General features: G+C 70.9%; 98 protein-coding genes, 2 tRNA genes, 1 other RNA gene and 1 riboswitch (1 of these 102 only partly in view). Of the genes, 71 read left to right on the top strand and 30 right to left on the bottom strand.

Features of this window, described 5'->3' with window-relative positions:
• The 6 genes from mtrA to IF11_RS0131320 all read left to right on the top strand — a co-directional run.
• On the top strand, positions 1-44 hold the 3' portion of the coding sequence (gene mtrA / locus IF11_RS0131350; protein ID WP_005486885.1) for a two-component system response regulator MtrA. 634 nt of this gene lie to the left of the window's left edge; only the last 44 of its 678 coding nucleotides appear in the window; its start codon lies beyond the left edge, outside the window; its stop codon occupies positions 42-44.
• Position 45: 1 nt separating this feature from the next.
• On the top strand, positions 46-2,100 hold the full coding sequence (gene mtrB, locus IF11_RS0131345) for an MtrAB system histidine kinase MtrB (RefSeq protein ID WP_030355167.1): 2,055 nt from the start codon (positions 46-48) through the stop codon (positions 2,098-2,100).
• On the top strand, positions 2,090-3,934 hold the full coding sequence (locus IF11_RS0131340) for an LpqB family beta-propeller domain-containing protein (protein ID WP_030355166.1): 1,845 nt from the start codon (positions 2,090-2,092) through the stop codon (positions 3,932-3,934). Before mtrB ends, IF11_RS0131340 begins: the two co-directional genes overlap by 11 nt.
• Before the next feature lie 147 nt (positions 3,935-4,081).
• Positions 4,082-4,804 carry a ComF family protein gene (locus tag IF11_RS0131335; protein ID WP_030355165.1) on the top strand — a complete coding sequence of 241 codons (723 nt, stop codon included), beginning with the start codon at positions 4,082-4,084 and terminating at the stop codon, positions 4,802-4,804.
• Between the two features lie 314 nt (positions 4,805-5,118).
• Positions 5,119-5,808, top strand: coding sequence for a ribosome hibernation-promoting factor, HPF/YfiA family (hpf, locus tag IF11_RS0131325; protein ID WP_030355164.1), 690 nt, complete (start codon positions 5,119-5,121; stop codon positions 5,806-5,808).
• 228 nt (positions 5,809-6,036) lie between these two features.
• The gene (locus IF11_RS0131320; RefSeq protein ID WP_030355163.1) at positions 6,037-6,798 is read left to right on the top strand and encodes a response regulator; all 762 of its coding nucleotides are present in this window, start codon (positions 6,037-6,039) and stop codon (positions 6,796-6,798) included.
• A 67-nt stretch (positions 6,799-6,865) separates the two neighbouring features.
• Here the strand turns inward: IF11_RS0131320 and IF11_RS0131315 are convergent, their stop codons facing one another.
• Complete coding sequence (locus IF11_RS0131315; RefSeq protein ID WP_030355162.1) at positions 6,866-8,062, bottom strand: winged helix-turn-helix domain-containing protein; 1,197 nt, start codon at positions 8,060-8,062, stop codon at positions 6,866-6,868.
• Between the two features lie 50 nt (positions 8,063-8,112).
• Positions 8,113-8,724 carry a GNAT family N-acetyltransferase gene (locus IF11_RS0131310; RefSeq protein ID WP_030355161.1) on the bottom strand — a complete coding sequence of 204 codons (612 nt, stop codon included), beginning with the start codon at positions 8,722-8,724 and terminating at the stop codon, positions 8,113-8,115.
• Positions 8,725-8,964: 240 nt separating this feature from the next.
• Here IF11_RS0131310 and secA point away from each other — a divergent pair, with 240 nt between their 5' ends.
• The gene (secA, locus tag IF11_RS0131305; protein ID WP_030355160.1) at positions 8,965-11,793 is read left to right on the top strand and encodes a preprotein translocase subunit SecA; all 2,829 of its coding nucleotides are present in this window, start codon (positions 8,965-8,967) and stop codon (positions 11,791-11,793) included.
• A 120-nt stretch (positions 11,794-11,913) separates the two neighbouring features.
• On the opposite strand, the gene IF11_RS0131300 is transcribed toward secA, so the two are convergent.
• Positions 11,914-12,363, bottom strand: coding sequence for an Rv3235 family protein (locus tag IF11_RS0131300; protein ID WP_051746383.1), 450 nt, complete (start codon positions 12,361-12,363; stop codon positions 11,914-11,916).
• 281 nt (positions 12,364-12,644) lie between these two features.
• Between IF11_RS0131300 and IF11_RS0131295 the strand changes: the two genes are divergently transcribed.
• Complete coding sequence (locus IF11_RS0131295; RefSeq protein WP_030355158.1) at positions 12,645-13,151, top strand: DUF6912 family protein; 507 nt, start codon at positions 12,645-12,647, stop codon at positions 13,149-13,151.
• Positions 13,152-13,241: 90 nt separating this feature from the next.
• A complete protein-coding gene (locus IF11_RS0131290; RefSeq protein ID WP_030355157.1) occupies positions 13,242-13,913 on the top strand; it encodes an HAD family hydrolase in 672 nt (223 codons plus the stop codon).
• 89 nt (positions 13,914-14,002) lie between these two features.
• On the opposite strand, the gene IF11_RS0131285 is transcribed toward IF11_RS0131290, so the two are convergent.
• Positions 14,003-14,569 carry a DJ-1/PfpI family protein gene (locus IF11_RS0131285; protein WP_030355156.1) on the bottom strand — a complete coding sequence of 189 codons (567 nt, stop codon included), beginning with the start codon at positions 14,567-14,569 and terminating at the stop codon, positions 14,003-14,005.
• Positions 14,570-15,075: 506 nt separating this feature from the next.
• Here IF11_RS0131285 and IF11_RS0131280 point away from each other — a divergent pair.
• Positions 15,076-20,115, top strand: a complete 5,040-nt coding sequence (locus IF11_RS0131280; RefSeq protein ID WP_030355155.1) for an NAD-glutamate dehydrogenase — start codon at positions 15,076-15,078, stop codon at positions 20,113-20,115.
• A gap of 72 nt (positions 20,116-20,187) precedes the next feature.
• On the opposite strand, the gene IF11_RS0131275 is transcribed toward IF11_RS0131280, so the two are convergent.
• A complete protein-coding gene (locus IF11_RS0131275; RefSeq protein ID WP_030355154.1) occupies positions 20,188-21,003 on the bottom strand; it encodes an ABC transporter ATP-binding protein in 816 nt (271 codons plus the stop codon).
• Positions 20,996-21,919 (bottom strand): ABC transporter permease, encoded by a 924-nt coding sequence (locus IF11_RS0131270; RefSeq protein WP_030355153.1) that lies wholly within the window; start codon positions 21,917-21,919, stop codon positions 20,996-20,998. The genes IF11_RS0131275 and IF11_RS0131270 overlap by 8 nt, the downstream gene beginning before the upstream one ends.
• A gap of 172 nt (positions 21,920-22,091) precedes the next feature.
• On the opposite strand from IF11_RS0131270, the gene IF11_RS0131265 reads away from it, so the two are divergent.
• Positions 22,092-22,724, top strand: coding sequence for a TetR/AcrR family transcriptional regulator (locus IF11_RS0131265; protein WP_030355152.1), 633 nt, complete (start codon positions 22,092-22,094; stop codon positions 22,722-22,724).
• A 138-nt stretch (positions 22,725-22,862) separates the two neighbouring features.
• Here IF11_RS0131265 and IF11_RS0131260 read toward each other — a convergent pair whose 3' ends face one another.
• From IF11_RS0131260 to IF11_RS0131245, 4 genes are all read right to left on the bottom strand, one after another.
• The gene (locus tag IF11_RS0131260; protein WP_030355151.1) at positions 22,863-23,750 is read right to left on the bottom strand and encodes a carbohydrate ABC transporter permease; all 888 of its coding nucleotides are present in this window, start codon (positions 23,748-23,750) and stop codon (positions 22,863-22,865) included.
• Positions 23,747-25,060, bottom strand: a complete 1,314-nt coding sequence (locus IF11_RS0131255; protein WP_420894550.1) for a carbohydrate ABC transporter permease — start codon at positions 25,058-25,060, stop codon at positions 23,747-23,749. Before IF11_RS0131255 ends, IF11_RS0131260 begins: the two co-directional genes overlap by 4 nt.
• 40 nt (positions 25,061-25,100) lie before the next feature.
• Positions 25,101-26,498 (bottom strand): ABC transporter substrate-binding protein, encoded by a 1,398-nt coding sequence (locus IF11_RS0131250; RefSeq protein WP_078491019.1) that lies wholly within the window; start codon positions 26,496-26,498, stop codon positions 25,101-25,103.
• 205 nt (positions 26,499-26,703) lie between these two features.
• The gene (locus tag IF11_RS0131245; RefSeq protein ID WP_030355148.1) at positions 26,704-30,360 is read right to left on the bottom strand and encodes an FtsK/SpoIIIE domain-containing protein; all 3,657 of its coding nucleotides are present in this window, start codon (positions 30,358-30,360) and stop codon (positions 26,704-26,706) included.
• Between the two features lie 490 nt (positions 30,361-30,850).
• On the opposite strand from IF11_RS0131245, the gene IF11_RS0131240 reads away from it, so the two are divergent.
• From IF11_RS0131240 to IF11_RS0131225, 4 genes are all read left to right on the top strand, one after another.
• Positions 30,851-32,473 (top strand): serine/threonine-protein kinase, encoded by a 1,623-nt coding sequence (locus IF11_RS0131240; protein ID WP_030355147.1) that lies wholly within the window; start codon positions 30,851-30,853, stop codon positions 32,471-32,473.
• A 159-nt stretch (positions 32,474-32,632) separates the two neighbouring features.
• Positions 32,633-33,865 carry a serine/threonine-protein kinase gene (locus tag IF11_RS0131235; RefSeq protein WP_030355146.1) on the top strand — a complete coding sequence of 411 codons (1,233 nt, stop codon included), beginning with the start codon at positions 32,633-32,635 and terminating at the stop codon, positions 33,863-33,865.
• Positions 33,866-34,291: 426 nt separating this feature from the next.
• On the top strand, positions 34,292-35,398 hold the full coding sequence (prfB, locus tag IF11_RS0131230) for a peptide chain release factor 2 (RefSeq protein WP_030355145.1): 1,107 nt from the start codon (positions 34,292-34,294) through the stop codon (positions 35,396-35,398).
• A 270-nt stretch (positions 35,399-35,668) separates the two neighbouring features.
• Positions 35,669-36,493 carry a hypothetical protein gene (locus IF11_RS0131225; protein WP_030355144.1) on the top strand — a complete coding sequence of 275 codons (825 nt, stop codon included), beginning with the start codon at positions 35,669-35,671 and terminating at the stop codon, positions 36,491-36,493.
• Between the two features lie 95 nt (positions 36,494-36,588).
• Here IF11_RS0131225 and IF11_RS0131220 read toward each other — a convergent pair whose 3' ends face one another.
• The gene (locus IF11_RS0131220; protein WP_030355143.1) at positions 36,589-36,783 is read right to left on the bottom strand and encodes a hypothetical protein; all 195 of its coding nucleotides are present in this window, start codon (positions 36,781-36,783) and stop codon (positions 36,589-36,591) included.
• Positions 36,784-37,066: 283 nt separating this feature from the next.
• Between IF11_RS0131220 and ftsE the strand changes: the two genes are divergently transcribed.
• From ftsE to ssrA, 5 genes are all read left to right on the top strand, one after another.
• The gene (ftsE, locus tag IF11_RS0131215; protein WP_030355142.1) at positions 37,067-37,756 is read left to right on the top strand and encodes a cell division ATP-binding protein FtsE; all 690 of its coding nucleotides are present in this window, start codon (positions 37,067-37,069) and stop codon (positions 37,754-37,756) included.
• Positions 37,757-37,793: 37 nt separating this feature from the next.
• Positions 37,794-38,711 (top strand): permease-like cell division protein FtsX, encoded by a 918-nt coding sequence (ftsX, locus tag IF11_RS0131210; protein ID WP_030355141.1) that lies wholly within the window; start codon positions 37,794-37,796, stop codon positions 38,709-38,711.
• A 67-nt stretch (positions 38,712-38,778) separates the two neighbouring features.
• The gene (locus IF11_RS0131205; protein WP_051746382.1) at positions 38,779-39,966 is read left to right on the top strand and encodes a S41 family peptidase; all 1,188 of its coding nucleotides are present in this window, start codon (positions 38,779-38,781) and stop codon (positions 39,964-39,966) included.
• Positions 39,967-40,000: 34 nt separating this feature from the next.
• The gene (gene smpB, locus IF11_RS0131200; protein WP_030355139.1) at positions 40,001-40,480 is read left to right on the top strand and encodes an SsrA-binding protein SmpB; all 480 of its coding nucleotides are present in this window, start codon (positions 40,001-40,003) and stop codon (positions 40,478-40,480) included.
• 156 nt (positions 40,481-40,636) lie between these two features.
• Positions 40,637-41,023: a transfer-messenger RNA gene (gene ssrA / locus IF11_RS38270) on the top strand.
• A gap of 44 nt (positions 41,024-41,067) precedes the next feature.
• Here the strand turns inward: ssrA and IF11_RS0131195 are convergent.
• Complete coding sequence (locus IF11_RS0131195; RefSeq protein ID WP_030355138.1) at positions 41,068-42,453, bottom strand: MFS transporter; 1,386 nt, start codon at positions 42,451-42,453, stop codon at positions 41,068-41,070.
• A gap of 82 nt (positions 42,454-42,535) precedes the next feature.
• On the opposite strand from IF11_RS0131195, the gene IF11_RS0131190 reads away from it, so the two are divergent.
• From IF11_RS0131190 to IF11_RS0131175, 4 genes are all read left to right on the top strand, one after another.
• Positions 42,536-43,501 carry a LysR family transcriptional regulator gene (locus IF11_RS0131190; protein ID WP_030355137.1) on the top strand — a complete coding sequence of 322 codons (966 nt, stop codon included), beginning with the start codon at positions 42,536-42,538 and terminating at the stop codon, positions 43,499-43,501.
• A 195-nt stretch (positions 43,502-43,696) separates the two neighbouring features.
• The gene (locus IF11_RS39580) at positions 43,697-44,413 is read left to right on the top strand and encodes a hypothetical protein (RefSeq protein WP_206300597.1); all 717 of its coding nucleotides are present in this window, start codon (positions 43,697-43,699) and stop codon (positions 44,411-44,413) included.
• 63 nt (positions 44,414-44,476) lie between these two features.
• Positions 44,477-46,660 carry a bifunctional polysaccharide deacetylase/glycosyltransferase family 2 protein gene (locus IF11_RS0131180; RefSeq protein ID WP_078491013.1) on the top strand — a complete coding sequence of 728 codons (2,184 nt, stop codon included), beginning with the start codon at positions 44,477-44,479 and terminating at the stop codon, positions 46,658-46,660.
• Positions 46,657-47,805, top strand: coding sequence for an acyltransferase family protein (locus IF11_RS0131175; RefSeq protein ID WP_051746381.1), 1,149 nt, complete (start codon positions 46,657-46,659; stop codon positions 47,803-47,805). Before IF11_RS0131180 ends, IF11_RS0131175 begins: the two co-directional genes overlap by 4 nt.
• 42 nt (positions 47,806-47,847) lie before the next feature.
• On the opposite strand, the gene IF11_RS0131170 is transcribed toward IF11_RS0131175, so the two are convergent.
• Positions 47,848-48,900, bottom strand: a complete 1,053-nt coding sequence (locus IF11_RS0131170) for a hypothetical protein (protein WP_133243203.1) — start codon at positions 48,898-48,900, stop codon at positions 47,848-47,850.
• 177 nt (positions 48,901-49,077) lie between these two features.
• On the bottom strand, positions 49,078-50,133 hold the full coding sequence (locus tag IF11_RS0131165; protein ID WP_030355132.1) for a LacI family DNA-binding transcriptional regulator: 1,056 nt from the start codon (positions 50,131-50,133) through the stop codon (positions 49,078-49,080).
• A 237-nt stretch (positions 50,134-50,370) separates the two neighbouring features.
• On the opposite strand from IF11_RS0131165, the gene IF11_RS37995 reads away from it, so the two are divergent.
• The 10 genes from IF11_RS37995 (at position 50,371) to IF11_RS0131115 (ending at position 61,950) form a co-directional block, all read left to right on the top strand.
• Positions 50,371-51,021, top strand: coding sequence for a phosphotransferase (locus IF11_RS37995; protein ID WP_030355131.1), 651 nt, complete (start codon positions 50,371-50,373; stop codon positions 51,019-51,021).
• Between the two features lie 97 nt (positions 51,022-51,118).
• The gene (locus tag IF11_RS0131155; protein ID WP_051746380.1) at positions 51,119-52,495 is read left to right on the top strand and encodes a nitrate/nitrite transporter; all 1,377 of its coding nucleotides are present in this window, start codon (positions 51,119-51,121) and stop codon (positions 52,493-52,495) included.
• 202 nt (positions 52,496-52,697) lie between these two features.
• Entirely contained in the window at positions 52,698-53,837 is a 1,140-nt protein-coding gene (locus IF11_RS0131150) for a uroporphyrinogen-III synthase (protein ID WP_030355129.1), read from the top strand.
• Between the two features lie 87 nt (positions 53,838-53,924).
• Positions 53,925-54,455, top strand: a complete 531-nt coding sequence (locus IF11_RS0131145; protein WP_030355128.1) for a GNAT family N-acetyltransferase — start codon at positions 53,925-53,927, stop codon at positions 54,453-54,455.
• Positions 54,456-54,563: 108 nt separating this feature from the next.
• Complete coding sequence (locus tag IF11_RS0131140; RefSeq protein ID WP_030355127.1) at positions 54,564-55,169, top strand: CGNR zinc finger domain-containing protein; 606 nt, start codon at positions 54,564-54,566, stop codon at positions 55,167-55,169.
• A gap of 275 nt (positions 55,170-55,444) precedes the next feature.
• Positions 55,445-56,032: a sigma-70 family RNA polymerase sigma factor gene (locus IF11_RS0131135; RefSeq protein ID WP_030355126.1), complete on the top strand. Its 588-nt coding sequence runs from the start codon at positions 55,445-55,447 to the stop codon at positions 56,030-56,032.
• Positions 56,029-56,847: a zf-HC2 domain-containing protein gene (locus tag IF11_RS0131130; RefSeq protein ID WP_030355125.1), complete on the top strand. Its 819-nt coding sequence runs from the start codon at positions 56,029-56,031 to the stop codon at positions 56,845-56,847. The genes IF11_RS0131135 and IF11_RS0131130 overlap by 4 nt, the downstream gene beginning before the upstream one ends.
• Positions 56,848-56,909: 62 nt before the next feature.
• The gene (locus tag IF11_RS0131125) at positions 56,910-59,360 is read left to right on the top strand and encodes a HelD family protein (protein ID WP_030355124.1); all 2,451 of its coding nucleotides are present in this window, start codon (positions 56,910-56,912) and stop codon (positions 59,358-59,360) included.
• Between the two features lie 402 nt (positions 59,361-59,762).
• Positions 59,763-61,199 (top strand): NAD-dependent malic enzyme, encoded by a 1,437-nt coding sequence (locus tag IF11_RS0131120; protein ID WP_030355123.1) that lies wholly within the window; start codon positions 59,763-59,765, stop codon positions 61,197-61,199.
• Between the two features lie 469 nt (positions 61,200-61,668).
• Complete coding sequence (locus tag IF11_RS0131115) at positions 61,669-61,950, top strand: HU family DNA-binding protein (protein ID WP_004571953.1); 282 nt, start codon at positions 61,669-61,671, stop codon at positions 61,948-61,950.
• Between the two features lie 172 nt (positions 61,951-62,122).
• Here the strand turns inward: IF11_RS0131115 and murA are convergent, their stop codons facing one another.
• Positions 62,123-63,463, bottom strand: a complete 1,341-nt coding sequence (murA, locus tag IF11_RS0131110) for a UDP-N-acetylglucosamine 1-carboxyvinyltransferase (protein ID WP_030355122.1) — start codon at positions 63,461-63,463, stop codon at positions 62,123-62,125.
• A 275-nt stretch (positions 63,464-63,738) separates the two neighbouring features.
• Here murA and IF11_RS0131105 point away from each other — a divergent pair, with 275 nt between their 5' ends.
• From IF11_RS0131105 to IF11_RS0131065, 9 genes are all read left to right on the top strand, one after another.
• On the top strand, positions 63,739-64,299 hold the full coding sequence (locus IF11_RS0131105) for a YqgE/AlgH family protein (protein ID WP_030355121.1): 561 nt from the start codon (positions 63,739-63,741) through the stop codon (positions 64,297-64,299).
• A gap of 170 nt (positions 64,300-64,469) precedes the next feature.
• On the top strand, positions 64,470-64,769 hold the full coding sequence (locus IF11_RS0131100) for a DUF3039 domain-containing protein (protein WP_030355120.1): 300 nt from the start codon (positions 64,470-64,472) through the stop codon (positions 64,767-64,769).
• 246 nt (positions 64,770-65,015) lie between these two features.
• The gene (locus IF11_RS0131095; RefSeq protein ID WP_030355119.1) at positions 65,016-66,320 is read left to right on the top strand and encodes an extracellular solute-binding protein; all 1,305 of its coding nucleotides are present in this window, start codon (positions 65,016-65,018) and stop codon (positions 66,318-66,320) included.
• A 5-nt stretch (positions 66,321-66,325) separates the two neighbouring features.
• Complete coding sequence (locus tag IF11_RS0131090; protein ID WP_030355118.1) at positions 66,326-67,315, top strand: carbohydrate ABC transporter permease; 990 nt, start codon at positions 66,326-66,328, stop codon at positions 67,313-67,315.
• 2 nt (positions 67,316-67,317) lie between these two features.
• Positions 67,318-68,151, top strand: a complete 834-nt coding sequence (locus IF11_RS0131085) for a carbohydrate ABC transporter permease (RefSeq protein WP_206300598.1) — start codon at positions 67,318-67,320, stop codon at positions 68,149-68,151.
• Between the two features lie 11 nt (positions 68,152-68,162).
• A complete protein-coding gene (locus IF11_RS0131080) occupies positions 68,163-69,824 on the top strand; it encodes a beta-N-acetylhexosaminidase (RefSeq protein WP_030355116.1) in 1,662 nt (553 codons plus the stop codon).
• Positions 69,825-70,118: 294 nt separating this feature from the next.
• The gene (locus tag IF11_RS0131075; protein ID WP_030355115.1) at positions 70,119-71,015 is read left to right on the top strand and encodes an FAD binding domain-containing protein; all 897 of its coding nucleotides are present in this window, start codon (positions 70,119-70,121) and stop codon (positions 71,013-71,015) included.
• Positions 71,012-72,574 carry a (2Fe-2S)-binding protein gene (locus tag IF11_RS0131070; RefSeq protein WP_051746379.1) on the top strand — a complete coding sequence of 521 codons (1,563 nt, stop codon included), beginning with the start codon at positions 71,012-71,014 and terminating at the stop codon, positions 72,572-72,574. Before IF11_RS0131075 ends, IF11_RS0131070 begins: the two co-directional genes overlap by 4 nt.
• Entirely contained in the window at positions 72,571-74,886 is a 2,316-nt protein-coding gene (locus IF11_RS0131065; protein ID WP_030355113.1) for a xanthine dehydrogenase family protein molybdopterin-binding subunit, read from the top strand. Before IF11_RS0131070 ends, IF11_RS0131065 begins: the two co-directional genes overlap by 4 nt.
• 282 nt (positions 74,887-75,168) lie before the next feature.
• Here the strand turns inward: IF11_RS0131065 and IF11_RS0131060 are convergent.
• A tRNA-Cys gene (locus IF11_RS0131060) sits at positions 75,169-75,243 on the bottom strand.
• Between the two features lie 206 nt (positions 75,244-75,449).
• Between IF11_RS0131060 and IF11_RS0131055 the strand changes: the two genes are divergently transcribed.
• From IF11_RS0131055 to IF11_RS0131030, 6 genes are all read left to right on the top strand, one after another.
• On the top strand, positions 75,450-76,952 hold the full coding sequence (locus IF11_RS0131055) for an MFS transporter (RefSeq protein ID WP_030355112.1): 1,503 nt from the start codon (positions 75,450-75,452) through the stop codon (positions 76,950-76,952).
• A 39-nt stretch (positions 76,953-76,991) separates the two neighbouring features.
• Positions 76,992-77,192 (top strand): ribbon-helix-helix protein, CopG family, encoded by a 201-nt coding sequence (locus IF11_RS0131050; protein WP_030355111.1) that lies wholly within the window; start codon positions 76,992-76,994, stop codon positions 77,190-77,192.
• Positions 77,189-77,578, top strand: coding sequence for a type II toxin-antitoxin system death-on-curing family toxin (locus IF11_RS0131045; RefSeq protein ID WP_030355110.1), 390 nt, complete (start codon positions 77,189-77,191; stop codon positions 77,576-77,578). Before IF11_RS0131050 ends, IF11_RS0131045 begins: the two co-directional genes overlap by 4 nt.
• Before the next feature lie 126 nt (positions 77,579-77,704).
• A complete protein-coding gene (locus IF11_RS0131040; protein ID WP_030355109.1) occupies positions 77,705-79,492 on the top strand; it encodes a DEAD/DEAH box helicase in 1,788 nt (595 codons plus the stop codon).
• A 340-nt stretch (positions 79,493-79,832) separates the two neighbouring features.
• Positions 79,833-80,474 (top strand): IclR family transcriptional regulator, encoded by a 642-nt coding sequence (locus IF11_RS0131035; RefSeq protein WP_030355108.1) that lies wholly within the window; start codon positions 79,833-79,835, stop codon positions 80,472-80,474.
• 121 nt (positions 80,475-80,595) lie between these two features.
• The gene (locus tag IF11_RS0131030; RefSeq protein ID WP_030355107.1) at positions 80,596-81,390 is read left to right on the top strand and encodes a S16 family serine protease; all 795 of its coding nucleotides are present in this window, start codon (positions 80,596-80,598) and stop codon (positions 81,388-81,390) included.
• On the opposite strand, the gene IF11_RS0131025 is transcribed toward IF11_RS0131030, so the two are convergent.
• The 4 genes from IF11_RS0131025 to IF11_RS0131010 form a co-directional block, all read right to left on the bottom strand.
• Positions 81,314-82,684: an MFS transporter gene (locus IF11_RS0131025; RefSeq protein ID WP_030355106.1), complete on the bottom strand. Its 1,371-nt coding sequence runs from the start codon at positions 82,682-82,684 to the stop codon at positions 81,314-81,316. The two genes, IF11_RS0131030 and IF11_RS0131025, sit on opposite strands and share 77 nt — an antisense overlap.
• Positions 82,681-82,890, bottom strand: a complete 210-nt coding sequence (locus tag IF11_RS37160; protein ID WP_037729014.1) for a hypothetical protein — start codon at positions 82,888-82,890, stop codon at positions 82,681-82,683. The genes IF11_RS0131025 and IF11_RS37160 overlap by 4 nt, the downstream gene beginning before the upstream one ends.
• A gap of 13 nt (positions 82,891-82,903) precedes the next feature.
• On the bottom strand, positions 82,904-83,533 hold the full coding sequence (locus IF11_RS0131015; RefSeq protein WP_030355105.1) for an ArsR/SmtB family transcription factor: 630 nt from the start codon (positions 83,531-83,533) through the stop codon (positions 82,904-82,906).
• Positions 83,534-83,612: 79 nt separating this feature from the next.
• Positions 83,613-84,548 carry an NAD(P)-dependent oxidoreductase gene (locus IF11_RS0131010; RefSeq protein WP_030355104.1) on the bottom strand — a complete coding sequence of 312 codons (936 nt, stop codon included), beginning with the start codon at positions 84,546-84,548 and terminating at the stop codon, positions 83,613-83,615.
• A 104-nt stretch (positions 84,549-84,652) separates the two neighbouring features.
• Between IF11_RS0131010 and IF11_RS0131005 the strand changes: the two genes are divergently transcribed.
• On the top strand, positions 84,653-85,015 hold the full coding sequence (locus IF11_RS0131005; RefSeq protein ID WP_030355103.1) for a winged helix-turn-helix transcriptional regulator: 363 nt from the start codon (positions 84,653-84,655) through the stop codon (positions 85,013-85,015).
• On the opposite strand, the gene IF11_RS0131000 is transcribed toward IF11_RS0131005, so the two are convergent.
• Positions 85,002-85,535: an Lrp/AsnC family transcriptional regulator gene (locus tag IF11_RS0131000; protein ID WP_051746378.1), complete on the bottom strand. Its 534-nt coding sequence runs from the start codon at positions 85,533-85,535 to the stop codon at positions 85,002-85,004. The two genes, IF11_RS0131005 and IF11_RS0131000, sit on opposite strands and share 14 nt — an antisense overlap.
• Positions 85,536-85,676: 141 nt before the next feature.
• Between IF11_RS0131000 and hppD the strand changes: the two genes are divergently transcribed.
• Positions 85,677-86,831, top strand: coding sequence for a 4-hydroxyphenylpyruvate dioxygenase (gene hppD, locus IF11_RS0130995; protein ID WP_030355101.1), 1,155 nt, complete (start codon positions 85,677-85,679; stop codon positions 86,829-86,831).
• A gap of 54 nt (positions 86,832-86,885) precedes the next feature.
• Here the strand turns inward: hppD and IF11_RS0130990 are convergent, their stop codons facing one another.
• Positions 86,886-88,415 (bottom strand): tetratricopeptide repeat protein, encoded by a 1,530-nt coding sequence (locus IF11_RS0130990; RefSeq protein ID WP_106979299.1) that lies wholly within the window; start codon positions 88,413-88,415, stop codon positions 86,886-86,888.
• Positions 88,416-88,513: 98 nt separating this feature from the next.
• Between IF11_RS0130990 and IF11_RS0130985 the strand changes: the two genes are divergently transcribed.
• Positions 88,514-89,881 (top strand): FAD-binding oxidoreductase, encoded by a 1,368-nt coding sequence (locus tag IF11_RS0130985; protein WP_030355099.1) that lies wholly within the window; start codon positions 88,514-88,516, stop codon positions 89,879-89,881.
• A 22-nt stretch (positions 89,882-89,903) separates the two neighbouring features.
• On the opposite strand, the gene IF11_RS0130980 is transcribed toward IF11_RS0130985, so the two are convergent.
• Positions 89,904-90,380 carry an SsgA family sporulation/cell division regulator gene (locus IF11_RS0130980; protein ID WP_030355098.1) on the bottom strand — a complete coding sequence of 159 codons (477 nt, stop codon included), beginning with the start codon at positions 90,378-90,380 and terminating at the stop codon, positions 89,904-89,906.
• Positions 90,381-90,762: 382 nt separating this feature from the next.
• Between IF11_RS0130980 and IF11_RS0130975 the strand changes: the two genes are divergently transcribed.
• Complete coding sequence (locus tag IF11_RS0130975) at positions 90,763-92,283, top strand: RDD family protein (protein WP_478212516.1); 1,521 nt, start codon at positions 90,763-90,765, stop codon at positions 92,281-92,283.
• A gap of 104 nt (positions 92,284-92,387) precedes the next feature.
• Complete coding sequence (locus IF11_RS0130970; protein ID WP_030355096.1) at positions 92,388-93,143, top strand: RDD family protein; 756 nt, start codon at positions 92,388-92,390, stop codon at positions 93,141-93,143.
• On the opposite strand, the gene IF11_RS0130965 is transcribed toward IF11_RS0130970, so the two are convergent.
• Complete coding sequence (locus tag IF11_RS0130965; RefSeq protein WP_030355095.1) at positions 93,129-93,419, bottom strand: hypothetical protein; 291 nt, start codon at positions 93,417-93,419, stop codon at positions 93,129-93,131. The genes IF11_RS0130970 and IF11_RS0130965 overlap by 15 nt on opposite strands.
• 416 nt (positions 93,420-93,835) lie before the next feature.
• Here IF11_RS0130965 and IF11_RS0130960 point away from each other — a divergent pair, with 416 nt between their 5' ends.
• Complete coding sequence (locus tag IF11_RS0130960; protein WP_106979298.1) at positions 93,836-96,250, top strand: immune inhibitor A domain-containing protein; 2,415 nt, start codon at positions 93,836-93,838, stop codon at positions 96,248-96,250.
• Positions 96,251-96,374: 124 nt separating this feature from the next.
• On the top strand, positions 96,375-96,695 hold the full coding sequence (locus IF11_RS0130955) for a hypothetical protein (RefSeq protein WP_030355093.1): 321 nt from the start codon (positions 96,375-96,377) through the stop codon (positions 96,693-96,695).
• A 51-nt stretch (positions 96,696-96,746) separates the two neighbouring features.
• Here the strand turns inward: IF11_RS0130955 and IF11_RS0130950 are convergent, their stop codons facing one another.
• Together IF11_RS0130950 and IF11_RS0130945 are read right to left on the bottom strand one after the other, a co-directional pair.
• Entirely contained in the window at positions 96,747-97,349 is a 603-nt protein-coding gene (locus tag IF11_RS0130950) for an isochorismatase family protein (protein ID WP_030355092.1), read from the bottom strand.
• Between the two features lie 211 nt (positions 97,350-97,560).
• Positions 97,561-98,889 (bottom strand): nicotinate phosphoribosyltransferase, encoded by a 1,329-nt coding sequence (locus IF11_RS0130945; RefSeq protein WP_030355091.1) that lies wholly within the window; start codon positions 98,887-98,889, stop codon positions 97,561-97,563.
• A gap of 140 nt (positions 98,890-99,029) precedes the next feature.
• Here IF11_RS0130945 and clpS point away from each other — a divergent pair, with 140 nt between their 5' ends.
• The 11 genes from clpS to IF11_RS0130890 all read left to right on the top strand — a co-directional run bounded on the left by clpS (position 99,030) and on the right by IF11_RS0130890 (position 108,291).
• A complete protein-coding gene (gene clpS / locus IF11_RS0130940) occupies positions 99,030-99,335 on the top strand; it encodes an ATP-dependent Clp protease adapter ClpS (protein ID WP_030355090.1) in 306 nt (101 codons plus the stop codon).
• Positions 99,335-99,913, top strand: a complete 579-nt coding sequence (locus tag IF11_RS0130935; protein ID WP_030355089.1) for a DUF2017 domain-containing protein — start codon at positions 99,335-99,337, stop codon at positions 99,911-99,913. The genes clpS and IF11_RS0130935 overlap by 1 nt, the downstream gene beginning before the upstream one ends.
• Before the next feature lie 334 nt (positions 99,914-100,247).
• Positions 100,248-101,711, top strand: a complete 1,464-nt coding sequence (locus IF11_RS0130930; protein WP_030355088.1) for an amino acid permease — start codon at positions 100,248-100,250, stop codon at positions 101,709-101,711.
• Positions 101,712-101,795: 84 nt separating this feature from the next.
• A complete protein-coding gene (locus IF11_RS0130925; protein ID WP_030355087.1) occupies positions 101,796-102,209 on the top strand; it encodes a M67 family metallopeptidase in 414 nt (137 codons plus the stop codon).
• Between the two features lie 5 nt (positions 102,210-102,214).
• A riboswitch (cobalamin riboswitch) is annotated at positions 102,215-102,360 on the top strand.
• A gap of 49 nt (positions 102,361-102,409) precedes the next feature.
• Positions 102,410-103,408 (top strand): ABC transporter substrate-binding protein, encoded by a 999-nt coding sequence (locus IF11_RS0130920; protein ID WP_030355086.1) that lies wholly within the window; start codon positions 102,410-102,412, stop codon positions 103,406-103,408.
• A 9-nt stretch (positions 103,409-103,417) separates the two neighbouring features.
• The gene (locus IF11_RS0130915) at positions 103,418-104,458 is read left to right on the top strand and encodes a FecCD family ABC transporter permease (RefSeq protein WP_030355085.1); all 1,041 of its coding nucleotides are present in this window, start codon (positions 103,418-103,420) and stop codon (positions 104,456-104,458) included.
• Entirely contained in the window at positions 104,455-105,231 is a 777-nt protein-coding gene (locus tag IF11_RS0130910) for an ABC transporter ATP-binding protein (protein ID WP_030355084.1), read from the top strand. The genes IF11_RS0130915 and IF11_RS0130910 overlap by 4 nt, the downstream gene beginning before the upstream one ends.
• A 69-nt stretch (positions 105,232-105,300) precedes the next feature.
• Positions 105,301-105,414: a putative leader peptide gene (locus IF11_RS43035; RefSeq protein WP_326612102.1), complete on the top strand. Its 114-nt coding sequence runs from the start codon at positions 105,301-105,303 to the stop codon at positions 105,412-105,414.
• A gap of 101 nt (positions 105,415-105,515) precedes the next feature.
• A complete protein-coding gene (locus IF11_RS0130900) occupies positions 105,516-105,818 on the top strand; it encodes a MoaD/ThiS family protein (RefSeq protein ID WP_030355083.1) in 303 nt (100 codons plus the stop codon).
• The gene (locus IF11_RS0130895; protein ID WP_030355082.1) at positions 105,818-106,768 is read left to right on the top strand and encodes a PLP-dependent cysteine synthase family protein; all 951 of its coding nucleotides are present in this window, start codon (positions 105,818-105,820) and stop codon (positions 106,766-106,768) included. The genes IF11_RS0130900 and IF11_RS0130895 overlap by 1 nt, the downstream gene beginning before the upstream one ends.
• Before the next feature lie 770 nt (positions 106,769-107,538).
• Positions 107,539-108,291, top strand: coding sequence for an MBL fold metallo-hydrolase (locus tag IF11_RS0130890; RefSeq protein WP_030355081.1), 753 nt, complete (start codon positions 107,539-107,541; stop codon positions 108,289-108,291).
• 84 nt (positions 108,292-108,375) lie between these two features.
• Here IF11_RS0130890 and IF11_RS0130885 read toward each other — a convergent pair whose 3' ends face one another.
• A complete protein-coding gene (locus tag IF11_RS0130885; RefSeq protein WP_030355080.1) occupies positions 108,376-109,659 on the bottom strand; it encodes a PTS transporter subunit EIIC in 1,284 nt (427 codons plus the stop codon).
• A gap of 151 nt (positions 109,660-109,810) precedes the next feature.
• Entirely contained in the window at positions 109,811-111,094 is a 1,284-nt protein-coding gene (locus IF11_RS0130880) for a PTS transporter subunit EIIC (protein WP_030355079.1), read from the bottom strand.
• Between the two features lie 134 nt (positions 111,095-111,228).
• On the opposite strand from IF11_RS0130880, the gene IF11_RS0130875 reads away from it, so the two are divergent.
• The 4 genes from IF11_RS0130875 to rdgB all read left to right on the top strand — a co-directional run bounded on the left by IF11_RS0130875 (position 111,229) and on the right by rdgB (position 113,559).
• The gene (locus IF11_RS0130875; RefSeq protein ID WP_078491012.1) at positions 111,229-111,567 is read left to right on the top strand and encodes a PTS sugar transporter subunit IIB; all 339 of its coding nucleotides are present in this window, start codon (positions 111,229-111,231) and stop codon (positions 111,565-111,567) included.
• Positions 111,568-111,655: 88 nt separating this feature from the next.
• Positions 111,656-112,387, top strand: a complete 732-nt coding sequence (gene rph / locus IF11_RS0130870; RefSeq protein WP_030355077.1) for a ribonuclease PH — start codon at positions 111,656-111,658, stop codon at positions 112,385-112,387.
• A gap of 123 nt (positions 112,388-112,510) precedes the next feature.
• Entirely contained in the window at positions 112,511-112,909 is a 399-nt protein-coding gene (locus IF11_RS0130865) for a hypothetical protein (RefSeq protein WP_030355076.1), read from the top strand.
• A 47-nt stretch (positions 112,910-112,956) separates the two neighbouring features.
• Positions 112,957-113,559, top strand: coding sequence for an RdgB/HAM1 family non-canonical purine NTP pyrophosphatase (gene rdgB / locus IF11_RS0130860; protein WP_030355075.1), 603 nt, complete (start codon positions 112,957-112,959; stop codon positions 113,557-113,559).
• Positions 113,560-113,606: 47 nt separating this feature from the next.
• Here rdgB and IF11_RS0130855 read toward each other — a convergent pair.
• Positions 113,607-113,690, bottom strand: a tRNA-Leu gene (locus IF11_RS0130855).
• A gap of 151 nt (positions 113,691-113,841) precedes the next feature.
• On the bottom strand, positions 113,842-115,338 hold the full coding sequence (gene proP, locus IF11_RS0130850; RefSeq protein ID WP_030355074.1) for a glycine betaine/L-proline transporter ProP: 1,497 nt from the start codon (positions 115,336-115,338) through the stop codon (positions 113,842-113,844).
• Positions 115,339-115,343: the final 5 nt, after the last annotated feature.

Here is a 115,343-nt window from a genome sequence, read left to right as displayed (position 1 = left end):
TGGTGACCGTCCGCGGGGTCGGTTACAAGGCGGGACCGAGTTGATATGACAGGCGGCAGCGCTGCTCCGAAGCCCGGTGAGCCGGGAGTCCGTGCGGGGCGGGCTGCCGGGCCGGGGCATGCGCTGGCGCGGTTCGTCCGGCTGTTCCAGAGCGGCAGGCTGCTTCAGGACGGCTCGCCCGGCGGACCGGTGCTGCGGCTCCTGGTGCGCTGGGTGCGGCGTCCGCTGCTGCCCGCCGTACGGCTGTGGCGGCGCAATATCCAGCTGAGGGTCGTCGCGGCCACGCTGCTGATGTCGCTCGGTGTGGTGCTGCTGCTCGGGTTCGTGGTCATCGGGCAGGTGCGCAACGGTCTGCTGGAGGCCAAGGAGAAGGCGGCCCAGAGCCAGGCGGCCGGCGGGTTCACCGTGGCGAAGGAGAAGGCCGACGCCCCGGCGGCGCCCGGGGCCCGGGAGGGCGACGGGACGAACGGCAGGTCGGGGAGGAACTCCGTCAACTGGCGGTCCGACCTTGTCGAACAGCTCGCCAGTGGCGGCCCGGGTGCGTTCAATGTGGTGGCGCTGAGCCCCGACGCGGCGGACGCCGTGTCCACCAGCCGGGCCCCGCGCGTCTCGGGCGGGGTGGACTTCGCCAGCGTTCCCGCGGATCTGCGGACGGCGGTCGCGCAGGGGACCGGGGCGTTCCAGACGTACGCCCAGATCAAGTACACCGGGGCCACCGAAGCCCGGGAGCCGGAGCCGGGGCTGATCATCGGCAAGCGGCTGAACGACGTCGACCGTAACGCGTACGAGCTGTACTACATATTTCCGCTGACGCAGGAGGAGCAGTCGCTCAACCTGGTGAAGGGCACGCTCGCCACGGCCGGGCTCTTCGTGGTCGTGCTGCTCGGGGCGATCGCCTGGCTGGTGGTGCGGCAGGTCGTCACGCCGGTACGGATGGCCGCGGGGATCGCCGAGCGGCTCTCCACCGGCCGTCTCCAGGAGCGGATGAAGGTCACCGGCGAGGATGACATCGCGCGCCTCGGTGAGGCCTTCAACAAGATGGCGCAGAACCTTCAGCTCAAGATCCAGCAGCTGGAGGAGCTCTCCAGGATGCAGCGGCGCTTCGTCTCCGATGTCTCGCACGAGCTGCGTACGCCTCTGACGACCGTGCGGATGGCCGCCGACGTCATCCATGAGGCACGCAGTGACTTCGATCCGGTGACGGCGCGCTCGGCCGAACTGCTCGGTGACCAGCTGGACCGCTTCGAGTCGCTGCTGTCGGATCTGCTGGAGATCAGCCGCTTCGACGCGGGCGCGGCGGCGCTGGAGGCCGAGCCGATAGACCTGCGCGAAGTGGTGCGCCGGGTCATCGGCGGTGCCGAGCCGCTGGCGGAGCGCAAGGGCAGTCGGATCCGGGTCCTCGGGGACGAGCAGCCCGTCGTCGCCGAGGCGGACGCGCGCCGGGTCGAGCGGGTGCTGCGCAATCTCGTCGTCAACGCCGTCGAGCACGGTGAGGGCCGGGATGTCGTCGTACGGCTGGGCGCGGCGGGCGGGGCGGTGGCGATCGCCGTACGCGACTACGGCGTGGGGCTCAAGCCCGGCGAGGCGACCCGGGTGTTCAACCGCTTCTGGCGGGCCGATCCGGCGCGCGCCAGGACGACCGGCGGGACCGGTCTCGGACTGTCGATCGCAGTCGAGGACGCCCGGCTGCACGGCGGCTGGCTCCAGGCGTGGGGGGAGCCGGGAGGCGGTTCCCAGTTCCGGCTGACGCTGCCGCGTACGGCGGACGAGGCGCTGCGCGGCTCGCCCATACCGCTGGAGCCCGAGGACTCCCGGCGCAACCGCGAGCGCGGCGGCGCCCAGGATCTCAAGGAGACCGCGCAGCGGCTGGCCAGTGTGCCGCTCCAGCCGGGCGCGGACCGCTCCGCGCAGGCCGGAGCCCCCGGCGTGCCCGCCCCGCCCCGTACGACGGCGACGGTGGACCCGGCGGCTCTGCCGGGCAGCGGCGCGCGGGTGGTGGCGCGTCCCACCGGGGAGCGGCCGTCCGAGAGCGAATCCGATCGCTCCGATCACTCTGTAGGCCGGGTTCCGGAGCGGGAGGACACAATTCGTGGGCGCTGACCGCCGTCGTTATGGGCCGGGGCGCGGAGTCCGGACGCCTACGCTGCTGGCGGCCGCCGCCGCGCTGCTGGCCGGGTGCGCGTCGGTCCCCGACAGCGGCGATGTCGAGCCGGTCAAGGCGTCGCCGCCCGGTGAGTCCCAGGTGCGGGTGTATGCCGTGCCGCCCCGGGAGAAGGCGGAGCCCGACGAGATCGTCAACGGCTTCCTGGAGGCCATGACCAGCGATGATCCTGACTTCGCGATGGCCAGGAAGTATCTGACGAAGAAGGCGTCGGAGTACTGGCGGCCGGGCGCCGGTACGACGGTGCTGCGCGCCGCGCCCGACCCGGCGGGCCCGAAAGAGCTTTCCGGCGCCGACGGCTCCGCTCTCACCTATCCGCTGTACGGGGACCGGATCGCGGATGTGGACTCCGTACACGCCTACCAGCCGACCGAGCCGACCGAGTATGCCGGAGAGATCCGGCTGGTCCGGCAGAACGCCGGGGGTGCCAAGGAGTGGCGTATCGACAGCCTGCCGCAGGGGCTGGTGCTCGGTGAGTCGGACTTTCAGCGCAACTACCGGTCGGTCAACAAGTATTACTTCGCGTCGGGGGAGAACTGGCTGGTCGCCGACCCCGTCTACATCCGTCAGCGAATAGACCCCACGACCCGGATGGATCCGGTGACCCAGGCGGTCAAGGTGCTGCTCGACGGGCCGACCAACTGGCTGAAGCCGGTGGTCGACTCGCCCTTCCCCGCCGGTACGGCGCTCCAGAAGGGCACCCAGTCGCTGGAGTTCGACGACCGCAACGCCCTCAAGGTGCCGCTGAACGACAAGGCGTCCAAGGCGGGCCGTACGCAGTGCCGGAAGATGGCGGCGCAGCTGCTCTTCACGCTGCGGGATCTCACGTCCACACCGGTCGGGCAGGTCGAGCTGCTGGCCGACGGGTCCTCGCTCTGTGTGCTCAGCGGCGACCAGGCCGAGGAGTTCGCGCCCGACCGCACCACCGGCCGGTCCGACAATCCGTACTTCGTCGACGACCGCGGGCGGTTGTCGCTGCTGCGGGCGAGCGCCGACGAGGACGTCGACCGGTCGCATGTCATCGGACCGTTCGGGAGCGGCGGCGTGAAGCTCGGCTCGGTGGCGGTGGCCCGCGACGAGAAGCGCGCGGCGGGCGTCACGGACGACGCCAAGTCGCTCTATGTGTCTTCCATACTGTCGGACGGCGAGCTGGCTCCCGCGCTCGTCTCCAGCGGCGGTCCGGCACGCAGCCGGCTCTCCCCGCCGAGCTGGGACGGGCACGGCGATCTGTGGATCGCGGACCGCGACCCCGGCAAGCCGCGGCTGCTGCGGTTCGCGGAGGGCATCGGTACGCCGCAGCCGGTCACGGTCGCGGGGCTCGGTGACGGGCGTATCCAGGGGCTTCGGGTGTCGGCGGACGGGGTACGCATCGCGCTGCTCGTGTCCGAGGGCGGACGGACCACGCTGCAGATCGGACGGGTGGAGCGGAGCGGCTCCCCGGCCGATCCGACGGTGTCCGTGGCGCAACTCCAGTCGGTGGCCCCGCAGATGGAGACGGTGACCGCGGTGTCCTGGGCCGGGCCGAGCCGGCTGGTGGTCGTCGGCAAGGAGGCCGGCGGTGTGCAGCAGGTGCGCTATATCCAGACCGATGGATCGACGTCGGCCGCGAGTGTGCTGCCCGGTCTCAACCAGGTGACCGCGATCGCGGCGGCGAACGACGACCGGCAGCCGCTGGTGGCCGATTCCGACGACGCCGGCATCGTCCGGCTGCCCTCCGGGGGGAACTGGCAGACGATGGTCGAGGTGGGCTCGTCGCCCGTCTACCCCGGCTGACACGTACGCGCCGGTCGGGGCCCTGGGGGTGCGGGAGCGGGCGCCCGGGGGTGTGCCGGAGCGTGCGCCGGAACGAACCGGATCTTTGCCTGAACGAGTTGTCCACAGGGGTGGCCGGGCGCCTTCGTCGTTGGCACAGTGGTTGCCATGCGGGCGTGGTGGCGGGAGATCACCGGCCTGGTGCTGCCGGTCGCCTGTGGCGGCTGCGGTAGCCCCAGGACACCTCTGTGCGAGGACTGCGGGCGGGCCCTGTACGGCACCTGGCCGTGCCGGGTACGGCCCGCGCCGGAGCCCCCTGGGTTGCCGGCCGTCCATGCCGCCGCGCCGTACGAGGACGCCGTACGGGCCGTCCTGCTGGCGCACAAGGAGCGCGGAGCGCTCGGGATGGCGGCGCCGCTGGGACGGGCCCTGGCCGGGGCCGTACGGGCCGCCGCGCCGTCCGGCACGGGGGTCGGCCCGCTGCTGCTGGTGCCGGTGCCCTCCACGCGCCGTGCGGTCGGCGCGCGGGGACACGACGCGGCCCGCAGGATCGCGCTGGCCGCCGCCGGGGAGCTGCGGCGCGCCGACCGGCCGTGCCGGGTCCTTCCGGTGCTGCGGCAGCGGCGCGCGGTGGCCGACCAGACGGGCCTCGGCGCCCGTCAGAGGCTGGCGAACCTGTCGGGGGCGCTGGAGGTCGCCGTCGGGGGCGCGAGGCTGCTGGAGGGCGGCAGGGTGGTGCTGGTGGACGATCTCATGACGACCGGCGCCTCGCTCGTCGAGGCGGCGAGGGCACTGCGTGCCGCGACCGGCTCGGGTATTCCGGGATTCGCCCAGGTGAGCGCGGCAGTTGTCGCCGCGCCGCCGCTCTCCTTCGAAATAAACCGGAACTGATCAGAAGCGTGCATCGTTGCAGGTAAAGAGGGCAGGAGAACAACGGAACAGAGGTACGTGCCGGTAGCGGGTGCCGACACCCGTCCGGGAGGGCTATGTTCGGATATGAGGAATGGCGCGAGTCATGAGTCGCCGAATACCCCGTGTTGCGTCGGCGTTTTTCAGAACCTTGGAAGTTCGGGGGATGGGGATGATGCCGATGGGGGAGGAGGAGGTGAAAGTCGCCAAGTCCGAGGCTCCGGTGATTACCGGGGTCTGGTGCAACAGGGAGTAACTCCGCAGCGAGGCGGAGTGATCCGGGAACGGAGTTCTGCGTGGACATCGTCGTCAAGGGCCGCAAGACAGAGGTGCCCGAGCGGTTCCGCAAGCACGTGGCCGAGAAGCTGAAGCTGGAGAAGATCCAGAAGCTCGACGGCAAGGTGATCAGCCTCGACGTCGAGGTGTCCAAGGAGCACAACCCGCGGCAGGCCGACCGGTGCGACCGGGTGGAGATCACGCTCCACTCCCGCGGCCCCGTGATCCGCGCGGAGGCGGCTGCGGCCGATCCGTACGCGGCGCTCGATCTGGCCACCGGCAAGCTGGAGGCACGGCTGCGCAAGCAGCACGAGAAGCGCCACAACCGCCGGGGGAACGGCCGGTTGTCGGCAGCCGAGGTCGTCGAGGTCGTTCCTGGGGTCGCCCAGTTGAACGCGAACGGCGAGACCGCGGCGGAGGAGGCGGCACAGGCCGTTCCCACCACGATGATCGGCTCCCTTGAAGTGCAGGGCGAAGGGCCGCTCGTGATGCGGGAGAAGACCCATGTCGCCGCTCCGATGACGCTCGATCAGGCGCTCTACGAAATGGAGCTGGTCGGGCACGACTTCTATCTGTTCATCGATTCCGACACCAAGGAACCCAGCGTCGTCTACCGGCGCCATGCCTACGACTACGGCGTCATTCACCTCAGGACGGACCCGCTCGCCGGATCCGAGGCGGGCGGCGCGGGCGGCGCCCTCGGCGGCTGACGCACCGGCCGGGACCGCCGGAATCCGGCCGGAATAAGTCCGGAATCCATGCCCCCGCGGTGCCTCTGAGCGCCCTTCGCGGCCTCAGGGGCACCGTTGTGCGGCCCCAAGGACCATCGCTTCGGCGTCCGGGCATGAAATCATGGCGTCGCGGCCAACAAGTGGTCCGCGAACTGCGGTTGGCCGGCCCCCGGGAAATTCGGGCCATGGCCTTCAGGGGAGGGAACGATGGCGGACAGCTTCGGTCCGGTGCATCACGCGAGCGATGCCGACGACACGATCGGCGGCGCCGGGTCCGATGCCGCCGCGGAACGGGGCGACTCCCGCAGGGAGCCGATCCGGGTCCTCGTCGTGGACGACCATGCCCTCTTCCGCCGCGGACTGGAGATCGTCCTCGCCCAGGAGGAGGACATCCAGGTCGTCGGAGAGGCCGGGGACGGCGCGGAGGCCGTCGACAAGGCCGCCGATCTGCTGCCGGACATCGTGCTGATGGACGTACGGATGCCCAAGCGCGGCGGGATCGAGGCCTGTACCTCCATCAAGGAGGTGGCCCCCAGTGCCAAGATCATCATGCTGACGATCAGCGACGAGGAGGCCGACCTCTACGACGCGATCAAGGCGGGCGCCACCGGCTATCTCCTCAAGGAGATCTCCACCGATGAAGTGGCCACCGCGATCCGCGCCGTGGCCGACGGCCAGTCGCAGATCAGCCCGTCGATGGCGTCCAAACTGCTGACCGAGTTCAAATCGATGATTCAGCGCACCGACGAACGCAGACTCGTTCCGGCGCCGCGCCTCACCGACCGCGAACTGGAAGTCCTCAAGCTGGTCGCCACGGGAATGAACAACCGTGATATCGCCAAGGAGTTGTTCATCTCCGAGAACACGGTGAAGAACCATGTCCGCAACATCCTGGAGAAGCTGCAACTGCACTCCCGGATGGAAGCCGTGGTCTACGCGATGCGGGAGAAGATCCTCGAAATCCGCTGAGTTCCACAGGCATCCGGACCCAGCGACGTATCCAGATCCAGCGACGATCCGGACCCGCAGACGGCGCTCAGAGCGCGGCGAGCGCGTCCACCAGCGGGCCGCGCAGCGCGGGCGCGTCGACCCGCTCCACCCGTACGTCCGAGCAGCCGACCCACTCCGCCGCCTCCCGCAGCGCCTGGGCCATCGGCAGCACGGCCCTGGAGGTCTCCAGGGACACCTGCTTCGCCACCAGCGTCTTCCCCTCGCGCGCCGGGTCGACACGGCCCAGCAGCTTCCCCCCGGACAGCAGCGGCATCGCGAAATAGCCGTAGACCCGCTTGGGCTTGGGCACGTACGCCTCCAGCCGGTGCGTGAAGCCGAAGATCCGCTCCGTACGGGCCCGCTCCCAGATGAGGGAGTCGAAGGGCGACAGCAGGGTCGTGCGGTGCCGCCCCCGCGGTGTGGTCGCCAGCGCCTCCGGATCGGCCCAGGCCGGCTTCCCCCAGCCCTCGACCGTCACCGGCACCAGCCCCGAGTCCGCGATCACGGCGTCGACCTGCTCGCCCTTGAGCCGGTGGTAGTCGGCGATATCGGCGCGCGTACCGACACCGAGCGACTGGCCCGCGAGCCGTACGAGCCGGCGCAGACACTCCGTGTCATCGAGATCGTCATGGAGGAACTCATCGGGGACGGCCCGCTCCGCGAGGTCGTAGACCCGCTTCCAGCTGCGCCGCCCGGTGCACACGACCTCGCCGTACATGAGCGCGCGCTCGACGGCGACCTTCGCCTCGGACCAGTCCCACCACGGCCCGCCGTTCTTGGCGCCGCCCAGCTCCGTGGCGGTCAGCGGCCCCTCGGACTCCAGCTGCTTGATCACCGTGTCGTACGCGCCGTCCGCCAGCTCGTGGTACCAGTGCGGGCGGGCGCGGTAGGCGCGCCGGCGGAAGGCGAAGTGCGGCCACTCCTCGATCGGCAGGATGCAGGCCGCGTGGGACCAGTACTCGAAGGCGTGCGGCTGTGCCGGTGACGTACCGGCCGGGGCCGGGGTCCAGTACGCGTCCTCGACCGTCCTGCGGCCGACCGCGCCCAGGCGCGCGTACGGAATCAGTTCGTGCGACCGCGCCAGCACCGAGATCGTGTCCAGCTGGACGGCGCCGAGGTGGCGCAGCACGCCCCTTACCCCGCCGCGTCGGTCGGGGGCGCCGAGGAATCCCTGGGCGCGCAGCGCTGCCCGGCGGGCTTCGTCGGCGGACAGCTCGGTGGTGGCGGGCGGCACAGTCGTCATGGACCGCACGATAGACGGCGGCACTGACAGTCGGGTCCGCGCGGGCACCTTCAGGTCTGCGCGGGCACGCCCAGGCCCGCCGCCGGCACACCCCCCTCCCCGGAGGGGAGGTACGGGTGGACGCCCGGCAGCCCCAGATCGGACGGGAGCAGCGCGCCTATCCACACGTCCCGCAGCGTGTCCCGGTGGAACAGCGCGGCGCGCAGCATGCCCTCCATCACGAAACCGGCCTTCTCCGCGACGGCGCGCGAGCCCGCGTTGCCGACCTCGGCCCGCCACTCCAGGCGCTGCGCGCCCAGCGCTGTGAAGACCCAGTGGGCCACCGCCCGCGCGGCTTCGGTCGTATAGCCCCGGCCGCGGTGCTCCCTCGCCGTCCAGTAGCCGATCTCCCAGGTGCCCGACTGGCAGTGCGCGTTGACCGCGCCCATCACCGGGCCGCCGCCCCGGGGCACCACACCGAAGGTGCAGATGGTCGCCGTACGCCAGCCGTCCGGGACCATCCGCTCGACGAAGCGCTCCGCGTGCTGCCGCTCGTACGGCACGGGAATCGGGACCCAGCGCTGGATCTCGGGGTCCTGGCAGGCCGCGAGGACATCGTCGACATCGTCCGGAGTGAGGGGGCGCAGCAGGAGGCGCTCGGTGGTGAGAGTGACGGGTTCCATAGCCGGATTCTGCTGAGCCGGGTCCCCCGGCACGAGTGCTTTTCGCGTCTCACCGGCACCTTCCACGGGTCCCGCGCGTTCTCCTTGCGGGTGTCGGCGGGCCCGCGTGACCTCGGCCCTCCCGGCGCGGGCGGGTCCTCGCTTACGATGGCCGTTGCGGTGGGGCCCGCCTGCCGTGCCCGCGCCCGTGTCCGTATCCGACCCACGTGCCAGGCCCGACCGGCAAGGAGACCAACCTCAGTGTCCGTCTTCAACAAGCTCATGCGTGCAGGCGAAGGCAAGATCCTGCGCAAACTGCACCGCATCGCGGACCAGGTCAACTCCATCGAAGAGGATTTCGTAACCCTCTCCGACGCCGAGTTGAGGGCGCTCACCGCCGAGTACAAAGAGCGGTACGCCGACGGTGAGAGCCTTGACGACCTGCTCCCCGAGGCTTTCGCGACCGTCCGCGAGGCGGCCAAGCGCGTCCTCGGTCAGCGTCACTACGACGTGCAGCTGATGGGCGGCGCCGCCCTGCACCTCGGCTATGTCGCCGAGATGAAGACCGGTGAGGGCAAGACCCTCGTCGGCACGCTGCCCGCGTATCTCAACGCGCTGTCCGGCAAGGGCGTCCACCTGATCACGGTGAACGACTACCTGGCCGAGCGCGACTCCGAGATGATGGGCCGCGTCCACAAGTTCCTGGACCTCGAAGTCGGCTGCATCCTGGCGAACATGTCGCCCGCGCAGCGCCGTGAGCAGTACGCCTGCGACATCACGTACGGCACGAACAACGAGTTCGGCTTCGACTACCTGCGCGACAACATGGCGTGGTCCCAGGAGGAGCTGGTCCAGCGCGGCCACAACTACGCCATCGTCGACGAGGTCGACTCGATCCTCGTGGACGAGGCCCGTACGCCGCTGATCATCTCCGGCCCCGCCGACCAGGCCACCAAGTGGTACGGCGACTTCGCCAAGCTGGTCACGCGGCTGACCAGGGGCGAGGCGGGCAACCCGCTCAAGGGCATCGAGGAGACCGGCGACTACGAGGTCGACGAGAAGAAGCGCACCGTCGCCATTCACGAGCCCGGTGTGTCCAAGGTCGAGGACTGGCTGGGCATCGACAACCTGTACGAGTCGGTGAACACCCCGCTCGTCGGTTATCTGAACAACGCCATCAAGGCCAAGGAACTGTTCAAGAACGACAAGGACTATGTCGTCATCGACGGCGAAGTCATGATCGTCGACGAGCACACCGGCCGTATCCTCGCCGGCCGCCGCTACAACGAGGGCATGCACCAGGCGATCGAGGCGAAGGAAGGGGTGGACATCAAGGACGAGAACCAGACCCTTGCCACGATCACCCTGCAGAACTTCTTCCGCCTCTACGGCAAGCTCTCCGGCATGACCGGTACGGCCATGACCGAGGCCGCCGAGTTCCACCAGATCTACAAGCTGGGCGTCGTCCCGATCCCGACGAACCGGCCGATGGTCCGTATGGACCAGTCCGACCTGATCTACCGCACCGAGGTCGCCAAGTTCGCGGCGGTCGTGGACGACATCGCGGAGAAGCACGAGAAGGGGCAGCCGATCCTGGTCGGCACCACCTCGGTCGAGAAGTCCGAGTACCTCTCGCAGCAGCTCAACAAGCGCGGTGTCCAGCACGAGGTGCTCAACGCCAAGCAGCACGACCGGGAGGCGACGATCGTCGCCCAGGCCGGCCGCAAGGGCGCCGTCACCGTCGCCACGAACATGGCGGGACGCGGTACGGACATCAAGCTCGGCGGCAACCCCGACGATCTCGCCGAGGCGGAGCTGCGCCAGCGCGGACTGGACCCCGTCGAGCACGTCGAGGAGTGGGCCGCCGCCCTGCCGGCCGCGCTGGAGAAGGCCGAGCAGGCGGTGAAGGCGGAGTTCGAGGAGGTCAAGGACCTCGGCGGGCTGTATGTCCTGGGCACCGAGCGGCATGAGTCGCGCCGTATCGACAACCAGCTGCGTGGCCGTTCGGGACGTCAGGGCGACCCCGGTGAGTCCCGCTTCTATCTCTCCCTCGGCGACGACCTGATGCGGCTGTTCAAGGCGCAGATGGTCGAGCGCGTGATGGCCATGGCCAACGTGCCGGACGATGTCCCGATCGAGAACAAGATGGTGACGCGCGCCATCGCCTCAGCCCAGTCCCAGGTCGAGCAGCAGAACTTCGAGACGCGTAAGAACGTCCTGAAGTACGACGAGGTGCTCAACCGGCAGCGTGAGGTCATCTACGGCGAGCGCCGCCGCGTCCTGGAGGGCGAGGACCTGCAGGAGCAGGTGCGCCACTTCATGGACGACACGATCGACGCGTACATCCAGGCGGAGACCGTCGAGGGCTTCGCCGAGGAGTGGGACCTCGACCGGCTGTGGGGAGCCTTCAAGCAGCTCTACCCGACGAAGGTCACGGTGGAGGAGCTGGAGGACGCGGCGGGCGACCGCGCCGGGATCACCGCCGAGTTCATCGCGCAGTCCGTCAAGGACGACATCTACGCCCAGTACGAGGAGCGCGAGAGCCAGCTCGGCTCGGACATCATGCGTGAGCTGGAGCGGCGCGTGGTGCTCTCCGTCCTGGACCGCAAGTGGCGCGAGCACCTCTACGAGATGGACTACCTCCAGGAGGGCATCGGCCTCCGTGCCATGGCGCAGAAGGACCCGCTGGTCGAGTACCAGCGCGAGGGCTTCGACATGTTCAACGCCATGATGGAAGGCATCAAGGAGGAGTCCGTCGGCTATCTGTTCAACCTGGAGGTCCAGGTCGAGCAGCAGGTCGAGGAGGTCCCGGTGCAGGACGCGGCCGAGCGTCCCTCGCTGGCGAAGAAGGACGACGCGGTGCCCGCGGGCACAGCCCGTCCGGAGATCCGCGCGAAGGGCCTCGACGCGCCGCAGCGGCCCGACCGGCTGCACTTCTCCGCTCCCACGGTGGACGGCGAGGGCGGCATCGTCGAGGGCGACTTCCAGAGCGCCGAGGGGCCGACGCGGTCGACGTCGGACGGGATGACGCGCGCGGAGCGCCGTAAGGCCCAGAAGGGCACGAGCGGCGGGCGTCGCCGCAAGAAGTAGGCAGCGGTACGGAAAGAGGGCGGGCCGGGGCGCACAGCGAGTGCGCGCCCCGGCCCGCCCTCATGTGCGCCGTCGCCTCCGTCGCCTCTGTCCTCTCCGTCGCCTCCGCCCTCTCCGTCCTCATGTCCGTTCGCCGCCGAGTTCGACCGCCGCGCAGCGCCAGCGCAGGTCGGGGCCCTGTTCCAGGCGGAAGGCCATGGCGCGCACCTGATCGCCCGCGGAGATGCTGGCGGCGGCCTCGACCGCTCCTGGGCGCGGCTGGAAGGCGCGGCAGGTACGGATGACGGGACGGGCGCCCCGGGCCCTGAGCGGGGTGCCGGGCGCGAGCCGGACGAGCTGTTCGTACGCCTCGCCGATGGTCTGGCCGAGCATCCAGTGCACCGGGCGGTGGCCGCTGAGGACGGCGAGCAGGCGCTCCGCGAAGAGTTCGTGCGGCGGCGGGAGGTGCGGGCGCCGCCGCGGGCGTACGGCGCCGGGCCCGCGCTGGTCGCGCCGGCCCGGCGGCCTCGCCGTGGCGGTGGTCCGGGCCCTTGCCGGGCCGGTCGGAGTGCTGGTACCGGTCGTGTTCACGCAGATCGCCCCCGTTCTGCCCGGCCGGTTCGGATACCGGCCGGTAACTTTCTGTTGGGGGATCTTTTACGGGCCCTTGGGGGACGCCCGCAAGACCGGTCCGGACAGGGGACGCCCAGCGCCGAAATCACCTATCCGAGTGACCGGCGGACGATACCGGGCCCGGTGGCGGGGTGGCGTGCGGTTCCCGGTGGACGCCCAGGGGCTCCATGAGCGTCACCCCGAAGAGGGACTCCCGCACGTATCCTTAGGTGCTCTCCCGACTACGAAAGCGGCCAGCCATGCGCGTCTACGTCCCCCTGACCCTTCCCGGTCTCGCAGAGGCGCACAAGACGGGTGAGCTGGGGCCGGGACCACTGACCGCGTACGCCGTGACCCCCGGGCTGCGCGAGTGGTACGTCTCCGACGACATCGAGGAGCTGGAGTACGCGGCCCTCAACCGCGCCGCTGCCGCCTCGCTCCGGCTGCTCGCCGCCGATCCGGCGGCCGGACGCCGCCGGGTGGTCGTGGCGGCCGATGTGCCGGACAGGGAAGCCGTGTCGGATCCCGACCGCGGGCTGGACGACGCGGGCCTCGGCGAGGTGCGCATCGCCGACGCGATCGCGCTGTCGAAGGCGGCGGCGGTGCATGTCGACTCCGACGAGGCGGACGCCGATGTGTCGGCCGCGGCGGCGGCGCTGGGCGCGGCGGACCACGGGGACGACGACGCGCAGTTCACGGTGGACGGCGCGGAGGACCACGAGCTGCTCTGGTACGGCGTCCAGGAGATCCCGAACCTGATCGGCTGACCGCGCCGACGGCGGCCCCGTCGCAGGTCACGGCGGCCGACGGGGGCACCGCCAGGGCCGTTGTCAGACCCGGCCGGTACCGTTTTCGGCATGGGGAAGCAGAACACGCATCTGGTCTGGGACTGGAACGGCACGATCCTCGACGACATCGAGGCGGTCATCGGGGCGACCAACGCGGCCTTCGCGGAGATAGGGCTGGAGTCCATCACGCTGGACACCTACCGCGAGCTGTACTGCGTCCCGGTCCCGAAGTTCTACGAGCGGCTGATGGGCCGCCTGCCGAGCGACGCCGAGTGGGCCGTCATGGACGAGACGTTCCACCGCCACTACACGGAGCGGCGGACCGGCTGCGGGCTCACGGAGGGCGTCGAGGAGCTGCTGTCGCAATGGCGGCTGGCCGGGGACAGCCAGTCGCTGCTGAGCATGTACGGGCACGAGCAGCTGGTTCCGGTGGTGCGGGGATACGGGATCGAGAGCCACTTCCTCCGCGTCGACGGCCGGACCGGCCCGTCCGGCGGCAGCAAGGCGGTGCACATGGAGCGCCATCTGACCGCGCTGGCGTCGGCGGGCGCGATATCCGCCGACCGGACGGTGGTGATCGGTGACGCGGTCGACGACGCGCTGGCGGCGGCGCATGTGGGCGCGCGGGCCGTGCTGTACACGGGGGGCTCGCACAGCCGGGCCAGTCTGGAGGCGGTGGGCGTACCGGTGGTGGACACGCTCGCGGAGGCGGTCGACACGGCGCGGCGGCTGACGTCCTGACGCCGGTGTGACCGGCAGGGACGACCGGGGGACCGGGGGTGCGCCAAGGAGTCCCCGGGAGTACCCCCGGTTCACCGGGCCCGCACCGCTCAGGTCACCGGGGCCTTCGCGCGCAGCACGGTGAGGAATTCGCGCATCCAGGCCGGGTGGTCGGGCCAGGCGCGGGACGAGACGAGCGTGCCGTCCACCACCGCCTCCGAGTCCTGGAAGGTGGCCCCGGCCGCCTGCATGTCCAGCTCCAGGGCCGGATAGGCCGTGACCCGGCGGCCGGCCAGCTCGCCGATCGCGGCCGTGAGCAGCGGCCCGTGGCAGATCTGGGCGACGGGCTTGTCGGCGTCGAAGAAGGACTTGAGGATCTTGCGCAGCTCCGCGTCGCCGCGCAGATACTCGGGGGCGCGGCCGCCCGGGATGACCAGAGCGGCGTACTGCGTCGCGTCGACCTCGGCGAAGGCGAGATCGGCGGGCCAGGTGTAGCCGGGCTTCTCGGTGTAGGTGTCGAAGCCGGGCTCGAAGTCATGAACCACGAACTGGAGCTTCTTACGGGTCGGAGCGGCGATATGGACCTCGTACCCCTCCTCACGCAGACGCTGGTACGGATAGAGCACTTCCAGCGACTCGGCGGCGTCGCCGGTGACGATCAGAACCTTGGCTGCCATGACTGCTCCCGGAGAGAGTGTGCCGGTCTGTCCAGCTGTCGACCAGTGTCGTCCTGTGGACCAGTGTCGTCCCCCGTCGGCGCGCGTCGGCGAGGGTTCTGTGCCGGGCGCGGCCGTGAGCCTCCGACGAGCGCCCGTGTCGCTGTCCAGAGTGTCAAAGTTGGTGCCGCGTATTTGTACACATGCGGCCCATGACGGCGCCCCGGTCAAGGGCGATAGCCTGGTGCCCGTGATCAGCGCGATATGCCGTGGGGGCAGCGAAGCCTCCCGCCTGCGCCCGGAGCGCCACCGCGTCCGGGCGATCGCTGGTCCCCCAGGACCGGTCCCTCCGGGACAGGACTCGGGGCAGGACCTTGATCCGGGACGACTGCCAAAATTGGCCAATAACGCCCCGGACATCTCTCATCGCGGCATAACGTCGACTCAGACCGGAAACCCCGCGTCGTGGCGTTGTGTCGCTTCCTTCACCTACGTCACGCAACGGCGCGCGACAGGAGCCAGAGGACATGCAGACCAAGCTGGACGAAGCCAAGGCCGAGCTGCTCGAACAGGCGGCTCGGGCCGCTGAGAACAGCCCGGTGGGGGGAACCGGGGGGCTGGGGGCCCGCCCCCGGGAGGGCGAGGCCTCGGCCGGATCCCGCAGCGCCGGCCAGGAGGACGGTCCCGACCGGGACGGCCTTCTCGCGTACCTCCAGCGCTACTACCTGCACACCGCTCCCGAGGACCTGGCCGACCGCGACCCGGTCGACATCGTCGGTGCGGCGCTCTCGCACTACCGGCTGGCCGGGAATCGTCCCCAGGGGACGGCGAACGTACGGGTGCACACCCCGACCGTCGAGGAGAACGGCTGGACCTGCCGCCACTCCGTGGTCGAGGTCGTCACCGACGACATGCCGTTCCTGGTCGACTCCGTCACCAATGAGCTCTCGCGCCAGGGCCGCGGCATCCACGCCGTGGTGCATCCGCAGATCGCCGTACGCCGCGATGTCACCGGCAAGCTGATCGAGGTGCTGCCCGAGGAGGCGGTCACCGCCGCGGAGCCCCGGCACGACGTGTTCATCGAGTCCTGGATCCATGTCGAGGTCGACCGCGAGACCGACCAGGCCGATCTCCAGCAGATGACCTCCGACCTGCTGCGGATCCTCTCCGATGTCCGCGAGACCGTCGAGGACTGGGAGAAGATGCGGGAGGCCGCGCTGCGCATCGCCGAGGAGCTGCCCGGCGAGCCGACCGCCGACGATCTGCGCGACCAGGAGGTCGAAGAGGCCCGGGAGCTGCTGCGCTGGCTCGCCGCCGACCACTTCACCTTCCTCGGTTACCGCGAGTATCAGCTGACGGACAGCGACGCCCTCTCCGCCGTGCCGGGCACCGGACTCGGCGTACTGCGCTCCGACCCGGCGCACATCGGGGACGAGGACCACCCGGTCAGCCCGTCCTTCAGCCGGCTGCCCGCCGACGCCCGCGCCAAGGCCCGTGAGCACAAGCTGCTCGTCCTCACCAAGGCGAACAGCCGCGCCACGGTCCACCGCTCCGGCTATCTCGACTATGTCGGGGTCAAGAAGTTCGACGCCAAGGGCAATGTCGTCGGCGAGCGGCGCTTCCTCGGGCTCTTCTCCTCGGCCGCGTACACCGAGTCCGTCCGCCGGGTCCCGGTGATCCGCCGCAAGGTCGCCGAGGTCCTGGAGAGCGCGGGCCTCTCGCCCAACAGCCACGACGGTCGCGATCTGCTCCAGATCCTGGAGACCTATCCGCGCGACGAGCTGTTCCAGACGCCCGTCGACGAACTCCGCTCGATCGTCACGAGCGTGCTGTACCTCCAGGAGCGCCGGCGGCTGCGGCTCTACCTGCGCCAGGACGAGTACGGGCGCTACTACTCCGCCCTCGTCTATCTGCCGCGCGACCGCTACACCACGGGCGTCCGGCTCCGGCTGGTCGAGATCCTCAAGGAGGAACTCGGCGGGACCAGCGTCGACTTCACGGCCTGGAACACAGAATCGATCCTCTCCCGGCTGCACTTCGTCGTCCGCGTCCCCCGGGGCACCCAGCTGGCGAAGCTCACCGATGCCGACACCGAGCGGATCGAGGCCCGGCTCGTCGAGGCCGCCCGCTCCTGGGCCGACGCCTTCGGCGAGGCGCTGACCGCCGAGTGCGGTGAGGAGCGCGCCGCCGAGCTGCTGCGCAGGTACGGTTCCGCCTTCCCCGAGGGGTACAAGGCCGACCACTCCCCGCGCGCCGCCGTCGCCGACCTGGCCCATCTGGAGGCGGTCACCCGGGCCGAGGCGGGCTCGGACTTCGCGCTCTCGCTGTACGAGCCGGTCGGCGCGGGCCCCGGCGAGCGCCGCTTCAAGATCTACCGCTCGGGCGAGCAGGTCTCCCTCTCCGCCGTCCTGCCGGTGCTCCAGCGGCTCGGTGTCGAGGTCGTCGACGAGCGCCCGTACGAGCTGCGCTGCTCGGACCGTACCCACGCCTGGATCTACGACTTCGGTCTGCGGCTGCCCCAGGGCGGCGGGGGCGACTATCTCACCGAGGACGACCGCCAGCGCTTCCAGGACGCCTTCGCCGCCGTGTGGACCGGAGCCGCGGAGAACGACGGCTTCAACTCCCTCGTCCTGCGGGCCGGTCTGGACTGGCGGCAGGCGATGGTGCTGCGCGCGTACGCCAAGTACCTGCGCCAGTCCGGCTCGACCTTCAGCCAGGACTACATGGAGGACACCCTCCGCAGCAATGTCCACACCACCCGTCTGCTGGTCTCCCTCTTCGAGGCCCGGATGTCGCCGGGCCGCCAGCGCGCCGGCACGGAGCTGACGGAAGCGATGCTGGAGGAGCTGGACGGCGCCCTGGACCAGGTCGCGAGCCTGGACGAGGACCGCATCCTCAGGTCCTTCCTCACCCTCATCAAGGCGACGCTGCGGACCAACTTCTTCCAGCGCGCGGGCGAGGGCGACGGCGCAAAGGGCCAGAAGGGCCAGAAGACCGCCGCGGGCGAGCAGCACAGCTATGTGTCGATGAAGTTCGACCCGCAGGCCATCCCGGATCTGCCCGCGCCCCGCCCGGCGTACGAGATCTGGGTGTACTCCCCGCGTGTCGAGGGCGTCCACCTCCGCTTCGGCAAGGTCGCCCGCGGCGGTCTGCGCTGGTCCGACCGGCGCGAGGACTTCCGTACGGAGATCCTCGGCCTGGTCAAGGCGCAGATGGTCAAGAACACCGTGATCGTGCCGGTCGGCGCCAAGGGCGGCTTCGTCGCCAAGCAGCTGCCCGACCCGGCCGCGGACCGGGACGCCTGGCTCGCCGAGGGCATCGCCTCGTACAAGATCTTCATCTCGGCGCTGCTCGACATCACGGACAACATGGTGGCGGGCGAGGTCGTGCCGCCGGCCGATGTGGTCAGGCACGACGAGGACGACACGTATCTGGTCGTCGCCGCCGACAAGGGCACCGCGAGCTTCTCCGACATCGCCAATGACGTCGCCGTCGCCTACCACTTCTGGCTCGGGGACGCCTTCGCCTCCGGCGGCAGCGCGGGCTACGACCACAAGGGCATGGGCATCACGGCGCGCGGCGCCTGGGAGTCCGTCAAGCGGCACTTCCGCGAGCTCGGCCATGACACCCAGACCGAGGACTTCACGGTCGTCGGCGTCGGGGACATGTCCGGTGACGTGTTCGGCAACGGCATGCTGCTCTCCGAGCACATCCGGCTGGTCGCGGCCTTCGACCACCGGCATATCTTCCTCGACCCGCACCCGGACGCGGCCATCTCGTACGCGGAGCGCCGCCGGCTGTTCGAGCTGCCGCGCTCGTCGTGGGCCGACTACGACAAGGGGCTGCTGTCGCAGGGCGGCGGAATCCACCCCCGCACCGCCAAGTCGATCTCCATCAACGCGCATGTACGGGAAGCGCTCGGCATCGAGCCCGGTGTCTCCAAGCTGACGCCCGCCGAGCTGATGAAGACGATCCTCCACGCCCCGGTGGACCTGCTGTGGAACGGCGGCATCGGTACGTATGTGAAGGCCTCCACCGAGACGGACGCCGACGTCGGCGACAAGGCCAACGACGCGATCCGCGTCAACGGCGAGGACCTGCGGGCCAAGGTCGTCGGCGAGGGCGGCAACCTGGGGCTGACCCAGCTCGGCCGTATCGAGTTCGCCCGGCGCGGCGCCGGCGGCGAGGGCGGCAAGGTCAACACCGACGCCATCGACAACAGCGCGGGCGTCGACACCTCCGACCACGAGGTGAACATCAAGATCCTGCTCAACGGCCTGGTCACGGACGGCGACATGACCGTCAAGCAGCGCAACACGCTGCTCGCCGCGATGACCGACGAGGTCGGCGCGCTGGTGCTGCGCAACAACTACGCGCAGAACACCGCGCTCGCCAACGCCGTGGCCCAGGCCCCGTCCCTGCTCCACGCCCACCAGCGGTTCATGCGACGGCTGACGCGCGACGGACATCTCGACAGGGCGCTGGAGTTCCTGCCCAGCGACCGGCAGATCCGCGAACTGCTCAACACGGGCCGGGGCCTGTCCCAGCCCGAACTGGCCGTGCTGCTCGCCTACACCAAGATCACGGTGGCGGAGGAGCTGATCCACACCGAGCTGCCCGACGACCCGTATCTGCGCAAGCTGCTGCACGCGTACTTCCCGCAGGCGCTGCGGGAGAAGTTCGCCGAGCAGATCGACACGCACGCGCTGCGCCGCGAGATCGTGACGACGGTGCTGGTCAACGACACCGTCAACACCGGTGGTTCGACGTTCCTGCACCGGCTGCGCGAGGAGACCGGGGCGTCGACCGAGGAGATCGTACGGGCCCAGGCGGCGGCCCGGGAGATCTTCGGGCTGAACGCCGTCTGGGACGCCGTCGAGGCGCTGGACAACCAGGTGGCGGCCGACGTCCAGACCCGGATCAGGCTGCACTCGCGCCGGCTGGTCGAGCGCGGTACGCGCTGGCTGCTGGGCAACCGGCCGCAGCCGCTGGAGATCGCGGGGACGATCGAGTTCTTCGCGGCGGGGGTCGAGCGGGTCTGGGCGCAGCTGCCCCCGATGCTGCGCGGCGCGGAGCTGGAGTGGTACCAGCGGATCCTGGCGGAGCTGACCGAGGCGGGGGTCCCGGAGGAGCTGGCCCTGCGAGTGGCGAGCTTCTCGTCCGCCTTCCCGACGCTCGACATCGTGGCGATCGCGGACCGTACGGATCAGGACCCGCTCGCCGTCGCCGAGGTGTACTACGACCTCGGTGACCGGCTGCGGATCACTCAGCTGATGGACCGGATCGTGGAGCTGCCGCGGGCCGACCGCTGGCAGTCCATGGCCCGCGCCTCCATCCGCGAGGACCTGTACGCGGCGCACGCCGCGCTGACGGCGGACGTGCTGGCCGTGGGCAACGGCGACTCGACGCCCGAGGAGCGCTTCAAGGCGTGGGAGCAGAAGAACGCCGCGATCCTGGGCCGTTCGCGCGCCACGCTGGAGGAGATCCAGGGGTCGGACGCGTTCGATCTGGCGAATCTGTCGGTCGCGATGCGGACGATGCGCACGCTGCTGCGTACGCACAGCTGAGCAGCGCACAGCAGGAGGGGCGCCCGGCTCGCGATGAGCCGGGCGCCCCTTGCCCTGTCGGCCTCGGGCGGGCTACTTCTTCTTGCCGGTGAACTCCTCGTACGCCGCGACGACTTCCTGAGCCGGGCCGTCCATCCGCAGCGTCCCCGACTCCAGCCAGAGCGCCCGGTCACAGGTTTCGAGGATGGACTTGTTGCTGTGGCTGACCAGGAAGACCGTGCCGGCCTCCGCGCGCAGCTCGGTGATGCGCTCCTGGCTGCGGCGCTGGAATCTGGCGTCGCCGGTGGACAGCGCCTCGTCGATCAGCAGGACGTCATGGCTCTTGGCGGCGGCGATCGAGAAGCGCAGCCGGGCGCCCATGCCCGAGGAGTACGTCCGCATCGGCAGCGAGATGAAGTCGCCCTTCTCGTTGATCCCGGAGAACTCCACGATGTCGTCGTAGCGGGTACGGACCTGCTCCCGCGACATGCCCATGGCCAGCCCGCCGAGGATGACGTTCCGCTCGCCGGTCAGATCGCTCATCAGCGCCGCGTTGACGCCGAGGAGCGAGGGCTGACCCCGGGTGAAGACCTGGCCGCGCGAGGGCGGCAGCAGTCCCGCGATGGCCTTCAGCAGGGTCGACTTGCCGGATCCGTTGGAGCCGATCAGACCGATGGCCTCGCCCTTGTACGCGGCGAAGCTGACGCCCTTGACGGCGTGCACCTCGCGCGCTCCGGGGGCCGACCGGCGTGAGACGATCCGGCTCAGCGCGGAGGTGGCACTGCCCCGGCCGCCCTTGGTGCCATGGACGGTGTAGGTGATGTGGACGCCGTCGACGACGACGGTGGGGACGCGTTCCCGCTCGGTGAACGGCTCGGCGGTCTCCGTACTCTGCCTTTTGTCAGCCACGTCCGTACTCCTCCTCGGCCTTCCAGAAGAACAGGAAACCGCCGACGCCCGCGAGCAGCGCCCAGCCCAGGGCGACGGCCCAGATGTGCGGGGGCAGTTGACCGGCGGTATAGCTGTCGATAAGCGCGAAGCGCATCAGATCGATATAGACGGCGGCCGGGTTGCACTTCAGGATCACCGTCACCACATGCGGCAGACCGTCGCCGTTCGTGACCTTGTCGACGCTCCACATCACGCCCGACACATACATCCAGGTGCGCAGCAGGAACGGCATCAGCTGCGAGATGTCCGGCGTCCTGGCCGCCAGCCTGGCCACGGCCATCGAGACGCCGGTGTTGAAGAGCGACTGGAGCAGCAGGGCCGGTATTGCGAGCAGCCAGCTGACCGCGGGGTACTGGCCGAAGCAGACCAGGATCACCACCAGCGCGCCCAGGGAGAACAGCAGTTGCTGGAGCTGCTGGAGCGCGAGCCCGATCGGCAGGGCGGCGCGCGGGAAGTGCAGGGCCCGTACGAGACCGAGGTTGCCGGAGATCGCGCGGGTGCCGGCCATGATCGAGTTCGAGGTGAAGGTCCAGATGAAGACGCCCGTGACCAGGAACGGGATGAAGTCCGGCACGCCGTGCTTGGTGTTGAGCAGCACCCCGAAGATGAAGTAGTAGACCGTCGCGTTCAGCAGCGGGGTCATGATCTGCCAGATCTGGCCGAGCTTCGCCTGGCTGTACTGGGCGGTCAGCCGGGCGGTGGCGAAGGCGCCGATGAAATGCCGGCGCGACCACAGGGCGCGGAGATAGTCGGGCAGGGCGGGGCGGGCGCCGCTCACGGTCAGGCCGTGGCGGCGGGCGAGGGCGCTGAGATCGGTCACGCTCCCGGTAGCGGGCTCCGGGACCGGTGAGGCCGGTGCGATCGTCTGGCTCACGGGGGGTCGCTTTCGACGGTGTTCTGGGGTGGCGCCGGTCGGCGATGGGGGGCGATGGGGGCCCTCCCAGCGACGGAACGGGTACGTATCGTCGTAACGCCAAAGGTAGGACGGAGTGCGTCGCAACGCAACCGTGTCGTCGTCACGTCGATCGGCGCTATGCTCGTACGCGATGACTACCGACCCCCGCGCCAGTGCCGGCGCCCCGCGCACCGCACGCCGCGTCCCGGCGGGCGCCGCCGTGCTCCGGGAGGACGTGACCGACGCCATCCGCGCCGCCGTCTTCGAGGAACTGGCCGCCGTCGGCTTCGCCCGGATGTCCATCGAGGGCATCGCGCGCCGGGCCGGAGTCGGCAAGACCGCCGTCTACCGCCGCTGGAAGTCCAAGCTGGAGCTCGTCCTCGATCTGGTCTCCGCCTTCGCGGCGCAGGGGCTGCCCGCCCCCGGGACCGGTTCGCTCTACGGCGATGTGCGCGCCCTGCTCGAAGTGGCCTCCCACGCCCTGCGCCACCCGGTGGCCTCGCAGGTCATCCCGGATCTCCTGGTGGAGGCCGCGCGCCACCCCGAGATCTCCGACGCGATCAAGGCGGCGCTGCTCGACGGACAGCGGGGCATCGCGGCGGTGATCGTCCGCGCGGCGGTCGAACGGGGTGAGCTTCCCGAGGGCGCGGACGCCGACCGGGCGCTGGATCTGATCATCGGACCGCTCTACTGGCGGCTCGTGGTGGTACGCAGCGAGCTGCCCCCGGGCTATCTGGACGATCTGGCGGCCTCGGCGGTCGCGGCGCTCGGCCACCGGGACTGACGTACTGCTTACGCCGCGGCCGGCGCGCGGGGGACGCGCGGAACGACTGTCCGGCCGGACAGCGCGACGGGGGAGAACCGGCCGTCCCGCGGCCCGTTCTCCCCCGCCGACACCCTTGTCCGCGACGCTACATGGACGCTATTTGACGGCTCCCGCCATCACGCCCGTCACGAACTGCCGCTGGAACGCGAAGAACACGGCCAGCGGGATCACCATCGACACGAACGCGCCGGGCGCCAGGACGTCGATGTTGTTGCCGAACTGCCGTACCTGCTGCTGGAGCGCGACGGTGATCGGCGGGTTCTTCGAGTCCGCGAAGATCAGCGCGACCAGCATGTCGTTCCAGACCCAGAGGAACTGGAAGATGCCGAGCGAGGCGATCGCCGGACCGCCCAGCGGCATCACGACCCGTACGAACAGCCGTATCTCGCCCGCCCCGTCGAGCCGCGCGGCCTCCAGCAGCTCCCTCGGGATCTCCGCGAAGAAGTTCCGCAGCAGGAAGATCGCGAAGGGCAGACCGAACGCGACATGGAAGAGCACCACGCCGAAGGTCGTCTCGAAGATGCCGACGGCGCCGAACAGCTTCGAGACCGGGACCAGTGCGACCTGCACCGGGACCACCAGCAGGCCGACGACCACCAGGAACCACCAGTCGCGCCCCGGGAAGTCCATCCACGCGAAGGCGTATCCGGCGAGCGAGCCGATCACCACGACCAGGACCGTCGCCGGGACGGTGATCAGGATCGTGGAGAGCAGCGAGTTGGTGATGATGTCGTTGTCGAAGAGCCGCGAGTAGTTCTCGGTGGTGAGCTGCGCGGGCGCGGTGAAGACCTGCCACCAGCCGCTCGCGCTGATGTCCGTCGCGTCGCGCAGCGAGGAGATCAGCAGACCGATCGTGGGCATCAGCCAGAACAGGCCCACCAGGATCAGGAAGACCCGCATCGCCCCGCCGCCCGCGCGGGCCGCGATCCTGCTCGCGAGGGGCTGCTCCGCCTTGACCTTGATCGCACCGTCGTTCGTGGTCATCGGCGAGTCTCCCTTCGCATGCGTCGTATGTTGAACAGCATCACCGGGATCACCAGCAGGAGCAGCAGTACGGCGATGGCGCTGCCCACGCCGAGATCCGCGTCCGTACCGAACGACGAGCGGTAGAGCTGGAGCGCCAGCACGTTCGCGTCGTCCTGGGACGACCCCGGCGCGATGATGAAGACCAGGTCGAAGATCTTCAGTACGTTGATCATCAGCGTGACCATGACGACCGCGAGCACCGGCGCCAGCAGCGGCACGGTGATCCGGCGGAAGACCTGCCACTCGGTGGCACCGTCCACCCGCGCGGCCTCCATGAGTTCACGCGGCACGCTCGCGAGCCCCGCCGCGATCAGCACCATCGCGAACCCGGCCCACATCCAGATATAGCTGCCGATGATCGCGGGCGTGACCAGGGAGGGCCCCAGCCAGTCCACGCCGTTGTACGGCTCCCTGAAGTTCTCCGCGGGCAGTCTGAGCTGCGCGCCGTCGGCCGCTTCCGGCAGGCTGAACGTACCGTCGGCGCCCGCGGTCGCGGAGGCGACGACCATGCCGTCCTTGACCGCCTCCACCTTGATGCCCTTGAGGCCGAGCTCCTTGGCGTCGATGACATTGGGCTTGCCGCCGCCGCCCTTGGTGAAGTCCAGCCAGGCGGTGCCGGTGACCCGGCCGTCCGCGGTCTTCGCGGCCTTGGCGGGCGCCGCGTCGGACGGCATCTTCGCGGGCGCCACCCCCACCAGCGGGAGCAGCACCTCCGTCCCGGCGCTCACGGTCTCCTTGGTGACGAACGCGCCGTCGCCCGCCGGTTTCAGCGGATGTACCGGCAGCGGACGCGCTCTGGGGAAGCCCGCCGACTCGCTGAACGTGTCGTGCACACCCACCGCGACCGCGTTGGCGATGCCGCGCTCCGGGTCCTGCTCGTACACGAGCCGGAAGATGATGCCCGAGGCGAGCATCGAGATCGCCATCGGCATGAAGATGACGAGCTTGAAGGCCGTGCTCCAGCGCACCCGTTCGGTGAGTACGGCGAAGATCAGCCCGAGCGCCGTGGCGACGGTGGGCGCCACCACCACCCAGATCGCGTTGTTCTTGACCGCGGTCAGGATGGTGTCGTCGGTGAAGAGCTCGATGTAGTTGTCGAGCCCGGCGAAGCTGTCGCCCGACTTGTCGAAGAACGACCGGTAGACCGAGAACCCGATGGGGTAGACCACGAGCGCGCCCAGCAGCACCAGCGCGGGCAGCAGGAAGCCGGCCGCGACGAGTTTGCGTGTGCCTGTCACGCTCTTGCGTTTGCCCTTGACGGGGGGCACCGCCGCAGCGGTACCCCCCGTGACAGCTGATTTCACCGCGTCAGCTCGTGTACGCCTTGGCCGCGGCCGTCTCCAGCTGCTGCTGGATCGCCGCGACGTCCTTCGGGTTCTTCAGGAAGTCCTGGAGCGCCTTCCACTCGCCCTTGCCCGGGGTACCGCCGAACGACTGCGGCATCTGGTCCGACATGTCGAAGCGGAAGTCGTCGCCCGCCGCGATCAGCGCCTTGGCGATGTCGCGCTGGACGTCGTTCGGGTACGCGGCCGCGTCCAGGGACTTGTTCGGCGAGACGAACCCGCCCGCCTCCGCCCAGATCTTCGCGGCGTCCGTGGACGCCAGGAAGGTCAGCAGCGCCTGCGCGCCCTTGGTGTCCTTGAGCGCCACGGCCGCGTCGCCACCGGTCACCACCGGGGAGTCGGTGCCCACCGCGGGGAACGGGAAGACCTTCGCGTCCGTACCGATCTTCGCCTCGGTCTGGCCGATGTTGACGCCGACGAAGTCACCCTCGAAGACCATCGCGCCCTTGGGCTGGTCGCCGCCGGTGAACGTCTGGGTGACGGACGCGGGGAACTCCGTCTGGAGCGCGCCGTCCGTACCGCCCGCGATCAGGTTCGGCTTGCCGAAGAGCTGGCCGAGCGTGGTGAGCGCGTCCTTCACGGAGCCGTCGGTCCACTTGATCTCGTGCTTGGCGAGCTGGTCGTACTTCTCCGGGCCCGCCTGGGAGAGATAGATGTTCTCGAACCAGTCGGTGAGCGTCCAGCCGTCCGCGCCCGCGACCGAGACCGGGGTGACACCCGAGGCCGAGATCGTCTCGGCGGCCTTCAGGAAGTCCTGCCAGGTCTTGGGGGCCGCGGCGCCCGCGTTCTCGAACGCGGCGTTGTTGTACCAGACCAGCGACTTGTTGGCGGCCTTGAAGTACACGCCGTACTGCGTGCCGTCCACCGCGCCGAGGTCCTGCCAGCCCTTGCTGTAGTTCTTCGCGAGCTGGGCCTTGGCCTCCGCGCCGGCGGGCTTGGCCCACTTCTTCTCCACGGCCTGCTGGATGGCGCCGACCTGCGGCAGCATCGCGACATCCGGCGGGCTGCCACCGGCTATCTTCGTCCCGAGGAAGTTGACGATCGGGTCCTGGGCGGGGACGAACGTGACCGTCGCGCCGGTGCGCTTCTCGAACTCGCTGAGGACCTTGGTGAAGTTCTCCTGCTCGGGGCCGGTCCAGACGGCCGCGACCTGGATCTTCTCGCCGTCCAGCTTGGGCAGTTGGACCGTGGCCGCGGGGGCCTTGCTCGTGGCGTCGCCCGAGCCCTTGTCGTCGCTCGAATCACCACTGCAGCCGCTGAGGGCCACGGCGCCGACGGCGACGATCGCCACAGCCGCCCGGCGCGTGCCGAGCCCGTTTCTGCCGGTCCCAAGAGCCTTACGTGCTCTACGAGTTGTGCGCATCACTGCCCCGTCTCTTCCCGTGTGCGTACGGATCTACGCAAGCGGGACCGGCGACGCGGCCGTGACGTGGCAACGCTGCACTCGTCCCGTGCGCACAGTCCTACGCCGCGTGACCGGGTGCCGCAATAGCCATCAGGGTGCCTGAGCAGTGATCGTGATGGGCTCGTGACGTGCCACGACGGACGTATGCCCTGTCCGGGGATCTTCAGGGGTGAGCCGGGGTCAGTGGTGCGACAGGTACAGCATCGACGGAACGGGCGGCCCGTTCGAGAGCGCTCGCGAGCAGCGCCAGATCCGTCGGGCCGTTGCCCAGCTCCCTGACCGGCCGGCGGGCCGGCGGATCGCCCATCCGCTCCCACTCCAGGGGCACGACCGTGGGCCGCAGCGTCGCCGTACGCGGGATACGGCCGGTGACCCGGCCGCCCTGGAACGGCGTGACCCGGCCGTCGGGATGGCCGAGCCGGCCGCGGCCGGGCGCCGGATCGTCCGGGGAGGGCGCGACCGGCGGCGCGTCCAGCACGACCCGCAGCCGCGCGCCCTGGGCCAGCTCCGTGTCGACCGTACGGTCGGGGCGGGCCGAGGTGGCCACCAGATGGACGCCGAGCCGCTCGCCGTCCCTGGCCACGGCCTCCAGGGCCCGTACGACCGAACCGGCCGCGGGCCGCCCGGGACTGCCGAGCGCGGGCGCGACCAGGGCGTCGAAGTCGTCGACCAGCACGACGAGCCGGGGGAGGGGCGCGGGGTCCTGGGGCTGCTGCCGCGTCTGCGGCTGTTCCGTACGGGCCGAGGTGGTCCTGAGCCGGAGCGTGCCGCTCGCGTGCGTGTCCAGATCGCCGCGGTGCGGGTCGGTGCGGTACGGGTCGGATCGGTGCTGGTCCGTACCGTGCTGGTCGGTTGTGCGCTGATCGGTCGCGCGCTGATCGCTTCCGCGCGGTTCGGCTCCGCGCTGGTCGGCGCGGGACTCGCCGCGTCTGCCCGCCCGTTGCTCGGCGGCGCCCGGCGCGCGCTGGCCGACTATCCGCTCCGCCACTTCGTGCCGGCTGTGCCACTCCGTGAAGTCCAGCCGTCCCAGCAGCTCGGCCCGCCGCTTCAGCTCGGCCCCCAGCGCCTGGGCGAACTGCCGCATCCTGACCGGGTCGGAGGCGATCAAATGCTCGGTCACATGCGGCAGTTCCGTACAGACGGACAGCCCCTCGCCGCGCTCGCCCCCGGCGCCGTCGACCAGCAGCAGCCCCAGTCGGTCGGGCCGGCCGGCGGCGGCCAGCGAGGCGGCGACGGAGCGCAGCAGCTCCGTACGGCCGCTCCCCGCCGGCCCCTCGATCAGCAGATGCGGGCCCTCTTCGGTCAGATCGACGCTCACCGGGCCGCGCGGCCCGGCGCCGAGGACCGCCGTGCAGTCGCCGGTGCGGTCCGCGGCGGACGCCCAACGGGCCATCAGGGACGCCGGGGTGGCCCGCGCCAGCCCCAACTCGTCGAGCAGCCTGGCGGAGCGCGGGAGCGCCGCGGCGGGCCGTCCCCGGCCGCTGCCCGCCGACGCGCGCAGCGGCGCCAGCGCCCGTCCGAAACGATCCGCCCAGGCTGCCGAGACCGCGTCCACGACGGCGACCGTGCCATGCCCGGCGGGCTGCCCCACCGCCGTACGCAGCAGCCGCAGCGCCGTCGCCACATCGCCGCTCAGCAGGGCGACGGCCCCGCACTCGCGGAAGGGGAGCGAGGCCGCGCACGCCGTCTCATAGGTCGCGGCGATCGGGGAGAGGGGCGAGGCCGCGTCCGTCTCGGCGAGACAGATGAGATGGACACCGGCCGCCGCGCCCGCGCCGGCCAGCTGCGCCGTCGACTCGCGCAGCGCGGCCGTCCCGGGATCGCCGTCGACGATCACGACCGTGTACGGGCCGTCGTGGCGGGCTGCGGCCTCCGTGATGGTCCACGGGTCGGCCGAGGCCCAGCCGGGCCCCATGGGGCCGTCGTCGAGCCGGCGGGTCAGCTCGGCGGTCCTGGCCGCCGCCTGCTCGCGGTCGTAGGCGAGCAGCAGCCGGCAGTCCTGGCCGTGGGCGGGCCGTACATGCGGCAGCCAGCCGAGCCAGCCCCAGTCCCGCCGGCGCTCCTCCAGGCTTCTCGTACGGTCCGTGCTGATCAGCACGATCTCCAGATCGGCCGGTGAGTGCAGCGCGGCGAGCTGGGCCACGACGGCTCTGGCCAGCCCCGCCAGCCGCTCCCTGGGGCCCGCCAGACCGAGCGACCCGGCCTCGCGCAGACCGACGGTGACCGGTACGGAGGGCAGCGGTCCGCCGCCGTCCGGGGCGGCCCGGTCGGCCGTGCCGAGCCGTACGGCGAGCGCCTCGGGATGGCGGCTGTCGCGCTCCCACAGCCGGGGGCCGGGGCCGAGCGCCGTCAGCAGGACCTCGGCCGGATCGGGCCAGGTCTCCGCGCGCGGGCCGCGCCCGGCCGTACCGGCGGCGGCCAGCGGGCCGGGGCCGGACTCCGGCAGCTCCTCGCCCCGGCTTCCGGCGAGTCGACGGGCCCAGGCGCCTATGCCGCCCCGGCGCCGGGCCGCGGCGTCAGGTGCTTCCGTTCCGCGCGTGGGCGTGGCCTGCCGCCGCGACCCCGAGGTCCTGCTGTGCGACTGCGGGCGGTCGTCGGCGCCGCGCGCGTCCGCGCCTCCCGGGCCCGCGACCGCGCCGGTCCCGTACGCCGGGTCCGGCGCCGCCGCCCTGCTGTGTGTCCCGTCCGGGGAACCCCCCGCCGGGCGGGAGCCGTAGTGCGTATCGGCGCTGCGCGGGTCGGGCACACGCGGGGCGCCCGGCGGATTGCCGTACTGCGGGCCCAGGACCCGGCTCGACGCGCCGGAGGGGGCGAAGCCGCCGTACGCGCGAGAGGTGTGACCCTCGTCACGGATCCGGGCCTCCCCGCCCGGGGCTTCGCCCGGTCCCGCCCCAGGGGCATGGGCGCCGGGGGCGGCCGGGCCATGGGCGGGGGCCGGCTCGCGCCGCGCGCCGCTGTACTGCGGTCCCGGCGAGGCGCCCGCGGGGCCGTACGCGGAACCGTCCGTGGCGTAACCGCCCGTGCCGTACGCGCCCGTCTCCGGACCGGAGCCGGGTCCGCCGGCCGCCGCCGTCGCGCTGCCGTCGCCGCGGACCGGGGCGGGGCCTTCCGAGGAGCTGTACGCGGCACCCCCCGGGCCGCTCTCCGCGCCGTACGGGAGCGGGCCCTGGCCGTCCGTGCCCGGCCGGGTGATCCGCAGATGGCCCTCGCCGTCCGGCGCCGTCGGCAGCGCGGGCGCCCGGGCCCCGACCGTGAGCCGGAGCGCGGACTCACCGAGCCGCAGCAGCGCGCCGGGGGGCAGCGGGACCGGCCGGTTGCCCACCGCGACGCCCTCCAGCGTCGTCCCGTTCGTGGAGAACAGGTCCGCGACCGAGACCCGGCCGTCCTCGCCGACCGTCACCGCGCAGTGCAGCCGGGAGACGTCCGGGTCGTCCAGCGGCACGTCGGCCTCGGCGGACCGGCCGATTCTGATCTGTCCGCCGTGCAGCAGATGCACCCCGCCCGCGTCGGGACCCGCGACCACATGGAGCTGCGCCGGGACGTCGTCGGCGGGCGCGTCGTCCTCGCCGGGGACCTGGAGGGAGAGCACCGCGCCGTCGATCAGCGGCGGCTCGCCGAGGGCGCAGCGCTGGGCGTCGAGCCGCTCGCGGCCCGCGTACAGGACGACGGTGCCGGAGGCGTCGGGGCCCGAGACGGCCGTGGCGAGCCCGGAGGCGACGGCGGACAGCGCCGTCCCTGCCGGGGCGGTGACGAGCACGTCGCACACGCGCCCGGCGGCATGGCCGCCGCGCGGCGCGAGGACGGTCAGCCGGATCTGCATCGCCGTCAGCGGTCCCTTCTGCGCGGGGTGCCCGACAGGGGAATATCCGCTGATCTCCCCCCACCGCGCACGGACGCGTCGTCCGGTACAGGTCGGCACGGGGCGGTGTGAATCCCCACTCCACACGTCACGTGCTGGGGGCATCCTCGCACCTGCCACTGACAACACGCCCGGGGACCGGCGACAAGTGATCTTGAATAGTCGGCTGTTGGCGCAAAAGTACCTGCTTGGGAACGGCTTCTGGACGGCTCGGGACCGGGTGTGATGTCGTCCGGCCCGCTCTCCGGCAACCATCCGTACGATGCGAGCGTCTTTCTTTCGAACACGACCGGACCCGGGTCGGGTCGGGTCGGGACCGGAGCCGTGTCCGAGCGGGACCGGAGGGGGACCGGAAGAGGACGGGCGGGTAACTTGCCAGGCTCTAGAGTGGGTCGGAGACCCGGCGGGGCCGGGACCACGAGATGACCACGACCAGCAGGGAGCGCATGACGTGCGGCCGGTAGGCAGCAAGTACCTGCTTGAGGAGCCGCTGGGACGCGGCGCCACGGGCACCGTCTGGCGAGCCCGTCAGCGAGAGACCGCGGGGGCCGAGGCGGCCGTGGCCGGCCAGCCCGGCGAGACCGTCGCGATCAAGGTCCTCAAGGAGGAGCTGGCGAACGACGCGGATATCGTGATGCGCTTCCTGCGCGAACGCTCCGTACTGCTCCGCCTCACCCACCCCAATATCGTGCGCACCCGCGACCTGGTCGTCGAGGGCGATCTCCTGGCGCTCGTCATGGATCTGGTCGAAGGTCCGGACCTGCACCGCTATCTGCGCGAGAACGGCCCGTTCAGCCCCGTCGCGGGGGCCCTGCTGACCGCCCAGATCGCGGACGCGCTCGCCGCCAGCCACGCCGACGGCGTCGTGCACCGCGACCTCAAGCCCGCCAACGTGCTGCTCAAGAACGACGGCGAGCGGCTGCACCCGATGCTCACCGACTTCGGTATCGCGCGCCTCGCGGACTCCCCGGGACTGACCCGCACGCACGAGTTCGTCGGCACCCCCGCCTATGTCGCGCCGGAGTCCGCCGAGGGCCGTCCGCAGACCTCCGCCGTCGACATCTATGGCGCGGGCATCCTGCTGTACGAGCTGGTCACGGGGCGCCCGCCGTTCGCCGGCGCGACCGCGCTCGAAGTGCTCCACCGCCACCTCAGCGAGGAGCCCCGCCGCCCCACCACCGTGCCCGAGCCGCTGTGGACGGTCATAGAGCGCTGCCTGCGCAAGGATCCGGACCAGCGGCCGAGCGCCGAGAACCTGGCCCGGGCGCTGCGGACCGTCGCCGCCGGTGTCGGCGTGCACTCCACGCCCGCCCAGGTCGACGCCGCGCTGGGCGTCGGCGCGCTCCTCGCGCCGGACCCGGCGCCCGCTCCGGTGCCCGAGACCCCGGGCGCGGCCGACCCGACGCAGGTCCTGCCGAGCAACGCCGGCTCGTACGACCCGAGCGCGGCGACCAGCGTCATGCCGTCCACCGGCCCCGGGGCCGGTGGTCCTGGCGCCGCCGGCCCGACCTCGGTCATGCCGCCCGTACCGGCGGACCCCGAGGGCCCGCACCCCTGGCAGGGTCAGCTCCAGGCCGCCCGCGACCGCAACGAGCAGACGCAGGTCCAGTACCTCGACCCGAGTCAGGACCCGCTGCGCCGCCGCCCGCAACGGCACCCCCAGCAGCCGCCCGCGCACCAGCGGCCCCCGCAGCCGCCCCAGCACCAGCAGCGGTACGCGCCGCCCCCTCCGGGGCCGCAGCAACAGCCGTACGCGCCGGCTCCGCGGCAGCAGTACGCGCCTCCGCAGCCGCCGCCCCAGCAGCCCCAGGGACCGGCCCCCCGCCAGCAGCGCGAGCCGCGCCCGCCGCGTCAGCGCAACGCCAACCCGATGCGGATCCCGGGCCTGGGCTGCCTCAAGGGGTGCCTGTTCACGCTCGTCCTGCTCTTCGTCGCGGGCTGGCTCGTCTGGGAGCTGACGCCGCTTCAGGACTGGGTGGCCCAGGGCAAGGGCTACTGGACCGCGATCGGTGACGCGATCTCGACGGTGACGGACTGGATCTCGGAGCTGGGCGGCACGAGCTCGGGGCAGTGACACGGTTCCGGGACGAGGGGGACGGCGGGTCCGGGGGGTGAATCCCCCCGGATCGTGCTATTTCCCCTCGCCGTAGTGGGTGACGCTGCCGACCAGGGCACGGAACACCCCGATACCCGCGTACTTTGAGGGGCAACGCCAGCCGCTGAGGGAGCAGTCTTGGCACGGAATATCGGCAGCCGGTACACCGCCCACCAGATCCTGGGACGGGGCAGCGCCGGCACGGTGTGGCTCGGGGAAGGGCCCGAGGGCCCCGTCGCCATCAAGCTGTTGCGCGAGGATCTCGCGTCGGACCAGGAGCTGGTCGGCCGCTTCGTCCAGGAGCGCACCGCCCTGCTCGGACTCGACCACCCCCGGGTGGTCGCCGTCCGTGACCTCGTCGTGGACGGCAACGACCTCGCGCTCGTCATGGAGCTGGTCCGCGGTACGGATCTCCGTACCCGCCTCGACCGCGAGCGCCGGCTCGCCCCCGAGGCCGCGGTCGCGATCATCGCGGATGTCGCCGACGGGCTCGCCGCCGCGCACGCCGCCGGGGTCGTCCACCGCGACGTCAAGCCCGAGAACATCCTGCTCGACATGGAGGGCCCGCTCGGCCCCGGCGGCGCGCACCCCGCGCTGCTCACCGACTTCGGTGTGGCCAAGCTCATCGACACCCCCCGGCGCACCAAGGCGTCCAAGATCATCGGCACCCCCGACTATCTGGCCCCGGAGATCGTCGAGGGCCTGCCGCCGCGCGCGGCCGTCGACATCTACGCGCTGGCCACCGTCCTGTACGAGCTGCTCGCGGGCTTCACCCCGTTCGGCGGCGGCCACCCCGGGGCCGTGCTGCGCCGGCATGTCACCGAGACCGTCGTACCGCTGCCCGGTATCCCCGAGGAGCTGTGGCAGCTGCTCGTCCAGTGCCTGGCGAAGGCCCCGGCCTCCCGGCTGCGCGCCTCGGAGCTGGCGGCGCGGCTGCGGGAGCAGCTGCCGATGCTCGCGGGTATTCCGCCGCTGGACGTGGACGAGCCGGACGCGGAGCCCACGGAGCGGCCGTACGAGGAGCCGGGGCCGTCCGCTCCCGAGGAGCCGCGCCGCAGGGGAGCGGTACCGCTCGTTCCCGGCGCGGTGCCCGACTCCAACCGGGACACGCATACGAGCATGCGGGTGCCGGGGCCGGACGAGCTGGCGGGCGGGGCGCGCGGTACGGCGCGGGCGCCGAGGTCTCCGGGGCAGCGGCGGCCGGGATCGGCGCGGCACAAGGCGGAGGCGGTGCGGAAGCGTCGGATCACGCTGGGGGTGGTGGCGGTGCTGGTGGTCGCGGTGGTGGGGGTGGGGGGCTGGCTGGTGCTGGGCGGGGGCGGCGACGAGGCGCCGCGGGATTCTCAGCGGACGACGTCGCCTGCGCCTTGACGCCTCCCGGCTTCTCCGGAGGTGCGTGTCCGGACTGCTTTCCTCACCGCGCTTCGCGCGAGCTGCGACGCTTTACGTCCGGACACGCACCTCCTCCGACCCCGACCCCCTTCCCCCGGTGGGCCCCAATCAGTGCGCGCCCCGGTGGGGGGCGGGGGGTGAGTGCAGCCCAGTGGTTGCCCAGCCCGGCTCGCGGGCTGCGGGCTGGGGTGGGGTGCCGGTTCGTTCCGGGTGCCCACGTCCGCCGGCGAGTGAGCCGAAGGGCGCGCCGCTGTCGAAAGGGAGGCTGTGCTCGATATGCGGCTCCGCCGCGCGGGCGGAGGTTCGCGAGGAACGAGCGAATCGAGCACGGTCGACCGTCGACGTTGGCATAAAGCGCCCCGGAGGCGAACCGAGCCTTCAAAAAAAGCGCGTTACGCTGGTGCGGTGGCAGTCGTCGATGTATCCGAAGAGCTGAAGTCCCTCTCCTCGACCATGGGGTCGATCGAGGCCGTCCTGGACCTCGACAAACTGAGGGCCGACATCGCCGTGCTTGAGGAGCAGGCCGCGGCCCCGTCCCTCTGGGACGACCCCGAGGCGGCGCAGAAGATCACCAGCAAGCTTTCGCACTTGCAGGCCGAGGTCCGTAAGACCGAGGCGCTGCGTGGGCGCATCGACGACCTGGAAGTGCTCTTCGAGCTGGCCGAGGCCGAGGACGACGCGGATACCCGCGCCGAGGCCGAGTCCGAGTTGCTGTCGGTCAAGAAGGCGCTGGACGAGATGGAGGTCCGCACCCTTCTCTCGGGCGAGTACGACGAGCGCGAGGCGCTCGTCAATATCCGCGCCGAGGCCGGTGGCGTGGACGCCGCGGACTTCGCCGAGCAGCTTCAGCGCATGTATCTGCGCTGGGCCGAGCGGCACGGCTATCCGACGGAGGTCTACGAGACGTCGTACGCGGAGGAGGCCGGCATCAAGTCGACCATCTTCGTCGTCAAGGCGCCCTACGCCTACGGCACGCTCTCCGTGGAGCAGGGCACGCACCGTCTTGTCCGGATCTCGCCGTTCGACAACCAGGGCCGTCGCCAGACCTCGTTCGCGGGCGTCGAGGTGCTCCCCGTGGTGGAGTCCAGTGACCATGTCGAGATCGACGAGTCCGAGCTGCGCGTGGATGTCTACCGCGCCTCGGGGCCCGGTGGGCAGGGCGTCAACACCACCGACTCGGCGGTGCGTATCACGCATATCCCGACCGGCATCGTGGTCTCCTGCCAGAACGAGCGCTCGCAGATCCAGAACAAGGCGAGCGCGATGAACGTCCTCCAGGCGAAGCTGCTCGAACGCCGCCGCCAGGAGGAGCAGGCCAGGATGGACGCGCTCAAGGGCGACGGCGGCAACTCCTGGGGCAACCAGATGCGTTCGTACGTTCTGCACCCGTACCAGATGGTCAAGGACCTGCGGACGGAGTTCGAGGTCGGTAATCCGCAGGGCGTGCTCGACGGTGAGATCGACGGATTCCTGGAAGCCGGAATTCGCTGGCGCAAGCAGCAGGACAAGTAAATTCGCGCTTTGTCGACAAGGGAACTGCCGTCCGTAGGGCGGCAGTTCCCATTTACGTCACAGTTGCATCCCCGCACGCCGGACAACTGACGCGATTTCGGTCATCGCACGCGCAACGACCTTGACGCGTATATGAAAACCGGCAACGCTGGCGCGTGGCATGCGTAATTCTGGGGCGCGTGAGACCGGGGGCGGAGTACGCGAACCCCCAGCGGCCGCTGCCCCGGACGCTGCACCACTGACGAATGAGCTACTGGGGGTAGCAGGCAGATGACCAAAAAGACGCGGATCCGCGTGGCACGTGTGGCGGCCGGCGCGGTGATCGCCGCGGGTGCCTCACTGACCATCGCGGGCGCCGCTCAGGCCGTCAATATTGGCGTGTCCACTCCGATCGCCGATGTCGGCCTGGGTATCGGCAACGAGACCACGGGTGGCACGACCGACGGCGGGACCACGGACGGTGGCACCACCGACGGCGGCGCGACGGTCGGCACGACCGTGGGCGGCACCACCGACGGCGGGACGACCGACGGTGGCACCACCGATGGTGGGACGACCGACGGTGGTACGACGGACGGCGGGACCACCGATGGTGGGACCACGGACGGTGGCACGACCGATGGCGGCACCACCGATGGTGGGACGACCGACGGTGGCACCACCGACGGCGGGACCACGGACGGCGGGACCACCGATGGTGGGACGACCGATGGCGGCACCACGGACGGTGGCACCACCGACGGTGGTACGACGGACGGCGGGACCACCGATGGCGGGACCACGGACGGTGGCACCACCGATGGTGGGACGACCGACGGTGGCACGACGACCGGCGGCGGCTCGGACGGTGGCTCCACCACCGGCGGCGGCACGGACGGCGGCTCCACCGGTGGCGCGACCACGGGTGGCGACAACACCGACACCGACAGTGTCGGCTCGCAGCCGGTCGAGCAGGGTGCGCCCAAGGAGGAGCTGGCCGAGACCGGCGCCGCCGAGACCACGTTCCTGCTGATCGGTGCCGCGACCATGATCGCCGGCGGTATCGGCTTCCGGATGCTGCCGCGTCTGGTCGGCGGTGGCCGTACGGCCGTCTGATCGGTGTAATACGCACCACAGCACGTACATATGAGGGGCTCGGGCGCCGGTCAGGCGTCCGAGCCCCTCATCGTGAGTCCAGGGGGGTACGGGGGTCAGGCGGGCTGGTAAGCGGCCATCAGCGCCACGGCCGCGACGAGCACCACCAGCAGTGTGAGCAGCGCCACCGGGCTGAGACCGCCCAGGGGCCCCTGCTGCTGGAGCCGCTCCCTGTTGGCGCGGCATACGCGGCAGCGGCCCTCGCTGACGGGCCCCGCGCAGTTGGCGCACACCAGTCTGTCGTAGGTCATGCGCATTCCTCCTCACCGCGCGGCGGAGCCGCAGCCAGTGTCTCTCCGCTCAACGCTCCGGGAAACACGACCGTTCCCCCCTCCACTCTGCCAGTTCCCGGCCGTTTCGGCGCGGTCGGCCGGATTCCTGGTGGACCTCACCGCTGGCGGTCCGGCGCCATCCGTGATAAATCAGCCCAAGCCCGCCCTCGGGCACTGTTTCAACCATGGACGCGGACTGCGCGCGGCAGCGCGGTTCGCGTAAGGTCTCGCTCACCTACTCCCGGCCGACCGTGGTGCACCCGTGATCCGATTCGACAACGTCTCCAAGACCTACCCGAAACAGAACAGCCCCGCTCTGCGTGATGTCTCCCTTGAGATCGAGAAGGGGGAGTTCGTCTTCCTCGTCGGCTCGTCCGGTTCCGGAAAGTCGACCTTTCTGAGACTGCTTCTGCGCGAGGAGCGCGCCAGCCACGGCATGGTGCATGTCCTCGGCAAGGACCTCGCGCGCCTGTCCAACTGGAAGGTGCCGCAGATGCGCCGCCAGCTGGGCACCGTCTTCCAGGACTTCCGGCTGCTGCCGAACAAGACCGTGGCGCAGAACGTCGCGTTCGCGCAGGAGGTCATCGGCAAGTCCCGCGGCGAGACCCGCAAGTCCGTACCGCAGGTCCTCGATCTCGTCGGCCTCGGCGGCAAGGAGGACCGGATGCCCGGCGAGCTCTCCGGTGGTGAGCAGCAGCGCGTCGCGATCGCGCGGGCCTTCGTCAACCGTCCCATGCTGCTGATCGCGGACGAGCCGACCGGCAACCTCGACCCGCAGACCTCCGTGGGCATCATGAAGCTGCTGGACCGCATCAACCGCACCGGTACCACCGTCGTGATGGCGACCCACGACCAGAACATCGTCGACCAGATGCGCAAGCGCGTGATCGAGCTGGAGAAGGGCCGTCTCGTGCGCGACCAGGCACGCGGCGTCTACGGCTACCAGCACTGAGCACCGAGCATTGAGTACCGAAAGCTGAAAGGACGCCATGCGCGCCCAGTTCGTCCTGTCGGAGATCGGCGTCGGTCTTCGCCGAAATCTCACGATGACCTTCGCGGTCATCGTCTCCGTAGCCCTCTCGCTCGCCCTCTTCGGCGGCGCGCTGCTCATGCGCGAGCAGGTCAGCGTGATGAAGGACTACTGGTACGACAAGGTCAATGTCTCCATCTTCCTCTGCAACAAGAACGACGCGGCGACCGCGCCCCAGTGCGCCAAGGGCTCGGTCACCGGCGAGCAGAGGAAGCAGATCGAGACCGACCTCGGGAAGATGGACATCGTTGAGACCGTCCACCACGAGACGGCCGACGAGGCGTACAAGCACTACAAGGAGCGGTACGGCGACACCCCGCTCGCCGCGACGATCACCCCGGACCAGATGCCGGAGTCCTTCCGCGTGAAGCTGAAGGACCCGGAGAAGTACAAGGTGGTGGCGACGGCCTTCGCGGGCCGGGACGGGGTCGAGTCCGTCCAGGACCAGCGGAACATCCTGCAGAACCTCTTCGACCTCATGAACGGCATGAATATCGCGGCGCTCTGTGTGATGGCGCTGATGCTGGTCATCGCGTTGATGCTGATCGTGAACACCGTCCGGGTATCGGCGTTCAGCCGGCGCCGGGAGACCGGGATCATGAGACTCGTCGGCGCGTCCAGTTTCTATATCCAGATGCCGTTCATCATGGAGGCCGCGTTCGCCGGGCTGATCGGTGGTGTGGTCGCGTGCGCCATGCTGCTGGCGGGCCGCTATTTCCTGATCGACAACGGTCTCGCGCTCGCCCAGAAGATGGAACTCGTCAACTTCATCGGCTGGGACGCGGTGCTGGCCAAGCTTCCGCTGGTGCTCGCGATCGGTCTGCTGATGCCCGCCGTGGCCGCTTTCGTCGCGCTGCGCAAGTACCTCCGGGTGTGACAAGCGCCCCTGGCGCGGAGGCGACAAGCACCGTTCTGCCGTTCGGCGTTGTCCTAGACTCAACCTCATGTCGGGTTCCGAGTTGCACCAGTTGCACCGAACGTCCCGCGGTGTCCGCCGCGGGGCGGCCCTGACATTGCTCTTCGCGAGCGTGCTCGCCACCGCGGCGGCGACGGGCGCTCTGCCGTACGGCGAGGAGGAGCCGCCCCGCGTGCAGACGCGGCCCGTGGCGTCGACGGCCGACCGTGACGAGGTCGCCAGGGCCGCCGCCGAGGCCATGGCCAACGGGAAGTCCGGTACGGAAGCGGCCGAGGAGGTCGTCAGCCGCAGCGGCGACCGCTGGGGCTCGGTGTACGACAAGAGCGAGTACGAGGAGTTCCAGCGGGCCCTGGACGGCTCGTACACCGGCGTCGGGCTCTGGGCGAGACGTACGGCCGACGGTCTGGTCGAGGTCACCCGGGTCCACCCCGGCGGCCCCGCGCAGCGGGCCGGTATCGGGCCCGGCGACATCATCAGGGACATCGACGGCCGCGGCATCAGGAAGCGGCCCGTCACGGACGTCATGGCGCTGCTGCGGGGCGAGAGGAAGAGCGACGGCGCGTCCGTCGTCGGCTCCACCGTCGTGCTCGGACTGGAGCGGGACGGCCGGCACTGGACGGAGAGCCTGCGCCGCGCCCGGCTCACCACCGAATCCGTGACGGTCGACACGATCGAGGGCGGCGCGCTGCGGATCAAGGTCGACGCGTTCACCAAGGGGACCGGCCAGCGGGTACGGGACGCGGTCCGGGCCGCGCCGAAGGGCACGGGCGTCCTGCTCGACCTGCGGGGCAACGCGGGCGGCCTGGTCGCCGAGGCCGTCACCGCCGCCTCCGCCTTCCTCGACGGCGGTCTGGTCGCGACGTACGACATACGGGGCGAGCAGCGCGCGCTGTACGCGGATCCCGGCGGCGACACCGGCCGCCCGGTGGTGGTGCTGGTGGACGGCGGCACGATGAGCGCCGCCGAGCTGCTCACCGGCGCCCTCCAGGACCGCGGCCGGTCCGTCACCGTCGGCTCGCGCACCTTCGGCAAGGGCTCGGTCCAGATGCCGAGCACGCTTCCGGACGGCTCCGTCGCCGAGCTGACCGTCGGTACGTACCGCACCCCGGCCGGCCATGGGGTGGACGGCCGGGGCGTCACGCCGGATCTCCAGGTGAGCGAGGGCGCCCAGGAGCGGGCGAGGATGGTACTGAGCGGCCTCGGGAGCGCGGAGTAAAGAAGTTGCGCCGGGGTGAGAAAATGGCGGGACTATGGCTAAGGAAACAGGGCGCAAACTGATCGCGCAGAACAAGAAGGCGCGGCACGACTACCTCATTATCGACACGTATGAGTGCGGTCTCGTGCTGACGGGTACCGAGGTGAAGTCCCTGCGCCAGGGACGGGCCTCCCTGGTGGACGGATTTGTCCAGATCGACGGCCACGAGGCGTGGCTGCACAACGTCCATGTGCCGGAGTACACGCAGGGGACATGGACCAACCACTCCGCCCGGCGCAAGCGGAAGCTGCTGATGCACCGGATCGAGATCGACAAGCTGGAGTCGAAGTCGCAGGAGACGGGTCACACGATCGTGCCCCTCGCGCTGTACTTCAAGGACGGCCGGGCGAAGGTCGAGATCGCGCTGGCGAAGGGCAAGAAGGAGTACGACAAGCGGCAGACGCTCCGCGAGAAGCAGGACCGGCGCGAGACCGACCGGGCGATCTCGGCGGCGAAGCGGCGTCAGCGGGCCTGACCGGGTCCGCCGGCGGTCCTGACGGTCCCGCTTCGGCGCCGCTTCGGCCGGCCGGGCGGAATAGGCTGGCACCGTCGTGCGTTGGTCACGTACGATGGGTCCTGCACCTCACAGCGGGTGCGCGCTCGAAAATGAGCACGTTTGAAAAAACAACATGGGGATGATCGGTTTCGACAGCGGATGTCGAAGCAGGTGAAGCGAGCCGAGGAAGCGGCAATGATCTCGTTAACCATATGTCGCAAACAATAATCGCCACTTCTAAGCGCGATTCCTCCGCCTTCGCCCTCGCTGCCTAATTAGCAGCTAGCGAAGACTCTGCGGAGTGTCAGCCCGGGGCTGTTCCCGACCCGGATCCTGGCATCAGCTAGGGAACTAAACCTCTGAGCCCGGTCACGGGGAGCAGAGGGAAATCAAACAGTGACTGAGCCCGTCGGAGACTTGTCCGTGTGATCTCCGGGGCCGAGAAAAGCGAAGCGGACTGCGCTCGGAGAAGCCCTGGTTCTGCACCGTTGGACGCGGGTTCGATTCCCGCCATCTCCACAATTCCCATGTTTTCAATTGAATATCGTAGATAACGGCCCCGCTGCTCAGGCAGCGGGGCCGTTGTCGTGCCCGAAGCGGCGCGCGCCCGTGACCGCGAAGAGCAGCGCGAGGAGCGCGGCGCAGAGCGGGAGGGCGTAGCCGCGGGCCGGGTCGGTGTGCTCCACGGTCCAGCCGCCGGCCGCCGCACCGGCGGCTATGCCGGCCAGCAGCGCCGTGACGGCCAGCGTCATCCCCTCGTTGAGCCGGCCCGTCGGGGTGAGGCGCTGGACGAGCGTCATGCCCGTCACCATCGTCGGGGCCGTCGCCGCGCCCGCGATCAGCAGTCCGCAGGCGAGCAGCGGCAGCGACCCCGACGCCCCGGCGGTGGCCGCGAGCAGGGGGAGGGCCAGCAGCGCCGACATGGCGGCGACGCACAGCACCATCCGCCGCCCGAGCCGGCCGGCCGGGCGCAGCGCGCCGAGCAGCAGACCGGCGACGCACGATCCGGCGGCCTGGAGCGCGAGCACCGCGCCCGCCCACGCCTGGTGGCCTCGGTCGTCCGCGAAGGCCAGCGTGACGACCTCCGTCGCGCCGAACACGGCGCCCGTGGCGAGGAAGACGGCGAGCAGGGCGGCCAGCGCGGGCGAGTGGAGCGGGGCGCGCGCCGCGTCCGTACGGCCGGTGGCGGGCGGCTCGGTGGAGCGCTGCGCCGCGAAGATCAGTACGCCGGTCAGCAGCAGGACGGCCCCGGTCAGCGTGCCCGCCTCCGGGAAGAGCGCGGTGCACAGGAACGCGGCGAGCACCGGACCCAGCATGAAGCAGAGTTCGTCGGCCGCCTGCTCGAAGGAGTTGGCGGTATGCAGGGCCGCCGCGTTCTCCGGGGTCGCCTCGCGGTGCAGATGGGCCCAGCGGGCGCGGGACATCCCGCCGGTGTTGGGGGTGGTGGCGGTCGCGGCGTAGGCGGCGAAGAGCGTCCAGTCCGGCGCCTCGTACCGTACGCACAGGACCAGGGCGAGCGAGGCCAGCGCGGCGATCGCGGTGGCGGGTACGGCGATACGGGCCTGTCCGTACCGGTCGACGAGGCGGGCGGTGCGGGGCGCGACCACGGCGGTGGCCGCGAGGCCGGTGGCGGTGACGGCGCCCGCCAGCGCGTACGAGCCACGCGATCCGGCGATCATGATCACGGCGCTGACGCTGAACATGCCCATCGGGAGCCGGGCGAGCAGATTCCCGGCGGTGAAGGCGCGGGCGCCGGGGATCGCGAAGAGCCGGGCGTACGGGTTGCCGCGGCGGCGCGCCGTCCGGGGCGGGCGCGGCGCTTTCGGTGGTTCCGGGGGCTCCGGTGCGCTCGGCGGAGCGGGGTCGAAGCGGGCGTCGTAGCGCCGGGCCAGGACCAGGCTGTCGCCCGTGACGGCCAGCAGGGGAGTGTCGGGTGCGGGGGAATGCGGCATGCCCTCACCCTCGCCGCACGCCCCGCGCCCGGTCCAACACCTGCTCCGTGGCCATTCACGCGCGTGTGTTGTTAAATACGGCATGCCCCGAGACATCGACCCCCGGCTGCTCCGCGGCTTTGTCGCGGCCGCCGAGGACCTGCACTTCACCCGGGCCGCCGCCCGGCTGTATGTCGCCCAGCAGGCGCTCAGCCGCGATATCCGGCGGCTGGAGCGGGAGTTGGGCGCCGAGCTGTTCGTACGGACCACCCGCCAGGTGACGCTGACGGCCGAGGGCGAGCGGCTGCTGCCGTACGCGCGGGGTGTGCTGGCGGCCCAGGACGCGCTGCTGGCCGCCCGCGCCGCCGGGGAACGGCCGCTGCTCGTGGATCTCAACAGCGAGGGCATGGTCTCGGGGCGCGTGCTGGCGCGGGCGCGCGAACTCGTCCCGCGCCATGAGCTGATGGCCCGCTTCGAGAGCGGTCTGACCCGCGCCGCGACCGAGATCCTGGCCGGCCGGCTCGACGCCTCCTTCGGATACGCCGACGGCCTCGCGCCCGCGCTCCGCTCCGGCCTCGCCCATCAGCTCGTACGGTACGAGCAGCTGGCCGTGCTGCTGCCGTACGACCACCCGCTGGCCGCTCGCGCGGAGGTGCCCCTCGACGCGCTCGCGGGCGAGAGCGTGTACGCGGGGGCGGGTAACCCCGGGACCCTGGAGTGGACGGATCTGGCGCGGCAGCTCTTCGCGGGACGCTCCATCGCACTCGCCCCGCCCGCGCCGATGGCGGTGGGGGCCGAGGAGTTCCGGCGGGTGATGGCGAAGCACCGTACGCCCGTACTCGCGGTGGTGGACTTCCCGGAGATGCCGGGGGCGGTGCTGCGCCCGCTCGTCGGCCCCGTACCTCTGTCACCGCTGTCGCTGGTGTGGCGCAAGGGGCTGAAACACCCGGGAGTTGACGCGCTGCGCACCGCCGCCGACGCTCTCGCCGGGCGCGAGGGGTGGCTGGAACGTATCCCCGGGAGCTGGCTCCCTACCACTGTCACCACATCGATGCCTGATAACCCGTAAAGCGGAACTTCGCGGTCGTCGGCGTGCGCTAGATTCCTCCCCCGGGTGCGGTGTGGTAGGGGGGCGCTCGGCTTGGGTGGGGACCCGGCCGGCGGAATATCCAACCAGTAGTCCACGCACCCCATTTCATTCAGTGGTGGGGGGATGTGCGTTCTTGTAATGGACAATTGGCGAGAAGATACCCGAACCGGGCATGTGTATGAGCCGAACGATGTCACGGTCGAGCTCGACGGTCTGGGCCGTCAGCTCGGCGAACTCCCTGCGGGCGGCGGCCCCTTGGCCGAAAAGCCCGAAGAGCCCGAGGGCCCGGTGTTCGTGGATTCCAGCGGGCGCCGGAGCAGAAAGCTGCGCAGGGCCGGCTGGGTCGTGGCCGCCGCCTGCGCCTGCTACGCGATGACGCTCGTGGTGTCCGTGATCGGCGGCAACTCCAGCGCGCCGTGGCTCCAGATACCCGGTCTCGCGGACGACGGAACACCGGACAACGGAACATCGGACACGGTGGAGCTGGGGCCGACGCCCGCGGCGAGTGCGTCGGTGAGCGCGAGCCCCGGCGCGCCCGTCGACATGGCGCCGGCGAAGGGCTCCAACGGCCCGGCGGTTCCGAGGGCTTCGGGCAGTGTGTCCACGGGTGCCTCGGACCGACCCGGCCCAAAGGGGCCCGGGGCATCGCCGGCCGTGAAGCCGCCCAAGGCGTCGGCCGGAGGGGGCGGCAGCACACCCGATCCGGACACCCCGCCCGCTCCCGGCGGCGCCCCCAGCGGAGGCCCCTCGCAGCCGCAGCAGACCGAGCCCGGCTCCGGTGCCGGCTCCGGCCCCGGTCCCGGTACGGAACCGGCCGATCCGAGTCCGCCGGGCGCATCCCCACCCGGTCAAGCGGGCGAACAGCCGGTGGCAGGGGAAGGCACCCGCTGAATGAACCTCTCCGGCAGGCGAACCCGTCCGAACAGCGGCGGGAGCGCCCGACGCAGGCTGCCCATGCGCTATCTGCTCCCCTCGCTCGTCCTCGTCGCGCTGCTCGCGATGCTGATGCTGCGCGGCTATGTGCACAGCGAGATCCTCGCCGACCACCGGGTACGTCCCCCGGCCCCCACCGACGAGGTGCCCCGGCGGATCCTCGAAGGCGGCCCGGTCATCGACGCGCGGGGCACCGGCCCCGCCACCTCGCTGCGTATCCCCGACCACAAGCTGGTCCTGACCTTCGACGACGGCCCCGACCCGGTGTGGACCCCCAAGGTCCTCGACACGCTCAAGCGGTACGACGCCCACGCCGTCTTCTTCGTCACCGGCACGATGGCCTCCCGCCATCCGGCCCTGGTGAAGCGGATGGTGGACGAGGGCCACGAGGTCGGTCTGCACACCTTCAACCACCCCGATCTCGCCTATCAGTCCCGGTCCAGGACCGACTGGGAGCTGTCACAGAACCAGCTCGCGCTCGCGGGCGCGGCCGGTATCCGCTCCTCGCTCTTCCGGCCGCCGTACTCCTCGTTCGCCGACGCGATGGACAACCGGTCCTGGCCGGTGACGCGGTACATCGGCGGCCGCGGCTACATCACGGTGCTCAACACCCTCGACAGCGAGGACTGGCGCCGCCCCGGCGCCCCCGCGATCAGCCGTAACGCCACCCCGGACGGCGGCAAGGGCGCGATCGTGCTGATGCACGACTCCGGGGGCGACCGCTCACAGACCGTCGCCGCGCTGGGCCGCTATCTGCCGGAGATGCGGCGGGCGGGGTACGCGTTCGAGAACCTCACCGAGGCGCTCGGCGCCCCGAGCGCCCACACCGAGGTCACCGGCCCGGACCGCTGGAAGGGCAAGGCCTGGGTCGGTGCCGTCGCCCTCTCCGAGAACGTCACCGGCGCCCTGGTCGTCGGCCTGTCCGTGATCGGCGTGCTGGTCTTCGTACGGTTCGGGCTGATGCTGGTGCTCTCCTTCGCGCACGCGCGCAGGGTGCGCCGCCGTGATTTCGGCTGGGGGCCGCCCGTCACCGAACCGGTGACCGTGCTCGTGCCCGCGTACAACGAACGCGAGTGCATCGCCAATACGGTGCGTTCACTGATGGCGAGCGACCATCCCGTCGAGGTCATCGTCATCGACGACGGCTCCACCGACGGGACGGCGGACATCGTCGAGGCGCTGCGGCTGCCCAACGTCCGGGTCGTACGCCAGCCGAACGCCGGAAAACCCGCCGCGCTCAACAACGGCATCGCGCACGCCGGACATGAGCTCATCGTGATGATGGACGGCGACACCGTCTTCGAACCGTCCACCGTGCGGGAACTGGTACAGCCCTTCGGCGATCCGCGCGTCGGCGCGGTCGCGGGCAACGCCAAGGTCGGCAACCGCGACACCCTCATCGGCGCCTGGCAGCACATCGAGTACGTCATGGGCTTCAACCTCGACCGGCGTATGTACGACATGCTCCGCTGCATGCCCACCATCCCCGGCGCGGTCGGGGCCTTCCGGCGTACGGCGCTGGAGCGCGTCGGCGGCATGAGCGAGGACACCCTCGCCGAGGACACCGACATCACCATGGCCCTGCACCGCGACGGCTGGCGCGTCGTCTACGCCGAGCGCGCCCGCGCCTGGACCGAGGCCCCGGAGTCCGTGCGGCAGCTGTGGTCGCAGCGCTACCGCTGGAGCTACGGCACGATGCAGGCGATCTGGAAGCACCGCCGCGCGCTCGTCGAACGCGGTCCCTCCGGGCGCTTCGGCCGGGTCGGACTGCCGCTGGTCTCCCTCTTCATGGTGCTCGCGCCGCTGCTGGCCCCGCTGATCGACGTATTCCTGCTGTACGGCCTGGTCTTCGGCCCGACCCGGCAGACGATCGCGGCGTGGCTCGGCGTCCTGCTCATCCAGGCCGTGTGCGCCGCGTACGCCTTCCGGCTCGACAAGGAACGTATGACCCACCTGATCTCGCTGCCCCTTCAGCAACTCCTCTATCGGCAGCTCATGTATGTGGTGCTGCTCCAGTCCTGGATCACCGCGCTCACCGGCGGCCGGCTGCGCTGGCAGAAGCTGCGCCGTACCGGAGCGGTGGGGGCACCGGGCCTGATCCCGAGCCCGCGCGAGCGCGCGGGGTCGGGCGCGGGCTTTGGCCCGGACTCGGGCTCGGGTTCGGGTTCGGGCTCGGGTGACGCGGACCGGAGGCCTGTCGCGTGACCACTCATTCCGTGGCTCCGGCTTCCGAGGCGGCGCCCGTGACGTCCGGCCGTGACCGCTACCTGGATCTGCTGCGGGCCGTCGCGCTGGTGCGTGTCGTGGTCTTCCATGTCTTCGGCTGGGCATGGCTGACGATCCTCTTCCCCTCCATGGGCGTGATGTTCGCGCTGGCCGGATCACTGATGGCCCGGTCGCTGTCGAAGCGGCCCCCCTGGAGCGTCATCCGGGGCCGGCTGCGGCGGCTGCTGCCGCCGATGTGGGTCTTCGCGCTGGTGGTCGTGCCGGTGATGTTCGTGCTGGGCTGGCGGCCGGTCAGGGAGGAGGGCGCGTGGTGGTTCGCCGAGCTGGCCAACTACCTCGTACCGCTCGGCGCCCCGCCGTACCCCTTCGAGAGCGGTGACGCGGGCGGGCTGCTGGACACGACCTGGGCGGACGAGGCGGCGGGACCGCTCTGGTACATCCGTACGTACCTGTGGTTCGTCCTCGCCTCGCCCCTGCTGCTGTGGGCGTTCCGCAGGCTGCCGTGGGCGACGCTGCTCTTCCCCGTCGCGCTCACCGCCGTCATCGGTACGGGCCTGGTGGAGATCCCCGGCGAGACCGGGGCCGCCCTGACCGACTTCGCGGTGTACGGCGCGTGCTGGGTGCTCGGCTTCGCCCACCAGGACGGCATGTTCCGGCGGGTCCCGCGCTATCTGACGGTCTCGCTGGCCGCGCTGACCATGGCCTGCGGCCTCTGGTGGGCCTCCGGCCATCTCACCGACGAGGGCTGGAACCTGGACGAGATCCCGCTCGCCCAGGCGGCCTGGTCGCTCGGCTTCTGCGCGATCCTGCTCCAGTACGCCCCGTCGTGGCGGCGGCTGCCGGGCCGGCTGGCGCGGTACGACGCGCTGATCACCCTCGCCAACAACCGCGCGGTGACGATCTATCTCTGGCACAACCTGCTGATCATGGCGACAGTCCCGCTCCTCGACCAGCTGTGGAACATCCCGGGCATCGACGCCTTCGGTACAGCACTGGACGCGGCGTCCACGACGCTGACGCTGCTCCTCGTCTGGCCGCTGATCGCCCTGATGATCCTCGCCGTGGGCTGGATCGAGGACGTGGCGGCCCGCCGAGCCCCCCGGCTGTGGCCGGCCGACACGTAGCACCGGCTTGCGCTGTCGCGCCGGCCGTACCGGCCGTTCGGGCTACGGCAGCCGGCAGTCCCAGCGCACGGGGGTGCTGTTCCAGCGGCCATAGGCGATGTCGCCGTCGGTCAGAGCCACGACCTCGCCGGTCGGGTAGGGCGTGGAGTCGGTGGGCAGCGAGCGCGTGACCCCGTTCTGGATCAGCCACAGCTTGGTGTCCGGCGTGGTGCGCACGACCACCGAGCCGTGCCCGTTGACCGCCTGCGGCGTGCCCTCACCGAGCACGTCCGGTCCGGCGGCCCCGTCCCGCCAGCGCAGGATCGGGGTCGAGCCCGTGGCGTAGACCTCGTACCCGAGTACGGTGCCGCCCCGTACGGCCTCCGCCGTCGAACCGGTCTCCGGGCCGGGCCGGTGCTCGGGGAGGCGCTCCACCGTGCCGTCGGGGCTCCAGCGGGCCGCGTGCGTGGAGGTGTCGGGGCCGGCGCTGGTCCAGCCGACGACGGTGCCGTTGTCATCGATGTCGGTGCCCCGCCCGCCGGAGTCCCCCGGAGGCAGGTCCAGCGGACGCGCGTCGCCGGCCGGCGTCCAGACCACCGGCACGGGCCGCTGCCCGGGGGCGCCGGAGGCACCGGAGACCGTGCCGTCCTCGCTGACGGCCGTCGGCCGGCTGTCGAAGCCCGGCTCGATACTGGGGAGTTCGGTGAATTCGCCGTTCCGGTAGAGCCACCCGGCCGACCGGTAGGTCTCCGGGTCGAACTCGGACCCCACGATGTCGCCGTGCGCGTTGATGCCCGTGGCGCCGGTGCGGGCGGTGCCCAGATCCTCCGGTACGCCGTCGGCCCACCGGATCAAGTGATACGCGAAGTCCTGGTCCATCGTGTAGCCGACCTGGAACCGGCCGGTGGGGTCGGAGTCGTACACCCCGGCCCGATGGGTCCCGGCGGGTACGGCGAGCTGCTCCCTGACGCACGGTTCGCCGTACGCCGCCGCTCGCCCGGTCACCGGCCCTGCCACCGGCTCGGCAGCCGTACTCGCGGCAGGCCAGGCGGTGCCGGCCGCGGCCATCAGCGCGAGGGCGCACAGAACGCCTCTGGTACGTGTGATCGGTCTCAAGATGTCCCCCGTACGCGTGCGCTCCGGACGGTTCCGGACGCGAGTCGGATCCATATGCCCAGAGGAACGGAAACAGATGGTGACATACCGTCAAATTCCTTGTGGGGGAGGGATATGCGACCGGACGGCCGACCGGTCCGCGTGCTGGACCTCAACGCCTGACCTCAACGCCCGACCTCAACGCCCGACCGGGAGCGCGGAGCTCTCGCGGACTATCAACTCCGGTGCCAGCAAGACGTGTTCCGGGGTTCCCTCGGGGTCTCCGATTCTGGTCAGGAGCAGGCGGGTGCAGGCGCGGCCGACTTCTTCCAGGGGTTGGCGGAGGCTGCTCAGGCTGGGGGAGAGCAGGGCGGCGGCGGAGGAGTCGTCGAAGCCGACGACCGCGACGTCGCGGCCCGGGAGGCGCCCGCTGTCGCGCAGGGCGCGGTAGCAGCCGAGGGCGAGGGTGTCGCTGGCCGCGACGACCGCCGTGGTGCCCGTGGGGAAGAGGCGGGCGACCGCGTCGCGTGCCGCGTCGACGTCGTCCCTCGCGGTGACCCGCAGGTCCCGGATGGACAGGCCGTGCCGGCGCATCGCGTCGCGCCAGCCCTGGGCCCGGTCGTCGCCGACGCCGGAGCCGCGCGGCCAGCCGAGGAAGGCGATCCTGCGGTGGCCCAGGGCGACGAGATGGTCGACGGCCGCCGCCGTGCCGTGGGCGCCGTCGACGTCCACCCAGTCGCCGACCGAACGGGCCGACCAGGGGCGGCCGAAGGCGACGAAGGGGATGTCGCGCTTGCGCAGCCAGCCGGGGCGCGGGTCGCCGCGGTAGGTGTTGCTCAGGACGAACGCGTCCACCGACTGCTCGCGCAACAGCTCGGCGTAGCAGTCGGGTTCGTCCGCCGCGTCCGCGGGCGCGGCGAACAGCAGGACGCGGTATCCGGCCTCGTTGGCGGAGTCCGAGAAGGCGCGCAGGAAGTGTTCCATCACCGGCCCGGACACCCCGTCGGGCGTCGCCTGGACGCCGTAGCCGATCAGCCGGCTGGAGCGGGTACGCAGCGAGCGCGCGGCCTGGTGCGGCCGGTAGTCCAGCTCCGCTATCGCCCGCTGGACCCGTTCCAGGGTCTGCGGGGCCAGCAGATCGGGGGAGTTGAGCGCGTTGGACACCGTCTGGGGTGACACGCCCGCCCGTTGGGCGACCAGTGCCAGAGTGGCCGGCTTGTTCTTGCGCCCGCCGGACGTGGTCGTACGTGCCATCAGTCGCCTCCGTCTCCGGGTGCCGTCCACTCGACAAGCGGTGGTACCGCGCCAGTTCGGGGTGGCATGCGGGAACAGTCGGTGTTCGATCTTGTCGCGTACAGAATCCCATACGGACGCGCGGGCCACGCCGTTCGGCGTAACAGGCAACGCCGTTCAGCGCCGGTTCAGCGCCGTTCAGCGCCGTTCGCCATAAAGGGTTTGCGCTCCGGATCGCGCGGTGGTGAAGCTGGACGGATGGCCACACCCCCCACTCCCGCGTTCGCCTCGCTCCGGGACTACGTCTCGCGTCTTGAGGACACCGGCTTCTGGTGGCCGTACGCCGCCGAGGTCCTGGCGTGCCACGATCTGGTCGACGCGGATGCCCGGCCCGACCCGGTGTCCGGTGTCGGCGGGACCTATCCCACCTTTCTGTACGGTGATGCGGTGGTGAAGCTGTTCGGCGGGACGGGGGCCTGGCGCGAGAGTCATGCCGCCGAGCGCGCGGCGCTGGCGCTGGTCGCCACCGATCCGGAGATCGCCGCGCCCCGCCTGCTGGGGGAGGGGCGGCTGTACGACGGCGCCGACGCCTCGTGGCCGTATCTGGTCAGCACCCGTATCCACGGGGACGCGGGCGAGCGCTCGGAACTGTCCGCCGCCCAACAGCTGGCACTCGCCGAGGAGTTGGGCCCGCAGGTACGCCGCGTACACGCGCTCCCGCCCTCGGGCGTCGCGACCGGCGCCGACTGGCCGGTCCTGGACATCGCCGAGGCGGCGCGGCGCAGCTCGCTGCCGCCCCATCTGGCCGCGCAGGCCGCCGACTACGCCACCCGCCTCCGGCCGTTCGACACACGCCCTAGACCCGGGAAGGGCACCAGAACGCTCACAGCCCGCCCCGCGCGCGGGTGAGAGCAAGGTTGCGCGCCGGTCACCTCACGGAACGGGGGCGAAACGCGGCGTCCCTACGGTCGGGAACCACCATTCGATTCCCCTCTGTGGAGGCGTGATGACTGCCCCGACCACCACCACCGCAGCACGAAAAGGGGGCCGCTGGATCGAGCGGTGGGATCCGGAGGACACCGACTTCTGGCGGGAGACCGGCGAGCGGACGGCCCGCCGTAATCTGCTCTACTCCGTGCTCTCCGAGCACATCGGCTTCTCCATCTGGACCCTGTGGTCGGTCATGGTCCTGTTCATGGGGCCCGAGTACGGCGTCGACCCGGCCGGAAAGTTCTTCCTGATCGGCATGGCGACGCTGGTCGGCTCGCTCGTGCGGGTGCCGTACACCTTCGCCGTCGCCCGGTTCGGCGGGCGGAACTGGACGATCGTCAGCGCCCTGCTGCTGCTCCTGCCGACGGGCGCCGCGTACGCCGTGATGGAGCCGGGGACCTCGTACACGACCTTCCTGGTCGTCTCCGCGCTCACCGGCATCGGCGGCGGCAACTTCGCCTCCTCGATGACGAACATCAACTCCTTCTTCCCGCTGCGGAAGAAGGGCTGGGCGCTGGGGCTCAACGCGGGCGGCGGGAACATCGGCGTCCCCGTCGTGCAGCTGGTCGGGCTGCTGGTGATCGGGACGGCCGGGGCCGCCCATCCGCGGATCGTGCTCGGTGTCTATATCCCGCTGATCGTCGTCGCCGCGGTGTGCGCGGCGCTGTTCATGGACAATCTGGCGCCCGTCCGCAATGACACGGGGGCCGCGCGGGAGGCCGTACGGGACCGGCACACCTGGATCATGTCGGTGCTCTACATCGGGACGTTCGGGTCGTTCATCGGCTACAGCTTCGCCTTCGGTCTGGTGCTCCAGACCCAGTTCGGACGCACCCCGCTCCAGGCCGCCTCGGTCACCTTCATCGGGCCGCTGCTCGGGTCGCTCGTACGGCCCGTCGGGGGCATGCTCGCCGACCGGTACGGCGGCGCCCGGATCACCCTGGGGACCTTCGCCGCGATGGCCGTCGCGACCGGCGTCGTCGTCCTCGCGTCGGTGACCGAATCGCTGTCCGTCTTCCTCGTCGGGTTCGTCGCGCTCTTCCTGCTGACCGGTCTCGGCAACGGGTCGACGTACAAGATGATCCCCGGAATCTTCCACGCCAGGGCGGTGGAGCGGGGGCTGACGGGCGAGCCGGCCGCCGCGTACGGACGCCGGCTCTCCGGGGCGTCGATGGGGCTGATCGGGGCCGTCGGGGCGCTCGGCGGGCTCGCCATCAACCTCGCCTTCCGGCAGTCCTTCCAGGCCGCGGCCACCGGCACCCCGGCGTTCATCGCGTTCCTGCTCTTCTACGCCGTCTGTTTCTGCCTCACCTGGGCGGTATACCTTCGCGGGGCCCCGGCCGGACCCGTACCTACGGCGGCGAAGCCCGCCCGCAGCTACGCGGAGGTGTGAGGCCCGGCGCCCAGGCCCTGTCCGAAGCGGTACGTATGCGACGGTATCTCCGGCGGTGGCACGTAACGTCGCGGAAATGCATGGGGACCGAGCCTGTCACGCGTGTTTGACAGTCTCGGCCGCTCCATCCGTATGACGCTCCGCGGCACCCTGCCGGCGCCACGCGGGGTGAGCGAGCGAGAGGAAGCGAGAGAGGAGAGGCATGGACGGTCACCAGCACGGCCCCCTCGCGGGCTTCACGATCGGGGTCACCGCCGCCCGGCGCGCCGATGAACTGGGCGCGCTGCTCCAGCGCCGCGGCGGCGCCGTCGTCCATGCCCCCGCCCTGCGGATCGTGCAGCTCGCCGATGACACGGAACTGCTCTCCGCCACCAAAGAGCTGATCGACCAGGTGCCCGACGTGGTCGTGGCGACCACCGCCATCGGCTTCCGCGGCTGGATCGGGGCCGCCGACGGATGGGGCCACGGCGAGGAACTCCTCTCCTGTCTGCGCGGCGTCGAACTGCTCGCGCGCGGGCCCAAGGTCAAGGGCGCCATCCGCGCCGCCGGGCTCACCGAGGCGTGGTCGCCCAGCTCCGAGTCGATGGCCGAGGTCCTCGACCGGCTGCTCGGGGAGGGTGTCGAGGGCCGCCGGATCGCGCTCCAGCTGCATGGCGAGCCGCTGCCCGGGTTCGTGGAGGCGCTACGGGCCGGCGGCGCCGATGTCGTCGTCGTACCCGTCTACCGCTGGATGCCCCCGGAGGATCTCGCCCCGGTCGACCGGCTCATCGACGCGACCGTCGCCCGCGCCGTGGACGCCGTCACCTTCACCAGCGCGCCCGCCGCCGCCTCCCTGCTGTCGCGCGCGGGTGAGCGCGGACGGCTGCCGGAGCTGCTGGCCGCCCTGCACCATGACGTACTGGCCGCCTGCGTCGGGCCCGTCACGGCCCTGCCGCTCCAGGCCCAGGGCATCGACACCGTCCAGCCGGACCGCTTCCGGCTCGGGCCGCTCGTCCAGGTGCTCTGTACGGAGCTGCCGGGGCGCGCCAGGGCGCTGCCGGTCGCGGGCCACCGCGTCGAGATCCGCGGTCACGCGGTCCTGGTCGACGGCGATCTGCGGCCGGTGCCGCCCGCCGGAATGGCGCTGCTGCACGCGCTGACCCGCAGGCCGGGCTGGGTGGTGTCGCGGGCCGACCTGCTGCGCGCGCTCCCGGGCTCGGGCCGCGACGAACACGCCGTCGAGACCGCGATGGCCCGGCTGCGGACCGCGCTGGGCGCCCCCAAGCTGATCCACACCGTGGTCAAGCGCGGCTACCGGCTCGCGCTGGACCCGTCGGCCGACTCCAAGTACGCGGATGTGTGAGAGTGCGGATGTGTGAGGCGGATGTGTGAGCGCGACGGAAGCCGCCCCGTGAACGGTACGTAGCCGGCTCGTGGGTACGGTACGAAGATGGCCCACGACTCCTCGATCCGCCTCAGGCCCGCCACTCCGGACGACGCCGAACTCGTCGCCGAGGCACTCCTCCGCAACAGGGACCACCTGAGTCCCTGGGAGCCGGACCGCCCCGCCGACTTCTACACCCCCAGGGCCCAGGCCAACCGGCTCGCCGATCCCGCCGTCCGGCGCTGGCATCTGGTGGACGGCGCCCGGATCGTCGGCGAGGCGACCCTCCTCAACATCGTCCTGGGACCGTTTCGGAGTGCGAATCTCGGCTACTGGATCGACGCCGAGTACACCGGCCGCGGCCTGGCGACCGGCGCTGTCGAGGAGGTCATCCGCACCGCCCGCGACGAGCTGGGCCTGCACCGCCTGGAGGCGGCCGTGGTCCTCGCCAACGCCGCCTCGCAGCGCGTGCTGCGCAAGAGCGGCTTCGAGCTGATCGGTACGGCGTCGCGCTATCTCCACATCCACGGCGAGTGGCGCGATCACCACCTCTTCGAACGCATCCTGCACAACGGCCCGCCGAACGCGGCCGGGTAGCGAGCCTTCCGCGAAACCGCCACCGGTAGCAGGGGTTCCGGGCGCGTCCCGGGGCAGGCACTCTGGGGAGGACGGCACCCACGGTGAACCCGAGGCGGTGACAGGCACATGACGGCGGGCACGGCGGCGGGCATGGGCGCGTACGAGTGGCGGTTCGACTCCGGGCGTATCTGCCTGGATCTGGTGGCCACCGGAGAACGGACCTCCAGAGGCCGGGAGCGGCTCGACGGCGCCGTACCGCTCGGCCGGTGGCTGATCGGCGCGGGGCTGGTGCCCGAAGGGACACCGCTCGCGGGGGTCGACGCCCGCTGGGTCCGGTCCTTCGCCGAACTGCGCGACAGGGTCGGACAGTTGGTGCACGCCGAGATCGACGGACGGGACGCCGCCGGCGCGCTGGAGCGGGTGAACACACTGGCCGCGGCGGCGCCGCCGGGCATCAGGGCGGTACGGGACGAGGGCGGCGATCTCGTACGGGCGCTGAGCGCCGAGCCCGAGTGCGACGCGCTGCTGGCCGCCGTCGCCAGGGACGCGGTCGAACTGCTCACCGATCCCGACGCGCGGGCCCGGCTGCGGGAGTGCGAGGGCGACAGCTGCCGGCGCGTCTATCTGGACACCTCGCGCGGGCGGCGCCGCCGGTGGTGCTCCAGCGAGGTGTGCGGCAACCGCGAGCGGGTCGCCAGACACCGCCGCAGGGTGGCTCTCGCGCAGTCCTGAGGAGGCTCAGCCGGGCCTTTCCGTAAGGTTGTTGCGCGATTTTCAGACAACTACCGCACGGTATCTATGCGAGTTCGAGACATGTCCTCCACGTGTCCTCCATCAATCCCGCACGGGCCCCGGACCGGCGCGAACCCGCCCATGCCGTCTCGCTTCGCCGCGCTCTCCAGCTAAAAGATCTTGAAAGTTTTTGCGTCGGCCGTTGAGTGGCCTCCCTCGGGCTTCCGTAGTGATGAGGGAGAAGCAGCCATGAAGGTCTCGACCGGGAGGTTTAGGTGCGCAAAGATGCGGCCGTGGCCGATGACCGCCCTCACCGGGCCCGACACCGGAGCGCGGCACCGCGCGCCAACACCCCCGTCCCCGACGAGGAGATGATGCGCGCCCTCTACCGGGAACACGCCGGACCGCTGCTCGCCTACGTCATGCGTCTCGTCGCGGGCGACCGCCAGCGGGCCGAGGACGTCGTACAGGAAACGCTCATCCGTGCCTGGAAGAATGCCGGTCAGCTCAATCGGGCGACCGGCTCTGTCCGACCCTGGCTGGTGACGGTCGCCCGGCGCATCGTCATCGACGGTCACCGCAGCCGGCAGGCCCGGCCGCAGGAGGTCGACCCGTCGCCGCTGGAGGTCATGCCCGCGGAGGACGAGATCGACAAGGCGTTGTGGCTGATGACGCTCTCGGACGCGCTTGAGGATTTGACCCCTGCCCACCGGGAAGTACTCGTGGAGACGTACTTCAAGGGACGCACGGTCAACGAGGCGGCCGAGACGCTCGGCATACCCAGCGGGACCGTGCGTTCCCGTGTGTTCTACGCACTACGTTCGATGAAGCTCGCGTTGGAGGAGAGGGGGGTCTCGGCATGACCACGCACGAGCAGTACGGACTGGGCGACGAAAGTACTGTGCATGAAGCCGTCGGAGCGTACGTTCTCGGAATTCTGGACGATGCCGAGGCCACGGCCTTCGAGGCGCATCTGGCCGGCTGCCGGATCTGCGCCGTCCAGCTGGAGGAGTTCTCCGGGATGGAACCGATGCTGGCCATGCTGGCGGACGATCCCGACCCCTTCCTCGCGCCCACCCCGCTGACCCCGCCGCCCGTACCCCTCGCACAGCTGCCGACCCCCTCCGTCTCCGTACGGCCCAGCCCGCAACTGCTCGGCCGGCTGGTCGACGAGGTCGCCGTCAAGCGCGCCAAGCGCAAGCGTCGGGGGCTGTATCTGGTCGCCGCCGCCGCGGCGCTGATCATCGGCGGGCCCGTGGGCGTCGGGATCGCCACCTCGGGTGGCGCCGAGGCCGGCACGCCGGTGGCGAAGGAGCGGACCCCGGCCGAGGAGTTCGCCCGGATGCCCGGCAAGATCGGCGCCACGGACACCGTCACCAAGGTCAGCGCCGCCATCGCCATGGAGCCGAAGGCCTGGGGCACCCGCACCGCCCTGGAGCTGAAGAATGTGAAAGGCCCGCTCAAGTGCAGTCTGGTCGCCGTCTCCAAGACCGGCGAGCAGGAGGTCGTCACGTCGTGGTCGGTGCCCGCGTGGGGGTACGGCATCCCCGACAGCCCGGACGAGAACGGCAAGAAGCCGCTCTATGTCGAGGGCGGTACGGCCATGGAGAGCAACGACATCGATCACTTCGAGGTCCGTACGTTCGACGGCAAACGACTGGTGGAAGTCGGCGCCTGACATACCCGCCCCCTTCGCGTACGGTTGACGGCTGCCCAATGCACGTCATGAAGGGGGCCTCGGTGGCCGCGCAGGATGCCGCTGTAGAAACCGCTGGACCCGCCGTCGATCCCGTACGCGCCACGGAGCACGACTCCGTACGCGACCGCGAGATCGGCGTCGAGCAGCGCCATCTGGACCAGGTGTACCGCCGTCTTGAGGAGAAGATCCACGAGGCGGAGTTCCTGATGAACGACGCCGCCAAACGGGGGCAGGTCGGCACGCCCGGAGCCCTCGCCGAGCGGGACGCCCAGGTCTTCCGCGCCGGGATCCACCTCAACCGGCTCAACAACGAATTCGAGGACTTCCTCTTCGGGCGGATCGACCTCCTCCGGGGCAAGGACGGCAAGAAGGGCCCGGACGGCGCGTACACCTCGGTCGAGCCCGCCGACGACGCCATCGGGTCGGGCAGCACCGCCGAGATCGCCGAGACGCTGCACATCGGCCGTATCGGAGTCCTGGACTCCGACTACTCGCCGCTGGTCATCGACTGGCGCGCGCCCGCCGCCGCGCCCTTCTACCGCGCCACCCCGGTGGATCCCGGCCGGGTGGTACGGCGCCGGGTCATCCGCTCCAAGGGACGCCGGGTCCTCGGGGTCGAGGACGATCTGATGCGGCCCGAGCTGACCGCCTCGCTGGACGGCGACGCGCTGGCCGTGATCGGGGACGGCGCGCTGATGGCCGCGCTCGGCCAGGCCCGCGGGCACACCATGCGGGACATCGTCTCCTCCATCCAGGCCGAGCAGGACCTGGTGATCCGGGCCCCCGCCGCCTCCGTCACCGAGGTCTCGGGCGGCCCCGGCACGGGCAAGACCGCCGTGGCGCTGCACCGCGCCGCGTATCTGCTCTACCAGGACCGGCGGCGATACGCGGGCGGCATCCTGGTCGTCTCGCCGACGCCGCTGCTCGTCGCGTACACGGAGGGCGTCCTCCCCTCGCTGGGCGAGGAGGGACAGGTCGCGATCCGGGCCGTCGGGTCGCTGGTGGACGGCGCGGAGGCCACGGCGTACGACGAACCGGCCGTGGCCCGGATCAAGGGCTCGGCGCGGATGCTGAAGGTGCTCCGCAAGGCGGCCAGGGGCGCGCTGGAAGGTTCCTTCCCGGCGGGCCCCGGGCCCCGCCGGGACCGCGATCAGCAGGGCCAGCTGGCCTTCGGCGAGGACCTGGACGCCGACGGGGACGAGGACGCCGCCGAGGCCGCGCCCGTACGGACCGATCTGCTCCGGGTCGTCGCCTTCGGCCGCAGGCTGGAGCTGGAGGCGGGCGAGCTGAACCGGATCCGGCAGTCCGTGCTCAGCGGCACCGCGCCCGTCAACCTGCTCAGGCCACGGGCCCGAAGACTCCTGCTGGACGCCCTCTGGGCGAAGTCCGGGTCGGCCCAGCGGCACACCGACCCGGAGCTCGCCGCCGAACTGCGCTCGTCCTTCGACGAGGACGTCACGTCCGAGGACAGCTTCCTCGCCTTCCTGGACGCCTGGTGGCCCGAGCTGACCCCGCGCGGGGTGCTCGCCGCGATGGCCGACGAGCGGCGGCTCGGCCGCTGGTCGCGACGGATCCTCAACCCGGGCGAGAACCGCCGTCTCGCCCGCTCCCTGAAGCGGCTGGGCCTGGACGGCGGTGGCCCGCTCTCCGTCCATGACGTGGCGCTCCTGGACGAGCTGGAGACGCTGCTCGGCGCGCCGCCCCGGCCCAGGAAGCGGCGCGATCTCGATCCGCTGGACCAGCTGACCGGCCTTGAGGAGCTGATGCCGCAGCGCGAGGAGTCACAGCGCGAGCGGGCCGAACGGCTGGCGGCGGAGCGTACGGAGTACGCGCATGTCATCGTCGACGAGGCGCAGGACCTGACGCCCATGCAGTGGCGGATGGTCGGCCGCAGGGGCAGGCACGCCACCTGGACGGTCGTCGGCGACGCCGCGCAGTCGTCCTGGTCGGACCCGGACGAGGCGGCGGAGGCCCGCGACGAGGCGCTCGGCACCCGCCCGCGCCGCCGCTTCACCCTGACCGTGAACTACCGCAACCCGGCCGAGATCGCCGAGCTGGCGTCGAAGGTCCTGGCGCTCGCGCTGCCCGGCATGGAGTCGCCGCGCGCGGTGCGCTCCACCGGCGTACGGCCGCGCTTCCGCGTCGTACAGAACGGCGACCCGGCCGCGACCGTCCGCGCGGAGGCACGGCGGCTGCTCGACCAGGTGGACGGCACGGTCGGTGTCGTCGTCGCCATGAACCGGCGCGAGCAGGCGGCGCGCTGGCTGGCCGGGCTCGGCGACCGCGTGGTGGCGCTGGGCAGTCTGGAGGCCAAGGGGCTGGAGTACGACGCGACGGTCGTGGTCTCCCCCGCGGAGATCGCGGACGAGTCGCCGGCCGGTCTGCGGGTGCTGTACGTCGCGCTGACCCGGGCGACCCAGCAGCTCACGGTGGTCTCGGCGGCCCGCGACGAACCGGACGCGGAGGGCGTACCGGACCTGCTCCGGGACTGATTCCAGGGCCGCCCCCGGACCGGTCCCGGGATTGACCCGTAGTCAAACTCGCGCGGACGGAATCACTTACCGGAGTGGTTTGTTAGCCTGGGGGTGGCACCGGCTCGATCCAAGCCCCCGGGCCCAACCTTCGTCGCTTCGAGCGACCACTTGCCGCGAGGCGAGCATGGCGGGTCGGTGCCACCTTTGCGTCAGCTTCGCATCAGCGCCACAGAGGCGCCGGCGGGCCTTCACCAGACCTTGGTGAGGGCCTGTTTTCGTCTCACATCATGGAAGACGGCGTTCCGTAGATAAAGGTCTTTACCTGTTACCCGCCGGTAGGTGCGACCATCTGAAAGCTCCGTCGTCGACGTGGTTCGGGTGGAGCGGCAAAGAGGCTAGGGAAAGAAGAGGGACTCGGTCATGGCAACGGCGCCCAGCGTCTCGTACTCGATGACGGTCAGGCTGGAGGTGCCCGCGAGCGGTACCGCGGTCTCCCAGCTGACCACGGCCGTGGAGTCCTCCGGCGGCTCGGTGACCGGCCTGGACGTGACCGCCTCCGGCCACGAGAAGCTGCGGATCGATGTCACCATCGCCGCCAGCTCCACCGGGCACGCGGAGGAGATCGTCGAGCAGCTGCGGAGCATCGAGGGCGTCACCCTCGGCAAGGTCTCCGACCGTACGTTCCTGATGCACCTCGGCGGCAAGATCGAGATGCAGTCGAAGCACCCCATCCGCAACCGTGACGATCTCTCGATGATCTACACCCCGGGTGTGGCCCGGGTCTGCATGGCCATCGCCGAGAACCCCGAGGACGCCCGGCGGCTGACCATCAAGCGCAACTCCGTGGCGGTCGTCACGGACGGCTCCGCGGTGCTCGGCCTGGGCAACATCGGCCCCAAGGCCGCGCTGCCCGTCATGGAGGGCAAGGCGGCCCTCTTCAAGCGGTTCGCCGGTATCGACGCCTGGCCGCTCTGCCTGGACACCCAGGACACCGACGCCATCGTCGAGATCGTCAAGGCGATCGCCCCCGGCTTCGCGGGCATCAACCTGGAGGACATCTCCGCGCCCCGCTGCTTCGAGATCGAGGCGCGGCTGCGCGAGGCCCTGGACATCCCGGTCTTCCACGACGACCAGCACGGCACCGCGATCGTGGTGCTCGCGGCCCTGACCAACGCGCTGCGTGTGGTGGGCAAGGGCATCGGGGACGTACGGGTCGTCATGTCCGGCGCGGGCGCGGCCGGTACGGCCATCCTCAAGCTGCTGATCGCGGCGGGCGTCAAGCACGCGGTCGTCGCCGACATCCACGGTGTGGTGCACGCGGGCCGCGCGGACCTGGTGGAGGCCACCCCCGAGTCGCCGCTGCGCTGGATCGCCGACAACACCAACCCCGAGGGCGTCACCGGCACGCTCAAGGAGGCCGTGGTCGACGCGGACGTCTTCATCGGTGTCTCGGCCCCGAACGTGCTGGACGGCGACGACGTCGCGGCCATGGCGGACGGCGCGATCGTGTTCGCCCTCGCCAACCCCGACCCCGAGGTCGACCCGGCGATCGCGCGCGAGACGGCGGCCGTGGTGGCCACCGGCCGCTCCGACTTCCCCAACCAGATCAACAACGTGCTGGTCTTCCCCGGTGTCTTCCGCGGCCTGCTGGACGCCCAGTCCCGCACGGTCAACACCGAGATGATGCTGGCCGCGGCGGCGGCGCTCGCCGATGTCGTCACCGAGGACGAGCTCAACCCGAACTACATCGTGCCCTCGGTCTTCAACGACAAGGTCGCGGGCGCGGTGGCCGGCGCGGTGCGCGACGCCGCCAGGGCGGCCGGCGCGGACGTGACGGTCCCCGTCCCCCAGGTCTGACCAGCGGAGGGTCCCGGGGGCAGCGCGAAGCACGCCCCCGGGGCCCGGCCCGAAATGTGACCAGGCCCACGACGGGGCCCGGATACGCTACCGAGGACTGCGGTACATCTCACGTCCGTCCGGTGCCCGGCGCGTCGCGATTCGCCGCGCCCCACGGGCCCCTCTAGGGTGGCGGACCATGAGCCCCGCCGCTCCAGGGAGGTTTTCAGGGCCTCCGGCGGGCTCAAGGGCCCCAAGGCTCCAAGGAGTCTCCACAGAGTCGACGGAACGTCACGACGACGAGGCAGTGGCGCTTTTCGTGTGACTCCGGAGGGTGCCGGATTGGCTTTCCCGCCGCTGGTGGGGGCAGGATGCGTATTCGGGCGCGAGGGTCTGTCAGCAGACCCGGGTCCGGGGACTGTCCGAGGGCCCTGGCAGCATCGGCTTCGATCTCACGCCTTACAGGCAAGAAGAACACGGGAGTAACAACATGAACCGCAGTGAGCTGGTGGCCGCCCTGGCCGACCGCGCCGAGGTGACCCGCAAGGACGCCGACGCTGTGCTGGCCGCTCTCGCCGAGACGGTCGGTGAGGTCGTCGCCAAGGGCGACGAGAAGGTCACCATCCCCGGCTTCCTGACCTTCGAGCGCACCCACCGTGCCGCTCGGACCGCTCGTAACCCGCAGACCGGCGACCCGATCCAGATCCCGGCCGGCTACAGCGTGAAGGTCTCCGCGGGCTCCAAGCTCAAGGAAGCCGCCAAGGGCAAGTAACACCCATAGGCGACACGCAGGGGCGGCCACCCGGACCGGGTGGCCGCCCCTGGTGTGTCCGGCCGTCAGAGGGCCGTCAGAAGCCCCGCAAGGGCGCCTGCCGGCGCCGGGTACGCCGTCGGCCCCGCTCCGAGGGGAGCGGGGCCGGCGGTGTGACGAGGGTGACAGTGCGTCAGACGAGCGCGCCGCCCGGCAGCTCGACCTTCGCGCCCAGCTCGACGAGCTTGTCCATGAAGTTCTCGTAGCCGCGGTTGATCAGATCGATGCCGTGGACCCGCGAGGTGCCCTGCGCCGCCAGCGCCGCGATCAGATACGAGAAACCGCCGCGCAGGTCGGGAATGACCAGATCCGCGCCCTGGAGCCGGGTCGGGCCCGACACGACCGCGGAGTGCAGGAAGTTGCGCTGCCCGAACCGGCAGTCCGAGCCGCCCAGGCACTCCCGGTAGAGCTGGATGTGCGCGCCCATCTGGTTGAGCGCGGAGGTGAAGCCCAGCCGCGACTCGTACACCGTCTCGTGGACGATGGAGAGCCCCGACGCCTGCGTCAGCGCCACCACCAGCGGCTGCTGCCAGTCGGTCTGGAAACCGGGGTGTACGTCCGTCTCCAGCGCGATGGCGTTGAGCGAGCCGCCCGGATGCCAGAAGCGGATGCCCTCGTCGTCGATCTCGAAGGCGCCGCCGACCTTGCGGTAGGTGTTGAGGAACGTCATCATCGAGCGCTGCTGCGCGCCGCGGACGTAGATGTTGCCCTCGGTGGCCAGCGCGGCGGAGGCCCAGGAGGCCGCCTCCAGACGGTCCGGCAGCGCCCGGTGCGTATAGCCGTCCAGCCGGTCGACACCGGTGATCCGGATCGTCCGGTCGGTGTCCATGGAAATGATCGCGCCCATCTTCTGCAGCACGCAGATGAGGTCCTCGATCTCCGGTTCCACGGCCGCGTTGGACAGTTCGGTGACGCCCTCGGCGAGTACGGCCGTCAGCAGCACCTGCTCCGTCGAGCCGACCGAGGGGTACGGCAGCCGGATCTTCGTGCCGCGCAGCCGCTGCGGCGCCTCCAGGTACTGGCCGTCCGCGCGCTTCTCGATCGTCGCGCCGAACTGGCGGAGCACGTCGAAGTGGAAGTCGATCGGCCGGCCGCCGATGTCACAGCCGCCGAGACCCGGGATGAACGCGTGGCCGAGCCGGTGCAGCAGCGGTCCGCAGAAGAGGATCGGAATGCGCGACGAGCCCGCGTGGGCATCGATGTCGGCGACATTGGCGCTCTCGACATGGGTCGGGTCGAGGATCAGCTCGCCCGGTTCGTCGCCGGGGCGTACGGTCACGCCGTGCAATTGCAGCAGTCCCCGTACGACCCGTACATCGCGGATGTCGGGCACATTGCGCAGTCTGCTCGGGCCGCTGCCGAGAAGCGCGGCGACCATGGCCTTCGGCACCAGGTTCTTCGCGCCGCGGACGCGGATCTCGCCCTCCAGCGGGGTTCCGCCGTGGACAAGCATTACATCGTCTGTGCCGGTCATGAATCTCGCGTTCCGGAGTGGGCGGGCAGGTGGCCAAGGAAAAGGGTAAGGGGCCGGGACCCCCGTCCCGTAAGGCCCGGGGAGCGGTCGGCACGCAGGCGACAGGTAATGTGCGGCGGTTCGCCACGTACGGTTCCTTATTGCTCGCGGAGGGTCACCATTTCGATTTCCGGGAAATCGCGCGCTCCCCTCCGCGCCGTGCGTCCTGAGCTGCGTTCACGCGTACTGTGCCGGGCGCGCCCCGCGGACGGCGAATATGCGGGATCATGTCTCGCATGACCGAGGTGTCCTCGCTCACAGGGCGGCTGCTTGTCGCGACTCCCGCCCTGGCCGACCCGAATTTCGACCGCGCGGTGGTGCTCCTGCTCGATCACGACGAGGAGGGCTCGCTCGGCGTGGTCCTCAACAGGCCCACGCCCGTGGGTGTCGCGGACATCCTGGAGTCCTGGGGGGAGCTGGCGGGCGAGCCCGGTGTGGTCTTCCAGGGCGGTCCCGTCTCGCTGGACTCGGCCCTCGGCCTCGCCGTGATCCCGGGCGACGAGGGGCCGTTGGGGTGGCGCCGGGTGCACGGGGCGATCGGCCTCGTCGATCTGGAGACCCCGCCCGAGCTGCTCGCGCGGGCGCTCGGCTCGCTGCGGATCTTCGCCGGTTACGCGGGCTGGGGCCCCGGCCAGCTGGAGGAAGAGCTGCGCGAAGGGGCGTGGTACGTCGTCGAGTCGGAGCCGGGCGATGTGTCGTCGCCGAGACCTGAGAGCCTGTGGCGGGCGGTGCTGCGCAGACAGCGCAGCGAACTGGCCATGGTCGCCACATATCCGGACGATCCCTCCCTCAACTGACCGCCCGGCCGAATCGACCCGTCCGTCGGCGATCCGTCGGCGCGCCGATCGCTCCGCGGTCGCCGCTCGGCGTGTCGTCGGCGTGTCGGCGCGATGCGTGAGCGTATGGCTCCGGAGTGCATGGACCCGGAGCCTCCGGGATCCCCCGGGCCTGGGTACCCTTGGCTGCTATGAGCACTCTTGAGCCCGAGCGCGGGGCAGGTACGGGCACCCTCGTGGAGCCGACACCACAGGTGTCGCACGGCGACGGCGACCACGAGCGCTTCGCCCACTACGTCCAGAAGGACAAGATCATGGCGAGTGCCCTCGACGGCACTCCCGTGGTCGCACTGTGCGGAAAGGTCTGGGTACCGGGGCGCGACCCCAAGAAGTACCCGGTCTGTCCGATGTGCAAGGAGATCTACGAGTCCATGGGTCCCGGCGGGGACAAGGGCAAGGACAAGGGCGGCAAGGACAGCGGCAAGAAGTAGCGACCGCTGGTCCACCGTCGGAGACGGCCTCCGGGACGCGCGTGCATGCGCGCGTCCCGGAGGCCGTCTCGCGTTGCGCTCCGTCCGGGCTTCGCGTGAGCTTCGTGCCGGCTTCGCACGGGCTTCGCGTCACAGATTGGTTGAGACCACTTGTCGGCGACTTCCAGCCGCGCTTAACCTCCTGCGAGTTGTGCAGCACGAAACGTTCGTTGCGCATGGTGCAACGCCGACCCGTAGGGATCCCGGATGAAGCTTTCCTCCCGCATTGCCGTCCCGGTGGCGGCACTTGCGCTCGCCGGCCTCACCGCCACCGCCTGCGCCCCGCAGACCTCCGACACCGGCGCGACGAAGGACGAGAAGAGCGGCACGCTGCGCGTCTGGCTCTTCCAGGAGGTCAACAACAAGCCCAAGGAGCAGGTCGTCGACGCCGCTGTCGCCGCCTTCGGCACGAAGCACGAGGGGACGAAGGTCGAGATCGAGTACATCCCGGTCGAGACCCGCGCCCAGCGCATCAAGGCCGCCTTCAACGATCCGAAGAGCGCGCCGGACCTGATCGAGTACGGCAACACCGACACGGCCGGATACGTCAAGGACGGCGGACTCGCCGAGGTCACCGAGGAGTTCAACGCCTGGGACGAGGCCAAGGACACCGACCCGACGGCCCGGCAGTCCGTCACGGTCGACGGCAAGATCTACGGAGCGCCCCTCTTCGTCGGCGTCCGCGCGCTCTACTACCGCACCGATGTCTTCGAGGAGCTGGGGATAGCCGCCCCCAAGTCCCAGGCCGAGCTGATCGCCACGGCCAAGAAGGTCCGCAAGGCGAAGCCGGAGCTGTACGGGCTCGCGGTCGGCGGCGCGTACACCTACGGCGCGATGCCGTTCCTCTGGGCGAACGGCGGCGAACTGGCGCAGGAGAGCGGCGGTACGTACAAGGCCGCCGTCAACAGCCCGGCCGCCCGCAAGGGCATCGAGGCGTACACCTCCCTCTTCGGTGACGACAACTGTCCGGCCGCCAAGTGCGCCTCGATGGGCGGCAACGCGACGGTGACCGCCTTCGCGTCCGGGAAGGCCGCGATGGCGATCGGCGGCGACTTCAGCCACCAGGCCGTCGAGGCGGGCACGGTGAAGGGCAAGTACGCGGTCGTGCCGCTGCCCGGGGTCGAGGCGGGCTCGGTCGCGCCGGCCTTCGCGGGCGGCAACAACATCGGCGTACTGAAGAGCAGCGCGCACCGCACGCTCGCCGTCGACCTGATGAAGTCGTTCACCGGCAAGGAGACCCAGGCCAAGCTGTTCGACGCGATGGGCTTCCTGCCGACGTACACGGACGTACTGGCCGACTCGGCGAAGAAGCAGCCGTTCATCGAGCCGTTCGTCAAGACCCTGGGCGCGGGCGCCAAGTTCGTGCCCGCGTCGCCGGGCTGGGCGCAGATCGACTCCTCGCTCGTCCTGCCGACGATGTTCCAGGAGATCGTCAGCGGCCGTAAGGACGTCGCCGCGGCGTCGGACGACGCGGCGAAGAAGATGGACGCGGCGTTCTCGTCCGCGGGCTGAGCGCCATGACGACCGAAACCGGCCGGATCGACTCCGGCCGTACGGCCGCCGGGGGCCCGGGGCCCGTACGCGAGGCCCGGCAGGCGCCCCGGAAGGCCCGGCGGACCTCCCGCCGGGCCGGCCGGGCCGGCTGGACCCCCTGGCTCTATCTCGCGCCCGCGCTCGTCGTCCTCGGCGGGCTGCTGGTCTATCCGATCTACCAACTCGGCCTGATCTCCTTCCTGGAGTACACCCAGGCGCAGGTCAGCGGCGGGGAACCGACCTCCTTCAAGGGCTTCGGCAACTACACCGCGCTCTTCGGCGACAGCCAGTTCTGGCAGGTGCTGCTGGCGACCGTGCTGTTCGCCGCGGCGTGTGTCGTCGCCACCCTCGCGGTCGGCTGCGCGCTCGCCGTCCTGCTGACGCGCGTACGGGCCGTGCCGCGGCTCGCGCTGATGCTCGCCGCGCTCGGCGCCTGGGCCACCCCCGCGATCACCGGCTCCACGGTCTGGGTGTTCCTCTTCGACCCGGACTACGGGCCGGTCAACCGGCTGCTGGGGCTCGGCGACTTCTCCTGGACGTACGGCCGCTACAGCGCCTTCGCGCTCGTCCTGTTCGAAGTGGTGTGGTGCTCGTTCCCGTTCGTGATGGTGACCGTCTACGCGGGCATCAAGGCCATCCCCGGCGAGGTGCTGGAGGCGGCCTCGCTCGACGGCGCCTCGCAATGGCGGATCTGGCGGTCGGTGACCGCGCCCATGCTGCGGCCGATCCTGGTGGTCGTCACCATCCAGTCGATCATCTGGGACTTCAAGGTCTTCACCCAGATCTATGTGATGACGAACGGCGGCGGAATCGCCGGCCAGAATCTCGTGCTCAATGTCTACGCCTATCAGCAGGCCTTCGCGTCCTCGCAGTACAGCCTGGGCTCGGCGATCGGCGTGGTCATGCTGCTGATTCTGCTCGCGGTCACGCTCGTCTATCTGCGACTGATCCGACGCCGGGGAGAAGAACTGTGAACCTGCTCGGTATTCGCCGTCCCTGGCGGCTGCTGGCCGAGGCATCCGCCCTCGTCATCGCCGTGATCGTGGCCTTTCCGCTGTACTGGATGGTCCTCTCCGCGTTCAAACCGGCCGGCGAGATCCAGTCCACGGAAGCCCGTCCCTGGACGCTCTCGCCGTCGCTCGACTCGTTCCGCCGGGTCTTCGAACAGCAGGAATTCGGGCGGTACTTCCTCAACAGCCTGGCGGTCGCCGGAACGGTCGTGATCGCCTCCGCGCTCATCGCGTTTCTGGCCGCGACGGCCGTGACCCGGTTCCGTTTCCGATTCCGTACGACTCTCCTCATCATGTTCCTCGTCGCGCAGATGGTGCCGATCGAGGCGCTGGCCATCCCGCTGTTCTTCCTGATGCGGGACGCCGGGCTGCTCAATACGCTCGGCTCGCTCGTCCTGCCGCATCTCGCCTTCTCGCTTCCGTTCGCCGTCTGGATGCTGCGCGGATTCGTCAAGGCCGTCCCCGAGGCGCTGGAGGAGGCCGCGTACATCGACGGCGCGAGCCGTACCCGGTTCCTGTGGCAGATCCTTTTCCCGCTGGTCTTCCCCGGGCTTGTCGCGACGAGTGTCTTCTCCTTCATCTCGACCTGGAACGACTTCCTCTTCGCCAAGTCCTTCATCATCAGCGACACCTCCCAGTCGACCCTTCCGATGGCGCTGCTGGTCTTCTTCAAACCGGACGAGAACGACTGGGGCGGGATCATGGCCGCGTCTACGGTGATGACCGTTCCCGTGCTGGTTTTCTTTGTGCTCGTACAACGGCGCCTGGTCTCCGGACTCGGCGGCGCCGTCAAGGATTAGAGGTGGACTTCATGGATCTGATCCCGGACCCCAGGCGGGCCTGGCCGGCGCAGCCGGGAGCGGGTGCCTTCCCGCTCGACGGCGAGACCGTGATCGAGGCAGGGCCCGGTACGGAGGGCGTGGCGCGGTGGTTCCGTACGGCCGTCGGAGCCGCGACGGGGCTGCCGTTCGCGGACGACGCCGGGGTCATCGGCGCTGACGACAACCGGATCGTCCTGGGGATCAGTCCGGACATCGCGCGCGAACTGGGCCCCGAGGGGTACCGGATCAGCGTCGACGCGGAGGCGATCCGTATCGAGGGCGGCGCCGCCGCCGGGGTCTTCTGGGGGGCGCAGACCGTCCGACAGCTGCTCGGGCCCGACGCGTACCGCAGGGCGCCGCTCGACTCCACGCGTGAGTGGGCCGTACCGATGACCCTCATCGAGGACGCGCCCCGCTTCGGCTGGCGCGGGCTGATGCTCGACGTGGCACGCCACTTCATGCCCAAGGACGGCGTCCTGCGCTATCTGGACCTGCTCGCCGCCCACAAGCTGAATGTCTTCCACTTCCATCTCACCGACGACCAGGGCTGGCGCGTCGAGATCAAGAAGCATCCGCGACTGACGGAAGTCGGCTCCTGGCGCTCGCGCACCAAATGGGGCCACCGCGCCTCCGAGCTCTGGGAGGAGAAGCCGCACGGCGGTTACTACACCCAGGACGACATCCGCGAGATCGTCGCGTACGCCGCCGAGCGGCATATCACCGTCGTCCCCGAGATCGATATCCCGGGGCATTCGCAGGCCGCCATCGCCGCGTATCCGGAACTCGGCAACACCGATGTCATCGACACGACCTCCCTCACCGTCTGGGACACCTGGGGCATTACCGCAAACGTACTCGCTCCCACTGACAACACCCTGCGGTTCTACGAGGACGTCTTCGAGGAACTGCTCACCCTCTTCCCCTCGACCTTCATCCACATCGGCGGGGACGAGTGCCTCAAGGACCAGTGGAAGCAGTCGCCGACGGCCCAGGCGAGGATCGCGCGGCTCGGTCTGGCCGGCGAGGACGAGCTCCAGTCCTGGTTCATCCGGCACTTCGACCGCTGGCTCGCCGAGCGCGGCCGGCGGCTGATCGGCTGGGACGAGATCCTGGAGGGCGGGCTCGCGCCGGGCGCCGCCGTGTCGTCCTGGCGCGGATACGCGGGCGGGATCGCCGCCGCGAAGGCCGGCCACGATGTCGTCATGTGTCCCGAGCAGCAGGTGTATCTGGACCACCGTCAGGCGGCCGGCGACGACGAGCCGATGCCCATCGGGTACGTACGCACCCTGGAGGACGTCTACCGCTTCGAGCCCCTGCCGCCCGAGCTCACCGAGGAGGAGGCGGCCCATGTCCTCGGCACCCAGGCCAATGTCTGGACCGAGGTGATGCACGACAGCTCCCGCGTCGACTACCAGGTCTTCCCGCGGCTCGCCGCCTTCGCGGAAGTCGCCTGGTCGGACCTCCCGGCCCCCGCCGAACGTGATTTCGCCGACTTCGAGCAGCGCATGGCGGAGCACTACCGGCGCCTTGACGCGCTCGGGGTCGAATACCGGCCGCCCGGCGGGCCGTTGCCCTGGCAGCGCCGCCCGGCCCCCGACGGAGACAATGCCAGCCTCGGGCGCCCGATCGAGGGGGCGCCCCCAAACGTGTGAGCCCATGGGGAGATGGCCGCCCCGAGACCGTGTCCCTGGGACCGTGGTAGTCCGTAAGGATAAGTAGTCCGTACGGACAAGTCGTACAACGACCGCTGAAGAGTGGCATTCCGTATGTGACGGCAAAGAGGTGCGAAACCGGACCTTCCCCCTGGTGGGGGACGGATGCGTCCTTCGCGGACCCTCGCGTCGGGCGGGCCGGAAGATGTGCCAGAGTTGCCACGTCCGGTCTGTGAGCACGTACGGTACGGCAACACGGGCGGGACACCGGGACACCGGAAAGGGGCAGCTGGGTTGACCACGCACGCACCGCAGACGGCGCAGTTCGTGACGCTGCCGGCCTCGCTGGACGAGGCCGTGGCGGCACTCACCGCGATGCCTGCCGCCGTGCCCGTCGCGGGTGGGACCGATCTCATGGCGGCCGTCAACAAGGGCCAGTTGCGGCCCGCGGGACTCGTCGGCCTCGGCCGGATCAGCGAGCTGCGCGGCTGGCACTACCAGGACGGTCACGCCCTGCTCGGCGCCGGTCTCACCCACGCGCGCATGGGCAGGCCGGACTTCGCGGCCCTCATCCCCGCGCTCGCCGCGTCCGCGCGCGCGGCGGGCCCGCCGCAGATCCGTAACGCGGGGACGCTCGGCGGCAATATCGCCACCGCGGCCCCGACCGGCGACGCGCTGCCCGTACTCGCCGCGCTGGAGGCCGATCTGGTGGTCGGGGGGCCCGGCGGCGCGCGCCGTGAGATCCCCGTCTCGCATCTGCTGGCCGGCCGCGAGATGCTCGCGCCCGCCGAACTCATCGGCTTCGTACGGGTGCCCCTGCTGCACGCGCCCCAGGTCTTCCTCAAGGCGACCGGACGGACCGGGCCCGGCAGGGCCACCGCGTCCGTGGCCGTCGTGCTCGACCCGGCGCGGCGCGGGGTGCGGTGCGCGGTCGGCGCCATCGCGCCGATGCCGCTGCGCCCGCTGGAGGCGGAGCGCTGGATCGCCTCACTGATCGACTGGGACGGCGCGCGCGGGCTCGCGCAGGAGGCGCTCGCCGCCTTCGGCGAGTACGTCGCCGCGGCCTGTATCCCGGACCCGCCGGCGCCGGCCGACGGGGGCGAAGTGCCCCCGCCGTCGCCCGCCGTACTGCATCTGCGGCGCATGGTCGCCGCGCTGGCCCGACGAGCACTGGGGAGGGCGCTGTCGTGACCACCAACGAGAACTCCGGTGGCGGCTCCGGGGCCCCCGAGGGTCAGGGCGGCTGGCAGCCGGTCCCGCAGGGCGGGGAGTACGACGGCGAGTCGACCGCCTTCGTGCAACTGCCCCCGGAGGACACCTTCGACGCGCCGCTGGCCGCGCCGGGGCACGGGTACGTACCGCCGCAGTTCGTGCCGCCCGCGCCGGTCGACCCGTCGGCGGCCGACGCCCAGGACGGGGCCCACTGGCCGGACCCGCAGCAGGGCGGCGGGGCGCAGGACCACGCGCCGTACCCGCAGGGCGGCTATGCCCAGGGCGGATACGCGCAGGGCGGTTACGGCCACGTCGGCTACGGGCCCGGCGGTGGCTACGACCCGCAGGCGACGGACCAGTGGAACTACGGCGACACGGGCGCGGGTAACGGCGCCGACGCCGGGGCGGGAGCGGGACAGGCCGCCCCGGGGGACGCGGCGGTTGCCTCCGAGCTGACCGGCCAGTGGACGATCCCGATCGCCCAGGGTGATCTTCCGGACGAATCCGGCGAGTTCAGCAAGTCGGTGCTGGCGTCCCAGTGGAACGGCGGCAGCCCGCCGGCGACGTTGCCGGGCGGCGCCGCCGCGCCGTGGGCGACGGAACCGGCACCGCCCGGCGGAGACGCCGGCGCATTCGCCGCCCCGGAGAGCGTCGAGGCGCCGGGGGTCCCGGAGGCCCAGGCGCCCGTGGAGCCCGAGCCGTCCGCCGTCCTGCCGGACGCCGTACCGGACCTCGCGCACGAGCCCGGCCCGGGGACCATGCCCGAGGCGGCTCCTGAGGCCGCTCCCGAGATCCCGGCCGAGCCCGAGCACGCCTCCGAGCCCGTGGCGGAGACCGCGCCGGAGCCCGGACCGGAATCCGGGACCGCGCCGGAGGCCGAGCCCGAGCCCGCGCCCCTCACCAGCAGCAACGACAGCGCCGAACACCCCTCCGGCTCCTACGTCCTGCGCGTCAACGGCGCCGACCGCCCCGTCACGGACGCCTGGATCGGCGAGTCGCTGCTGTACGTGCTGCGCGAGCGCCTCGGCCTCGCGGGCGCCAAGGACGGCTGCTCCCAGGGCGAATGCGGCGCCTGCAACGTCCAGGTCGACGGCCGGCTCGTCGCCTCCTGCCTCGTCCCCGCCGCCACCGCCGCCGGCTCCGAGGTCCGTACGGTCGAGGGGCTGGCCGCCGACGGCGAACCCTCCGACGTCCAGCGGGCGCTGGCGAAGTGCGGGGCCGTGCAGTGCGGGTTCTGCGCCCCCGGAATGGCCATGACCGTCCACGACCTCCTGGAGGGCAACCACGCCCCCAGCGAGCTGGAGACCCGCCAGGCGCTCTGCGGCAACCTCTGCCGCTGCTCGGGCTACCGCGGCGTGCTCGACGCCGTGAGCGAGGTCGTCGCCGGGCGCAGGGCGAGCGCGGAGGCCGCCGCCGCGGCCTCCGAGGAAGCCCGTATCCCGCACCAGGCACCCCCCGGGGCCGGCAGCGCCCAGCCCCCGCACAGCGATCCGCACACCAACTCGCACCCGCACTCGCCCGACGGAGGCATGGCGTGAGCAACGACGCGGCCACCGGGACCCCGACGCTCGACGGCCCCCAGCAGGAGCCGCCCGCGCACGGCCTCGGCGCATCCCTCCCCCCGGCCGACGCGCGCGCGAAGACCGAGGGCACGTTCCCGTACGCCGCCGACCTGTGGGCCGAGGGTCTGCTGTGGGCGGCGATCCTGCGCTCGCCGCACCCGCACGCCCGTATCGTCTCGATCGACACCGCCGCGGCCGCCGAGATGCCGGGCGTACGCGCCGTCGTCACGCACGAGGACGTCCCGGGCGACTCGGCGTACGGCAGGCGGATCGCCGACCGGCCCGTCTTCGCCTCGGAGGTCGTGCGCCACCACGGCGAGGCGATCGCCGCCGTCGCCGCCGACCACCCCGACACGGCCCGGCTCGCCGCCGCCGCGATCGCCGTCGAGTACGAGGTGCTCGACCCGGTCACCGACCCCGAGAAGGCGTTCGCCGCCGAGCCGCTGCACCCCGACGGCAATCTGATCCGCCATATCCCGCTGCGCTACGGCGATCCGGACATCACCGGCGAGGTGGTCGTGGAGGGGCTGTACCGCATCGGCCGCCAGGACCCGGCGCCCATCGGCGCCGAGGCGGGCCTCGCCGTACCGAGACCCGACGGCGGCGTCGAGATCTACACCGCCTCCACCGACCCGCACACCGACCGCGATCTGGCCGCCGCCTGCTTCGGTCTGGAGCCGGACCGGGTGAAGATCGTCGTCACCGGCGTCCCCGGCGCCACCGGCGACCGCGAGGACCCGGGCTTCCAGATCCCGCTCGGCCTGCTCGCGCTGCGGACCGGCTGCCCGGTCAAACTCGCCGCGACCCGCGAGGAGTCCTTCCTCGGCCACGCCCACCGCCACCCGACGCTGCTGCGCTACCGCCACCACGCGGACGCCGAGGGCCGGCTCGTCAAGGTCGAGGCCCAGATCCTGCTGGACGCGGGCGCGTACGCGGACGCCTCGTCCGAGTCCCTGGCGGCGGCGGTCGCCTTCGCCTGCGGCCCGTACGTCGTGCCGCACGCCTTCATCGAGGGCTGGGCCGTACGCACCAACAACCCGCCCTCCGGCCATGTACGGGGCGAGGGCGCGATGCAGGTGTGCGCGGCGTACGAGGGCCAGATGGACAAGCTGGCCGCCAAGCTGGGTGTGGAGCCGGCCGAGCTGCGTCTGCGCAACGTCCTGGCCACCGGCGACATCCTGCCCACCAGCCAGACGGTGACCTGCCCGGCGCCCGTGGCCGAACTGCTCCGTTCCGTACGCGACTTCCCGCTGCCCCCGCTCCCCAAGGACACCCCCGAGGCGGCCTGGCTGCTGCCCGGAGGCCCCGAGGGCGCGGGCGAGCCGGGGGCCGTACGCCGGGGCGTCGGCTACGCGCTCGGCATGGTCCATATGCTCGGCGCGGAGGGCGCGGACGAGGTCTCCACGGCCACCGTCAAGGTCCACGACGGCGTGGCCACGGTCATCTGCGCGGCCGTCGAGACCGGCCAGGGCTTCGCCACCCTCGCCCGGCAGATCGTGCAGGAGACGCTGGGCATCGAGGAGGTCCATGTCGCCTCGGTCGACACGGACCAGCCCCCGGCGGGCCCGGCCGCCCACGGTCGGCACACCTGGGTCTCGGGCGGCGCGGTCGAGCGGGCCGCGAAGATGGTCCGTACGCAGCTGCTCCAGCCGCTGGCCCACAAGTTCGGAATGTCCACCGAGCTGCTCCAGATCACGGACGGCAAGATCACCTCGTACGACGGGGTGCTGTCCACGACGGTCACCGAGGCGATGGACGGCAAGGAACTCTGGGCGACGGCGCAGTGCCGCCCCCACCCCACCGAACCCCTCGACGCCTCGGGACAGGGCGACGCCTTCGTGGGCCTGGCCTTCTGCGCGATCCGCGCGGTCGTGGACGTCGACATCGAGCTGGGCTCGGTCCGGGTCGTGGAGATGGCCGTGGCCCAGGACGTCGGGCGGGTCCTCAACCCGGCGCAGCTGGCGACCCGTATCGAGGCGGGTGTCACGCAGGGCATCGGTACGGCCCTGACGGAGAACCTCCGCACGACCCGCGGTGTGGTCCGCCGCCCCGACCTCACGGGGTACGCGCTTCCGACGTCCCTGGACGCGCCGGACATCCGTATCGTCAAGCTGGTCGAGGAGCGCGACGTGGTGGCCCCCTTCGGCGCCAAGCCCGCGAGCGCGGCCCCGGTGGTCACGTCCCCGGCGGCGGTCGCCTCGGCGGTCCGCGCGGCCACGGGCCGGCCCATCAGCCGCCTCCCGATCCGCCCGCAGGCGGCGGTGGCGGCGGCGCCTGCGGGTTCGTAGCGCGGTCGTACTGGACCGCCGTGGTGCAGGACATCGTCCTCGGCGCGGACCTGGCGGAGTACGTCGCCCTCGTCCGCACCCGCCCGCTGTCGAGTCGCTGGACCGCGTACTCCGCGTGGAACCCCACGCCTCGGCCTCTGGCTGGACGCGTCGGGCCTGGACGTGGCGGAGACGGTGGACACGATCCTGGCGGGTCTCGACGGGGCGCGGGTGAACTGAGGGGCGGCCCACGACGCCGGGCGGCCGCCCCTGGAATCCCCGGGGCGGCCGCTTTCGTGTTCCTGGAGGCCGTGGCGGGAATCGAACCCGCGTAACTCGCTTTGCAGGCGAGCCCCTGAACCACTCGGGCACACGGCCGTGCCTCACTTCCTGTTCATGACCGTAGGCCCGTGGCGCGCGGCGCTCAAGGTGTCCCGGCGGGCCGCAACGCGACTGCCACACTGCGTTCACGGTGGGCCGTCGGGCCGGTGGGTCCGGGGCGGGGGAGGCGTACATCCAAGGGACCAGATCCGATCAGCCCTACGACAGGGCCGAATCAGGGCTGTGCCCCTTACTCTGAGTCCATGACCGCCCTGGACCCACGCGACGCCGATGTCGCTCCCGCCGAGATATCCGCCGTAGCGGCCCCTTCACCGAAATCCCCCCAGGCAAGCGATCAGGGCGGCCCCCCTGACCAGGGCGGTGTGCTGGGGCCTGAGCATCGGGCGCTCAGTATCGGCATCGTCTCCGTCGTCCTGCTCATCGCCTTCGAGGCGACCGCCGTCGGTACCGCGATGCCGGTCGCCGCGCGAGAGCTGCACGGGATTCCGCTGTACGCCTTCGCGTTCTCCGCGTACTTCACCACCAGCCTCTTCGCCATGGTGCTCTCCGGGCAGTGGGCCGACCGCAGCGGGCCGCTCGCGCCGCTCGCCACCGGGATCAGTGCCTTCGGGGCCGGGCTGCTGCTGTCGGGCACGGCGGGCACCATGTGGCTGTTCATCCTCGGCCGCGCCGTCCAGGGACTCGGCGGCGGGCTGGTCATCGTCGCGCTCTATGTCGTCGTCAGCCGGGCCTACTCGGAGCGGCTGCGGCCCTCGATCATGGCCGCGTTCGCCGCGAGCTGGGTGATCCCCTCCGTCGTCGGGCCGCTCGCCTCCGGCACCGTCACCGAACACCTCGGCTGGCGCTGGGTCTTCATCGGTATCCCGGTCCTGGTCGTGCTGCCGCTGGCGCTCGCGCTGCCCGCGATACGCCGCAAGGCGTCGGGGCCCGCCGACGCCGAGGGGCCCGTCCCGGCCTTCGACCGGCGCCGGATCCGGCTCGCGCTGGGGATCTCGCTGGGCGCGGGGCTGCTCCAGTACGCGGGCCAGGACCTGCGGTGGCTCTCGCTCCTCCCGGCGCTGGCCGGTGTCGCGTTCCTCGTCCCCGCCGTCCTCGGGCTGCTGCCGCACGGCACCTGGCGCGCGGCGCGCGGGTTGCCCTCCGTGGTGCTGCTGCGCGGGGTCGCCGCCGGGGCGTTCATCGCCGCCGAGAGCTTCGTACCGCTGATGCTCGTCACCCAGCGCGGGCTGTCGCCGACGATGGCCGGGCTCTCGCTCGCGGTGGGCGGCGCGACCTGGGCGCTCGGCTCGTACGTCCAGTCCAGGCCGCGCCTGGAGCCGTACCGCGAGCGGCTGATGGCAGGCGGGATGGTGCTGGTCGCGCTGTCGATCGCGACCGCGCCGAGCGTGCTCATCGAGTCCGTACCGGTATGGATCGTCGCGGTCGCCTGGGCCTTCGGCTGCCTCGGCATGGGCGCCGTGATCGCCTCGACCAGCGTGCTGCTGCTCAAGCTGTCGGCGCCCGAGGAGGCGGGCGCGAACTCCGCCGCGCTCCAGATCTCCGACGGGCTGTCGAACGTCCTCCTGCTGGCGGCGGGAGGCGCGGCGTTCGCGGCCCTGGGCGGCGGCGCGGTGGGCGGCCACGCCGCCTCGGCCGCGTCGGGTGCCGCGGGATCCCACCCGGCGGCCTTCGCGGCGGTGTTCCTGCCGATGGCGGTGGTGGCGCTGGTGGGGGTGTGGGTGGCGACGCGGGTACGGACCCGCTGACCGGTACCACTCTGGCCCCAGGCGCGGTACCATTCTGGTATGGCAATGAACCTGCGTCTTCGTGACGACCAGACCGAGGCGCTCAAGCAGCGCGCCGAGCAGCAGGGGACCAGCATGCACGCCATACTGCTCCAGGCCGTGGACGACTATCTGGCCAGAACCGCGCATGAGGCGATGGTCCGGAAGACGGCGAAGGAACAAGTCGCCAAGTGGGGCGAGCTCATGGAGCGGCTCAAGTGACCTGTGTCTATCTCTCCGCCGAGGATGTTCTGGTCATTGCCGAGCACGCCTGCGACGACATGCGGGTAGTGGTCCGTGACGTGGGGCTCCTGGAGTCGGCCGTGCACCGCCCGTCCGCCGCCATGTTCGGCCAGGAGGCGTATCCGGACCTGTTCGACAAGGCTGCCGCGCTCCTGCAGTCCCTGGCCATCAACCATCCGCTGTTCGACGGCAACAAGCGGACGGCATGGCTGTCATGCGTCACGTTCCTGGCCATGAATGACGTGCAGCTGCGCCCGGACATCGACGCGGCGGAACGGCTGGTCATCGCTGTGGCTACGGGGCAGATGGACGAGGTGAAGGCCATCTCGGAAGGTCTCCGGGAGCTGCTCGACCCGCAGATGTGACAGGCGTCGCAGTCTGACTGCTCACGGCTCATGCGGACGAGGACCGGGCCACCCCACCGGTAGGGTGGCCCGGTTGTCGTACGTACCCCCGCCCCACCCCGCCAACCCGCGCCCGAACCGGAGACCGTGACTACTACCGCCTCCTCCCACCACCTCTCACCCGCCTTCCCGGGCCGCGCCCCCTGGGGCACCGCGAACAAGCTGCGTGCCTGGCAGGAGGGTGCGCTCGGCCGCTATCTGGAGCAGCAGCCGCGTGACTTCCTCGCCGTCGCCACCCCCGGCGCCGGGAAGACGACCTTCGCGCTGACGCTCGCCTCCTGGCTGCTGCATCACCATGTCGTCCAGCAGGTGACCGTCGTCGCGCCGACCGAGCACCTCAAGAAGCAGTGGGCGGAGGCCGCCGCGCGGATAGGTATCAAGCTCGACCCGGACTATTCGGCGGGGCCGGTGAGCAAGGAGTACGACGGCGTCGCCATCACCTACGCCGGCGTCGGCGTGCGGCCCATGCTGCACCGCAACCGGTGCGAGCAGCGCAAGACCCTGGTCATCCTCGACGAGATCCACCACGCGGGCGACTCCAAGTCCTGGGGCGAGGCGTGTCTTGAGGCGTTCGAGCCCGCGACCCGGCGGCTCGCGCTGACCGGTACGCCGTTCAGGTCCGACACCAATCCCATCCCCTTCGTGGCGTACGAGGAGGGCAACGACGGCATCCGCCGCTCGGCCGCCGACTACACCTACGGGTACGGCAACGCCCTCGGCGACGGCGTCGTCCGGCCCGTCATCTTCCTCAGCTACAGCGGCAATATGCGCTGGCGCACCAAGGCCGGTGACGAGATCGCGGCCAAGCTCGGCGAGCCCATGACCAAGGACGCCATCTCGCAGGCGTGGCGCACCGCGCTCGACCCGCGCGGCGACTGGATGCCCAATGTGCTGCGCGCCGCGGACCAGCGGCTGACCGAGGTGCGCAAGGGCATCCCGGACGCCGGCGGTCTGGTCATCGCGACCGACCAGGACTCGGCGCGCGCGTACGCCAAGATCATCCGCGAGATCACCGGCTCGAAGGCGACCGTCGTCCTCTCCGACGACACCGGCGCGTCGAAGCGGATCGACGAGTTCAGCGAGAGCGACGACCGCTGGATGGTCGCGGTCCGGATGGTGTCGGAGGGCGTCGACGTACCGCGCCTGGCCGTCGGCGTGTACGCCACCACCATCTCGACCCCGCTCTTCTTCGCGCAGGCCGTGGGCCGTTTCGTACGTTCACGCCGGCGCGGCGAGACCGCGTCCGTCTTCCTGCCCACCATCCCGGGCCTGCTCGGCTTCGCCGCCGAGATGGAGGTCGAGCGCGACCACGTACTCGACAAGCCGAAGAAGAACGGCGAGGAGGACCCCTACGCCGAGTCCGAGAAGGAGATGGCGGAGGCCGAGAAGCAGCAGGACGAGGACACCGGCGAGCAGGACATGCTGCCCTTCGAGGCGCTGGAGTCCGACGCCGTCTTCGACCGGGTGCTCTACGACGGCGCCGAATTCGGCATGCAGGCCCACCCGGGCAGCGAGGAGGAGCAGGACTACCTCGGTATCCCCGGGCTGCTGGAGCCCGACCAGGTGCAGATGCTCCTCCAGAAGCGGCAGGCGCGGCAGATCGCGCACAGCCGCAAGAAGCCGGACGCCGAGGCGGATCTGCTGGAGCTGCCGGCCGAGCGGCGGCCCGTGGTCTCCCACAAGGAGCTGCTGGAGCTGCGCAAGCAGCTGAACACGATGGTCGGCGCGTATGTCCACCAGAGCGGCAAGCCGCACGGCGTGATCCACACGGAGCTGCGCCGGGTGTGCGGGGGGCCGCCGAGCGCCGAGGCGACGGCGGGGCAGATCCGGGAACGGATCGCGAAGGTGGGGGAGTGGGCCACCCGGATGCGGTGATGCCGTGGAGATTTCCGGCGGACGCCGTAGCGGTGATCGACAGAGGTCGTAGCGGTTTTCCGTACGCCGTGGCCGCTGCCGGGCCCCGCAGCGGCCACTATCGCCTCCGAAGCCGTCCGGTATGGCGTGAATGATCGATCCAAGTCCCCGTTCTGTCGGATTTTGTCCGCGAATAGGGATCAACTCTCCTTCTGTGCCCGGATTCTGGACGAGGTCTTCCGCTGAGCGGTGTCCATGGTTAGTGTCCCCGCAATGTAAACGCTCCGTGGCAACTCCGCCGCGTAGCGCAGCCGGTGGTGCCGAGGCCCGCCGGCGGCCTCACTCCGAAGGAGAAGGCGTCGTGACCGCGGAGACCTCCCAGACGCTCGACCGGGGACTGCGCGTCCTCAAGCTGCTCGCCGACACCGATCACGGTCTGACGGTCACCGAGCTGTCCAACAAGCTCGGTGTCAACAGGACGGTGGTCTACCGACTGCTCGCCACCCTCGAACAGCACGCCCTGGTCCGTCGCGATCTGGGCGGCCGGGCCAGGGTGGGCCTCGGCGTGCTGCGCCTGGGCCGCCAGGTGCATCCGCTGGTACGGGAGGCCGCCCTGCCCGCCCTGCGCTCGCTCGCCGAGGACATCGGCGCCACCGCGCATCTGACGCTCGTGGACGGGGCGGAGGCGCTGGCCGTCGCGGTCGTCGAACCGACCTGGACCGACTACCACGTCGCCTACCGGGCCGGCTTCCGCCATCCGCTCGACCGGGGCGCCGCGGGCAAGGCGATTCTCGCCGCCCGTCAGGCCGCCCTCACCGAGCCGCGCTGCACCCTCACCCACGGTGAGCTGGAGGCCGGTGCCAGCGGGGCCGCCGCCGCGCTGATAGGGGTCACCGGGATAGAGGGCAGCGTGGGTGTGGTGATGCTCGCGGACGCCGTACCCGAACGGGTGGGGCCACGGGTCGTGGACGCGGCCCGGGAAGTGGCGGACGCACTGCGCTGAACTCCGGCCGGGCGGGCGGACCGGCCGGACCCACCGGTCCGACCGACCGGTCCGCCCCGCCGTACCTACCCCACGGGCACGCCGTCCCGCGCGCCCGATCGCGCCCGATAGATTGACACCCGTGTTCTCTCGTCTCTCGCGCCCCGGCGCCCTCGCCCTCTGCGCCGTCCCGATCGTCGCGCTGTTCGCCGTGGTCGGGGCCGCGCCGCTGCCGTACTCCGTGGCGCAGCCGGGCATGACCGCGGATGTCCTCGGCGCGGACCAGGGCCGGCAGATCATCACGATCAGCGGGGCGCCCACCAGGAAGACCGAGGGGCAGCTGCGGATGACGACCATCGTGGCGACCGGCCCCTCCGCCGATGTCGACTTCGGCGATGTGGTCGAGGGCTGGTTGCGTACGGACCGCGCCGTGCTGCCGCGTGACGCGGTCTACCCGTCCGGAAAGTCCGACAAGGAGATCGAGCGGCACAATACCCACGACATGGTGGAGTCCCAGAACTCCGCGACCCAGGCCGCCCTCGGCCTGCTCGGCAAGGACCCGAAGACCGTCGACGTCAGCCTCCATCTCGCCGACGTCGGCGGCCCCAGCGCCGGGCTGCTCTTCGCCCTCGGCATCGTCGACAAACTCGACGGCGACGGCTCGGGCGGCGATCTGACCGGCGGCCGCAAGATCGCGGGTACGGGCACGATCAGCGGCGACGGCAAGGTCGGCGCGGTCGGCGGGGTGTCCCTGAAGACCCAGGCCGCGGGGCGCGACGGGGCTACGGTCTTCCTCGTCCCGAAGGCGGAGTGCGGGGATGCCGGGAGCGAGCTGCCGAAGGGAATGCGGCTGATCCCGGTCAGTACGCTGAAGGGCGCGGTGTCGGCGCTCCGGGCGCTGGAGCGGGGGGAGACGGATCAGGTGCCGAGCTGTTGATGTCCCCGGCCGGGGCGGCTTCCGCCTTCTCCGGGATCCGTTCCATGGAGCGCCAGGCCGGGAAGACCAGCGGGCTCAGCGTCGCCAGGAGATAGACGCCGCCGACGGCCAGCAGTGTGTTGCTCAGCCCCGCGCGCTCGACCAGAAGGCCCGCGACCAGACCGCCGAGCGGCATGGTCAGTTCGACTCCCGCCGTGGTCACACTCGACACCCGGCTGCGCAGCTCGTCCGGCACCCGCTCGTACATGACGGTGGTGAGGATCGGGTTGAGCACGCCGGCCGCCAGTCCGCCCGCGGCCATCGTCACGGCCAGCGGTACGGTCCCGTCCGTGAGCGCCGCCACGACGTACTTCGGCGCCCCGCAGAGCAGGAAGGCGCCCGCGAACACGACGCGGCGCGGGAAGCGTTCGCCGTACGCCCCGTACAGCAGGGCCCCGAGCAGCGCCGCCCCGCCGAACAGCGCGGTGAGCAGCCCGAGATCGGCGGACCCGCCCAGCTCCTGCCGGGCATGGACCGGCAGCAGGACCGAACCCCAGCTCTGGTCCAGACCGTTGGTGATCATCACCATCACGGTGATGTCGAGCAGCAGCCGCGTACGGATCAGGAAGGCGTAGCCCTCGCGGAGTTCGGTGCGGTACGTCGCGAGCGAGACCGGGGCCCGACGCTGTGGCTCCGCCGCGCGAATCCCCCGCAGTCCGGCGGCTATCAGCGCCGCCGACGCCATGAAGGTCACGGCGTCCAGCAGCAGGACCGCCTCCGCGCCCATGACCGCGATCAGCAGTCCGGCGAGCGCGGCGCCGATCATGCGCGCGACGCGCGAGGCCGCGTCGTACAGACTCGCGGCGCGCGGCAGGGTCGTCCCGGCCCGTTCGGCGAGGTCGGGCAGGAGGACGTAGCGGGCGGTGATCCCCGGGGTGTGGACGAGGCCGCTGAGCGCCATCAGCGCGCACAGCATCCAGAACTCCAGCACGCCCGCGAAGTGCAGGAGCGGGACCGCGGCCACGGCGAGTCCGCAGATCAGGTCGGAGGCGACGGAGACCCGCCGCCGCCCGAGCCGGTCGATGACCGGACCGCCGGCGATGGCGGAGACGACGACCGGCACCGTCGCGCAGAAGGCGACGACCCCGGCTCTGGCCGGGCTGCCGGTGGTCTGGAGAACGAACCAGGGCACCCCGATCAGGGTGAGTGAACTCCCGGCGATGGAAATGGTGTTGGCGGCGAGGGTGGCGACGAAGGGCCACCGGTCGTCAGCGGGTCTGTGCCCGCCGGGTTCGGGGCCGGCCTTCCGGGTCATGCCGCGTACGGTCGTACGAGCCGATGCCCGGACGCCACCGGCCGGTTGACGAGGCGCAGCCCCAACTCGACCAGGGACCAGCCGAGTCGGGTACGAAGGTTCGCGCGCGGCGGACGGAGGCGGAACGCGGAGGCCTCGTGGCGCAGTTCGGCGGCGCGCAGGGCGTGCAGCCGGAGATGTGTGTCGGAGTGTGTGCCGGGATGCACGGAGGGGTCTCCTTCAGCTTCGGCCGGTGGAACCGGTGCGGGGGAAGGAATGCAGATGGACGCGGACCTGCGGGGCTTCCTCGTCGACGGGACCGGCCGAGCGGTAACTCTCGACGACCTCGTGCAGCTTCTCGTTCATCTCGTGAAGCTGCTCGGGGGTCAGGCGCAGGGTGAAGTCGCTGAGGTCCGCAGAGCCTGACCACTCACTGGGCCAGTCGCTCGCGGTCCCCAGCCAGGTGGCGAGCTCCTGGGTGTGGATGGTCGCGATCTCGTGCAGGAAGAGGTCGACCGCGCCGCGTACCGCCGGATTGGTGTCGGTGTGCAGGTCGGGGCCGAACCTCGTGCCCTCGTTTGCGGCCCTCCACCAGCGCTCGCGGCCCTTTCCGCGCGTCGGGTCGTCCTCGACGAAGCCGTGCGCGGCGAGCTGTCGCAGGTGGTAGCTGGTGGCGCCGCTGGACTCGCCCAGCCGCTCGGCGAGCTGGGAGGCGGTGGCGGGACCGTCGTGGCGGAGGGTGCCCAGAAGCCGTATCCGCAGGGGGTGGGCCAGACCGCGGAGCGAGTGCGCGTCGAGGGTGCGCTGCTTGGGGTTCGTGGGCCCCGGCGGCGTTTCTGTCGGCTTCACGGGCTCTATGGGCTCGGGCATGCCCCTAACGTAGTCATGCAAAGACTTCGTTGCAACATGTTCTTTGCAACGAAGTCTTTGCATGCCCGGCTGATCAGTGTCAGCCGTTGCCGTCCCGCGTCAGCAACTCGACGAGCCCCGTGACGCCCTCCGCCCCCTGGCCACCCTCCAGCCGCCGCTTCATCAGATCGAAGTACGGGGTCAGCAGCTCGGGGCTCACCCCCTGTTCCCGCGCCGTCCCCACAAAGGTCTTCACCCCCGCGACCTGCATGGCGAGGTTGGACACCACGTCCGACGTGTAGTCACCGCTGTCCAGCTGCGCGGCAACCTGCTCGACCGTCGGGGACATCGACATCAGCCAGCCGGTCAGCAGCGGTGTGAACTCCTTCAGCGAGATCTCCGCCTCCCCGCGCACCAGCGCGAAGGCGTGCGTGATGCCCGCGAGCATGCCGTACATCCCGCTCAGCAGCGCCACGTCCTGGAGGGCGGCATGGCCGGCGTTCGCGCCGACGTACCGCGTGCCGACCGGGACCGCCAGAGCCGCCCTGTGCGTCTCGAACAGCTCGGGCGAGCCGCTGTAGAAGACATAGCCGCCCGCCTCGGGAACCCCGACCATCGGCGGTACGGCCATGATCCCGCCGCTGAGGAAACGGGCCCCGCGCGCCGCGGCCCACTCGCCGCGCGCCCGTGCCTGGGCCGGGGTCCCGGTGGTGACGTCCACCAGGTCCTTGCCGGTCAGGTCGGCACCCTCCAGCGCCGCGCCGACCGAGGCGTCGTCCAGCAGACAGGTGACGACCAGCGCGTTCGCGGCCACCGCCTCGGCGGCGCTCGCGGCGGCCGTGGCGCCCTCGGCCACCAGGGCGTCGGCCCGGTCCGCCGTACGGTTCCATACGGTCACGGAGTATCCGGCGGCGAGCCAGGCACGGGCGAAGGCCGTACCCATGGCCCCGAGCCCGAGAAGGGAGACGGATCGAGAGGCGGAAGGGGAAGAGCCGGAAGGGGAAGAGGAAAGAGCGTCAGAAATGTTGTCGGTCATGACGAATACGCTGGTCGACAACGCGGGGGCCAACAAGTACGCACTCCGAAGTGGGTGGTTCCCCCGAGGTATGTGACCAGGTCGGAGAGGGAGGGCCGAGGACGATGGCGACCGTGGGCAGGCCGGGCGCGCCCGACGCGTATCACTGCGGGATCGACGCGGCCATGGATGTGATCGGCGGCAAGTGGAAGGTGCTGATCCTCTGGGCGCTGGACGAGAGCCCGCGCCGCTTCGGCGAACTCCGCCGGATGCTCCCCGGCGTCACGGAGAAGGTCCTCACCAGCCAGCTGCGTGAGCTGGAGACGCACGGCATCGTCTCCCGCGAGGTGTACGACGAGATCCCGCCGCGCGTCGAGTACGCGCTGACCGGGCGCGGTGTCGCCCTCGGGGCCGCGCTCCAGCCGCTCGGCCTGTGGGGACGGGAACACGTCCTGGGGAAGACCCCGCAAGGGGCTACCCCTTCCTGACGAATCCCTCCCCGGCGGGGTTCCCGGCGGAGTCCCTGGCGGCGTCTCCGGCGGAGTCCTCGGCGGCCTGCTCCACCAGCGGGATGATCCGCAGCGGTACGGGGTTCTCCATGACGATCGCCGTGGCGGCCCGCACGATGCCCTCGAAACCGACGACCCGGTCGATCACCCGCTGGAGATCGGCGTTGGAGCGGGCCACGAGCCGGCAGAGCATGTCGCCCTGGCCCGTGGTGGTGTGTAGTTCGAGCACCTCGGGGACGGTCGCCAGATGGGCCCGTACGTCGGAGCCCTGCCCCTGTTTGATCTCCAGCGTGGCGAAGGCGGTGACGGGGTAGCCGAGGGCCGCCGGATCCACGGCCGGGCCGAACCCCCTGATCACCCCGTTCGACTGGAGCCGGTCGAGCCGCGCCTGTACCGTGCCGCGCGCCACCCCGAGCCGGCGCGATGCCTCCAGCACCCCGATCCTGGGCTCCCGCGCGAGCAGCACGATCAGCCGGCCGTCGAGTCCGTCGATGCTCATGGTCCGCTCCCCAAGGCGTTGCCGAATCAAACGTAGTCATACTGTGCAGATAGCCTCGCCATTCTGGTCATCCGCTCTACATATTGACCAGTGAATCAGCGAACTATTGCGCACCTTGTGGAACGGCGGGAGGCTGAGGCCATGGCTGACACCTCGATGCACATCGATACCGCTCCCCACACCGCGCGCGAGGCCGACCCCTTCCCGGTCAAGGGAATGGACGCGGTCGTCTTCGCCGTCGGCAACGCCAAGCAGGCCGCGCACTACTACTCCACGGCCTTCGGCATGAAGCTCGTCGCCTACTCCGGACCGGAGAACGGCAGCCGCGAGACCGCGAGTTACGTCCTCACCAATGGCGCCGCCCGCTTCGTCCTGACGTCCGTCATCAAGCCGTCCACCGAGTGGGGCCGCTTCCTCGCGGACCATGTCGCCGAGCACGGCGACGGCGTGGTCGACCTCGCGATCGAGGTGCCGGACGCGCGGGCCGCGTACGCGTACGCCACCGAGCACGGCGCCCGCGGCATCCAGGAGCCGTACGAGATCAAGGACGAGCACGGCACGGTCGTGCTCGCCGCGATCGCCACGTACGGCAAGACCCGCCACACCCTCGTCGAGCGCTCCGGCTACGACGGCCCGTATCTGCCGGGCTTCGTCGCCGCGGCACCGATCGTCGAGCCCGCCGCCAAGCGCACCTTCCAGGCCATCGACCACTGCGTGGGCAATGTCGAGCTCGGGAAGATGAACGAGTGGGTCGGCTTCTACAACAAGGTCATGGGCTTCACGAACATGAAGGAGTTCGTGGGCGACGACATCGCGACCGAGTACTCCGCGCTCATGTCGAAGGTCGTCGCGGACGGCACGCTCAAGGTGAAGTTCCCGATCAACGAGCCCGCGATCGCCAAGAAGAAGTCGCAGATCGACGAGTATCTGGAGTTCTACGGCGGGGCCGGCGTCCAGCACATCGCGCTCGCCACGAACGACATCGTCGCGTCCGTACGGGCGATGCGGGCGGCGGGCGTGCAGTTCCTCGACACCCCCGACTCGTACTACGACACGCTGGGGGAGTGGGCGGGCGAGACGCGGGTGCCCGTGGAGACGCTGCGCGAGCTGAAGATCCTGGTGGACCGCGACGAGGACGGGTATCTGCTGCAGATCTTCACCAAGCCCGTCCAGGACCGGCCGACCGTCTTCTTCGAGATGATCGAGCGGCATGGCTCGATGGGCTTCGGCAAGGGCAACTTCAAGGCGCTCTTCGAGGCGATCGAGCGCGAGCAGGAGAAGCGCGGCAACCTCTGACGGAGCACGCGACGCGTGCCGGGGCCATCGGCTCCGGCACGCGCCCCCGGATTCTCAGACCTGCGGCGGAGGCGCCGGCTCCCGCCGCTCCAGCGTGGGCTTCTCGGGCCCCGAGCCGTAGAAGTCCTTCGGCCCGCCCTCCTCCGGCTCGCCGAGCGCGTCCAGCGCCTCCCGGGCCCTCGGCGCCAGCAGCGGCGAGAAGTGCGGATCGGTCCGCAGGGCCTCCTCGATATGGCGGCGGGCCGCACCGTACATCGCCAGCGACCGCTCGATCTCCCCGCGGTGGTACGAGAACAGCGCGCTCCGCCGCCCCGGCTCGGTCGCCTTCGTCGCGTACGCCAGCGCCTCGCGCCCCTGGCCCGCGCGGTACAGCGCCCAGCCCAGCGCGTCCGCGACCTCCATGCTCCGGTGCGACCGCTCCCACTCCGCGCGCAGCCGCGCGACCGCCGCCTGCGGATCGCCGTGGTCGGCCTCGAAGCGGCCGAGGACCAGCTCCTCGTTCACCCCGTGCCCCCGGGCGCGCTCGGCCCGTTCCCGGAGCGTCTCGTACTGCGTCTGCGCATCCCCGTCCAGCCCCAGCGAGTCGTACAACTCGCCCAGCTCCAGGGCGTATTCGGGCCGGGGCAGCTTCGCCAGCGCCGACTGGTATTCGCGTGTCGCCTCGTCCGACCTGCCCAGCGAGGCCAGCGCCCTCGCCCGCCCCGCCAGCGACTGGGGCCGGCCGCGCGCCGCCGTCAGCGCCGCCTCGTAGTGGCCCAGCGCCTCGGCCGGCTCGCCACGCTCCCAGGCCAGCTCGCCCAGCGTGTCCAGCGCCTTCGCGCGCTCCGCGGGTGATCCGGCGTGCGCCGCCGCGTCGGTGGCCTTGGCCACCGCGTCCTCGCGCCGGCCGCGGTCGCGGTACACCTCGGCGGCGCGGATCAGCACCGGCGCCCCCTTGTGCAGCTCGCGCAGCTTCTCCAGCGCCTTGCCCGCCGCCTTGTAATCGCCCAGACCGGTGTACGCGTCGATCAGCACCGGATACGACGTCCACGCCGCGGGCCGCTGCGCCCGTACCGACTCGCCCCACCGCTTGGCGGCGACGAAGTCATGCCGGGCGTTGGCCAGCGAGGCGAGCCCCACCAGCGCCTCCGGATTGCCCGTCCTGATGCCCTTGCCGGGCTTGGAGTCCACCGCGCCCCCGCCGTGCTTGCCGGACCCGTCGCCCTCCGGCCGCCCCTCGCCGGGGCCGGAGGGCGACACCGCCAGCGACCGCTGGAGCGCCCGGTCGGCCTTCGGGTAGTACGCCGGATCCGCCGCCGCGACCCCGCGCTCCACATACGCCGAGCCGAGCACCGCCCACGCCTGTCCGTCCTCCGGGTGCGTGCGCAGCCAGTTCTCCCGCTCGCGGATCAGCGCGGTCAGATCCGACAGCGAGGCGGGCGCCCCCGCGCCAACCGCGGCCATCGCCCGCGCTTCGGGGCCCTGGGGCGCACGCTCCTCGTCGGGGACGAACAGCAGCACGCCCCCCACCAGCACCGCCCCCACCCCGGCGGCCAGCGCCGCCCTTCTGACCTGTCTGACCTGCTCCGTTTTCATGGCGTTCATGGCGATTACTGTGCGTCAATACGAAGAGCACACCCGTGCTTGCCATGGTGGATCGCAGACGGGTTCACACCGATGGCCCCGGATGCGAGTCTGGGATCATGGACGATCTCCTCGCACAGCTGCGGGCCGGGCTCCCCGCCGAAGCCCTGATCACCGACCCCGACGTCACGGTCTCCTACGCCAACGACATGGCGAGCTTCTGCGAGGCGGGCACGCCCTCCGTGGTCGTGCTGCCGCGTACGGTCGAGCATGTCCAGCATGTGATGCGCACGGCGACCGCGCTGCGCGTCCCCGTCGTCCCGCAGGGCGCCCGTACGGGGCTGTCCGGCGCCGCGAACGCCTCGGACGGGTGCATCGTCCTCTCCCTGACGAAGATGGACCGGATCCTGGAGATCAACCCCGTCGACCGGATCGCCGTCGTCGAGCCGGGTGTCATCAACGCGGCCCTCTCCCGCGCCGTCGGCGAGCAGGGCCTCTACTACCCGCCGGACCCGTCCAGCTGGGAGATGTGCACCATCGGCGGGAACATCGGCACCGCGTCCGGCGGGCTGTGCTGCGTCAAGTACGGCGTCACCGCGGAGTATGTGCTCGGCCTGGACGTCGTCCTCGCCGACGGCCGGCTCCTCACCACCGGCCGCCGCACCGCCAAGGGCGTCGCCGGCTACGACCTGACCCGGCTCTTCGTCGGCTCGGAGGGCAGTCTCGGCATCGTCGTCAAGGCCGTACTCGCGCTCCGGCCGCAGCCGCCCCAGCAGCTCGTCCTGGCCGCCGAGTTCGCCTCCGCTGCCGCCGCCTGCGACGCCGTCTGCCGGATCATGGAGCGCGGCCACACGCCGTCCCTCCTCGAACTCATGGACCGTACGACCATCCGCGCCGTCAACGCGATGGCCAACATGGGACTCCCCGACACCACCGAGGCGCTCCTGCTCGCGGCCTTCGACACCCCCGACCCCGCGGCCGACCTGGCCGCCGTCGGCGAGCTGTGCACGGCGGCGGGCGCCACCGAAGTGGTCCCCGCCGAGGACGCCGCCGAGTCGGAACTGCTGCTCCAGGCCCGCCGGCTGTCGCTCACCGCGCTGGAGACCATCAAGTCGGCCACCATGATCGACGACGTGTGCGTGCCCCGCTCGCGCCTCGCCGAGATGCTCGACGGCACCGCGGCCATCGCCGGGAAGTACGACCTGACCATCGGCGTCTGCGCGCACGCGGGCGACGGCAACACCCACCCCGTCGTCTGCTTCGACCAGGCCGACCCGGACGAGTCACGGCGGGCCCGGGAATCCTTCGACGAGATCATGGCGCTCGGTCTCGAACTCGGCGGCACGATCACCGGCGAACACGGCGTCGGCACCCTCAAGAAGGAGTGGCTGTCGCGCGAGCTGGGACCGGTGGGCCTGGAGTTGCAGCGGGGGATCAAGCGGACCTTCGACCCGCTGGGCCTGCTCAACCCCGGGAAGCTTTTCTAGGCGTCTCTTCTAGGCGTCTTTTCTAGGCATCGCCGTCCACGGACTCGTCCGAGGGCCACGGGTCCCGCAGCCACAGATCGTCGGCCGGCGTCGGGGCCAGCAGCCTGGCCAGCCCGTCGTCGAGGCCCAACTGCTCGGACTCCGTACCCGGTGGCACGATCCGCAGCGTCCGTTCCAGCCACGCGGACACCGCCGCGCAGGGCGCCTCCAGCAGCGCGTCGCCGTCCGGCGAGGAGAGGGCGACACACAGGACGGTGCGCCCGCCGACCTTCGTCGGCCAGATCCGTACATCACCGTGCCCGCAGGGCCTGAACACCCCTTCCACCAGCAGTTCGCGGGCGAAGGTCCAGTTCACGGGGTTGTCCGAGCCGATGTGGAAGGTGATGTGCACGGCGTACGGATCGTCCGTGCGGTAGACCAGCCGGGCCGGGACAGGGATGCTGCGCTCGGGCGACAGCACCAGATTCAGTTCCAGTTCGCGTTCCACCACGGTGTGCATGAGCGGCACTTCCTTTCCTGGCGAGCGGCCCGATGCGGGGGCCGTACCAGTCGAGAGGCGCTGCCCCGCCGACTATGACGCGACTTTCGGCGATGAATTTCCGGGACTTCCGACACACTCGTCCCGGACGGGGCCCGGACGGGGCCCGAACGAGGCCCGGACGGTGGCGGGACGGGGGACGGGGGGAGACTCGCCACCCGGGTGGGCACGTGCGTACGGTGTTCCGTACGCCCTGGCGAATGAATCCCACCCCGCAGCCTCACGCTTCGCATCGGCGTCCACGGTCCGCCGCGGGAACGCGGCCGTTTCTGCCGGTCTCCTTCCTCAGGGCCTCGTGTTCTTCGTTACTGTCCTCCTTGGACAATGGTGTGAGTGAACGGAGTTGGGGTCAGTGGCTACTCCTCCTGGTGACGGCGGGAACGTACCCCGGGAAGGGTTTTACCCGGACCCGTCCATCCCTGGATATGTCCGGTATTGGAACGGCGCGGCCTGGGTGCCCGGCACGAGCCGGCCGGCGCCGCAGGACGGTGAGGCGACGCCCGGTACCGCCCCGGCCGCCTCCGCGCCGCCCGGCGCCGTCGAGGAGACCGGGCCGGTCTTCTTCGACGAGGACCCTCCCGAGGAGCCCCGCCAGGAGGCCCGTCAGGAACCGGCGTCCGCGTGGCAGGCCGACGCCTCGCGGCAGACCGGCTTCGGCGGTGAGCGCGATGCCCGGGTGTCGTGGGGAGCGGCCCGGCCGGATCCGCGCGTTCCGGGCCCGGCGCCCGAGCCCTCCCGTGAGCTGCCCACGCCCACGCCCGGCGATCCGACCGGCGGGGCCCTGCCCGGCGTACGCGCGCTGGGTCCCGGTTCCGATTCCGGGTCCGGGTCCGATCCAGGGTCCGGCGCGGGCGACGGTCCGCCGCTCACCGACGGTACGGTCACCATCCGCGCCATGCGACGCGGTGTCAGGCCCGGCTCCGGCTCCGGGCCCGAATCCGGAGAGGGCGCGGGATCCGGGACCGGCCCCGCGGAAGGCTCGGCCGATCCGCTCAGGACACCGGCGCCCCGCGAGGGCGGACAGCCGGTGGTCGACAGCACCATGGCCATCCGCGCCCTGCGCGCCGCCCGCCGCGCGAAGGACGAGGACGGCCCGGCAGGCGGTACGGCGCAGCCCGAGGGCACCATGACCCTCGGCGCGCTGACCCAGGGCGCCGACGGTACGGGCCGGGCGGCGGAGCGACCGCAGCTTCCCGTACCGCAGCAGTCCCCGTCGGCGGCCGGTCAGCACGCGCCCGTCAGCCCCGGCGCCGGCGGCGGCGCCGCGTCCTGGGCCCAGCAGGCGCACCCGCTCGCGCGGCCCGATCAGCCGGACCAGCCCGTCGTGCCGTGGAAGCCCCCGGTCAGCGACCCGTTCCTGCAAGCCGCGCAGGCCCAGGCGAACGCCAGGCCCGCGGCCCTCGGCAAGCGCTTCGCGGCCCGGCTGATCGACACCGTGGTGCTGGGCGCGATCGTCGGCGCCATCGCCTTCCCGCTCGTGTCCAAGGCCCTCGCGCATATCGACGACAAGATCGCGGCGGCCGAGCGGACCGGTGAGACCGTCACCGTCTGGCTGCTCGACGGCACGACCGGCGCCTGCCTGGGCGCCGTGCTCGCCGCGCTGCTGATCGTCGGGGCGCTCTACGAGGCGCTGCCGACCGCCAAGTGGGGCCGCACGCTGGGCAAGAAGCTGTGCGGTCTGGACGTACGGGACATCGAGTCGCACGAGGCCCCGGCGTTCGGCGCCGCGCTGCGCCGCTGGCTGGTCTACGGCGTGCTGGGGGTGCTCGTCGTGGGCGTCCTCAACGTGCTCTGGTGTCTGATCGACCGGCCCTGGCGGCAGTGCTGGCACGACAAGGCGGCCCGTACGTTCGTGTCGGGCTGACCGGCGGCCGGTGACCTGATCCGCCGGCCCGCCGCGGCCGGGGCGTTCCTCCGAACGGCGGGCAAGCCGTTGCGGGCCCCTGCCCGGCGCGGTGCACTGCCCACATGAGCCATGATCAGCCGCCGCCCGGCGAGCCCCCCGAGGAAGACCCTTTCCTCAAGAAGCCGCAGGGTCCCCCGCCCGGGGAACCTCCCCCCGGGGAGCCACCGCCCGGAGGCCCCCCGCCCGAGGGGCCTCCGCCGTCACAGGGCCCGCCGCCGGGATCTCCGTACGAGTCCCCGTACGGTGCCCCCTACGGCGGCGCCGGTGGGCAGCCGCCCCCGGGCTCCCCGTACGGCTCGAACGTCCATGGCGAGGGACCGTACGGCGGCACGGATCCGCTCGCCGGGATGCCGCCGCTCGCGCCGTTCGGCACGCGGTTCCTGGCCCGGGTCATCGACGCCCTGATCATCTTCATCCCGCTGGGGATCGTGTCGCTGTTCGTCGGAGGCTGGAACACCGCGAACAACACCGGCGCGTGGGACGAGGTCACCAATCAGGTGAATACCGGCACGCAGTGGATCTGGTCGGTCATCTCGATGGTGCTGTACGTCGGCTACGACACCCTGATGAACCGCAAGTTCGGCCAGACCCTCGGCAAACGCTGGCTGAAGCTGCGTGTCGCGATGCTGAACGACGGCGCGGTCCCCGATACCGGCTCCGCGCTGCTGCGCGCGGTGGTGCTCTGGCTGCCGGCGCTGCTGTGCTGCCTCTTTATCTGGTGGGCCATCATCATCGTGTCGATCGTGGTCAGCAGGCCCTACCGGCAGGGCCTGCACGACAAGGCCGCCAGAACGGTCGTGGTGTCAGCGACGCAGTGACGGCTGGCCTATCCGGGCCTCGGCGCGTGGTCCGGGCAGCTGAGCGCTCGTCGCCGGAGGCGTGGCGGGCCTCGGCGCGGGTGCCGTACGCGCCGCTGAGGTACGACTGTTCGCCGGGACGGTCAGGGCCACGAGCAGCCCGAGACCGAGGGCGGCGAGTCCGATCACCGCGATGCCCGGACCGGCGGTGGTGCCGGAGAGCAGAAGCATGACGAGGGTGGAACAGACGACGGTGGCGGTGCCGTAGGCGAGCTGGGCGGCAGTCGGACGCGGCATGGCGGAATCCGTCCCTCGGGGCGTCATATTCGGGGGTGTTGGGGGTGTCTCGCGTATCTCGCACGTACGTCGCAGGGCGGGTCGCACTGCCAAGCGACTCTACGACGGTGGATGCCCGAGCGGAGCGAGTAGTAAGCGTGACCTCACCCACGGTGCCGGTGCACGGGGGGCGCATCGAGTCACGCCCCCTGTCGATCGGCCGGATCGGTGCGCCAGTTGTCCGAATTCCTACGGCTCTGGAGTCATGTCCGGATAGCGGAACCGGAAGGCCGCATAGTGCAGTTGACCAGTTCAAGTCAAGGTCTGTCTTTTCTTCCTTAACTCCGGTCCAATGTCGTCACTTATGACGCGCATACGCGCGCGGATCCCTCACTCCCGGTCCGCGGACCGCGTGCGCCGGGGAGGACAAGCATCAAGTGATCAGGAATCGACGGGCGAGAACACTGTCCGCGGTGATCGTGGCGCTGGCCGCGACCGCAGCGACGGCCTCAGCTTTCACCACGGCACAGGCCCAGGACAACCCCGCGTCCGGCTCCACGGACATCGAGCGCCGTGACCCGGCGCCCCAGAAGGGCCATGTCGAACACGACTTGGACGGCCCGTTCAGCAAGCAGCAGGCGCAGCAGCGCGAGGCGGCGCTCCAGCAGGTCATCGCCGGGGACGCCACCGTGCAGAAGCGCGACGGCTCCCAGGTGGTCAAGCTCGACAACAAGAAGTACGTCGAGCTGGGCCGGGAGAAGACCGACAAGATCTTCACCATCCTCGTGGAGTTCGGCGACAAGGTCGACGACACCACCATGTACGACCCGGACGGCCCCGACGGACCGCTGCCGCCCGTCAAGAAGTACGGCGGCGAGCCCGGCCCCCAGCACAACGAGATAGCCGAGCCCGACCGCAAGGTCGACAACTCCACCGCCTGGCAGGCCGATTACAACCAGGCGCACTTCCAGGACCTCTACTTCGGCGAGGGCAAGGACGCGAGCGGCAAGCAGAAGGAGTCGCTCAAGACCTACTACGAGAAGACCTCCTCCGGCCGCTACTCGGTCGACGGCACGGTCTCCGACTGGGTCAAGGTCGACTACAACGAGGCCCGTTACGGCTCGAACTACTGCGGCAGCAGCAACTGCGCCAACGTCTGGGACGCGGTGCGCGACGGCGTCACCGCCTGGACCGCGGACCAGAAGGCGCAGGGCAAGTCGGACGCCGAGATCAAGGCGGCCCTCGCCGAGTACGACCAGTGGGACCGTTACGACTTCGACAACGACGGCGACTTCAACGAGCCCGACGGCTACATCGACCACTTCCAGATCGTGCACGCGGGCGAGGACGAGTCGGCCGGCGGCGGCGCCGAGGGCTCGAACGCCCTGTGGGCGCACCGCTGGTACGCGTACGGCACGAACGCGGGCAGCACGGGCCCGGCCAACAACAAGGCCGGCGGCACCCAGATCGGCGACACCGGCATCTGGGTCGGCGACTACACCATGCAGCCGGAGAATGGCGGCCTCGGTGTCTTCGCCCATGAGTACGGCCACGACCTGGGCCTGCCCGACCTGTACGACACCGCGGGCGGCGAGAACTCCACCGCCTTCTGGACCCTGATGTCGTCGGGTTCCTGGCTGGGCACCGGCAAGGACGCGATAGGCGACCTGCCGGGCGACATGACCGCCTGGGACAAGCTCCAGCTCGGCTGGCTCAACTACGCCAAGGCCAAGGCCGCGACGAGCTCCACCCACAAGCTGGGTGTCTCGGCGTACAACACCAAGAACCCGCAGGCGCTCATCGTCGACCTGCCCAAGAAGTCCACGACCACCAGTGTGGTTAAGCCCACCGAGGGCTCCAAGCAGTGGTGGAGCGACATGGGCGACGACCTCAAGAACACCCTCACCCGTTCGGTCGATCTGACCGGCAAGTCCTCGGCGTCGCTGGAGCTCCAGGGCTGGTGGGACATCGAGGCCGACTACGACTACCTGTACACCGAGGTGTCGACCGACGGCGGCGCCAACTACACGCCGGTCGACGGCACGGCCGACGGCAAGTCGATCCCCCGTGACGCCGCCGACAAGCCGGCGCTGACCGATGTCTCGGGCGCGTACAAGAAGCTCGTCTACTCGCTGGACGCCTACGCGGGCAAGAAGATCGACCTCCGCTTCCGCTACCAGACGGACGGCGGCGCGGGCGGCAAGGGCTTCACCGCGGACGAGATCAGCCTGCTCGCCGACGGCGCGCCGGTCTTCACGGACAACGCCGAGGGCGACGACGCGGGCTGGACCGCCAAGGGCTTCTCGCGTATCGGCGAGTCCTTCACCCAGGACTACGACCAGTACTACATCGCCGAGAACCGGCAGTACGTCTCGTACGACAAGACCCTCCAGGTCGGCCCGTACAACTTCGGCTTCACCGCGCCGAACGACGGCAAGGTCGAGCACTTCGCGTACCAGCCCGGTCTGATGATCTGGCAGTGGGACACCTCGCAGAAGAACAACAACACCAGCCAGCACCCGGGCCAGGGCCTGATCCTGCCGGTGGACGCCCACGCCAAGCCGCTGAAGTGGGCGGACGGCACGCTGATGCGCAACAGGATCCAGGCGTACGACGCGGCGTTCAGCTGGTGGCCGACGTCCGGTCTGTCGCTGCACAAGGCGGACAAGCTGACGCGGATCGCGCCCCAGCCCGGTGTCCCGGTCTTCGACGACCGCAAGGGCACCTACTGGAGCGAGGAGAACAAGGGCGGAAGCGTCCGGGTAACTGACACGAACACCAGGATCAGCATCGTCAGCCAGCCCCTGGACGGGCAGACGATGACGGTCAAGGTGGGCCCCTCAGGGAAGTAACCCCAAGTAACCGCAGGTCAAGTGCATGATCGGCCGTCGCCCTCTAGCGGGCGGCGGCCGTTCGTGTTTAGGTGCGTCCTACGATCTCTTATTGACACGATGTCTCACGGGGGAGATGAAGGACATGGCAGGCGGAGGCTTCAGCAAGCTCCCGAACGGCACGGTGGTGGTGGCACTGACCCTGCCCAGCCCGGCGGCCGAGGGCGATACGGTGCGCGTTCTGGTGCACGCCGCGAACCGGGCCCGCGCCCTGACCAGGCTGCGGAACCTGGGGCTCCGGGCGGTCTATCTGCGGGGCAACGCGGAGCCCCCGACGCCGGACGAGATCACCGCGGTGCTCCATCACCCGGACGGCCTGCTGTGGCGGACCACACCGGAATGTCTGGAGCAGCTCTGGCAGCCGATACGGGCGCTGCTGAGACCCGCGGCGAGGGCTGGGTACTGACGGGTACGGGGAGGGCTTGAGCGGGGCTCCAGGGAGGCTCGCGGAACGGCCTCAGGCGGCGTGGACGACCGGCTTGCCGGTCAGCTCCGCCCCCGCGGCCCGCAGCTCCTCCATGGCCCGCTCCGTGGTCTCCGGGGCCACGCCCGCGGTCAGATCGAGCAGTACGCGCGTGACGAAGCCCTCACGGACCGCGTCCAGGGCCGTGGCGCGTACGCAGTGGTCCATGGCGATACCGACCACATCGACCTCGGCGACGGCCCGCGCCCGCAGCCAGTCCACCAGCCGGACGCCGTTCTCGTCGGCGCCCTCGAACCCGCTGTACGCCGCCGAGTACGCGCCCTTGTCGAAGACCGCGTCGATCGCGCCGGAGGCGACGGCCGGGGCGAAGTTCGGGTGGAACCCCACACCCTCCGTGCCCGCCACGCAGTGCACCGGCCAGGTGTGGACGAAGTCGGGGGCGGCCGGGGGCGTCGCGAAGTGGTCACCGGGGTCGATGTGGTGATCACGGGTGGCGACCACATAGCGGTATCCGGGGGTCGCGCGGCCGATCAGATCGGTGACGGCGGCGGCCACCTCGGAGCCCCCCGCGACCGGGACGCTGCCCCCCTCACAGAAGTCGTTCTGCACGTCTACGACGATCAATGCGCGGTGCATGGCGGTCATCCTTCGATGGGGAGCGGGTGGTACCGGGGGCGGGTGACGGGGACTGTTCGGGGACGTTTTCGAGCCTAGAGACTCCGCCCCCGTCTCGGGAGGGGTCCGGGCGTGTTCGCGGAGTCCCGTACTCCACCGCTACCACCGCCCCCTCCGCCTCACACGTACCCGGTCCGCCACTCGCCCGGCCTCATCCGCCACCTGCCCGGTCTCACATGTACTCGGTCGGGATCACCGGCTCGCCCCGCGACAGCTGGATGGCCGACATCGGCAGCCCCGCGCGCGCCGCGATATGCCGGTCGCGCACGGCGTCCAGCGGCTCGCGGGCGACGATCTCGCCGCCCTTGACCAGCTCCACCAGCAGCTGCCGGTCCAGCAGCTCCGGCGGTACGGGGCCCGTGCCGACCACCTCGGCCTCGGCGTACCCCTCGGCGTCCCGCCGCCGCGCGGCCCATTTGCGGCCCCCGATGGAGGTCTTGCCGCCCAGCGACTTCTTCGCCACGGGGTGCAGCGTGGCCTTCGGGTCGGCGGAGGTCGCGCGGGCGACGACCTTGTAGACCATGGAGCAGGTCGGATGCCCGCTGCCGGTGACCAGCTGGGTGCCGACGCCGTACGCGTCCACCGGCGCCGCCGCCAGTGAGGCGATCGCGTACTCGTCCAGGTCGGAGGTCACCACGATCTTGGTGTTCACCGCGCCCAGCTCGTCCAGCTGCTGCCGTACCCGGTGCGCGACCAGCAGCAGGTCCCCGGAGTCGATCCGGACGGCGCCCAGCTCGGGCCCCGCGATCTCCACGGCGGTCCGTACGGCCTCGGCCACGTCGAACGTGTCGACGAGCAGCGTCGTCCCCCGGCCGAGCGAGTCGATCTGCGCCCGGAAGGCGTCACGTTCGCTGTCGTGCAGCAGGGTGAACGCGTGCGCGCTGGTGCCCACCGTCGGAATGCCATAGCGGAACCCGGCCGCCAGGTCCGAGGTGGTGTCGAAGCCCCCGACGTACGCCGCGCGCGAGGCGGCGACCGCGGCCAGCTCGTGCGTACGGCGCGCGCCCATCTCGATCAGCCCGCGCCCGCTCGCCGCCGCCGCCATGCGGGAGGCCGCCGCGGCGATCGCCGAGTCATGATTGAGGATTGACAGGATCACGGTCTCCAGCAGCACGCACTCGGCGAAGGAGCCCTCGACCCGCAGGATCGGCGAGCCCGGGAAGTACACCTCGCCCTCCGGATAGCCCCAGATGTCCCCGCTGAAGCGGTACGAGGCCAGCCACCGGAGCGTCGCCTCGTCCACGATGCCCTGCTCCCGGAGGAAGCCCAGCACATCCGCGTCGAACCGGAAGTTCTCCACGGCGTCCAGGACGCGTCCGGTGCCGGCCACGACCCCGTACCGGCGCCCCTCGGGCAGCCGCCGGGTGAAGACCTCGAAGACCGAGCGCCGGCCGGCCGTCCCGGCCCGGAGCGCTGCCCGGAGCATCGTCAGCTCGTACTGGTCGGTGAAGAGCGCGGTCGACGGCACGTCCACCGGCAGCCCAAGGTCCGGAGTGTTCATACAACGATGCTACCCAATACTCGTCACCTTGACGATTTCTCGTGGCCGTTTGTGCGACACGCCGCGACGGGTGGCAGCATGGGTCATGTGAGGCTGTGAATTCCGGCACGCCCCCGCAGAGAAGAAGGTCGTCCCGAACCGTGAGTGTTGCCCCGACTGAGATCGAACGCCCCGAATCGGCCGAGGAGACTTTCGCCGTCCCCGAACCCGATGTGCCGTGGGTGACGATCGTGCACAACGATCCGGTCAACCTGATGAGTTATGTGGCGTACGTCTTCCAGACCTATTTCGGCTATCCGAAGGACAAGGCGCACAAGCTCATGCTCGACGTCCACCACAAGGGCCGCGCGATCGTCTCCAGCGGCAGCCGCGAGGAGATGGAGCGCGACGTACAGGCGATGCACGGCTTCGGGCTGTGGGCCACGCTCTCGCAGGACCGCGCCTGATGGCCGGGCAGTTCGAGGCGATCCCCGGCGGCGGCGCGGCCGTCGCGCTCGACGAGGTCGAGATCTCGATCCTGCGCTCGCTCGCCGTACAGCTGCTGGAGCTGATAGGGCCGGGCGACGAGCCCGCCCAGGGCGAGGACCCGCTCGCCTCGCTCTTCAGCGAGGGCCCCAGCGAGCCGCCCGCCGATCCGGCGCTGGCCAGGCTCTTCCCGGACGCGTACGGCGATGACGACGACGAACTGCGCGAATTCTCCTCGGAGTTCAGACGGTTCACGGAGAACGACCTGCGCAGCCGCAAGCGCGAGGACGGCATGGCGCTCGTCCGTACGCTGGACGCGCTCGCCGTGGAGGGCGGGGGTGCCGCCGTACTCAAGCTGACCTCCGACGACTGTCAGCACTGGCTCGGCGCGCTCAACGATCTGCGGCTGACGATCGGCACGCGCCTGGAGGTCACCGACGAGGACGAGGGCGGAGAGCTCTACCGGCTGCCCGACTCCGACCCGCGCAAGCCGATGGTGATGGCGTACCTCTGGCTCGGCGCGCTCCAGGAATCACTCGTCGAGACCCTCATGTCCTGACTCCCCGCATGTCATGTGCCGGTTGTCGGCAGGCCCCCTTCCGTACGCTCAGGTGACGCTCAATTCGGCATAACGATCCCGTCACCGCTCCGGCGACCTTTGCGGTTCGCGGTGCGATTTGTCCGCTTCTCCCTGTGGGCTGCGCCACAGCGCGCTCCGCTGATCGCCCAGTTCGGCGTGATAGATCTGCACGACCCCCCGGGGACGCCACCCCTGTCCCCGGGGGTGCTTCGGCCGGCCGACCGCCGGCGGCACTCCATCCAATCCGGGGGGATCGGGAACTGGTCCGCGGCCGAGCACGGCGCGGATCTGCATGGAGAAAGGGCGCATGACCATGACCTCTGCGCAGGTCGACAAGGAGTACGGCGGCGACGGGACCGCCGGAGGACCGGCCGGCGGCAGCGCCCCGGAGGAGGGCTACGAGCGCGGGCTCGGCAGCCGTCAGGTCCAGATGATCGCCATCGGCGGCGCCATCGGCGTCGGGCTCTTCATGGGCGCCGGAGCGAATATCGCCAAGGCCGGACCCAGCATCATCCTCATGTACGCCCTCGCCGGCGTCGTGATCTTCTTCATCATGCGGGCGCTCGGCGAGCTGCTCCTCTACCGGCCGGTCTCCGGCTCCTTCGCGGAGTACGCCAGAGAGTTCCTCGGCCCGTTCTTCGGCTTCGCCACCGGCTGGACGTACTGGCTGATGTGGGTCGTCACCGGGATGGCGGAACTGACCGCCGCGGCCATCTATATCCACTTCTGGTTCCCCCAGATCCCGCAGTGGGTCAGCGCCCTGGTCTTCCTGGTGGTGCTCTTCGGCGTCAACCTGATCTCGGTGAAGATCTTCGGCGAGGTCGAGTTCTGGTTCTCGATGATCAAGGTCACCGCGATCATCGGAATGATCGTCATCGGTCTCGGTGTGCTCACCCTCGGCTTCTCCGACGCCGGTGACACCGCCGCCGCCTCCAACCTCTGGGCACACGACGGGATCTTCCCCAACGGCATCGGCTCCAGCCTGATGACCCTCCAGGGCGTCATGTTCGCCTACCTCGCCGTCGAGCTGGTGGGCGTCACCGCGGGCGAGTCCGAGAACCCGGAGAAGACCCTCCCCAAGGCGATCAACACCCTGCCCTGGCGCATCATCGTCTTCTACGTGGGCGCGCTGACCGTCATCCTCGCGGTCGTCAAGTGGACCGAGTTCTCGGCGGGCACCAGCCCCTTCGTCCACGCCTTCGAGACGATGGGCATCCCGCTCGCGGCCGGCATCGTCAACTTCGTCGTGCTGACCGCCGCGCTCTCGTCCTGCAACTCGGGCATGTACTCCACCGGCCGGATGCTGCGCGACCTCGCCGCCAACAGCGAGGCGCCGAAGCTCTTCGGCAAGCTCAACTCACGCAAGACCCCGGCGTTCGGCATCACCGTCTCCGTCGCCCTCATGGGCATCGGTGTGGTCCTCAACTACATCGTCCCGGAGAAGGCCTTCGGGTATGTGACGTCCGTGGCCACCGCCGCCGGTATCTGGACCTGGATGATGATCCTGATCAGCCATATCCGCTACCGCCGCGGGGTACGGGCGGGCCTCCTGCCCGCCTCGTCGTTCCCCGCCCCGGGCGGTTCGGCGTTCAGCTGGGTCGCGGTCGGTTTCCTGGCCCTGGTCACCTGCCTGATCGCGTACGACAAGGACGCGCGGGTCTCCCTCTATGTGGGGGCGGTCTGGGCGGTGGGCCTCGTCATCGGCTGGCAGCTCCTCAAGCGCCGCACCCCGCGGTCCGCGGAACGCGCCGCCCCTGAGTACGCCTCCGCGGAGTAGCCCCGCCGAGCCCCTGACGGCCCCTGGAACCGGGAAACTCCCTCCCGGATCCGGGGGCCGTACCCGTCCCTTTATATTTTCTCCATGCTCACCATCACCCAGGCCCTGCACGACAAGATCGTCGAGCACGCGCGCGCCGACCATCCCGACGAGGCGTGCGGCGTGGTCGCGGGTCCCGCCGGGACCGGCCGGGCCGAGCGGTTCATCCCCATGCTCAACGCCGCACGCTCGCCCACCTTCTACGAGTTCGACTCGGCGGATCTGCTCAAGCTCTACCGGGAGATGGACGACCGCGACGAAGAGCCGGTGATCATCTACCACTCGCACACCGCCACCGAGGCGTATCCGTCCCGTACGGACATCACCTACGCCAACGAGCCGGGCGCCCACTACGTCCTCGTCTCCACCGCCGACCACGACGACGCGGGCCCCTTCCAGTTCCGCTCGTACCGCATCGTCGAGGGCACGGTCACGGAAGAGGACGTGGAGATCGTCTGAGGCACCCATCGCGGCGCTCGGAAGATCTGACAAACTGAGCGCCGAACCGAGGCGGCAGGGATCAGGAAGCCGGTGTGAATCCGGCGCGGTCCCGCCACTGTGACCAAGCCCAGCTTGGCAGCCAGGAACTGACCTGCCGCCCTTCTCCCACCAGCCAGGGGACGCGGAAATCCCCCGGAGGAGGCCCTGCCGTGTCTGTGCTGTCCCGGCGCCGCCGTGCGCTCACGCCCGCCGTCATCACCGCCGTACTGCTCCCGCTCACCGCCTGCGGCGGCTCCCCCTCCACGGACGCGAAGGACGGCGCGCGGGCCGCGACCACCGCGCCCGGCTTCCCGTACACCGTCACCAACTGCGCGGTGAAAACCACCTATCAGGCGCCGCCGAAGCGGGCCGTCACCATGAACCAGCACGTCACCGAAGTGATGCTGGCGCTCGGCCTGGAGAAGTCCCTCGTCGGCACCGCCTACCTGGACGACCGGATACTCCCCGCCTACGAGAAGGCGTACAAGAGCGTCCCGGTGCTCGCCGAGGAGTACCCCTCGAAGGAGCGGCTGCTCGCCGCCAACCCCGACTTCGTCTACGGCGGTTACGCCAGCGCCTTCGCCGCCAAGGACGGCCGCAGCCGCGACGACCTCGGGTCCGCCGGTATCCACACCCGGCTCAACCTGGAGAACTGCCCCCAGGACACGACGTCCCTCGACGACGTCTACCAGGAGGTCCGGGAGACCGGCCGCACCTTCGGCGTCCCCGACCGCGCCGAGAAGTGGATCGCCGCCGCCCGCACCACCGTCACGGACACCGCCGCCCTGCTCAAGCGCGTCGAGCCGGTCTCCGTCTTCGTCTACGACAGCGGCGACAAGACCGCCTTCACCGCCGGCGGCAAGGGCATCGGCAACGAACTGATCACCCGCGCCGGCGGCCGCAATGTCTTCGCCGGCCTCGGCAAGTCCTTCGGCGACGCCACCTGGGAACAGGTCGTCGCCCGCAAGCCCGACGTCATCGTCATCTACGACTACGGCTCCACCACCGTCGCCCAGAAGAAGAAGCGACTGCTGGAGGACCCCGTCATCAAGGACGTACCGGCCGTCAGGAACAAGCGGTTCGCCGTCATGCCGCTCTCGGACGTGGTCCTCGGCGTCCGCGCGCCCGACGCCATCGAACGGCTCGCCGCGCAGCTCCACCCCGAGTCCGTCAAGTAAGCCCCGGCCATGACCCGGACCACCCCGCCCGGCCACGGGCGGCTGCGCTACACCCTGGTGCTCGGCTGCCTCGCCGCCGCGCTCGCCACCGCCGTCGTCGCGGGCCTCGCCCTCGGCTCCGTACGCATCCCGCCCGGCCAGGTGATCACCATCCTCACCGGCGGCGCCGACCCCGGCCCCTTCCGCACCATCGTGCTCGACGTACGGCTGCCCCGCGTGCTGCTCGGGGTGATCGTCGGCGCCGGGCTCGCCGTCGTCGGCACCGTCCTCCAGGCGCTCGTACGCAACCGGCTCGCCGACCCCTTCCTCCTCGGCATCTCCTCCGGGGCGTCCGCCGGCGCCGCGCTGGTCATGGTCCTCGGCATCGGCGGCGGGATCACCACCACCGTCGCCATGCCCGCCGCGGCCTTCGCCGGCTCGCTGCTCGCACTGGCGCTGGTGTACGGGCTGGCCCGCCGGCGCGGTGCGATGACCGGCGGCCGGCTCGTCCTCGCCGGGGTCGCCGTCGCGTACATCCTCTCCGCGCTCACCACCCTCATCCTGATCGTCTCGGCACGCCCCGAGCACTTCCAGGAAGCCATGTACTGGACCTTCGGCGGCCTCGGCAGCGCCCGCTGGTCCACCCTGCTCCTGCCCGCGGTCGTCCTCACCCTCGGCACCGCGCTGCTCATCGCCCTGGCCCGGCCGCTCGATCTGCTGCTGGCGGGCGAGGAGGGCGCGACCGTACTCGGCCTGGACAGCTCGCGCTTCCGCGCCGCCGTGTTCGTCCTCGCCTCCCTGGTCACCGGCGTGATGGTGGCCGCCAGCGGCGCCGTGGGCTTCATCGGACTGCTCGTCCCGCACGCCGCCAGAATGGCCGTCGGCGCGAGCCACCGCGCCCTGCTGCCGGTCGCCGCGCTGGGCGGAGCCGTCATCCTCGTCGCCGCCGACCTCGCGGCCCGTACCGTCGCCGCGCCCCAGGACGTGCCCGTCGGCGTCCTCACCGCGCTCACCGGGGGCCCCGCCTTCCTGTGGCTGATGCGCCGCCGCCCCGAAGGAGCCCCCGTATGACGGCGACACTCCGGCTCGAAGGACTCTCGTACGCCGCCGACGGCCGCCGGCTCGTCGACAGCGCCGATCTGACCGCCGCCCCCGGCGAGACCGTCGGACTCGTCGGCCCCAACGGCAGCGGCAAGACCACCCTCCTGCGCTGCGTCTACGGAACGCTCCGCCCCAGCCATGGACGGGCCCTGCTCGACGGCGACGACCTCCTCACCATGACCCCCAAGGCCAGGGCGCGCCGCGTCGCCACCGTCCCGCAGGACGGACAGCTGGACTTCGAGCTGACCGTCCGCGAGGTCGTCGCGATGGGCCGCTCCCCGCACAAACGCTTCTGGGAAGCCGACACGGCCGCCGACGCGGACCTCGCGGAAGCCGCCCTCGACCGCGTCGGGATCGCCGCCCTCGCGGACCGCGCCTTCCCCTCCCTCTCCGGCGGCGAACGCCAGCGCGCGCTGGTCGCCCGCGCCCTGGTCCAGCGGCCCGCCCTGCTCGTACTCGACGAGCCGACCAACCACCTCGACATCCGCTACCAGCTCGAAATCCTCACCCTGATCAGGGAGTCCGGGACCACCAACCTGCTCGCCCTGCACGATCTGAACCTCGCCGCGTACTACTGCGACCGCGTCCATGTCCTCCAGGAAGGCCGGATCGTCGCCTCCGGCACCCCGCACGAAGTCCTCACGGCCGAGCTGCTCGCCACCGTCTACGGGGTGACCGCCGAGGTCAGCACGCACCCCGCCACCGGCGCGCCCACCGTCGTCTATCTCCCGCCGTCCGCCTGACGGATACGGACCGTCCGCGATACGAGATCACATGCCGGAACGCCGACCGGGAATCGATACGATGACCGCATGGTTTTCCACGACGTGAGCGACAAGACGCCGAGCACCCCGCTGCTCGTGGCGCGGCTGCACGTCGATCTGTGCCGCCTCGCCAGTGCCATCTGTCCCAGCGCTGCCGGCTGAGCGACGTCCCCGAGCGCAGCTTTTCGTCTTCGCACCACCCCCTCGCGCGGGGGTCCGAGCCGCGCGCCCGTCACGCCATCTCCCGATCAGGAGCCCACGCCATGGCCATCGAGGTCCGCATTCCGACCATCCTCCGCACCTACACCGACGGCGCCAAGGCCGTCGAGGGCAGCGGCGACACGCTCTCCGAGCTCTTCGACGACCTCGAATCCCGGCACACCGGCATCCGGGAGCGGCTCATCGACCCGGCCAAGGACAACCAGCTCCGCCGCTTCGTGAACGTCTACCTCAACGACGAGGACGTCCGCTTCCTCGACGGCATCTCCACCAAGCTCGCCGACGGCGACAGCGTCACCATCCTCCCGGCCGTGGCCGGCGGCGCGCTCGACACGCACACGGTCTGATGCGGTACGACTCCCCGCTGGCGGCGGTCGGCAACACGCCCCTGGTCCGGCTCCCACGGCTCTCACCGTCGGAGGACGTCCGGATCTGGGCCAAGCTGGAGGACCGCAACCCGACCGGCTCGATCAAGGACCGGCCCGCCCTGCACATGGTCGAACAGGCCGAGAAGGACGGACGGCTCACCCCGGGCTGCACGATCCTGGAGCCCACCAGCGGCAACACCGGCATCTCACTCGCCATGGCGGCCAGGCTCAAGGGCTACCGCATGGTCTGCGTGATGCCGGAGAACACCTCCCAGGAACGGCGCGACCTGCTCGCCATGTGGGGGGCGGAGATCATCTCGTCCCCCGCGGCGGGCGGCTCCAACACGGCCGTACGGGTCGCCAAGGAGCTGGCGGCCGAGAACCCGTCCTGGGTGATGCTCTACCAGTACGGCAACCCGGACAACGCGGGCGCCCACTACGCCACCACCGGCCCGGAGATCCTGGCCGACCTGCCCTCCATCACCCACTTCGTGGCGGGCCTGGGCACGACGGGCACGCTGATGGGCGTCGGACGCTATCTGCGCGAGAACGTCGAGGGCATCCAGATCGTCGCCGCGGAGCCGCGCTACGACGACCTGGTCTACGGCCTGCGCAACCTGGACGAGGGCTTCGTCCCGGAGCTGTACGACGCGTCCGTCCTCACGACCCGCTTCTCCGTAGGCTCCGCCGACGCGGTCACGCGTACCCGTGAACTGCTCCAGCAGGAAGGTATCTTCGCGGGCGTCTCGACGGGAGCGGCGCTGCACGCGGCGATCGGTGTGGGCCGGAAGGCGGTGAAGGCGGGCGAGAGCGCGGACATCGTCTTCGTGGTCGCGGACGGGGGCTGGAAGTACTTGTCGACGGGCGTCTACACGGCGACGACGACGGAAGAGGCGATCGAGACGCTGCGGGGCCAGCTCTGGGCGTAGCGCCTCCTGGCGGGGGGCCGTGGTCGGGGGTGCGTTTCGGCTGAGGCCGGTTTCCGGGTGCGGGTCGTTGCCGGGTGGCGCGGTTCGCCTCCGGCGGGGGGTCGTGGTGCGGTCGTCTGTGGCCTGGGGCCGTTTACGGCGCGCAGCAGCCCTGACGATGGGTTCGGGCGGTCACGCGCCACAAATCACGCTTTAGTGTCCCGGACACGACCCCTGCGCGCCCCCCTTCACTGCCCGCACAGGCGGCCCGGCCGTGGTGCGTGTCCGGACGTAAAGCGTCGCAGCTCGCGCGGAGCGCGGTGAGGAAAGCAGTCCGGACACGGACCTCCGGAGGCCCCGGCACCCGGCACCAGCACGGCGCGACCCGTACCCCCGCCGGACGGCGCACCGCCCCGGCACCCGGCACCAGCACGGCGCGACCCGTACCCCCGCCGGACGGCGCACCGCCCCGGCACCCGGCACCAGCACGACGCACCCGCACCCCCGCCGGACGGCGCACCGCCCCGGCACCCGGCACCACAACGCACCCCCGCACCACGCCCCCCCGCCGGAGGCGCACCGCACCACGCCCCCCCCGCCGGAGGCGCACCGCGCCCCGCTCACAACGGCCCCCCGCCGGGAGGCGAACCCCCATCCGAACCGGTGACAGGCCAGGTGAGTTCCCCCACAACGGCCCACTGTGGAGGAGCGACCCACCCTTTCGCGCCTTACGCTCGACGAACCGCACGACCCCCGTCGCCCCCCTTCCACGCCACGGAGGTTCCCGCTCCATGAAGCTCACCGTCGTCGGCTGTTCGGGCTCGTTCCCCTCCGCGGGATCGGCCTGCTCCAGCTACCTCGTAGAGGCCGACGGCTTCCGGCTGCTCCTCGACATGGGCAACGGCGCCCTCGGCGAGCTGCAGCGCCACGTTGGTCTCTACGACCTCGACGCCATTTTCCTCAGCCATCTCCACGCCGACCACTGCATCGACATGTGCGGCTACTTCGTCGCCCGTTACTACCGGTTCGACGGCGGCCGCTGCGACGCCATCCCCGTCTACGGCCCCGAGGGCACCGAGCAGCGCCTCACCACGGCGTACGCGGACACCCCCTCCGACAAGTCCATGAGCGAGGTCTTCGACTTCCACACGCTCAAGCCGGGCTCTTTCGACATCGGCCCCTTCTCGGTACGGACGGAGAAGGTCGCGCACCCCGTGGACACCTTCGCCATCCGGGTCGAGCACGGCGGCCGGTCGCTCACGTACTCGGGGGACACCGGCATCTGCGAACCGCTGGTCGAGTTGGCGGAGGATACGGATCTGTTCCTCTGCGAGGCGGCTTTCACGCACGGCAAGGAGGATGTCGTCGGGCTCCATCTGAATGGCCGTGAGGCCGGCGCCCATGCCGCGCGGGCGCGGGCGCGCAGGCTCGTGCTCACGCATATCCCGCCCTGGACGGACGCCGAGCGGAACCTGGCCGACGCGCGCGATGTGTACGCGGGCCCGGCGGAGCTGGCCGTTCCCGGCACGGTGTACGAGATCTGACCGGCCGGCAGCCGAGGTCACCGCGCACAGCCGTGGGCCCGGCCGTTCCTGACGACGGCCGGGCCCACGGAGCGTGCGGAGAGGCTACTTCGCCTCGGCCTTCTGCAACTCGGCGAGTTCCTCGTCGCTCTCACGGCCCGGCGTCGGGATATTGAACTTGGTGATCGCGAAGCGGAAGATCGCGTAGTAGAGCGCCGCGAAGCAGAGGCCCACCAGCGCCAGCCCCCATGGGTTCGTCGCGATGCCCAGGTTGAGGGCGAAGTCCACCGCGCCGGCCGAGAAGCCGAAGCCGTCCTTCATGCCGAGGGCCCAGGTCAGCGCCATGGAGACACCGGTCAGCACGGCGTGCACCGCGTACAGCGCCGGTGCGATGAACATGAACGTGAACTCGATCGGCTCCGTCACGCCCGTGACGAACGCGGTGAGCGCGAGCGACAGCATCATGCCGCCGACGACCTTGCGGCGCTCGGGGCGGGCGCAGTGGACGATCGCCAGACAGGCCGCCGGGAGGGCGAACATCATGATCGGGAAGAAGCCGGTCATGAACTGTCCGGCCGTCGGGTCGCCCGCCAGGAAGCGGTTGATGTCGCCGCTCTTGCCCTCGTACGTGCCGGCCTGGAACCACGGGAACGAGTTCAGCAGGTGGTGCATGCCCACGGGGATCAGCGCGCGGTTGGCGACCCCGAAGATGCCCGCGCCCACGGCGCCGGACCCGACCAGCCACTCTCCGAAGTTGTGCAGCCCCGCGCCCAGCACCGGCCAGACGTAGCCGAAGACGATGCCGATGACCAGGCCCGCGAAGGCGGAGAGGATCGGTACGAGACGACGGCCGCCGAAGAAGCCCGCCCAGTCCGGCAGCTTCGTCCGGTAGAACTTCTGGTAGAGCAGCGCGACCACGATGCCCATGACGACACCGCCGAGGACCTTCGCGTCGACGGGCGCGCTGTTCATGACTATCTTGCCGTCGACCACTGCCGCGACCTTGGGCAGATTCGAGTCGGTGAAGGTGGCCAGCACGTTCTTGAAGACCAGGTAGCCGGTGACGGCGGCGAGCGCGGTGGAGCCGTCCGCCTTCTTGGCGAAGCCGATCGCGATGCCGACGGCGAACAGCAGCGGCATGTTGTCCAGGATGGCGTTGCCGCCCGCGGCCATGAACGAGGCGATCTTGGTGAGGAACGCCGGGAACGAGTCACGGCCGAGCATGTCGGTGTTGCCGAGGCGCACCAGCAGGGCGCCGGCGGGCAGGACGGCGACGGGGAGCATCAGGCTGCGGCCGATACGCTGCATCACGGCCATCGCGCCGCTGCCCTTGCTCTTGCCCGCCGGGGGCTTCTTGTCCGCCGAAGCGGTGGCGCTGGCCGTGGACATCAACTTCCTCCAGGGGGAACACGGCACACGGCCGTGTGGTCTACACCATCAGTGGTGTAGACCAGTTGTAGCACGGTGTGATTCACATAAGGAACCCACGGCGGCGATGTTCGGCGACGACTGTGGCCTGGGCCATAGTCCGCGTCCGCCGCTACGGCTTGATGTTCTGCTCCTCGACGGCTTCTTCCAGTTCCTCGGGCTCTCGCCCCGGGGTCGGGATGTCGAACGCCTTGATCGCGACGCGGAACACCACGTAATACACGACCGCGAAGCAGAGGCCGATCGGAATGATCAGCCAGGGCTTGGTGTCAAGGTGCCAGTTGACCACGTAGTCGATCAAGCCGGCCGAGAAGCTGAAGCCCGCGTGCACCCCCAGCGCCCAGGTGATCGCCATCGAGGCGCCGGTCAGCAGTGCGTGCGCACCGTACAGCAGGGGCGCGGCGAACATGAAGGAGAACTCCAGCGGCTCGGTCACGCCGGTGACGAACGAGGTCAGCGCGACGGAGGCCATCAGGCCCGTCACCCTCTTGCGGTGCTCGGGGCGGGCGCTGTGCGCGATGGCGAGCGCGGCGGCCGGCAGGCCGAACATCATGATCGGGAAGAACCCGGACATGAACTGGCCCGCCGAGGGGTCCCCGGCGAAGAACCGGGTCAGATCGCCCATCACGACCGTGCCGTCCGGCTTGGTGTACTCACCGGCCTGGAACCAGAAGAAGGTGTTCAGGAACTGGTGCATGCCGATGGGGATGAGCAGCCGGTTGGCGACCCCGAAGATGCCCGCGCCCCACGCGCCCAGATCGATCAAGTGCTTGGCGAACGCGGTCAGCGCGTCCCCGACCGGCTGCCACAGCAGCCCGAAGGCCACGCCGAGGAGGGTGCAGATGAAGGCCATCAGGATCGGCACGAGGCGGCGGCCGTTGAAGAAGCCGAGCCAGTCAACCAGTTTCGTACGGTGGAACCGCTGCCAGATGACCGCCGTGAGGAGCCCGATCAGAATGCCGCCGAGCACACCGGGGTTCTGCGGGACGCCGTCGGGCGTCGCCTTCGTCACCGAACCGCCGACCGGGAAGGCGGCCAGCACGCCGTGGTAGACGAGGAAGCCGACGACCGCGGCGAGCGCGGTGGAGCCGTCCGCCTTCTTGGCGAAGCCGATCGCGACCCCGATGCAGAAGAGCAGCGGCAGCCCGAACGCGCCGTCCAGGATGGCGCCGCCGCCCAGGCTGAGCACCTTCGCCGTCTTGTCCCAGAACGGACCGTGGAGATAGGCGGCGAAGAGATTCCCGAGACTGACCAGCAGCCCCGCCGCGGGCAGTACGGCGACCGGGAGCTGGAGGCTGCGGCCGATCTTCTGAAGCCCCTGGAACAGCCCGTTCCACCAGCTCTTCCGCGGCCTCGCCGGCCTCGGCCGCGGCGCTGCCGTGCTCTCGGAGCTCATTCGGCGCTCTCCCGTCGTTCCCGACTGGTGTAGACCAGTTGCGATAGGCTCCCGGGGGCCGGTCGCGGGCAGGGCGCCGTTGATCGTCATCATTGGGTACGCGGTGAAGGCGCGCCCGTGAAGATGGTCCAACCGTGCGTTACCGTGGCGAAACGGTTCGGAAGGATCAGACGGAACGGGCCCGGGCCGGGCCGGTACAGCGTTTTTCGACAGTCAGTTCGACAGTCAGGGAGAAAGACATGGCCACCAAGGCTGAGAAGATCGTCGCCGGGCTCGGCGGACTCGACAACATCGAAGAGGTCGAGGGCTGCATCACCCGCCTGCGCACCGAGGTCGTCGACCCCGACCTCGTCGACGAGACCGCCCTGAAGGCCGCCGGCGCCCATGGCGTCGTGAAGATGGGCACCGCGATCCAGGTCGTCATCGGCACCGACGCCGACCCCATCGCCGGTGAGATCGAAGACATGATGTGAGGCGCTGACCGCCACCCAGCACCCCCCGAGGGCCTGATCCGGACCACCGGAACAGGCCCTTCGCGCAGGTCCCTATAGGCTCAGGCCCATGTCTCGTATCGACGGCCGAACCCCCGAACAGCTCCGTCCCGTCACCATCGAACGAGGATGGAGCAAGCACGCCGAGGGCTCCGTCCTCATCTCCTTCGGTGACACCAAGGTCTTCTGCACCGCCTCCGTCACCGAGGGCGTCCCGCGCTGGCGCAAGGGCAGCGGCGAAGGCTGGGTCACCGCCGAATACTCGATGCTGCCGCGCTCCACCAATACCCGCGGCGACCGCGAATCCGTACGCGGCAAGATCGGCGGCCGTACCCACGAGATCAGCCGCCTCATCGGCCGGTCCCTGCGCGCCGTCATCGACTACAAGGCGCTCGGCGAGAACACCATCGTCCTCGACTGCGATGTCCTCCAGGCCGACGGCGGCACCCGCACCGCGGCCATCACCGGCGCCTATGTCGCCCTCGCCGACGCCGTCGCCTGGGCCCAGGGCAAGAAGATCGTCAAGGCCGGCCGCCGCCCGCTGACCGGCACCGTCGCCGCCGTCAGCGTCGGCATCGTCGACGGCACCCCCCTCCTCGACCTCTGTTACGAGGAGGACGTCCGCGCCGAGACCGACATGAACGTCGTCTGCACCGGCGACGGCCGCTTCGTCGAGGTCCAGGGCACCGCCGAGGCCGAGCCCTTCGACCGCAAGGAGCTGAACGCGCTCCTCGACCTCGCCACCGGCGGCTGCGCCGACCTCGCCGCGCTCCAGCGCACGGCGCTGGACCAGACCCTCTGACCCCGGGCCCTCCTGGTTCAGCCGGGTAAAGAGGCAACCAAGAAGACCCCCGGGGGCGTCTCCACCCGCACGGGCGCACGGACCGAACCGTGCGCCCGTCCACACCCTGGGAGGAACCGCGCCATGTCCGCCGCGCCGATACGCCGACGCCGCATCACCCTGGCACTCGCCGCCACCGCGGCACTCGCCCTGCCGCTCACCGCAGGCTGCGGCGCCCTCGACAAGGCGCTGGACTGCGTCCAGACCGCCGACGCGATCGCGGGCAGCGTCAACGACCTCCAGCAGGCCGTCTCCAACGCCGGGGACAACCCGCTCCAGATCGACGAGACGCTCAGCGACATCGACAACAAGCTCGACAAGCTCGCGGACCAGACCGACAACGCGGACCTCAGCAAGGCGGTCGACGACCTGGGCAAGGGCGTCGACAACGTCCGTACGTCCGTCAAGAACGGCGACAACGACCCCGACCTCGCGCCCATCACCGACGCCGCGTCCGAGATCGGCAAGATCTGCACCCCCTGACCGGCCCCTCCCGGCCCGGTCCGGCACCCCGGTCCGATACTGGGGGCATGACCCGCCTGATCCTCGCCACCCGAAACGCCGGGAAACTCACCGAACTCCAGGCCATCCTCGCCGACGCCGGTCTCCCCCACGACCTCGTCGGCGCGGACGCCTACCCCGACATCCCCGACGTCAAGGAAACCGGCGTCACCTTCGCCGAGAACGCGCTCCTCAAGGCCCACGCCCTCGCCGACGCCACCGGCCTCCCGGCCGTGGCCGACGACTCCGGCCTCTGCGTCGACGTCCTCGGCGGCGCCCCCGGCATCTTCTCCGCCCGCTGGGCCGGCACCCACGGCGACGACACCGCCAACCTGAACCTGCTCCTGGCCCAGCTCTCCGACATCGCCCCACCCCACCGCGCCGCCCACTTCGCCTGCGCCGCGGCCCTGGCCCTCCCGGACGGCACGGAACGCGTGGTCGAAGGCCGCCTCCTGGGCACCCTCCGCGAGTCCCCCTCCGGCACGGGCGGCTTCGGCTACGACCCGATCCTCCAGCCCTCCGGCGAAACCCGCACCTGCGCGGAGCTCTCCCCGGCGGAAAAGAACGCGATCAGCCACCGAGGCAAGGCATTCCGGGCACTGGTCCCGGTGGTACGGGAGCTCCTGGGCTGACGTCGCAGAGGGGCCGCTCACAGGTTGTGAGCGGCCCCTCTGTCATGTGCGGCCGGTGGGACTCGAACCCACACGGGATTACTCCCACGGCGTTCTAAGCGCCGCTCGGCTGCCTGTTACGACACGGCCGCTCGCCGCCAATCATCGTAACTGGCCGACAGCTATGGCGGTACGTGCGGGATGTCGGGCCGGCATGCGCGTTCCCCTCCGTACGGCCGCGTGTTCGCGGCGTCGCACTGAGTAACGAACGCCGCCGTGGAGAGTGCACGTACGCGGCAAGCGTCAGAACTTGGGCTCCGGGGTCTGCGACTCCACCAGTTCCACTGCTTCCGCCTCCGTCGCGACCGACGGGGGTGAGCCGTCCAGCGGGCGCTGGGCCGTTTCCTTCATGCAGGCCACCGCGATCACGCCCACCAGCGCCGCCGCCATCGAGTAGTACGCCGGCATCAGGTTGTTGCCGGTCAGGCCGATCAGGCCGGTGATCACCAGCGGGGTCGTGCCGCCGAAGAGGGACGCGGAGAGGTTGTAGCCCACCGAGAGCGAGCCGTACCTGACCTCCGTCGGGAACAGCGCCGGGAGCGCGGCCGACATCGTGCCCAGGAGGCAGACCAGGGACAGGCCGAGCATCAGGACGCCCGCCGTGATCGCCGGGATGCCGCCCTGCTTGATCAGGAGGAACGCGGGCAGCGAGAGGAAGAGGAAGCCGAGCATGCCCGCCATCAGCAGCGGCTTGCGGCCGAAGCGGTCGTTGAGCTTGCCGACCTGATTGATGATCAGCATCAGGAAGGCCATCACGGCCAGCAGGATGAGCAGCCCGTGCGTCTCGCTGTAGCCCAGCTCGTCGGAGAGATACGTCGGCATGTACGACAGCAGCATGTAGTCCGTGACGTTGTACGCGCCGACCAGCGCGATGCACAGGATCAGCGAGGGCCAGTACTGGCGGAAGATCCTGGCCAGGTCTTCCTTCGTGGTGATCTCCACCGAGTCCGCCGCCTCGGAGGCGTGCGCGCTGTCCGACTCCAGTTTCTGGAACGCGGGCGTCTCGTCGAGCCGCAGTCGCAGATAGAGGCCGACCAGCCCCAGCGGTCCCGCGATCAGGAACGGGACGCGCCAGCCCCACGTCTGCATGCCGTCGGAGCCGAGCGCCGCGGTGAGCGCGGTGACCAGGCCCGCCGCGCCGATGTATCCGGCGAGGGTGCCGAACTCCAGGAAGCTGCCGAAGAATCCCCGGCGCTTGTCGGGGGCGTACTCCGCGATGAACGTGGACGCGCCGCCGTACTCGCCGCCGGTGGAGAAGCCCTGGACCAGCCGGAAGAAGATCAGCAGGGCCGGGGCCCAGAACCCGATCGAGGCGTACGAGGGGATCAGCCCGATGGCGAAGGTGCCGATCGCCATCATGATCATGGTCAGCGCGAGCACCTTCTTACGGCCGACCCTGTCACCCATCGGGCCGAAGAACATGCCGCCGAGTGGCCGTACGAGAAAGGCCACGGCGAAGGTCGCGAACGAGGACAGCAGCTCGACCGTCGAATTCCCCGACGGGAAGAAGACATGCCCGATGGTGACGGCGAGATAGCTGTAGATGCCGAAGTCGAACCACTCCATGGCGTTGCCCAGAGAGGCCGCCTTCACCGCCCGCTTGACCGCCGCCTCGTCGGTGACGGTGATGTCGGACCGCCGCAGTTTGGGGTTCTTGCGCTGTCTGATGGTGCGGAAGAGGGCCGGGTGGCGCTTGACCGCGGCGGGGTCGGCCGTCTCTTCGTGCTCCTGGCCGGCCATGGCGT

The organism is Streptomyces scopuliridis RB72, from assembly GCF_000718095.1.
Lineage (GTDB): Bacteria > Actinomycetota > Actinomycetes > Streptomycetales > Streptomycetaceae > Streptomyces > Streptomyces scopuliridis.
Note: the sequence above shows the minus strand (reverse complement) of the source record. Positions and strands in the feature narration are given on the sequence as shown.

Bases quoted from the DNA above. Each gene is read 5' to 3' on its own strand.
- IF11_RS0131105 (WP_030355121.1), top strand. From the start codon at position 63,739: ATGACCGAGGTGTCCTCGCTCACAGGGCGGCTGCTTGTCGCGACTCCC.
- IF11_RS0131000 (WP_051746378.1), bottom strand. From the start codon at position 85,535: ATGAGCATCGACGGACTCGACGGCCGGCTGATCGTGCTGCTCGCGCGG.
- IF11_RS0130890 (WP_030355081.1), top strand. From the start codon at position 107,539: ATGAAGCTCACCGTCGTCGGCTGTTCGGGCTCGTTCCCCTCCGCGGGA.
- IF11_RS0131025 (WP_030355106.1), bottom strand. From the start codon at position 82,684: ATGACCCGGAAGGCCGGCCCCGAACCCGGCGGGCACAGACCCGCTGAC.
- IF11_RS0130935 (WP_030355089.1), top strand. From the start codon at position 99,335: ATGGCCGGGCAGTTCGAGGCGATCCCCGGCGGCGGCGCGGCCGTCGCG.
- IF11_RS0130880 (WP_030355079.1), bottom strand. From the start codon at position 111,094: ATGAGCTCCGAGAGCACGGCAGCGCCGCGGCCGAGGCCGGCGAGGCCG.
- IF11_RS0131050 (WP_030355111.1), top strand. From the start codon at position 76,992: ATGGCAATGAACCTGCGTCTTCGTGACGACCAGACCGAGGCGCTCAAG.
- proP (WP_030355074.1), bottom strand. From the start codon at position 115,338: ATGGCCGGCCAGGAGCACGAAGAGACGGCCGACCCCGCCGCGGTCAAG.
- IF11_RS0131290 (WP_030355157.1), top strand. From the start codon at position 13,242: ATGGGGAAGCAGAACACGCATCTGGTCTGGGACTGGAACGGCACGATC.
- IF11_RS0130970 (WP_030355096.1), top strand. From the start codon at position 92,388: ATGAGCCATGATCAGCCGCCGCCCGGCGAGCCCCCCGAGGAAGACCCT.
- IF11_RS0131320 (WP_030355163.1), top strand. From the start codon at position 6,037: ATGGCGGACAGCTTCGGTCCGGTGCATCACGCGAGCGATGCCGACGAC.
- IF11_RS0131080 (WP_030355116.1), top strand. From the start codon at position 68,163: ATGGATCTGATCCCGGACCCCAGGCGGGCCTGGCCGGCGCAGCCGGGA.
- IF11_RS0130950 (WP_030355092.1), bottom strand. From the start codon at position 97,349: ATGCACCGCGCATTGATCGTCGTAGACGTGCAGAACGACTTCTGTGAG.
- IF11_RS0131095 (WP_030355119.1), top strand. From the start codon at position 65,016: ATGAAGCTTTCCTCCCGCATTGCCGTCCCGGTGGCGGCACTTGCGCTC.
- IF11_RS0131260 (WP_030355151.1), bottom strand. From the start codon at position 23,750: ATGACCACGAACGACGGTGCGATCAAGGTCAAGGCGGAGCAGCCCCTC.
- IF11_RS0130980 (WP_030355098.1), bottom strand. From the start codon at position 90,380: ATGCACACCGTGGTGGAACGCGAACTGGAACTGAATCTGGTGCTGTCG.
- IF11_RS0131165 (WP_030355132.1), bottom strand. From the start codon at position 50,133: ATGGCACGTACGACCACGTCCGGCGGGCGCAAGAACAAGCCGGCCACT.
- IF11_RS0131315 (WP_030355162.1), bottom strand. From the start codon at position 8,062: ATGACGACTGTGCCGCCCGCCACCACCGAGCTGTCCGCCGACGAAGCC.
- IF11_RS0130895 (WP_030355082.1), top strand. From the start codon at position 105,818: ATGCGGTACGACTCCCCGCTGGCGGCGGTCGGCAACACGCCCCTGGTC.
- IF11_RS0131015 (WP_030355105.1), bottom strand. From the start codon at position 83,533: ATGCCCGAGCCCATAGAGCCCGTGAAGCCGACAGAAACGCCGCCGGGG.
- IF11_RS0131245 (WP_030355148.1), bottom strand. From the start codon at position 30,360: ATGCAGATCCGGCTGACCGTCCTCGCGCCGCGCGGCGGCCATGCCGCC.
- IF11_RS43035 (WP_326612102.1), top strand. From the start codon at position 105,301: ATGGTTTTCCACGACGTGAGCGACAAGACGCCGAGCACCCCGCTGCTC.
- rph (WP_030355077.1), top strand. From the start codon at position 111,656: ATGTCTCGTATCGACGGCCGAACCCCCGAACAGCTCCGTCCCGTCACC.
- IF11_RS0130985 (WP_030355099.1), top strand. From the start codon at position 88,514: ATGGACGATCTCCTCGCACAGCTGCGGGCCGGGCTCCCCGCCGAAGCC.
- smpB (WP_030355139.1), top strand. From the start codon at position 40,001: ATGGCTAAGGAAACAGGGCGCAAACTGATCGCGCAGAACAAGAAGGCG.
- IF11_RS0130915 (WP_030355085.1), top strand. From the start codon at position 103,418: ATGACCCGGACCACCCCGCCCGGCCACGGGCGGCTGCGCTACACCCTG.
- murA (WP_030355122.1), bottom strand. From the start codon at position 63,463: ATGACCGGCACAGACGATGTAATGCTTGTCCACGGCGGAACCCCGCTG.
- IF11_RS0131285 (WP_030355156.1), bottom strand. From the start codon at position 14,569: ATGGCAGCCAAGGTTCTGATCGTCACCGGCGACGCCGCCGAGTCGCTG.
- IF11_RS0131205 (WP_051746382.1), top strand. From the start codon at position 38,779: ATGTCGGGTTCCGAGTTGCACCAGTTGCACCGAACGTCCCGCGGTGTC.
- IF11_RS0131220 (WP_030355143.1), bottom strand. From the start codon at position 36,783: ATGACCTACGACAGACTGGTGTGCGCCAACTGCGCGGGGCCCGTCAGC.
- IF11_RS0131005 (WP_030355103.1), top strand. From the start codon at position 84,653: ATGGCGACCGTGGGCAGGCCGGGCGCGCCCGACGCGTATCACTGCGGG.
- IF11_RS0131010 (WP_030355104.1), bottom strand. From the start codon at position 84,548: ATGACCGACAACATTTCTGACGCTCTTTCCTCTTCCCCTTCCGGCTCT.
- IF11_RS0130945 (WP_030355091.1), bottom strand. From the start codon at position 98,889: ATGAACACTCCGGACCTTGGGCTGCCGGTGGACGTGCCGTCGACCGCG.
- IF11_RS0131295 (WP_030355158.1), top strand. From the start codon at position 12,645: ATGCGCGTCTACGTCCCCCTGACCCTTCCCGGTCTCGCAGAGGCGCAC.
- IF11_RS0130925 (WP_030355087.1), top strand. From the start codon at position 101,796: ATGCTCACCATCACCCAGGCCCTGCACGACAAGATCGTCGAGCACGCG.
- IF11_RS0131140 (WP_030355127.1), top strand. From the start codon at position 54,564: ATGACGGCGGGCACGGCGGCGGGCATGGGCGCGTACGAGTGGCGGTTC.
- IF11_RS0130930 (WP_030355088.1), top strand. From the start codon at position 100,248: ATGACCTCTGCGCAGGTCGACAAGGAGTACGGCGGCGACGGGACCGCC.
- IF11_RS0130990 (WP_106979299.1), bottom strand. From the start codon at position 88,415: ATGAACGCCATGAAAACGGAGCAGGTCAGACAGGTCAGAAGGGCGGCG.
- IF11_RS0130885 (WP_030355080.1), bottom strand. From the start codon at position 109,659: ATGTCCACGGCCAGCGCCACCGCTTCGGCGGACAAGAAGCCCCCGGCG.
- IF11_RS0131195 (WP_030355138.1), bottom strand. From the start codon at position 42,453: ATGCCGCATTCCCCCGCACCCGACACTCCCCTGCTGGCCGTCACGGGC.
- IF11_RS0131130 (WP_030355125.1), top strand. From the start codon at position 56,029: ATGACCACGCACGAGCAGTACGGACTGGGCGACGAAAGTACTGTGCAT.
- ftsX (WP_030355141.1), top strand. From the start codon at position 37,794: ATGCGCGCCCAGTTCGTCCTGTCGGAGATCGGCGTCGGTCTTCGCCGA.
- IF11_RS0131225 (WP_030355144.1), top strand. From the start codon at position 35,669: ATGACCAAAAAGACGCGGATCCGCGTGGCACGTGTGGCGGCCGGCGCG.
- IF11_RS0131155 (WP_051746380.1), top strand. From the start codon at position 51,119: ATGACTGCCCCGACCACCACCACCGCAGCACGAAAAGGGGGCCGCTGG.
- rdgB (WP_030355075.1), top strand. From the start codon at position 112,957: ATGACCCGCCTGATCCTCGCCACCCGAAACGCCGGGAAACTCACCGAA.
- IF11_RS0131090 (WP_030355118.1), top strand. From the start codon at position 66,326: ATGACGACCGAAACCGGCCGGATCGACTCCGGCCGTACGGCCGCCGGG.
- mtrB (WP_030355167.1), top strand. From the start codon at position 46: ATGACAGGCGGCAGCGCTGCTCCGAAGCCCGGTGAGCCGGGAGTCCGT.
- IF11_RS0131190 (WP_030355137.1), top strand. From the start codon at position 42,536: ATGCCCCGAGACATCGACCCCCGGCTGCTCCGCGGCTTTGTCGCGGCC.
- IF11_RS0131145 (WP_030355128.1), top strand. From the start codon at position 53,925: ATGGCCCACGACTCCTCGATCCGCCTCAGGCCCGCCACTCCGGACGAC.
- IF11_RS0131115 (WP_004571953.1), top strand. From the start codon at position 61,669: ATGAACCGCAGTGAGCTGGTGGCCGCCCTGGCCGACCGCGCCGAGGTG.
- IF11_RS0130910 (WP_030355084.1), top strand. From the start codon at position 104,455: ATGACGGCGACACTCCGGCTCGAAGGACTCTCGTACGCCGCCGACGGC.
- IF11_RS0131100 (WP_030355120.1), top strand. From the start codon at position 64,470: ATGAGCACTCTTGAGCCCGAGCGCGGGGCAGGTACGGGCACCCTCGTG.
- IF11_RS0131055 (WP_030355112.1), top strand. From the start codon at position 75,450: ATGACCGCCCTGGACCCACGCGACGCCGATGTCGCTCCCGCCGAGATA.
- IF11_RS0130965 (WP_030355095.1), bottom strand. From the start codon at position 93,419: ATGCCGCGTCCGACTGCCGCCCAGCTCGCCTACGGCACCGCCACCGTC.
- IF11_RS0131150 (WP_030355129.1), top strand. From the start codon at position 52,698: ATGGACGGTCACCAGCACGGCCCCCTCGCGGGCTTCACGATCGGGGTC.
- IF11_RS0131335 (WP_030355165.1), top strand. From the start codon at position 4,082: ATGCGGGCGTGGTGGCGGGAGATCACCGGCCTGGTGCTGCCGGTCGCC.
- IF11_RS0130900 (WP_030355083.1), top strand. From the start codon at position 105,516: ATGGCCATCGAGGTCCGCATTCCGACCATCCTCCGCACCTACACCGAC.
- IF11_RS0130955 (WP_030355093.1), top strand. From the start codon at position 96,375: ATGGCAGGCGGAGGCTTCAGCAAGCTCCCGAACGGCACGGTGGTGGTG.
- IF11_RS0131120 (WP_030355123.1), top strand. From the start codon at position 59,763: ATGGCAACGGCGCCCAGCGTCTCGTACTCGATGACGGTCAGGCTGGAG.
- IF11_RS0131280 (WP_030355155.1), top strand. From the start codon at position 15,076: ATGCAGACCAAGCTGGACGAAGCCAAGGCCGAGCTGCTCGAACAGGCG.
- IF11_RS0131310 (WP_030355161.1), bottom strand. From the start codon at position 8,724: ATGGAACCCGTCACTCTCACCACCGAGCGCCTCCTGCTGCGCCCCCTC.
- IF11_RS0130865 (WP_030355076.1), top strand. From the start codon at position 112,511: ATGTCCGCCGCGCCGATACGCCGACGCCGCATCACCCTGGCACTCGCC.
- hppD (WP_030355101.1), top strand. From the start codon at position 85,677: ATGGCTGACACCTCGATGCACATCGATACCGCTCCCCACACCGCGCGC.
- IF11_RS0131180 (WP_078491013.1), top strand. From the start codon at position 44,477: ATGCGCTATCTGCTCCCCTCGCTCGTCCTCGTCGCGCTGCTCGCGATG.
- IF11_RS0131250 (WP_078491019.1), bottom strand. From the start codon at position 26,498: ATGCGCACAACTCGTAGAGCACGTAAGGCTCTTGGGACCGGCAGAAAC.
- IF11_RS37995 (WP_030355131.1), top strand. From the start codon at position 50,371: ATGGCCACACCCCCCACTCCCGCGTTCGCCTCGCTCCGGGACTACGTC.
- IF11_RS0131265 (WP_030355152.1), top strand. From the start codon at position 22,092: ATGACTACCGACCCCCGCGCCAGTGCCGGCGCCCCGCGCACCGCACGC.